82 protein-coding genes and 4 pseudogenes are annotated in these 94,566 nt (G+C 60.2%); 54 read left to right on the top strand and 32 right to left on the bottom strand.

What is annotated here, in order from left to right; all coding sequences use genetic code 11:
• A pseudogene (locus ACZIRK_RS31480) lies at nt 1–302 on the bottom strand (hypothetical protein); the annotation flags it as partial.
• A gap of 1,069 nt (nt 303–1,371) precedes the next feature.
• Between ACZIRK_RS31480 and ACZIRK_RS31485 the strand changes: the two are divergent.
• On the top strand, nt 1,372–1,575 hold the full coding sequence (locus ACZIRK_RS31485) for a cold-shock protein (RefSeq protein ID WP_028165752.1): 204 nt from the start codon (nt 1,372–1,374) through the stop codon (nt 1,573–1,575).
• A 188-nt stretch (nt 1,576–1,763) separates the two neighbouring features.
• On the opposite strand, the gene ACZIRK_RS31490 is transcribed toward ACZIRK_RS31485, so the two are convergent.
• The 5 genes from ACZIRK_RS31490 to ACZIRK_RS31510 form a co-directional block, all read right to left on the bottom strand.
• The gene (locus ACZIRK_RS31490; RefSeq protein WP_130224533.1) at nt 1,764–2,171 is read right to left on the bottom strand and encodes a thioredoxin family protein; all 408 of its coding nucleotides are present in this window, start codon (nt 2,169–2,171) and stop codon (nt 1,764–1,766) included.
• 199 nt (nt 2,172–2,370) lie between these two features.
• Nucleotides 2,371–3,201, bottom strand: coding sequence for a branched-chain amino acid ABC transporter permease (locus ACZIRK_RS31495; RefSeq protein WP_456645924.1), 831 nt, complete (start codon nt 3,199–3,201; stop codon nt 2,371–2,373).
• A 30-nt stretch (nt 3,202–3,231) separates the two neighbouring features.
• Nucleotides 3,232–4,401, bottom strand: coding sequence for a substrate-binding protein (locus ACZIRK_RS31500; protein WP_207230965.1), 1,170 nt, complete (start codon nt 4,399–4,401; stop codon nt 3,232–3,234).
• Nucleotides 4,402–4,463: 62 nt separating this feature from the next.
• Nucleotides 4,464–5,102 (bottom strand): ABC transporter ATP-binding protein, encoded by a 639-nt coding sequence (locus ACZIRK_RS31505; protein WP_245474584.1) that lies wholly within the window; start codon nt 5,100–5,102, stop codon nt 4,464–4,466.
• 77 nt (nt 5,103–5,179) lie between these two features.
• Complete coding sequence (locus ACZIRK_RS31510; RefSeq protein ID WP_130224539.1) at nt 5,180–7,081, bottom strand: branched-chain amino acid ABC transporter ATP-binding protein/permease; 1,902 nt, start codon at nt 7,079–7,081, stop codon at nt 5,180–5,182.
• A 691-nt stretch (nt 7,082–7,772) separates the two neighbouring features.
• Here ACZIRK_RS31510 and ACZIRK_RS31515 point away from each other — a divergent pair.
• The 8 genes from ACZIRK_RS31515 to ACZIRK_RS31550 all read left to right on the top strand — a co-directional run bounded on the left by ACZIRK_RS31515 (nt 7,773) and on the right by ACZIRK_RS31550 (nt 16,049).
• Nucleotides 7,773–8,813 (top strand): sugar-binding transcriptional regulator, encoded by a 1,041-nt coding sequence (locus ACZIRK_RS31515; RefSeq protein WP_130224541.1) that lies wholly within the window; start codon nt 7,773–7,775, stop codon nt 8,811–8,813.
• A 30-nt stretch (nt 8,814–8,843) separates the two neighbouring features.
• Complete coding sequence (locus ACZIRK_RS31520) at nt 8,844–10,352, top strand: ABC transporter substrate-binding protein (RefSeq protein ID WP_130224543.1); 1,509 nt, start codon at nt 8,844–8,846, stop codon at nt 10,350–10,352.
• An 88-nt stretch (nt 10,353–10,440) separates the two neighbouring features.
• Nucleotides 10,441–11,340, top strand: a complete 900-nt coding sequence (locus ACZIRK_RS31525; protein ID WP_130224545.1) for an ABC transporter permease subunit — start codon at nt 10,441–10,443, stop codon at nt 11,338–11,340.
• Entirely contained in the window at nt 11,337–12,416 is a 1,080-nt protein-coding gene (locus ACZIRK_RS31530) for an ABC transporter permease subunit (RefSeq protein WP_130224547.1), read from the top strand. The genes ACZIRK_RS31525 and ACZIRK_RS31530 overlap by 4 nt, the downstream gene beginning before the upstream one ends.
• Nucleotides 12,413–13,144 carry an ABC transporter ATP-binding protein gene (locus tag ACZIRK_RS31535; protein WP_130224549.1) on the top strand — a complete coding sequence of 244 codons (732 nt, stop codon included), beginning with the start codon at nt 12,413–12,415 and terminating at the stop codon, nt 13,142–13,144. The genes ACZIRK_RS31530 and ACZIRK_RS31535 overlap by 4 nt, the downstream gene beginning before the upstream one ends.
• Before the next feature lie 2 nt (nt 13,145–13,146).
• On the top strand, nt 13,147–13,860 hold the full coding sequence (locus tag ACZIRK_RS31540) for an ABC transporter ATP-binding protein (protein ID WP_130224551.1): 714 nt from the start codon (nt 13,147–13,149) through the stop codon (nt 13,858–13,860).
• 29 nt (nt 13,861–13,889) lie between these two features.
• A complete protein-coding gene (locus tag ACZIRK_RS31545; RefSeq protein WP_130224553.1) occupies nt 13,890–14,474 on the top strand; it encodes a transglutaminase domain-containing protein in 585 nt (194 codons plus the stop codon).
• A 12-nt stretch (nt 14,475–14,486) separates the two neighbouring features.
• Entirely contained in the window at nt 14,487–16,049 is a 1,563-nt protein-coding gene (locus tag ACZIRK_RS31550; RefSeq protein ID WP_130224555.1) for a xylulokinase, read from the top strand.
• Nucleotides 16,050–16,225: 176 nt separating this feature from the next.
• Here ACZIRK_RS31550 and ACZIRK_RS31555 read toward each other — a convergent pair whose 3' ends face one another.
• From ACZIRK_RS31555 to ACZIRK_RS31565, 3 genes are all read right to left on the bottom strand, one after another.
• Complete coding sequence (locus ACZIRK_RS31555; protein ID WP_207230966.1) at nt 16,226–16,441, bottom strand: hypothetical protein; 216 nt, start codon at nt 16,439–16,441, stop codon at nt 16,226–16,228.
• 257 nt (nt 16,442–16,698) lie between these two features.
• Complete coding sequence (locus ACZIRK_RS31560) at nt 16,699–17,622, bottom strand: acetamidase/formamidase family protein (protein WP_349645058.1); 924 nt, start codon at nt 17,620–17,622, stop codon at nt 16,699–16,701.
• A complete protein-coding gene (locus ACZIRK_RS31565) occupies nt 17,553–18,014 on the bottom strand; it encodes a hypothetical protein (RefSeq protein ID WP_130224559.1) in 462 nt (153 codons plus the stop codon). The genes ACZIRK_RS31560 and ACZIRK_RS31565 overlap by 70 nt, the downstream gene beginning before the upstream one ends.
• 105 nt (nt 18,015–18,119) lie before the next feature.
• On the opposite strand from ACZIRK_RS31565, the gene ACZIRK_RS31570 reads away from it, so the two are divergent.
• Nucleotides 18,120–18,371 carry an adenosine-specific kinase gene (locus ACZIRK_RS31570; protein ID WP_474418797.1) on the top strand — a complete coding sequence of 84 codons (252 nt, stop codon included), beginning with the start codon at nt 18,120–18,122 and terminating at the stop codon, nt 18,369–18,371.
• 711 nt (nt 18,372–19,082) lie between these two features.
• Nucleotides 19,083–19,379, top strand: a complete 297-nt coding sequence (locus ACZIRK_RS31575) for an HU family DNA-binding protein (protein WP_130224561.1) — start codon at nt 19,083–19,085, stop codon at nt 19,377–19,379.
• A 296-nt stretch (nt 19,380–19,675) separates the two neighbouring features.
• Here the strand turns inward: ACZIRK_RS31575 and ACZIRK_RS31580 are convergent, their stop codons facing one another.
• Nucleotides 19,676–19,969 (bottom strand): hypothetical protein, encoded by a 294-nt coding sequence (locus tag ACZIRK_RS31580; protein ID WP_165435096.1) that lies wholly within the window; start codon nt 19,967–19,969, stop codon nt 19,676–19,678.
• A gap of 470 nt (nt 19,970–20,439) precedes the next feature.
• Here ACZIRK_RS31580 and ACZIRK_RS31585 point away from each other — a divergent pair, with 470 nt between their 5' ends.
• Nucleotides 20,440–23,544, top strand: coding sequence for a DEAD/DEAH box helicase (locus ACZIRK_RS31585; RefSeq protein ID WP_474418798.1), 3,105 nt, complete (start codon nt 20,440–20,442; stop codon nt 23,542–23,544).
• A gap of 768 nt (nt 23,545–24,312) precedes the next feature.
• Here the strand turns inward: ACZIRK_RS31585 and ACZIRK_RS31590 are convergent.
• Nucleotides 24,313–24,996, bottom strand: a complete 684-nt coding sequence (locus ACZIRK_RS31590) for a GntR family transcriptional regulator (protein ID WP_474418799.1) — start codon at nt 24,994–24,996, stop codon at nt 24,313–24,315.
• Nucleotides 24,997–25,207: 211 nt separating this feature from the next.
• Here ACZIRK_RS31590 and ACZIRK_RS31595 point away from each other — a divergent pair, with 211 nt between their 5' ends.
• The 8 genes from ACZIRK_RS31595 to ACZIRK_RS31630 are packed head-to-tail and all read left to right on the top strand — an operon-like array spanning nt 25,208 to nt 34,615.
• Nucleotides 25,208–26,866 (top strand): M28 family peptidase, encoded by a 1,659-nt coding sequence (locus ACZIRK_RS31595; protein ID WP_165435099.1) that lies wholly within the window; start codon nt 25,208–25,210, stop codon nt 26,864–26,866.
• Nucleotides 26,867–26,876: 10 nt separating this feature from the next.
• Nucleotides 26,877–27,614 carry an aspartate/glutamate racemase family protein gene (locus ACZIRK_RS31600; protein ID WP_130224569.1) on the top strand — a complete coding sequence of 246 codons (738 nt, stop codon included), beginning with the start codon at nt 26,877–26,879 and terminating at the stop codon, nt 27,612–27,614.
• Between the two features lie 31 nt (nt 27,615–27,645).
• Complete coding sequence (locus ACZIRK_RS31605) at nt 27,646–29,238, top strand: ABC transporter substrate-binding protein (protein ID WP_130224571.1); 1,593 nt, start codon at nt 27,646–27,648, stop codon at nt 29,236–29,238.
• Entirely contained in the window at nt 29,238–30,248 is a 1,011-nt protein-coding gene (locus ACZIRK_RS31610; protein WP_207230967.1) for an ABC transporter permease, read from the top strand. The genes ACZIRK_RS31605 and ACZIRK_RS31610 overlap by 1 nt, the downstream gene beginning before the upstream one ends.
• Before the next feature lie 11 nt (nt 30,249–30,259).
• A complete protein-coding gene (locus ACZIRK_RS31615; RefSeq protein ID WP_130224573.1) occupies nt 30,260–31,099 on the top strand; it encodes an ABC transporter permease in 840 nt (279 codons plus the stop codon).
• Complete coding sequence (locus tag ACZIRK_RS31620) at nt 31,096–32,085, top strand: ABC transporter ATP-binding protein (RefSeq protein ID WP_130224575.1); 990 nt, start codon at nt 31,096–31,098, stop codon at nt 32,083–32,085. Before ACZIRK_RS31615 ends, ACZIRK_RS31620 begins: the two co-directional genes overlap by 4 nt.
• A complete protein-coding gene (locus tag ACZIRK_RS31625) occupies nt 32,082–33,080 on the top strand; it encodes an ABC transporter ATP-binding protein (protein ID WP_474418800.1) in 999 nt (332 codons plus the stop codon). The genes ACZIRK_RS31620 and ACZIRK_RS31625 overlap by 4 nt, the downstream gene beginning before the upstream one ends.
• A gap of 17 nt (nt 33,081–33,097) precedes the next feature.
• Nucleotides 33,098–34,615, top strand: a complete 1,518-nt coding sequence (locus ACZIRK_RS31630) for a M81 family metallopeptidase (RefSeq protein WP_474418801.1) — start codon at nt 33,098–33,100, stop codon at nt 34,613–34,615.
• 317 nt (nt 34,616–34,932) lie between these two features.
• Here ACZIRK_RS31630 and ACZIRK_RS31635 read toward each other — a convergent pair whose 3' ends face one another.
• A complete protein-coding gene (locus ACZIRK_RS31635) occupies nt 34,933–35,280 on the bottom strand; it encodes a hypothetical protein (protein ID WP_245474587.1) in 348 nt (115 codons plus the stop codon).
• On the opposite strand from ACZIRK_RS31635, the gene ACZIRK_RS31640 reads away from it, so the two are divergent.
• From ACZIRK_RS31640 to ACZIRK_RS31650, 3 genes are read left to right on the top strand one after another with little or no spacing between them, the layout of a single operon-like run.
• Nucleotides 35,180–36,283 (top strand): FAD-dependent oxidoreductase, encoded by a 1,104-nt coding sequence (locus ACZIRK_RS31640; protein WP_245474596.1) that lies wholly within the window; start codon nt 35,180–35,182, stop codon nt 36,281–36,283. The genes ACZIRK_RS31635 and ACZIRK_RS31640 overlap by 101 nt on opposite strands.
• On the top strand, nt 36,258–36,665 hold the full coding sequence (locus ACZIRK_RS31645) for an FAD-binding protein (protein ID WP_245474588.1): 408 nt from the start codon (nt 36,258–36,260) through the stop codon (nt 36,663–36,665). Before ACZIRK_RS31640 ends, ACZIRK_RS31645 begins: the two co-directional genes overlap by 26 nt.
• Entirely contained in the window at nt 36,662–36,988 is a 327-nt protein-coding gene (locus tag ACZIRK_RS31650) for a 4Fe-4S dicluster domain-containing protein (RefSeq protein WP_130224658.1), read from the top strand. Before ACZIRK_RS31645 ends, ACZIRK_RS31650 begins: the two co-directional genes overlap by 4 nt.
• A gap of 84 nt (nt 36,989–37,072) precedes the next feature.
• Here ACZIRK_RS31650 and ACZIRK_RS31655 read toward each other — a convergent pair whose 3' ends face one another.
• On the bottom strand, nt 37,073–37,612 hold the full coding sequence (locus ACZIRK_RS31655; RefSeq protein WP_245474589.1) for a substrate-binding domain-containing protein: 540 nt from the start codon (nt 37,610–37,612) through the stop codon (nt 37,073–37,075).
• Here ACZIRK_RS31655 and ACZIRK_RS31660 point away from each other — a divergent pair.
• The gene (locus ACZIRK_RS31660) at nt 37,517–38,131 is read left to right on the top strand and encodes an LLM class flavin-dependent oxidoreductase (RefSeq protein ID WP_130224582.1); all 615 of its coding nucleotides are present in this window, start codon (nt 37,517–37,519) and stop codon (nt 38,129–38,131) included. The two genes, ACZIRK_RS31655 and ACZIRK_RS31660, sit on opposite strands and share 96 nt — an antisense overlap.
• A gap of 901 nt (nt 38,132–39,032) precedes the next feature.
• Here the strand turns inward: ACZIRK_RS31660 and ACZIRK_RS31665 are convergent.
• On the bottom strand, nt 39,033–39,662 hold the full coding sequence (locus ACZIRK_RS31665; RefSeq protein WP_165435103.1) for a TetR/AcrR family transcriptional regulator: 630 nt from the start codon (nt 39,660–39,662) through the stop codon (nt 39,033–39,035).
• Nucleotides 39,663–39,869: 207 nt separating this feature from the next.
• Here ACZIRK_RS31665 and ACZIRK_RS31670 point away from each other — a divergent pair, with 207 nt between their 5' ends.
• The 12 genes and pseudogenes from ACZIRK_RS31670 (at nt 39,870) to ACZIRK_RS31725 (ending at nt 53,071) form a co-directional block, all read left to right on the top strand.
• A complete protein-coding gene (locus ACZIRK_RS31670; RefSeq protein WP_207230969.1) occupies nt 39,870–41,036 on the top strand; it encodes an ABC transporter substrate-binding protein in 1,167 nt (388 codons plus the stop codon).
• 67 nt (nt 41,037–41,103) lie between these two features.
• Entirely contained in the window at nt 41,104–41,961 is an 858-nt protein-coding gene (locus ACZIRK_RS31675) for a branched-chain amino acid ABC transporter permease (RefSeq protein WP_130224588.1), read from the top strand.
• A gap of 47 nt (nt 41,962–42,008) precedes the next feature.
• Nucleotides 42,009–43,378 (top strand): annotated as a pseudogene (locus tag ACZIRK_RS31680) (ABC transporter permease subunit); the annotation flags it as partial.
• Nucleotides 43,379–43,411: 33 nt separating this feature from the next.
• The gene (locus ACZIRK_RS31685; RefSeq protein WP_474418811.1) at nt 43,412–43,657 is read left to right on the top strand and encodes an ABC transporter ATP-binding protein C-terminal domain-containing protein; all 246 of its coding nucleotides are present in this window, start codon (nt 43,412–43,414) and stop codon (nt 43,655–43,657) included.
• Nucleotides 43,654–44,355 carry an ABC transporter ATP-binding protein gene (locus ACZIRK_RS31690; RefSeq protein ID WP_130224594.1) on the top strand — a complete coding sequence of 234 codons (702 nt, stop codon included), beginning with the start codon at nt 43,654–43,656 and terminating at the stop codon, nt 44,353–44,355. Before ACZIRK_RS31685 ends, ACZIRK_RS31690 begins: the two co-directional genes overlap by 4 nt.
• A gap of 9 nt (nt 44,356–44,364) precedes the next feature.
• Nucleotides 44,365–45,600: a thiolase family protein gene (locus ACZIRK_RS31695; RefSeq protein WP_130224596.1), complete on the top strand. Its 1,236-nt coding sequence runs from the start codon at nt 44,365–44,367 to the stop codon at nt 45,598–45,600.
• Between the two features lie 10 nt (nt 45,601–45,610).
• The gene (locus ACZIRK_RS31700) at nt 45,611–47,161 is read left to right on the top strand and encodes an acyl-CoA synthetase (protein ID WP_130224598.1); all 1,551 of its coding nucleotides are present in this window, start codon (nt 45,611–45,613) and stop codon (nt 47,159–47,161) included.
• 14 nt (nt 47,162–47,175) lie between these two features.
• On the top strand, nt 47,176–48,684 hold the full coding sequence (locus tag ACZIRK_RS31705) for an AMP-binding protein (RefSeq protein WP_130224600.1): 1,509 nt from the start codon (nt 47,176–47,178) through the stop codon (nt 48,682–48,684).
• A 28-nt stretch (nt 48,685–48,712) separates the two neighbouring features.
• Nucleotides 48,713–49,891, top strand: coding sequence for a lipid-transfer protein (locus ACZIRK_RS31710; protein ID WP_474418802.1), 1,179 nt, complete (start codon nt 48,713–48,715; stop codon nt 49,889–49,891).
• 23 nt (nt 49,892–49,914) lie between these two features.
• Nucleotides 49,915–50,709 (top strand): SDR family NAD(P)-dependent oxidoreductase, encoded by a 795-nt coding sequence (locus tag ACZIRK_RS31715; RefSeq protein ID WP_130224604.1) that lies wholly within the window; start codon nt 49,915–49,917, stop codon nt 50,707–50,709.
• Between the two features lie 491 nt (nt 50,710–51,200).
• Nucleotides 51,201–51,602 carry a beta-propeller fold lactonase family protein gene (locus ACZIRK_RS31720; RefSeq protein WP_245474591.1) on the top strand — a complete coding sequence of 134 codons (402 nt, stop codon included), beginning with the start codon at nt 51,201–51,203 and terminating at the stop codon, nt 51,600–51,602.
• Between the two features lie 434 nt (nt 51,603–52,036).
• Complete coding sequence (locus ACZIRK_RS31725) at nt 52,037–53,071, top strand: Rv1681 family radical SAM protein (protein WP_130224608.1); 1,035 nt, start codon at nt 52,037–52,039, stop codon at nt 53,069–53,071.
• A gap of 50 nt (nt 53,072–53,121) precedes the next feature.
• Here ACZIRK_RS31725 and ACZIRK_RS31730 read toward each other — a convergent pair whose 3' ends face one another.
• A complete protein-coding gene (locus ACZIRK_RS31730) occupies nt 53,122–53,967 on the bottom strand; it encodes a phosphate/phosphite/phosphonate ABC transporter substrate-binding protein (protein WP_130224610.1) in 846 nt (281 codons plus the stop codon).
• Nucleotides 53,968–54,051: 84 nt separating this feature from the next.
• Entirely contained in the window at nt 54,052–55,197 is a 1,146-nt protein-coding gene (locus tag ACZIRK_RS31735) for an acyl-CoA dehydrogenase family protein (RefSeq protein ID WP_474418803.1), read from the bottom strand.
• Between ACZIRK_RS31735 and ACZIRK_RS31740 the strand changes: the two genes are divergently transcribed.
• Genes ACZIRK_RS31740 through ACZIRK_RS31760 form a run of 5 tightly spaced genes read left to right on the top strand, consistent with a single transcriptional unit; the run spans nt 55,140 to nt 60,190 of the window.
• Nucleotides 55,140–56,300, top strand: coding sequence for a nucleoside phosphorylase (locus ACZIRK_RS31740; RefSeq protein ID WP_349645056.1), 1,161 nt, complete (start codon nt 55,140–55,142; stop codon nt 56,298–56,300). The two genes, ACZIRK_RS31735 and ACZIRK_RS31740, sit on opposite strands and share 58 nt — an antisense overlap.
• Nucleotides 56,297–57,001: a TIGR04282 family arsenosugar biosynthesis glycosyltransferase gene (locus ACZIRK_RS31745; RefSeq protein WP_165435104.1), complete on the top strand. Its 705-nt coding sequence runs from the start codon at nt 56,297–56,299 to the stop codon at nt 56,999–57,001. Before ACZIRK_RS31740 ends, ACZIRK_RS31745 begins: the two co-directional genes overlap by 4 nt.
• A gap of 5 nt (nt 57,002–57,006) precedes the next feature.
• A complete protein-coding gene (locus ACZIRK_RS31750; RefSeq protein ID WP_130224616.1) occupies nt 57,007–58,371 on the top strand; it encodes an MptA/MptB family glycosyltransferase in 1,365 nt (454 codons plus the stop codon).
• Nucleotides 58,368–59,453 carry a radical SAM/SPASM domain-containing protein gene (locus tag ACZIRK_RS31755; RefSeq protein WP_130224618.1) on the top strand — a complete coding sequence of 362 codons (1,086 nt, stop codon included), beginning with the start codon at nt 58,368–58,370 and terminating at the stop codon, nt 59,451–59,453. Before ACZIRK_RS31750 ends, ACZIRK_RS31755 begins: the two co-directional genes overlap by 4 nt.
• Before the next feature lie 5 nt (nt 59,454–59,458).
• Nucleotides 59,459–60,190, top strand: coding sequence for a glycosyltransferase family 2 protein (locus tag ACZIRK_RS31760; RefSeq protein WP_474418804.1), 732 nt, complete (start codon nt 59,459–59,461; stop codon nt 60,188–60,190).
• 19 nt (nt 60,191–60,209) lie between these two features.
• Here the strand turns inward: ACZIRK_RS31760 and ACZIRK_RS31765 are convergent, their stop codons facing one another.
• The 4 genes from ACZIRK_RS31765 to ACZIRK_RS31780 form a co-directional block, all read right to left on the bottom strand.
• Complete coding sequence (locus ACZIRK_RS31765; protein ID WP_464348217.1) at nt 60,210–60,953, bottom strand: methyltransferase domain-containing protein; 744 nt, start codon at nt 60,951–60,953, stop codon at nt 60,210–60,212.
• Between the two features lie 130 nt (nt 60,954–61,083).
• A complete protein-coding gene (locus ACZIRK_RS31770; RefSeq protein WP_130224622.1) occupies nt 61,084–61,740 on the bottom strand; it encodes a DoxX family protein in 657 nt (218 codons plus the stop codon).
• A gap of 155 nt (nt 61,741–61,895) precedes the next feature.
• Nucleotides 61,896–62,174, bottom strand: coding sequence for a hypothetical protein (locus ACZIRK_RS31775; RefSeq protein ID WP_474418805.1), 279 nt, complete (start codon nt 62,172–62,174; stop codon nt 61,896–61,898).
• On the bottom strand, nt 62,168–62,647 hold the full coding sequence (locus ACZIRK_RS31780; protein ID WP_474418806.1) for a hypothetical protein: 480 nt from the start codon (nt 62,645–62,647) through the stop codon (nt 62,168–62,170). Before ACZIRK_RS31780 ends, ACZIRK_RS31775 begins: the two co-directional genes overlap by 7 nt.
• 179 nt (nt 62,648–62,826) lie before the next feature.
• Between ACZIRK_RS31780 and ACZIRK_RS31785 the strand changes: the two are divergent.
• A pseudogene (locus tag ACZIRK_RS31785) lies at nt 62,827–63,081 on the top strand (GAF domain-containing protein); the annotation flags it as partial.
• A 717-nt stretch (nt 63,082–63,798) separates the two neighbouring features.
• Here the strand turns inward: ACZIRK_RS31785 and ACZIRK_RS31790 are convergent.
• Complete coding sequence (locus ACZIRK_RS31790) at nt 63,799–64,470, bottom strand: GntR family transcriptional regulator (RefSeq protein WP_349645057.1); 672 nt, start codon at nt 64,468–64,470, stop codon at nt 63,799–63,801.
• A gap of 191 nt (nt 64,471–64,661) precedes the next feature.
• Here ACZIRK_RS31790 and ACZIRK_RS31795 point away from each other — a divergent pair, with 191 nt between their 5' ends.
• The 4 genes from ACZIRK_RS31795 (at nt 64,662) to ACZIRK_RS31810 (ending at nt 68,396) form a co-directional block, all read left to right on the top strand.
• Nucleotides 64,662–65,543, top strand: a complete 882-nt coding sequence (locus ACZIRK_RS31795) for an NAD(P)-dependent oxidoreductase (RefSeq protein ID WP_130224626.1) — start codon at nt 64,662–64,664, stop codon at nt 65,541–65,543.
• 11 nt (nt 65,544–65,554) lie between these two features.
• Nucleotides 65,555–66,190 carry a 4-carboxy-4-hydroxy-2-oxoadipate aldolase/oxaloacetate decarboxylase gene (locus ACZIRK_RS31800; RefSeq protein WP_130224628.1) on the top strand — a complete coding sequence of 212 codons (636 nt, stop codon included), beginning with the start codon at nt 65,555–65,557 and terminating at the stop codon, nt 66,188–66,190.
• A gap of 35 nt (nt 66,191–66,225) precedes the next feature.
• Nucleotides 66,226–67,596, top strand: a complete 1,371-nt coding sequence (locus ACZIRK_RS31805) for an MFS transporter (protein ID WP_245474592.1) — start codon at nt 66,226–66,228, stop codon at nt 67,594–67,596.
• Nucleotides 67,597–67,679: 83 nt separating this feature from the next.
• Nucleotides 67,680–68,396: a TRAP transporter substrate-binding protein gene (locus ACZIRK_RS31810; protein WP_245474593.1), complete on the top strand. Its 717-nt coding sequence runs from the start codon at nt 67,680–67,682 to the stop codon at nt 68,394–68,396.
• On the opposite strand, the gene ACZIRK_RS31815 is transcribed toward ACZIRK_RS31810, so the two are convergent.
• The 4 genes from ACZIRK_RS31815 to ACZIRK_RS31830 all read right to left on the bottom strand — a co-directional run bounded on the left by ACZIRK_RS31815 (nt 68,347) and on the right by ACZIRK_RS31830 (nt 73,056).
• Nucleotides 68,347–69,693 (bottom strand): MFS transporter, encoded by a 1,347-nt coding sequence (locus ACZIRK_RS31815; protein WP_130224632.1) that lies wholly within the window; start codon nt 69,691–69,693, stop codon nt 68,347–68,349. The two genes, ACZIRK_RS31810 and ACZIRK_RS31815, sit on opposite strands and share 50 nt — an antisense overlap.
• Before the next feature lie 42 nt (nt 69,694–69,735).
• The gene (locus ACZIRK_RS31820) at nt 69,736–70,680 is read right to left on the bottom strand and encodes a hydroxymethylglutaryl-CoA lyase (protein ID WP_130224634.1); all 945 of its coding nucleotides are present in this window, start codon (nt 70,678–70,680) and stop codon (nt 69,736–69,738) included.
• Nucleotides 70,677–71,870, bottom strand: coding sequence for a CaiB/BaiF CoA transferase family protein (locus ACZIRK_RS31825; RefSeq protein ID WP_130224636.1), 1,194 nt, complete (start codon nt 71,868–71,870; stop codon nt 70,677–70,679). The genes ACZIRK_RS31820 and ACZIRK_RS31825 overlap by 4 nt, the downstream gene beginning before the upstream one ends.
• A 223-nt stretch (nt 71,871–72,093) precedes the next feature.
• Nucleotides 72,094–73,056 (bottom strand): LysR family transcriptional regulator, encoded by a 963-nt coding sequence (locus ACZIRK_RS31830; RefSeq protein WP_130224638.1) that lies wholly within the window; start codon nt 73,054–73,056, stop codon nt 72,094–72,096.
• Between the two features lie 1,464 nt (nt 73,057–74,520).
• Here ACZIRK_RS31830 and ACZIRK_RS31835 point away from each other — a divergent pair.
• On the top strand, nt 74,521–76,104 hold the full coding sequence (locus tag ACZIRK_RS31835) for a porin (RefSeq protein WP_130224640.1): 1,584 nt from the start codon (nt 74,521–74,523) through the stop codon (nt 76,102–76,104).
• On the opposite strand, the gene ACZIRK_RS31840 is transcribed toward ACZIRK_RS31835, so the two are convergent.
• Nucleotides 76,052–76,567 (bottom strand): IS66 family transposase, encoded by a 516-nt coding sequence (locus tag ACZIRK_RS31840; protein WP_130224642.1) that lies wholly within the window; start codon nt 76,565–76,567, stop codon nt 76,052–76,054. The two genes, ACZIRK_RS31835 and ACZIRK_RS31840, sit on opposite strands and share 53 nt — an antisense overlap.
• Before the next feature lie 659 nt (nt 76,568–77,226).
• Between ACZIRK_RS31840 and ACZIRK_RS31845 the strand changes: the two genes are divergently transcribed.
• From ACZIRK_RS31845 to ACZIRK_RS31870, 6 genes are all read left to right on the top strand, one after another.
• Nucleotides 77,227–77,403, top strand: a complete 177-nt coding sequence (locus ACZIRK_RS31845) for a hypothetical protein (RefSeq protein ID WP_165435107.1) — start codon at nt 77,227–77,229, stop codon at nt 77,401–77,403.
• Nucleotides 77,404–77,604: 201 nt separating this feature from the next.
• Complete coding sequence (locus tag ACZIRK_RS31850; RefSeq protein WP_130224644.1) at nt 77,605–77,868, top strand: hypothetical protein; 264 nt, start codon at nt 77,605–77,607, stop codon at nt 77,866–77,868.
• A gap of 630 nt (nt 77,869–78,498) precedes the next feature.
• Nucleotides 78,499–79,842 (top strand): pyridoxal-phosphate dependent enzyme, encoded by a 1,344-nt coding sequence (locus tag ACZIRK_RS31855; RefSeq protein WP_165435108.1) that lies wholly within the window; start codon nt 78,499–78,501, stop codon nt 79,840–79,842.
• Nucleotides 79,843–79,846: 4 nt separating this feature from the next.
• Nucleotides 79,847–80,545, top strand: coding sequence for a TVP38/TMEM64 family protein (locus ACZIRK_RS31860; RefSeq protein WP_130224648.1), 699 nt, complete (start codon nt 79,847–79,849; stop codon nt 80,543–80,545).
• Nucleotides 80,546–80,670: 125 nt separating this feature from the next.
• On the top strand, nt 80,671–81,564 hold the full coding sequence (locus ACZIRK_RS31865; protein WP_130224650.1) for a transporter substrate-binding domain-containing protein: 894 nt from the start codon (nt 80,671–80,673) through the stop codon (nt 81,562–81,564).
• Nucleotides 81,564–84,383, top strand: coding sequence for a putative bifunctional diguanylate cyclase/phosphodiesterase (locus ACZIRK_RS31870; protein WP_474418807.1), 2,820 nt, complete (start codon nt 81,564–81,566; stop codon nt 84,381–84,383). Before ACZIRK_RS31865 ends, ACZIRK_RS31870 begins: the two co-directional genes overlap by 1 nt.
• 464 nt (nt 84,384–84,847) lie before the next feature.
• Here the strand turns inward: ACZIRK_RS31870 and ACZIRK_RS31875 are convergent, their stop codons facing one another.
• The 5 genes and pseudogenes from ACZIRK_RS31875 to ACZIRK_RS31895 form a co-directional block, all read right to left on the bottom strand.
• Nucleotides 84,848–85,336, bottom strand: a complete 489-nt coding sequence (locus ACZIRK_RS31875) for an integrase core domain-containing protein (RefSeq protein ID WP_474418808.1) — start codon at nt 85,334–85,336, stop codon at nt 84,848–84,850.
• 45 nt (nt 85,337–85,381) lie between these two features.
• Nucleotides 85,382–85,612: a hypothetical protein gene (locus ACZIRK_RS31880; protein ID WP_474418809.1), complete on the bottom strand. Its 231-nt coding sequence runs from the start codon at nt 85,610–85,612 to the stop codon at nt 85,382–85,384.
• A 233-nt stretch (nt 85,613–85,845) separates the two neighbouring features.
• Nucleotides 85,846–86,076 (bottom strand): annotated as a pseudogene (locus tag ACZIRK_RS31885) (IS21 family transposase); the annotation flags it as partial.
• Nucleotides 86,077–86,371: 295 nt separating this feature from the next.
• The gene (locus tag ACZIRK_RS31890; protein WP_474418810.1) at nt 86,372–87,778 is read right to left on the bottom strand and encodes an MEDS domain-containing protein; all 1,407 of its coding nucleotides are present in this window, start codon (nt 87,776–87,778) and stop codon (nt 86,372–86,374) included.
• Between the two features lie 991 nt (nt 87,779–88,769).
• On the bottom strand, nt 88,770–89,624 hold the full coding sequence (locus ACZIRK_RS31895; RefSeq protein WP_130224801.1) for a YiiX/YebB-like N1pC/P60 family cysteine hydrolase: 855 nt from the start codon (nt 89,622–89,624) through the stop codon (nt 88,770–88,772).
• A gap of 589 nt (nt 89,625–90,213) precedes the next feature.
• On the opposite strand from ACZIRK_RS31895, the gene ACZIRK_RS31900 reads away from it, so the two are divergent.
• The gene (locus tag ACZIRK_RS31900) at nt 90,214–91,341 is read left to right on the top strand and encodes an adenylate/guanylate cyclase domain-containing protein (RefSeq protein WP_245474604.1); all 1,128 of its coding nucleotides are present in this window, start codon (nt 90,214–90,216) and stop codon (nt 91,339–91,341) included.
• Between the two features lie 483 nt (nt 91,342–91,824).
• On the opposite strand, the gene ACZIRK_RS31905 is transcribed toward ACZIRK_RS31900, so the two are convergent.
• Entirely contained in the window at nt 91,825–93,558 is a 1,734-nt protein-coding gene (locus ACZIRK_RS31905) for a PHA/PHB synthase family protein (RefSeq protein ID WP_245474605.1), read from the bottom strand.
• Between the last annotated feature and the right edge of the window lie 1,008 nt (nt 93,559–94,566).

A 94,566-nucleotide genomic window follows, 5' to 3' on the forward strand; every position in this document is an offset into this window, starting at 1 on the left:
GCTTGCAGCGCATGTAGCGCTCGAGCTCGTGAATGGGTGTCGACTTGCGCCGGCGGATGATGTCGAGGGCGACCGTCTGACGGGTACTGCAGCCCAGGCACTTCACCTCGAGATAGCTGTAGCCGGCATTGAGCGCGTCGCCGAGCGCAGGCGAGGGCTGCGCCGGTCCGTGAAAGGCCAGCATGCGCATGTTCCAGGCTTGGCATGCGAGCCGATCTGCGTCCTTGCGCGCCTTGGCCGCTTGTTTCGGCTGCCGCTCGCACTGATGCGCCAAAAATGCTCTCTCTGGACTTCGTAGCCATCTCCTAAGCATCGCGTCCGGGCGCCGCCAGAGCAAGCCGCTAGGCCTTGGGGATTGACGTGGGGTCTACGGGCTCGGAGCCCAAAAGAAGCAGCCCGGTCAGGTGCGGACCGAGCTGCTAGGGGACAGTGCACAGCACGGTTGGTGATCGTGTGTGCGCGCTTCCAACCTTGCGACGAAGAATCGGTTCCAAACTAGCCTGCTTGCCGGCGGTGTGCTGACCTTCTCGCAGCCGCACGGCTCGCCCGTGGCGACGAACAGCAACTTCAACCGGCTGATTGAATATCACTCGCTCGGGTACGCGCGAGAGGTGGGGCGGAGCGGACAACCCGGTTGTACCCCAACCCTGTTGCATGAGCGCGGGCGCAGGGCGGCGGTGACGTCGCTATGCGACGATCCCGAGTGGGAGAGGGCGTTGACAAGCGCCGCTTCGAAGAGATCCTTCGTAGGAAGAGGGAAACCGAACAGGAACCCGAGCGATTCCTTCTCTGCGCCTGACGGTTATCAGCCCCGCTACGGCGGGGTTTTTCATGTCCCCACCTTTAACCGCTCCAAAGTCCCCGGCTGATGGTCGAGCCGCGTCACGCCTTCCTGGAAGGCCGGCATGTCCAGAGAGGGGGCCGAACTTGTTGTGCTGCATGCGGTAGCTGGCGCGCACGAACTGATTGATGCTCTGGGCTATCTCATTGATTTGACGCGGCCGGCTACCAAAAAATGCCAGCACCAAGGATGCTAGCAAGACGCTGCCGGACGTCTTGTGAAATGGCCCACATAGTAGCAGCCCGGCCCAGGGGACAAATCCGGACCGAGCTGCCTTTGGGCGCTACACACATGGATCCTGTGTGCGACCATTCAACGTTTCCACAAATGGACTGTTCCGCGTCGCCTCGCTAGCCGTGCCGATGGGCAAGAGGCGGACGAAGAGACTACGGGGCCCAGAGCCGGAGAAAACCAGCTCGCCCCGGGCATGGACCGAGCTGTCAGGGGGCAGGGTGCAGGCGGCTTTTTCTTGCCCTGAACCGTCGGGCCGCACTAAATTACCGCCATTGGTTCAAAAATGGAGTGCCGGCGTGGCAACGGGTATTGTGAAGTGGTTCAATGCAACCAAAGGTTATGGATTTATTCAACCTGACAAGGGCGGCAAGGATGTCTTCGTCCACATCTCGGCCGTTGAAAAAGCGGGGCTGAGCGGTCTCAATGAGGGGACCAAGGTCAGCTACGAAGAGATGACCAACAGGGGCAAGACGTCCGCTGAAAATCTAAGAGTCGGATGAATTCGAAACCGCCGGCCTCGCGCTGGCGAAATTATGTCGAACATATAACCCGGCCTCAGTGCCGGGTTTTTCTTTGGGCGGGCGGGAGCAGGTCGATCGCCTGCGCCAGTTCATCCTCGGCGACCGCGCGTCTCGTCGACGCTGAGATCGGCGGCATCACGGCCGCCTTGACCGGGCCGGACTGATCGCTACCCCCGATTGGCCGGGCGCGTCTTAGCTAAAAGCACGGCGATAGCGGAACGCTCAGTGTCGGCTACCAAGCGGCCGGTTTCAGTCTTGCCTATGAACGCGATCAGCGTGGAAGGCCTACCAGCGCCAAAAAACTTCACCGCGTCCTGCTGATTGTCGAAGTCGACAGTGAAGTAGATGAGGTCTTTGAACTCGGGCTGTGCCGTCAATTCGCTCAGGATCGGTTTCTGCTTCTGGCAGTCCGGACACCAGGACGCATGGATCGCAACCAAAATCGGCCTGTCTGCCTCCTGCACCGCCGCGAAGGAGTCAGCATCGAACGGTCGGGTCTCGACGGCGAAAGCCGGCGCCGCGAAGGCTGTGCTTGCGGCAACCACTGCAAAAACGAGGGAACGACGCGAGAGCATGGCTCGGCTCCTTTGATTGTGGGTATAACGAGTTTGCGCACTATGAACTCGGCGCGCCGGGCCAAGGTGTCCGCAACCCTCTAGTTGCAATTGGCCGGCCAAATATGGCGATTGTACAGAGGCAGCAGAATGAGCATTAGTCCTGTCCGGAAGTACATCACACAGCGTTCTAATCCGGTTACCGGCGCGGGCTTTCCGCTCACGTCGCAATTGTACGGAATCGAAGGATGATCACGGCCAGGATGATGATGGTGAGGCTTCCAAGCACGGGGTTACCGTACGAGCTGACCAGCACCTGAGCGCCACCAAGGATCAAGGCAGCGAGTGCTAGATTGCCAAGTGACACCCCGGCGACGAGCACTAGCATGAATGCGTTGATCAGCCAGGGCACACCAAGGTTCGGGTGCACGCTCACAAGTGGCGTGATTAAGGCGCCGGCCAGACTCGCCAGGCCAGCACCGAGGCAGAAGGTAACAAAGCGGACGAACCGGGTGTTGATGCCGAGCGCCTGTGCCAGCTCCTCGTTCATGATGACCGCTTGGGCTACGAGGCCAATCTGGGTTCGGCGCATGACCAGCCACACGACGACGCCCAGCACGATTGCAACGAGGAGCAGGACGAGACGATACAGCGAATACGTGACTCCGCCGACGCTCACGGCTTGTGTGATGGCACTCTCAGTGAACTGAATCTCGCGTCCGAAATAGAGCGTAATGCTCTGGACAATGATGATGTTCAGACCCCAAGTCGCGAGGATCGTGTCGAGCGGCCGGACATAGAGGCCCCGAAGCACTCGCCACTCCGTTACCGCTCCGACCACGACACCGCCCGCAAGAGCGATCAACAACGCGCTCCACGGATTCCAGCCAAGCCAAGTAGCAACGACTGCTGCATAACTGCCAAGCGCAAGAAAAGCGCCGTGTGCAAGGTTGATGATCTTCAGGACACCGTAGACGATCAGGAGGCCGAGCGCCACGATGTACAGGACCCCCGCCGTCGTGACGACGTCGAAGAGTTCGATCGTGTACATAGCGATCAGCCTCCTGCTTTTCCTGCACTATCAGCGAGTCGGGCACTGGTCACCCGGATCGATCAGCCCAAAGTCCCTCAGCACCTTCGTCTTGCCATCGGCTTGGACTTGCGCCAAGTAGATCGGAAGCGGCGCGTGGTTCTGTTTGTTCATCTGAACGGACCCGCGCGGCCCCTCAAACACGACCGTGGGCAGGACCTTGATGATGGCATCCGCATTCGTGGTGCCAGCCTTTTCAGCGGCCATCGCATACGCGTGCAGCCCGTCGTACTCTTGCTCGGAAAGTGCGTTTGGCGTCTTCAGCTCCGCTCCGAACTTCTTCTTCATCGCCTCGAGGAAGCGTTTGTTCTCGGGATTGTCGATGCCCGTGAAATAGTCTCCCGTGTAGTACACGCCCTCGGCCGCGTTGCCGCCTGCCTCCGCAGTCAGCTCATCGATGGAGAGGCTTCCGATCGGCATCGTGAGCCCGGCTGCTTTCAGCTGCTTGAGAAAGTCGATGTTGGGGCCGCCGCCAGACGTGGAGTAGATGATACCATCGGGATTCGCTGCTCGGATTTTGCTAATGATAGCCGTCCAGTCCGATTGCTGGAGTGGTTGGTATTCTTCGCCGAGAATTATCCCGCCCATATCTTTGATCGTTTTCTTTGCAGCCTCGATCATCCCGCGCCCGAACGCATAGTCACTCCCAACTGCGGACCACCGTTTGACCTTCTTCTCGTCGGTCATGAACTTGATGAGTGGGGGCACGACCTGCTCCGGGACCCAGGCATTGACGAACAGGTATTCTCCGCATGCCCGGCCCTCGTAAAATGAGGTGTAGATGAACGGAACCTTCGCCCGCTCGGCGATCGGCGCGCCGGCATTGCGCGCCGCACTCGTTTCCATGGTGATGATGACGTCGGCCTTGTCCTGGCGGATGCCCGTGTTGAATGCCTTGACTGCGCCGGCCGGCCCGCTCTCGTCATCAAGAGGAACAACCTTTACCGGCTGGCCGAGAATGCCGCCCTTCGCGTTCAGCTCGTCGGCCGCGAGTTCGGCCGACTGCACGACTGCCGGCGCGACAACGCTGTTCACCCCGCTGAGGCCAACAGGTATGGCAATCACGACCGGCTTTTTCTCCTGCGACCGCACTGGTGCGACCGCCAGAAGCAATGAGGCTGACATCAGGAGCAGTAGTTGGATCCCATAAACCTTTCGCATTGGATTTTCTCCCTTCTCCCAGTTCAAAAGGATGCAGCGTTCCGGACGCAGGCCTCGTTCGGCTAAATCGCAAGGTGACGCTCTATAGTTTTCTGCGCCCCGGGGTCGCTCGAATTGCCGGTCTCTACAATCGTTCCAACCTTCAGGACCGCGTATCGGTCGGCCAACGCCAAAGCAAACCTGACATTTTGCTCTACAAGTACGATGGTGGTCCCATGGGCGCGTCGCTCCTGTGCCAGGATGTCCTGAAGACGTGTGATCACTGCGGGTTGCAGGCCTTCGGTGATCTCGTCGATCAGGACCAGACGCGGGCGCGTCAGTAGTGCTCGTGCCATCAGGAGCATCTTCTGCTCGCCACCGGACAGCGTGCCTGCTCGCTGCTGGCGTCTGGCGGTTAAGAACGGAAACCATCCCGCCACCGCGATCAATCGCTCGTCGAAGCTCGAAGGCCCTCGCAACGCCAATCTGAGGTTCTCCTCCACCGAGAGATCCTGGAAAATCGACTTTTCCTGGGGGACGTAACTGACTCCGAGCCTCGTGATCTGGTATGGGGGCCAGCCGGTTACATTTTCACCAAGCAGTTCGACTTGGCCGCGCCGAGGTGGTAGCAATCCCATAACGGTCTTCAGCAAAGTCGTTTTGCCCATGCCGTTTTTACCGAGGACCCCGAAGATCTCCCCAGGTCCGATGTGGAAGGTCACTCCGTGGAGCACTCGAGAGCTGCCGTACCCACCCTCCAAGCTACCGACGGCGAGGCCGCGTGGGGCCACTGACGCGATCATGCGGTTCCTCCGACATAAATCGAACGGATGAGGTCCGAGTCGGCAATCTCCGATAGCGGCCCGTCGAGCAGAACTTTTCCCATGTGAAGGGCGACCAGTCGCGTGCTGATTTTGCGGACGAAGTCGAGATCGTGCTCGATGAGCAAAATGCACAGCCGGTGGCTCTGGGCCAACTCTGTCAGCACGCTCCCGATCGCCGCTCGCTCGTCGCGTGTGAGACCCGCGGTCGGCTCATCAAGTAGCAGCACGGTCGGCTCTTGGGCGAGTACCATAGCGAGCTCTAGCGCCTGCTTGGCGCCATGAGACAGATGACCCGCCCGCTCGTTGAGCATGGTCGTCAGTCCAGAGACTTCCACCGCGTCAAGCGCGGGCTCAGGTAACTCGACTGTCCGCGACCGTCGCCAAAGGGATGTAGGCTTTCGATATGACCGCGCCACGCGAAGGCAGTCCAGGACCGTCAGCGCATCGAAAACGTTGGGAGTTTGGAACTTCCGACTAACGCCAAAGGCCACGCAGCGTTGCGGCGGGAGCCGGTCGATGCGATGACCATTTATCAGCACTTCGCCTGTCGAACGCTCGCGGCCATCAGCGATGCAGCGGAGCAGAGTCGTCTTTCCGGCCCCGTTCGGCCCGATAATCCCAACAACCTCGCCGCGGTATGCTTTGAGCGAGACCCCATGGAGCGCCACGAGGCTTCCATACTGCATGCCAACATCACGTAGCTCCAGCACTGGAGCTTCGTCCGGCGAGCCTATCACGTTGCGCCGCTGACCCAGAATGTCCCCCGGGCTTGAAAGGGCGACGGCGGTGCCTGCCCATGCTCCTGGCTGCGCGTCAGCGGACGCTGCATTCCGTCCTCGATTGAGAAGTTGCCTGATGGGGCTGACCAACACTGACAGGCCCTGGCCGATTGCCGGGACGAGTCCCTGAGGGAGATACACGACGACGAGTACGAAGGCGAGCCCCACAAAGAGCAACCAGATGAATGGCAGGTTGCCTCCGAGCAGCGCCGAGACGTAGTTGACCCCGACCGTGCCGAGGATCGGACCAATAAGTGTCCCGCGCCCACCCAAGGCTGTCCAAACGACAAGTTCGGTTCCGAAGACGAAATCCCCATAGGAGTGAGCCGCGACGCTGCTAAACAGTACGTAGAAGGCGCCGGCCATGGCCGCGATGGCGCTGCATGCGGCCATGAGACGAATCTTCAGGTACGAAGTGTTTAAACCAAGGTAGCGGCAGCGCTCCTCGTTCTCGCGAATGGCGAGCAGAACTCGGCCAGCGTCACTCGAAACGAAAACGTACGCGCCCATGGCAACAACGAGAAGGAGCCCGCCCGCGATATAGTACCACTCCGTGATGGAAAGGAACGGCACTGGGATGGGCAGCCCGCTGCTTGATCCAGTGTAGGCTCCCCCACTCAGGATGATCTGCGTGAATACGACAGGAAGTGCGAGCGTGACGATGGCAACGTAGATGGGCGACGCGCGGTCCCAAAAAGAGAGCCAACCCACGGCAGCTCCGACCAAGGCCGCGCCGACCATGGCAGCGAAAATCACTCCTGCGGTGGCGAGCGCCCCGTCGACGTAGTACGCCAAGGCGATGGCAACCATGTAGACCCCGATGCCGAAGAAGGCCGACTGACCAAATGTCAGGACACCGGTGTATCCCCACAGGAGATCGACCGTGACGGCTGCGATCGCGAAGAAAAATGCCTGCGAGAGAATCTGTTGCGCGTATTCCCCGAGCACGATCGGGCTACTGAGCAGGAAGGCAGCGAGCACGATGGAAACTCCGAAGATCGTCAGCCATCTACGGGCCGAGCTCAACGGAGAAGTGATCTCCTCTGCGAGCGTCCTGCTCGCTGGGATCAGCACGTCCGTCTTCTGACGATGGGTCATACTGCTACTCTGATCCGCCGCCCCCTTACGTAACGCTTTCCCCTATTGTTCGGACGCCACGGTGAGCAAGTCGCGATGCCGAATGAGATCGAGAATTCGCAAAAGCACTTGCTTCCCCTTGAGCGTACGGCGAGTGCGAAGCTTCGTCCCGGTCGCGAAAAACGTGACCGGAGTCCGCGAGCTCAAGGAGGACGATGGGCGGACGCTGTTGAGTGCCGCTTGTCCGCTCCATTCCAAGCTTTTGGCGACGTTGGCCTGCTTGGCGCCCACGATCGGCTCCATTTGAATACAGGCAATCGTGAGCTCGCTTTGCGCGCCCGAAATGTCGCTCATTGGCCATTCCCACAAGCGAACGGGAGGCTGCAGGCTGCCTATCTACCGCAGCGATCACCAACGATGGTGACTCAATTCAATTGAGTTCGCAGAGCGGAGTCAAGCTCGCACGGCAAACGGCATCGGCGGAACTTTCCTCCATCCGGTTTGGCAATCCGCGACAGCGAACCTGCCTTCGCATGTGCAAAAGGTTCATGCCCAAAAGCCTCATGCAGATGGTGTGCTGACGCGAAATGGAAGCTGCAAACATGCGGTCGCGTGGTGGCTTCGTACGCCCGGAACACTTCCTGGTGCGTGTATTGACCTGCACTTCCACCTCGCCGTACAATTGAGCGCGATCTGCTCAAATGGTATACCCATGGCGACGCCTTACGACCTGATGATGCGGGTGTCGCATCACTACTATCGCAGCCATCTCACCATGGCTGAGATCGGAAATCGTCTCGGTATTTCGAGGCACCGCGTTGGTCGACTTCTTAAGGCGGCCATCGCCACAGGCGTGGTCAATATCGAGATCCGCGTCCCAACTAGCGAAAACGTTGAGCTCCGGAAGGCGCTGGAAACAGCGTTCAAGCTCAAGGCAGCCCTGATCGTTGATGTGCCGCCCGACATTTCACCGGATCAGATGAAGCAGGTGACGTGCCGATCGGCGGTCTCGTTTCTTAGAGACAGGCTAAGCGCGCATCGGACGATCGGAGTGGGATGGGGAAGTACGACATTCGAACTTATCAATGCGCTTGAGCCTCTAGATCTTTCGAACACGAAGGTCGTGCAAATCACCGGCGGCAACAAAAGGCTATCGATGCAGTTCGATTGCCACGAAGTCGCGCGTCGCCTTGCGCAGAAGCTTCATGTGCAGCCTATCCTGCTGCATGCGCCAGGAATCGTCGATAACAGGCGGACGCGCGAACTGCTGATGCGGGACAGCAATATCCGCGATACTTTTAAATATTTCGGTGAGCTCGATTTGGCGATTGTCGGTATCGGCGCGGTTAGGCCGGCAATTCAGTCCATGCTAATTACGAGCGGGTACATTTCCGCGACGGAATTGAGGTCCTTGAAAAGGGCAGGAGCCGTCGGCGATGTCTTTTCCTATTTCATTGACGAAGATGGGGAGGTCGTACGAACCGAGCTCTACAATCGGCTGATCACGATTGGTCTTGCCGATGTTCGCCGCATTCCAACCACCTTGGGTGTAGCCACTGGCGCGGCGAAGGCGCGAGCCCTTGCTGCGGCCATGCGTGGCGGATTTATCAATACGCTGATCGCGGACAGTTCGCTGGCCCGCGCGGTGCTGGCGTTGCAGCCGAAGGCTGGCAAGGTCCGCGCAGCGCCCAAGGCGCGCATTGCGCCCGCGAGTAAAGGATCGAAAGTTAATCTGCGGAGGACATGCGACTAAACGATCGTCCCAAATCCTAGGGAGGAAGACATGAGTGCTAATGTCTCTGTCACTACCGAACAGGGTGCTGGTATGTCTCCTGTTCGCACCCCCAAAGACGCGCTCTCGCGGCGAGAATTCGTGAAGGCCACGGCAGTAGCCGGCGCTGCGACCGCCATCAGTTCCTTTCCGTACATTCAGGCCAAGGCGGCTGAGACTCCCTCGATCAAATTCGGTCTTCTCGAAGATAGATCAGGCAACTTCGCCATCTTCGGCCTCAACAAGTGGCACGGGACTCAGCTGGCTATCAAGGAAATCAACGATGGCTGGACGCTCGACGGCGGTGTTCAGGGGCCTGGTGGTCCTGGCGCGTTTGCCAAGACCGCGGCAAAGCCGCCGACCGCCAACATCAAGGAGGTGGTGGACCGAGGTGGTGACGAGACGGTCGATGCGACGGTTTGGAAGGAAGGTGACGAGTATTTGGTCCAATCCGGCGAGAAGGGGGTGCTCGGTCGCTCGATTGAACTCATTTCGCCCGACCCGCAATCCGATAATACCCAGTTCCAGGCCTTGTCACGGCGCCTCATTCTCGAAGACAAGGTGGACGTCATCATGGCGGGATTCGCCAGCGCGGAGCGCGAGGCGATCCGTCCGATCATGTATCAAAACAAGATGCTCTACTTCTACAACAACCAGTACGAAGGGGGCGTAGCCGACAAATACACATTCTGCACTGGTGCAATCCCTGAACAGCAGATCGTGCCGGTCATGCAATACATGATCAAGAACTTTGGTCCAAAGATCTACACCCTGGCGGCGGACTACAATTTCGGCCAGTTGAGCGCCGCGTGGACGCGGGCGATGGCTCCACTGCTCAACGCAACGGTGATTGGCGAGGAGTTCATCCCTCTCAGCGTTTCGCAATTTGCGTCAAGTATCGCGCGCATTCAGCAGGCAAAGCCCGATTGGCTCATGATGTACATCACGGGCCAGAACCACTCGAATTACTATCCGCAGGCAAATGCCGCGGGCCTCAAAATCCCGATGGGGTCGAGCATCAATATTGCGCAAGGTTACGAGCATAGGCGCTTCCAACCGCCGTCTCTCGATCGCTTCCATGTGACAGCAAGTTACATGGAGGAGATACCAACCCCGCGTAATCGCAAGTTCGTGCAACGTTGGCGCGCGATGTTCTCCGACGAGCCCTACATGGCTATGGAAGGCCATAGCGCCTACGTCGCGACCCATCTCTATGCCAAGGCCGTCCGCCTCGCCGGCACGACGCAGAAAGAGGCCGTAATCGAGGCGCTGGAATCCGGCATTGGCGTTGAGGCGCCGGCTGGCTGGGTTTTTATGGATCCCGCCACCCATCATCTCAGCCAATACATCCGCCTCGCGCGTTGTGACGAGAAGCATAACATCCAGTTCGTGACTGAATGGCCCTACATCGAGCCCTGGTGGACGCGCCGGCTCGGCGTGAACCTAGTGCGGAAGTCGGAGTCAAAACAGTACATCCCGGACGAGGACCCGTTCTTCAAGAAGTTCGCGAAGAAGACTTAGACCGATTTGGGACGTGGAGGAGCGGGGGGAACGAGCGCGGCGTGCGCCGAGCTAGTGGATTGCATGTTCCTCGGAGGAAGGTAGACAGATGAGCTATGCCGACCTCGTGAGCCTCGCGTATCAGTACGTGGACAACATGGCGTTTCTGCTGTTGGCCGCGCTCGGGTTGATCATCATCCTTGGGGTGGTGAACGTCATCAATCTTGCTCATGGCGAGTTGATAATGCTCGGCGCGTATATCACGACGCTTGCTTACAACCGCGCCCATCTTCCACTGCCGATTTGCATGATGCTTAGCGTCGTCGGCGTTGGCCTGTTCGGGATGGCGCTGGAGCGGTTCATTGTCCGGCGCTTCTACGGTGACAGACTCGGCGCGCTTGTCGCCACCTGGAGCGTCGGTCTGATCCTGAGCCAGGGCACTCTGCTGACGCTCGGTCCGTCGATGCAGTCCGTGCCGCTGCCGGCGTGGACCTTCTCGTATGGGGGCTACTCGTTCGGGGGCTATCGGCTTCTTCTTTTCGCCATCGCGCTTGCCGCAATATTTGCGACCTGGTGGGCATTCTATCGCACCAAGATCGGGGTGCGTACACGGGCGACAATGCAAAATGCTGATATGGCGCGCGCCCTCGGCGTAGACACCCGCCACATCTACCTGCTCACATTCGGTGCCGGGTCCGCCTTGGCCGGCCTCACTGGTGCGCTGTACGCCCCCACCACGACGATCGTTCCGCTGATGGGTACGCAATTCGTCGATGTCGCGTTCATCACCGTTGTGATCGGGGGCGGCGCTAACCCCATCATTGGAGCGCTATCGAGCGCCGCGTTGCTGGCCATGATCTCGACGCCTCTGTCCAGTGCTCTCGGCACCTTCATCGGACGCATCGGCCTCCTCGTTGCGGCACTCGTGGTAATCAGGTTTCTTCCGCGCGGATTATCCGGCTATTGGCAGGAGCTGCGTTATCAGCGCATGGGGAGGGCGTCGGTGTGAAAGAACCCATTCCGAACACCGGGACGAGGATGTGGCGGATCCTCAATGGCCCCCAAGAGCTCGGACGCGGACCCGCGTTCTGGACGTGTTTTGCGGCGGCGACGGTGATTGCCCTGGCCTATCCGAGTTTTGGCTCAGCGTTCGGTCTGTCCAATATTGCGAACTTTTGTCTTTACGTTCCGATGGCACTCGGGCTTTCGCTCTTGTGGGGCTATAGCGGCGTGCTCAGCTTCGGGCAGAGCGCGTTCTTCGTGATCGCAGGTTACGTCTATGGATTGGTAGCGGGCAATCTGATCGACATTCCAGGCGGCACGCTCGTCGGCGTCGGGGCAGGAATTTCGGCGTCCGCTCTGGTGGCCGTCATCTTCGGATACTTCGTCTTTTACGGACAGGTCAGCGGATGGATCATCCCGCTGCTGCTTCTGGTACTGTCGTTGATCCTGGAAACCTTCCTTGGGCAAACGGCGGGTTACCAGTGGCGTGTCGGCAGCGTGCTGTTGGGCGGTTACAATGGGATGACCGGAATTCCGTCGATTCAAATCGGCTCGATCACTTTCGTCAGCGCGAGCATAGCTCTCTATTACCTCGTCATGGTGCTGACGCTGATGATTTATCTCGGCCTTCGGATCCTGGTGAATTCCCGGTACGGACACGTTGTAATCGCGATCAGGGACGATTCTGAGCGTACGCGCTCGCTTGGGTACAACGTTGCCATCATTCAAATCCAGGTGTTTGTCCTGGCCGCGGCATTGGCTGGGCTCAGTGGTGTCCTCTACGTCTCCTGGGGAAACTACATCAACCCCGCAAGCGCGGGAATGCTCATGGCAACCTTGCCGGTGATCTGGGCGGCAGTTGGCGGACGCAAGAGTTTGGTCGCTGTTTTGGTGTCAACACTAATCCTGCGTTGGTTGGCAGACACATTGGCGGTCAGAGGCGGCGAATATGCCTTTCTGATCATGGGAGTTCTATTGCTCCTGACCATGGTGTTCTTCCCGGAAGGGATCATCGTGTCGTTGGCGCGCGGTTACCGCCGTTGGCGACCGAAGGCACATGACGTGATACGGGCGCCGCAATGAGCGAACTCACCGATCGAGATGCGCGACCGCTGTTGCGGACCGAAGATCTCGTGAAATCCTTCGGCGGCGTTATGGCCGTCGATCATCTCAACTTGCTGGTGTCTGCCGGCGAGTTACGTTGCGTCATCGGTCCAAATGGAGCAGGAAAGTCGACGCTGTTCGGCTTGTTGTCAGGGCTTCACCGACCAGACCGAGGTCACATCTGGTTCAAGGGCGAGGAAATCACCCGGCTACCGCCTCATCGCCGGGTCCGCAAAGGCTTGTGCCAGAAATTTCAGACCACCCGCATCTATCGCGACCTGACGGTCGCACAGAATCTGCTCATCGCGAGCGGCGTTCAGTTCGAACGAGAAAACGAACGATTGAGGTGGGCGCTGCGCAGCCTCGATCTGGCGTCACGACCAGCGGTCAAGGCCGGCGAGCTGCCCCACAGTCACCAGCAGTGGCTCGAAATCTGCCTTACGCTATCCACCGAGCCCGACCTTCTTCTGCTCGATGAGCCGACCGCGGGAATGACTCTCGACGAGACCGCGCGGACGGCACGTTTCCTGATCGACCTCAACAGGCAGGGCCTCACGGTGCTGGTGGTGGAGCACGATATGGAGTTTGTGCGCCACATCGCGCGCCGTGTGACGGTGCTGCACAATGGACAAATCTTCAGTGAAGGTGTTTTGGAGGAGATTGAGGCTAATCAGGAGGTCCGGCGAATCTATCTAGGAGAGCGGTGAGAATGACACTCGGATCTCTCATCGAGGTGCAGGACTTGGTGGCTGGATATGGTAGCGGCGATATCCTGCAGGGCGTCACCCTGAGGATCGAGGCGGGCGAAATCGTCGCAACGATCGGGCGCAATGGAGTTGGCAAGTCGACATTGATGAAGACTCTCATCGGATTGCTCCCCACCCGTTCCGGATCGATACGGTTCAAGGGGCGAGCAATTACGAATTTGCCGCCGCATAAACGCGCGGCGCTGGGCATGGGTTACGTGCCCCAAGGGCGGGATATCTTTCCCGAACTCACAGTCGAGGAAAACTTGCTGATGGGGGAGGGTATCAATCAGGCGAAGGTCAGGCCACGCTACGATCTGGTGTATGCATATTTCCCGATACTGCACGCGAGAAGGCGTCAGCTCGCCGGGACCTTTAGCGGCGGCCAGCAGCAGATGCTGGCGATCGGTCGTGCGCTCGTCGGTCGACCGGAACTGTTGCTGCTGGACGAGCCGTCGCTCGGCATTCAACCGAGCATCGTCCAGGAGATCGGCGAGAGCCTCACCAGACTTAACCGCGAAGAAGGCCTTTCGATTCTTCTGGTCGAGCAGAACGTTGGACTGATTTCACACATGGCGCAACGTGCATATGCCATGGACAAGGGGAGCGTGGTCGCGACCTTGACCTGGGAAACTCTCCAGCATCGAGAAGTGCTGGCGGAGCACTTGGCAATTTGATCTCCACCTGCTGAAGGATGTTCGAGACAATGTCAGCATCCAAATACGCGACGTTCCTGCGTAGGTATGTCAAGGACCAGAAGACCGAGTTAGCGGACCTCTATCACGCTGTCCGCAACATCCCCTACGGCTCGGTCGGGGATCGGGATCCCGTGAAGGTCATCACGAACAATGTGGGGTCTTGTTCGGGTAAGCACATTCTCCTGCGCGATCTGCTCCGTCAAATTGGCCATGATGCAGAGATCATCACCATCTTTGCCCATTTCAATCGCGGCGTCCCGTCGCATCCTTCCATGCCGGCGGACCTGCGCGTGATGATTGAGGGTGATCCCGTCTGCGATTTTCATCACTATCTCCGAGTGCTTGAGGATCAGCACTGGCTCAAACTTGACGCGACCTGGCATGATGCCTTGATGCCATTCGGATTTCCGGTGAACCGCAACTGGCGGGGAGCAGGCGACACGGTGCTCGCTGCGACGCCAATCAGGGAGTATCCGGCGGTCGAGGATTTGGCTGCGCGGAAGGCCGAGTTGCTTGCGCAATTGAGTCCGGCGGAGCGCGAGAAGCGGACGCGTTTCTTCGAGAAGCTGACCGAATGGATAGCGACACTCTGACCGAATGTGCCAATGATGACGGCAACTGATGTCTTTGTGGGAGTGGACGCGGGCACAACCGGCGCTAAAGTTGCGCTCTTTGACGGAGCTGGCAACGAGCTCGGGAGCGGCTACTCCGACTACCCTTGCATTTATCCGCACCCGGGGTGGATCGAGCAAGACGTGGAGGATGTCTGGCGTGGCATCTGCAAGGCCAGTCGGACGGCGCGAGCACAGGCGAACGTGCGGGATGAACTCATCCGATCGGTCGGCCTGTCGAGCCAGCGCGGAACTTTTATTCTGCTCGACGAGCAATATCGCCCACTCGCGCCCTGCGTGCTGTGGAACGACAGTCGAGCAAAGGACATGGAGCCTTTGCTGGCGGAGCGGCTCGGTATGGATCGCTTCCGAAGCATCACCGGCATGCCCATATCCGGAAGCTGGTCGATCGCAAAACTCGCCTGGCTCGTGCGCCATCGCCCGGATCTCATGCGACGCGTACGTCATGTCTGCAATGGTCAGGAGTTTTTCCTGTACCGGCTCGGGGCCGACCGTCTCGAGAGCGATCCTTCGTCGCTGACGTTGAACGGAATGCTGGATATCCGCAGCCTCGATTGGAGCAAGGACGTCATCGAGGCTGCCGAGCTTAATCCGAGCCTGTTCCCAACGGTCGGCAAGCCGGCCAGCCCGGTGGGCAAGCTTTCGCGTCAATCCGCCCAGCAGCTTGGGCTGCCAGCGGGCACGCCGGTGTGCCGGGGCGGCGGCGATCAGCAGTGCGCGGCGGTTGGTGCCGGCGTGACGAAGCAGGGATTGGCCGAGGTGACCATCGGGACCGCGGCAATGATGGTCGCACATCTTGACAGTCCCGACCTCGTCACCGGTTCGGCTCCCTATGTCGGCGGCCACGCCGTGCCGAGTAAATGGGATGCCGAGGGCGGTGCGTTTTCGATCGGCAGCTGCCTCAAATGGTGGCGCGACCACTTCGGTCAGCTGGAGCGCGCGCAGGCGGCCGAGCAAGGAGCGAACGTCTATGATCTGATCGTCGAGTCCGCGCAAGCGTCGCCGCCAGGCAGTCGAGGCGTGGTGTTCCATCCATTTTTCGCCGGCCAGGTAACGCCTTATTACGATGCCATGGCGCGTGGCGCCTTTCTTGGGCTGGGGCTCGATCACGACCGCAGCTGTCTGGTTCGCGCAATGCTGGAAGGGTGTGCCTGTGAAGTCCGGTTTATGGTCGACGGGATGGCGCGCGACCTTAAGGGCGGCATATCGGAGCTTCGCATGACCGGTGGCGGCGCGCGCTCGCGACCGCTCATGGAAATTCACGCTAGCGTTCTGGGCCGGCCGATCGTTTTGTTGCGCAATCGGGAATGCACGGTCCTGGGCGCGGCACTACTCGGCGCGGTGGCTTCCGGCCACTTCGCGGATGTCGACGAGGCTGTGCAAGCCATGGTCGTCATCGACCATGCGATCGATCCGGATCCCAAAGCCACGAACGTGTATCAGGATCTGTTCCAAGTTTTCCGACAAGCCTATGAGGCTCACGCGCAGTCGGGCGTCTATCAAGCAATCTATCAATTCCAGCAACGCTACTTTTGACGCCACGGCTGGCCGGGTCAGTTTCCAGAAAGTGTCGAGCCGCTCCGACTGCGGCCAAGTGACCGATGCCTTCTACACGGCATCACCCTCGCGTTTCTTTCAACAAGTCACGTGAAAGAGCCCGGTTCTCTTTGCGCGCGACCGGTTGAACACTCCGATCGCCTCGGGTGTCGGCTTCAAAAGAACCGCGCAACCCTTTCTTTCGAAAATGCTTCAGCTTCCGGTGACAGCTGCACGTTGCCCACCTGACCCGAGCCGATAACGACCTGGTCGCACTCCTTCTCGAAGACAAGTTTTGCTTCGTCTTCCGAAAGTACGTGAGAGGTACCGTAGAGCTTCTTTGATAACTTCTTTTTCCGCTTCACAACTTCGCCGGAAAGGCGAACGACCACGTCGTGCTCATACGTCTTTCCGTCAATTGTAATCGCGCCAAATGTGGCGCTCTCAATCTCATCGCGACCTCCTTCTAATCAGAGCCTGTTCAAACAGGCAGCGAGGCGCCTCGACGCCAGCATCATCCTCGCTGAAGAGCGTTCCAGTTGCTGGATTGGGGCGGAAGGGCAGAAGGTGGTGTTGGAGTGCACGTCGTCCCTGGATTGCCGCGCGGCATGCTCTGGCACCGCAATTCCTTTACGCAGGCGCATGCTGCTTATACCACCGTCATCTCGTGCCTCAGATCGGGAGCGAAGATGGCCTTCGGGATCAGGGCGTGAACGCCCCGGACGATATCTACCACCTGCGTCACGCGGAAGCTCACGGCGATGCTGCATAGGGCGTAGGCGTCCAGCTCGCTGATCTTCGCCCGCGTCGCCAGAAACTTGATCGCATTGCGCGCAGCAAGCGTCATCGCCGCGTTCAGGTCCTTGTCAAGCCCGATGACGATCCAATGTGTGTCCGTCTCCGCCACCGGCCAGGCCAGGTTTTCCTGCTTGTGGAGGATGATTTGGATGCGCAACTCTTTCATCCGTGTCTCCAGCGCGGTAAGCGAAATCTCGCCGTCCCCCTGCACCGCGTGGCTATCGCCCGTATAGATGAGGGCGCCCGGCTTCCATACCGGGATGTAGAGCGTCGAGCCTTCGGACAACTCGCTGAGATCGAGATTGCCGGCGTGCGGGCCTGGAGGCACCGAGCTGATCACGCCGGGGCTCAAGGGCGGGAAATAGCCGTCGGGCGGCGCAACGCCCAAGGTGCCCTGGAACGGCTTCAACGGAATGCTGATGTTTGGCATAAACTTGCCTGTCATGGCGCCAAGGTCGAGATCGACATACTTGATCTGGCCCTGCGCATAGTCCTGCGGCAGCAGGCCCGTGCCGAGCGATCCCGGGTTGTTGAACACCGCGCCCCATTCGTAGGGACGGATCGACTGGTACCGGATTTCCAGCACGTCGCCGGGCTCGGCCTTGTTTACGGCGATCGGCCCGATGATCGAATGCGGCCCTTTGCCCGGATTGTCAACGCGCAGCTTCGCCAGCGTGTCGATCGTTACGTCCGGCTGCATTTCATTCAGGAAGTGCGACCAAGTATCGGGGAAGCTGATGATGTCGCCCGACTCGACGGTGAGAATGGGTGGCAGGGTGGCGTCGAATACCCCGAGCCGAACCGTTTCCCTGGAATCACGTGCACGCGACCGTCAGGCTGGGAACGGCGCACAGGCCTGGCGCCGGACTCCTGCGACTGCGCAAGGCCGGTGAACCACGGCTCGACAGCAGCCAGCACCCCCAGAAAGCTGCTCGCCTGCAGGAACTTCCGGCGCCAGCGGCCACGGGCCGACAAGTAGCCACCAAAAGTTTCCTGATCGACGTGGTCCATATGGAGGAGGCGATCCGAGGCGCGATTGTCAAAGGCGGCGTCCTTGATATCCTCGCGGATGATACCCATTCCCTTCTCGTCGCCGCAGCCAAAGAGGTTAGCGCAGGCGTAATGGTGATCGTGAGCGTGTTGGCGCGCGTGTTCGAGCTCTGACATGATGACCCTCGCAAGTGGAGCTGATGCTGCGAGTTCGCGCTGTGAGCAAACTCCCGTTGAGTCGTCCCGTCAATGGGATGCCCGCTCCTCTAAGGCGACCGACCCGTGGGTCGAGGAGACGGCGGCTGGGTCGATCTCGACCTCCACAACCTAACAAAGCGCCAGCGCCCACCGGCGTCCGCAAGGGCCCCGGCATCGCATTTTATCAAGACGGTGGAAGGCCTCCACGAGGCGCTTGTGGGCGCGGTTCCGAGCATCAGCTTCGGGCTGGCTGTGCCATCGCGCCGCGGGCCCAACTATGCGGGCACTCCGACACAAACGTCAGAACTTGATGTAGGGATCGGCCGCGGCGATTAGAGGCGTCGATAGGATGGAGCAAGACCGCGCGAACACGACGCTTCGGCATACTGCTTGGTTCACCGTTGTGTTTTCGACCGACCGAGAGCCCGTTTCGTGACGCGCTGGTGTCGTTGGTTCCTGCGCCGAAATCGGACGCAGATCCATACCCCGGGTCGATCCTATCGCAGGCGAGGGCAGCGGCATCCCCCCACACCTTTGTCTGGTCTCGACTGATGGATGCTGCTCTATCCGCAGCCGACGGCCGCGCCATGGATCTCCATGGACGTGATCGAGGATAGACAGTGTCGTCATAGGAGCTCCCGAACGAAACCTTCTGTGTGAATGACGCCGCCAGAGATACTTGGCCGCGTCCAAGCTTGTCCGAAACGGCAGGCTACATTCGCTTCTTGTGTCTCATATGGACATTGTCTCCGTGTGGGTCAATCTGCTGAATCCGGTACGCGATTGACCAACGGTGCCGACTGCAATCAGCGCCGGGTGCGTCTCCACGCCAACGACGGCTTCTGGTACAGGGTGCTGGGTAAAGAACACACGCCGGACTGCTCCTTGCGTTTTGGGCCCTGATAGGTTTTAAGCCCGGTGACTTCACGATCACAGGTGCGAACGAGAAGCGAACCGCGTGATTTGTCACCTTTTAATCGGAGTGACGTACCTTTGGTAGCTCATGCGCTTCAAAACCGTTCTGAGCCTCCACATAAGGAATCCATCATGGCCAAGATGACCAAGAATCAGTTGATTGATGCAATTGCAGAAGGAACGCAGGTTTCCAAAGGAGATGTAAAGGCCGTCATCGAGCAGATGGCGACTGTAGGCTATAAGGAATTGAATGAATGCGGCGAGTTCGTCATTCCCGGCTTCGTCAAGATGTCAGTCGTAAACAAGCCTGCTACTGAAGCCCGCAGCGGTGTAAATCCTTTTACGAAAGAGCCGATGGAGTTCGCGGCCAAGCCAGCCAGCAGGTCGGTCAAGGCGTCACCTCTGAAGGCGGCTAAAGACGCTGTTTGAAGCGGATGGGTTGGTTGAGGCCTGTTCGTTCGCCTGAACTGTGGGTAATTCCATCACACCGGAGGCCGCGCCTGCTTGCTGCTTCGAAGCATCTGCATTAGCGCAGGAGCGGACCACTGACCCGAGAAAGTGGCGTGGCCCATGGCCGAGCAGCTCGCAATTTTGCGCTTTCATCTAACCAGTTCGCCGCGATATATCGTCCGTCGGAGAGCATGGTGATGTTTCGAGGGCGGAAGAACAGATCTCGCGCACGTGATGCACGGCGGGGCGGGCAAGGGCACGAGCGCAATAAGAGTTCAGGCAGAGACATCCAGGCCGGGATTGCTGAGTTGAGAAGCATGCCGCGGGAAAAGCTCGCGGATCCGGTGTTCCTGCTTTCGATGGCGGCAAAGCAGCAAAGTGAGCGGATACGACGATCGATCAAGGAGCGCGCGGAGGCCGAGTTCGGGTTTGATCCGCCACATAACGGAGATATCGCTGACTATCTCGCGGAGGAAGCCGTCTCGATTTTGCGCCATCATGAGGCTGATGTGCCGACGCTCATCGATATCTTGTCTCAGAGATCGCCTGACGTCGACTTCACCGTTCATCAAGGGACGCCGTTTCTATGCTTGCCGCGATGATTCGGGAACAGCGGCTCGAAGGCATTCTGGAAGGTCTCAGGCTTGCTGGCCTCCTGAACGAGTCCTCAAAGAATCGTCATGCCGGTTTTGGTTCGTAGCGGCGAAGCGCTTGGAGGGGAACTTCGGCCTCGGCAGAGGGCGCGTGCGCGTTCGGAGCCTGTCATCGGAGCTCTCAGAACCTGCCGCTGAAGCCACGATCAAGCGGCCGATGATATCGTAAATGTGCGCCCGCGGCGAACGTCGAGTATGCAAGCGCCCTAGGCAACCTGCCGACATTCGGGCCGGCCTTATTGAAACTCCTCGCCATCGGCCTAAGCGGATTGCGAACCAGCAACAGGATCAAAGTGGGGCGTTCAAGCAAAGCGCGCGCGGAGAGTCGCGCAAAGAAACGAAGGACCCCTACGCGGACTGCGATCTCTTCTGCGTCCCCGCTCGGCATGATCGCTCTCCATCTGCTTGCGCAGTGGAGAAAGTCTGGCCGACATGGCATTGTCTTTCTTGCCGAGAACGAGAACAGGGCCGAGCGGCTGGGTGCCGTCATTCATGATCTCGATCCCTCGTGCGAGGTGCTTGTTTTCCCGCGGCTGAACACGCTGCCGTTCGATCAGTTGGAGCCGTCACACGAAATCGCCGGCAGACGGAGTTCGGTCTTGCGGCGCCTTGCCAGGCCCGAGAAGCCAATCATGCTCGTGTCCACGGCGGAGGCAGTGATGGAGCGCCTGCCGCCGACGGCGACCTGGTCTCGTTCAAGTCTCCATCTGAAGGTAGGCGCCACATTCTCCGAACGGGACCTCCGGTCGCGGCTTGAGGTTCTCGGATACGACCTCGATGATGAGGCGGAGTATCCTGGCAACGCGCTGTTCCACGGGAAGACTTTCGAGATATTTCCCGCTGGCGCGCTCGGTCCGTTCCGCGTGGAACATGCGGGCCAGGTGATTCGGCGGATTTCGTCCTTCAACCCGACAGAGCACGAGGTTGTTTTCGAAGCGAAGGAGCTCATCATCGATCCGATGTCGGAGCGCCTTGCGCTCGGGAGCAAACGCGGAAAGCGCGCGACCCTGATTGACTATTGTGGCCGGGCCACGTGGATTGCCGATGCGATGATTCCGGCGCACGCCGAGAGCTGGTTGAGCACGATCGAGGAGGCGGCCAGTCGCGCCGAGAGAGAGCGCGAATATCTTGGGAGGCGCGAATGGAATCAGGCGACCAAGCGCATGAAGGTGCTGTCCGGCAAGGCAGCTTTCATCCCCACACCGGACTTTTCGAAGGTCGCTTCACCCAGAAAGGCTCTTCGAGCATTCGTCGACGAGACGCGACGCGCCGGTTCGCGCTTGATGTTCGTGGCGGCGCAGGAAGAAGATCTGCGCGCCATGGAGCGGATGAGTGGGGTCAAGGCTGAGCGCTTTTCGAACTGGAATGAGGCGACGGCCGGACGCAATCGCGAGGCGGCAATTCTGGCCGATTTCGATGCGGGATTTGTCGAGGCTGGCCGGAAGCCCTTGGTCGTTGTGACGGCGTCCGATGTGCTCGGGAGCAGGGCCCATCATCCGCAGCCCATGGCCAGGGCCTGGAATGCCGCCTTCGACCGTGCGGATGTGCCGGAGCCGGGCACCGTGGTCGTTCATCTGCAGCGAGGACTGGCCTTGCTCGATGGATTGCAGACGGTAGCGATGGGAGGCATGTCGTCGCGCGAAATGATCCGGCTCGTGTTTGCAGGAGATAATGCCATTCTCGTTCCGCCCGCCGACCTGACCATGATCTGGCCCTACGCGTCGGAGCTCGGCGAGCTGACGCTGGACAAAGCCGACGGAAGTACATGGTGGGCTCGGCGCACCGAGGCGGAGCAGGAAATTCAAACCGCCGGAAAGCAGCTCGCCAGACATATCAGTCAGCGGCGCCGGCGGAGGGCGGCAAAATTCGTACCACCAGGCCCGTCTTACGAGAGGTTCGTCGCTCGTTTTCCCTATTTCACGACGGTCGACCAGGCGAAAGCCATTCGGGACGTCCTCGACGATCTGGCATCGGGGCACCCGATGGACCGGGTCATCTGCGGCGACGTCGGATTCGGCAAGACCGAGGTGGCGTTGCGAGCGGCGGCCGCAGTCGTACTGTCGGGGAGACAGGTGGCCATCGCGGTGCCGACAACTGTTTTGGCGAGACAGCATGTCGCGACGTTTCGCAAACGGTTTGCTCCGTTCGGTATTGAGGTGGGAAGCCTGTCGCGGGCCACATCAGGGCCGGAGACACGGCAGACGAAGGAGGGGCTAAAGAGCGGAAGGCTGAAGGTTGTGGTCGGAACGCAGGCTCTCGCCTCGAAGGATGTGAAGTTTGCCGACCTTGGTCTGGTTGTGATCGACGAGGAGCAGCATTTTGGTGCAGCAGAGAAGGCGAAGCTTTCAGAACTGGCCAAGGGGGTCCATACGCTTTGGATGAGCGCCACGCCGATCCCGAGGACGCTCGCGGCGGGTCTCGCGGGTTTCAGGGATCTCAGTGTCATTGCGTCGCCGCCCGCTCATCGCCTTCCGGTCCAGACAAAGATCGCTCCGCTTTCGGACGCTGCCATCGCCGCGGCCTTGTCGCGTGAACAAAGACGTCACGGGCAAAGCTTCTTGGTTTGTCCGCGCATCCAGGATCTCGATCCGATGCTGGCGCGAATTCAATCGCTGGCCCCGGATCTCCGCGTCGTTTGCCTTCATGGCAAGCTGCCCGTTGATGAAATAGACGACCGGATGATGAGTTTCGTTGAAGGCCGCGCAGACGTTCTGCTGGCGACCAACATCGTGGAAAGCGGTCTCGATATCCCGCGTGCGAACACGATCGTGGTCTGCTGGCCCGAGCGGTTCGGCCTCGCGCAACTCCATCAACTTAGGGGTAGGGTGGGACGCGGTGGCATACGCGCGTTTGCGTATCTGTTGACGGATTCAGACTCGGAGGGATCCAAGAAGCGGTTGGCCGTTCTGGAGGAGTTCAATAAGCCAGGCTCGGGCTTTGCGATCAGTGCGCGAGATTTAGATCTCAGAGGAGCAGGGGACCTGCTGTCCGAGCGGCAGTCGGGCCATGTGCAGGTCTTCGGTCCCGTGCTCTATAGCCATCTTCTGAAACTGGCCTCAGAGAAAGCCGACGCCACTGCCGCCGACCTGTGGGTGCCCGACCTGAATCTTCCGGTCGCGGATATGTTGCCGCCAGGCTTCGTGCAATCGGAGCCGGTCCGGCTGGAAATCTACGCCCGTGCGGCCAGGTGTCGAGGTCAGGACGAACTGGATGACTTGGAGGAAGAGACTCAGCGACGGTTCGGCAAATTGCCGCGGGCAGTCCGCGATTTCTTTGCTGCCGCAAGGCTCAGGATCGACTGCAGGCGACGCGGCATCGTTAGATTGGATGTCGGTCCGGAGGCAGTCGCCGCGACATTCCTGCCGGGACGGCTACGGAAGTCGAGAGCGCGATCGTTCCAACGCGACGGCGATAGGGTCGTCCACACCACCGAGCGCTGCGTCGGGCCGCTCGGCAAGGCGGAAGAGTTCCTGGACCTTCTGGACGAGTGAAGCCTGAAAAGCCGCAAAATGCGGCAGGCGATGAGCGCGAGCAACGCAACGACATCGTTGCCCATACTAAGCCGCCTCCGGGCGGCTTTTTCTTATTTGCTACCAAAGTTCCTTGCATTGCGCGCGAGCCGGCTTGGTAGCAACTCACTGCTCAAAACCGGTTACATGAAACCAATGTTCTTACCAAGTCGTGTTTTCCGCTGGGGGCCGCAACAAATTGAAAACAAATGGGGATTTGGCTGTGCCCCAAATGATGGATTGGGACAAGAGCTCCATTTTCTCAAGAGGTTAGGTGGCTGCCTGTGCACGACGTGTGTGCCGGGAGGTCAAGAAAAATGTTGTGGCTCTAGTGTGGACAGGCTTCGTGAAGGCGGCGGGATGGGTGTGCGGGGGGGGGGGGGGACGCGCACGACAAGAATTTCTCAAGTCAAGGAGCGATGCGCCAACGAGGGATACGTTGATCTCAGATGTCGGAGGTAGAGAGCATCGGCGGCTGCGGCGGGAAGGCAGCCGTTGGGCCCAACTTCTCGGCGGCATGCCAACTCCAGCGCGGGTCATAAGTTATGCCACCGCCGATTGCGATGAGATCCGCTGCGCCGCTGCCGAGAATTTCCTCTGCGTGCTGCCCGTCTTCGATCTCCCACCGCCATTCGTAGCAATATCGGCGTCTTTCGAATGGCAGGAGAAACGCACCTGATACCCGCGTCCTACGGCGATAGGATCAAGTTCGCAAACTATGTGGGCGATCAGGCTTGCAATTTGGAGACATTATTGATCGGCGGCGGTGGTGGCATCGAGATGTTTCAATGCTGCTTCTCCGGCGTTGCGTACGTAGACCATAAGGCTTTGTGCGGCGCCTTCGGCATCGCGCTGCTCAATTGCCTTCATGACTTCCGCGAGTTCGCGCGCACTTTGCTGCAGCCGACCGGGGAGGGAGATGGCGAAGACGCGTGAAACGCTGATTCGGGCGATGAGCTTTTGATGGATGTCGCTTATCAGCTCGTGATTGACGATCTTCATCATGTGCTCGCTGAACTGCCGGGTCGTGCTGACGATTGCCGCGACATCTTCCTGTTCGCGCACAACCTTCAGCTTCTCATAGATGCGACGTAGTGCGGCGATGTCTTCGGCGCCGGCTTCGAGTGCGAAACGGCGCACGACCGCCGCTTCCAAGAGCGCGCGCACCTCGTAGATTTCCTGCACCTGCTTGCGGCTCAACCGCGCCACGATCGGCCCGCGCCGAGGCTCCACTTCGATCAGTTGTTCGGCTTCGAGACGCCGCAGTACCTCTCGAATGGATGTGCGACTGACGCCCATGGCCTCGCACAGCTCTCGTTCGATCAAGCGCGCGCCAGGCGGGAAATGTCCCGTGATGATCGCATCCCGCAATCGCTCAAACGCCTGATCGCGCCGCAGCGGCGGGTGCTCGTCCAATCGCAGAACACTCGTCATGGTAACCGTTGCTCCTGTCATTTGACATGTTGTCATACAGCAGTTTATCGTACTAGAAGATAGAAAGTTGCGGAAATCCGACGAAACTGGAGGAATAATGTCCGATCCGGCTATTTCGAACGAGGTGTCTGCGGACCGGATCCGCCAGCACATTGAAAAGATTGTCCGTGAGATACCGCATCGGGCCGCCGGCAGCCCAAATGGCAAGCGAATGGCTGAGTACAGCCGCGATGTCATGAAGCAGAACGGACTTGCCGACACCGTCATCCATGAGCTCCCGGCAATCGTCTCTTTTCCCGAGCATTCGGAGTTTCGGGTCGAGGCTCCGACGGAGATTTCGATCCAGGCCAATACGCTCGGCCACAGCCTGAAGACGACCGAGGATGGTATCCGCGGCGAGATCATCGATGTCGGTGGTGGCGCATTTTCGGATTACGCCGGCAAGGATGCCCGCGGAAAAATCATTCTGACCGAGCTCTCATACTCGCCGGCGCGCCACGAAAAGCAAAGGATCGCAGGCATCAAGGGCGCGATCGGCGCTGTCATGATGAATTGGGGCAAGCCCGACAATGAGGCGGTCCCGTTCGGTTCGGTGAAGCCGGTATGGGGTAACCCGACACCGGAAAACGCCAAGACCGAAATGCCGACGATTCCCTGCATCGGCATTGCGCGCACCGCGGGACTGAAGCTGCGCGAAATGGCCAAGAAGGGCCCGGTAAGCGTCTGGTTCCGGACCCATGTCGAGAACGGCTGGCATCCTGTGCAGATTACGATCGCAAGAATGCCGGCTGCGTCGAACTCGCCGGAGAAGGACGACTTCGTGCTCGTCGGCGGCCATCAGGATAGTTGGCCTGGCGAAGCCGCGACCGACAATGCAGCCGGCAACGCCTGCAAGATGGAATTGGCGCGCGTGTTCATGCAGCATCGCGACAAGCTTCGTCGCGGCCTGACCTTCGGGTTCTGGACCGCGCACGAGACCGGCACCATGGCCGGGTCGGCGTGGTATGCCGACCGCAACTGGGACGATCTGCGGCGCCACTGCGTCGCTTACCTGCAGATCGACCAGCCCGCCTTCATCGGCACGACGGAATGGGCGACGCATTCGAACGCCGAGCTCAAGACGTTTCACTCCGAAATCGAAAAGCGGCTGCTCGACAAGAAGATCAAATGGAAGCGCTCGGTGAAGTCCGGGGACTCGAGCTTCTTCGGATTGGGCATTCCGATGTTCGCCGGCCAGGGCGCCTTTACCGACGCCGAACTGAAGGAGACCGCCAATGCCACGCTTGGCTGGTGGCACCATTCGATCGACAACCGGCTCGACAAGATGGACTGGACGCTGATGCAGGAACATATTCGTATGTACGCTGCATACCTCTGGGAGCTGACGACAGCGCCGGTGCTCCCTTTCCGCTTTACGCCGGTAGCCGAGCAGGTGATCGCGCGTCTGGAGGAATTCAAGGAGCCGGGCCGCGCGGTTGGTCTCGAAGGCGCGCAGGCCAGCGCGCGCAAGTTCGCCGAAGCCGCGGCCAGGATCGACGCGGCCGCAGCTGCAGAATCCGAGCGTTTCAGGAGCGGCAGCGGTTCGGAAGAGGCCGCGCTCTTGCTGAACGGCGCCATCAAGCGCCTGTCTCGCATTCTTGTGCCGCTACAATCGACGGCAATCGGCACCTATGGCCACGATCCCTATGGCTACACGCCGCAAACCACGATGATCCCGTGCCTGTATGATCTCGGCCAGCTATCCGGACTCTCCGATGGCGAACAGAGATGGATGCTCGAGACCAGACTCGTGCGTGCCCGCAATCGCGTCGCCGATGCGCTCGAAGATTCAACGGCCATCGTCAAAGACGCGCTCGCGCAATTGAGGTAGGGCCAGGCCAATGGCAAGCCGCCGTCGCATCGTTTATCAACTCGTCGCACCAATGGAAAAGGTGCTCGGTGAGGCCGAGATCGACAGGCGGCAGAACTATCTGCAGCGCCATGCCGGCGACGGCATCGAGATCAAGGTGCAGAGCGTTCCGTCAGGTTATCCCTCGATCGAAAGTGAGCGGGACGTGGTGACGGTGGCTCCGCATCTGCTGCGTGGAATGCAGAGGGCTGAGGCCGATGGCGCCAGCGCCGGCATCATAGGCTGCTTCTCGGATCCGGCGCTCGATGCTATTCGCGAGACCGTCAGGATGCCGGTCGTAGGGCCGGGCCAGTCAGCCATAGCGCTCGCCATACAACTCGGCGACCGCTACTCGATCCTGTCGCCGCTCGATCAGGGCGCCAAGCGCGCGATGCCGCGGCTCAGGGGGCAGGGGCTCACAGAACGGCTTGCCAGCATCCGTGGCGTTGGCGTTTCGGTTGTGGATCTGGCGCAGGGCGACAATGCGGCCTGGGATCGTATCATCGAAACGGGCCGCCGATGTATTGACGATGGCGCCGACGTTCTCGTGATGGGGTGCATGAGCATGGCCTTCATGGGCGTGGAGCGTCAATTGTCGGACCGGCTTTCGGTGCCGGTCGTCAGCCCGGTGCTCGCCGCCCTGAAGACGACGGAAACCCTGCTCGATCTCGATCTTTCGCATTCCCGCAGTGCCTGGCCTTCTCCGCCTGACAAGCCTTATCTCGCGTGACCACCGTAGCGACCGCAGATGGAGTATTCTCATGAAGCGCAGAACGTTCTTGATGGGCACCGGTGCCATCGTGACCGCAGCCATGACGGGCGCCGCCCGCGTTGCGCTGGCTGAACGCAGCCCCGACGAACTCATCTGGGCCGACAATCTTCCCGGCAGTCTCGATCCTCATGCGTTGTCGGATGTGCCCATGCAGGGCTACATGATCAACGTCTATGATACGCTCTATGTGAACAAGGGAAATCCGCCGAAGCTGGAGCCGTGGCTGGCAACTGGTCACACGGTCAGCGATGACGGACTGACCGTCACCTTCAAGCTGCATGAGGGTGTCAAATTCCACGACGGCAGCCCACTTACGTCAGAGGACGTGGTGTGGTCATTCCGCCGTCTGCTCACCATCAAGAAAGGACCGGCCTCGGCATTCCTGGCCGTGCTGCGCGTGGACGGCATCTCCGCACCCGATCCGACAACGGTGGTGTTCAAGCTCAAGGAACCTTATGCGCCGTTCCTGTCTGCGACCCCGCTGGTTGCGATTCTCAACCGAAAATTGGTTGAGGCCAAGGTCAAGGATAATGATTGGGGGCAAGCCTGGCTCGCGTCGAACTCGGCCGGCTCCGGCTGCTACATTCTCGATTCCAGCACCTATCAACCGGTGCAGCAAATCGATTTGCAGCGCAATCGCGACCAGTTCGTGGGCTGGAGTCATAACAAGGCGCCGATCGAGATCGTGCGCCGCCGCAACATTCTGGAAACGACGACCCGCGTCAACGCATTGATCAAGGGCGATGTGGACTGCACCGACAGCTACCTGCCGCCCGATCAGGTCAATCGCGTGCAGACCTCGACAACCGCGACAGTTTCGAAGGACCAGAGCATGCGGGTGATGGTGCTCCGCATGAACAACAAGAAAGCGCCGTTCGACAATCTGAATTTCCGTCTCGCGGTGAGTCATGCCTTCAACTACACGGGCTTCATCGATGGCGTGCTCAAGGGATATGCGGTTCGCAACGCCGGCCCGATTCCGGTCAATCTGTGGGGCGCTCCGAAGGATTTGACGCCTTACGAATTCAATCTCGACAAGGCCAAGGATTTCCTCGCCAAAGCCAAGGCCGAGGGCGCTCCGGTGGATCGGGAAATCGAGATCCAGATCCAGCAGCACCTGGCGCAAACCACGCAAGCCGCCCAGATTCTCCAGCAGGGACTGCGCAAAATAGGCGTCAATCTCAAGATCGTTGCCAATCTTTGGCCGCAGCTTGTTTCTTCGACGGCAAAGGCGGAAACCACACCTGACATGTGGGCGCATTGGGTTTCGTCCTATTTCATCGATCCGGAGAACTGGATCGGCCAGATGTATGACAGCCAGTTCCACGGCACTTGGAAGGCCTCCTGCTGGTACAAGAACGACAAGGTCGACGGTCTTCTGCGCGAGGCGCGCCGGCTCCAGGATCAGAGCAAGCGGCAGGCGCTTTATGAGGAAGCCTCCCGCATCGTTGTGGCGGATGCCGCCGACATCTGGATTTACAACGCAGTCGAGTTGCGCGGCTTGAGCAAGCGCGTGCAAGGCTTCCAGTTCAGTCCGATTGGATCGGGTGCCGATTTCCGCAACATGTCGCTGACGAGCTGATGATCCGTTTCGTCCTGCACCGTCTGCTGTTGACGATACCGGCGCTCCTTGGGCTGCTCGTGCTCACTTTCATCATGTTGCGCGTGCTGCCGAACGATCCTTCGGCGGCACTCGCAGGTGAAAATGCAACGCCAGCCCAGATCGCCGCCGTACGTAAGGCCTATGGTTTCGATGAGCCGATCTGGAAGCAGTTCGTCATTTATGCCGGGCAGGTCGGAAGGGGCGATTTCGGCAACTCCATCATCTCCAACCGGCCTGTGCTGCGGGACATCGCCGAGCGTCTGCCAGCTACGCTAGAGCTGACGTTCGTTTCCCTGCTGTTCGCGGCATGCGTCGGCATTCCCCTCGGGACCATGGCGGCGGTCTGGTACAACTCGTTCTTCGACCACGCCGTGCGCGTGGCGACCGTAGCGGGGCTTGCGATCGCATCGTTCTGGTTCGCGATCATCCTGCAGATGATATTCGCCATGGAGCTGGACTGGCTGCCGCTGCGCGGACGCTTCCCGGTCGGACTAGCTCCGCCCGCCCATATCACCGGACTTTACCTGGTCGACAGCCTGCTGACGCTGAGATTCGACCTGTTCCACCAGGCCTTCGTCCACATCCTGATGCCGGCGTTTACGATGTCGCTGGCCGGCTTGGCCTCGATAGCGCGGTTCACACGCGCAGGCGTGCTCGAAACGATGCAAAAGGAGTTCGTGCATTATGCCGAAGCCGCCGGCTATGCGAGGTCGCGCATCATCTGGGTGTATGTATTGCGTAACTCCGTCGTGGGGGCGACGACGCAGATCGGTCTGCTGTTCGGCGGGCTGATCGCCAGCGCGGTGGCCGTGGAATCGATTTTTGACTGGCCCGGTGTCGGTTCATATGCCGTGAGTGCGATCCTGACATCCGACTACAAGGCCGTTCTCGCCGTCACCCTCGTCGTCGGCTTGATCTATTCCCTGGTCAATATCCTGGTGGATGTCGTGCACGCCTGGCTCGATCCTCGCGTCGCTGAAAAGCTCTGAGGGCGGCTACAGTGCTGATCCTGAAGAAATTCCTGCGAGATGTTCCGGCTGTCCTTGGGCTATGCATCATTCTCATGGTGTGCGCGATCGCGATCATTTCACCGCTCGTTGTGCCCGATCTCGATAGTGTCTATGACGGCGATCTCATTTCGCGGCTACAGCCGCCTTCGGCCGAGTTCTGGTTCGGCACCGATGCGCTGGGGCGCGACGTATTCGCCCGGGTGATCATGGGATCGCGCGGCGCGCTCGAAGTGGCATTGACCGTTGTTGCGCTCGCGATCGGCATCGGTGTGCCAGCCGGCCTTTACGCTGGCTACACGGACGGCTGGGGCGGCCAGTTCGTCATGCGATTGACGGATGTGTTTCTGGCCGTACCCCAACTCATCCTGGCGCTGGCTGTCGCACAACTGATGGGGCGCGGGCTCGGCAGCGCCATGGCGGCACTGGCGTTGACCTACTGGCCGTTCTTCTGCCGTACCGTCTACGGTGAGGTCAGGCGCCTGCGAAATGCACTGTTCATCGAAGCGCAACAGGGCCTCGGCGCTTCGACGTCGCGTATCCTGTTTGTGCATGTGCTGCCCAACGTGGTCTCGGCAGTCATTGTGCGCGCAACCATCGGGATGGGCTTCACCATCATGACCACGGCGGTTCTGGGTTTCCTCGGAATTGGCGCGACGCCGCCCAATCCCGATTGGGGCCTGGCCATTGCAGAAGGACGGGAATATCTGCCGCAGTCGTGGTGGGGCGTGACATTTCCGGGACTCGCCATTTTGATCACGGTGCTTGGGTTCAATCTGTTCGGGGACGGGTTGCGCGACCTCGTGGATCCACGGCTGAGGCGCTCGCGATGAGGCAGAATGCACCCGGGCCACTGCTCGAAATCCGCAACCTTTCGCTGTCGGTCGACACCGATGAGGGACAGGCACGGATCCTCGATAGCGCAAATCTGGCGCTGATGCCTGGCTCCATCCACGGTGTCGTCGGAGAGTCCGGTTGCGGAAAATCGACGCTGATGCGCGCGGTTCTCGGAATCCTGCCCAAGCGCGGGCGTGTTACGGAAGGAAAGATCGTGCTGGGCGGGCGCGATCTGCTGTCGCTGTCGCCGGCTATCCTTCAGCGCGAGGTCCGGGGCGGACAAATCGGATTCATTCCTCAGGATCCTTATCAGGCGTTCAATCCTGTCTTCCGCGTCGGCACGCAACTGCTCGAAACGTTCCGGGCGAGACCGCGCGCCGATCGGCGTGACGGTGGCAGGGCAAACATCATCTCGTTGCTGAAAGCCGTGCAGCTTCCGGATCCCGAAGGGGCGCTCGATCGCTATCCGCATCAGTTCTCGGGAGGTCAGCGCCAGAGACTCTTGATCGCTGCTGCGCTTGCTTCATCGCCCGCCATTATCCTTGCCGACGAGCCGACCACTGCGCTCGACGTGACGACGCAACTGCAGATCCTGAAACTGCTGCGCGGGCTTGCCGAAGAACGCGGACTTTCCATGTTGTTCGTCACGCACGATTTCGGCGTAGTGGCCCAGCTTTGCGACACGGTGACGGTCATGTATGCGGGGCAGACGGTCGAGTCCGGACCGGTCTCGCAGATACTCGCCACGCCGCTGCACCCGTACACGCGCATGCTGCTTGCATGTCACCCCGATCGCGGCGCCGCGCTCGCGGGCATTCCCGGATCGGTTTCCTCGCCATTGCGCCCGCCGTCCGGGTGCCGGTTCCATCCGCGCTGCCCGAGCGCAAAGGGTGAGTGTAGCAAGGTCATTCCAAGGCGCACAGAACAAGCAGAAAACCAGGACGTTCAATGCGTCCTGTATGGCGCGGAGGCGGCGGCATGACCGACGCTCGTGCGCTACTGGAAGTGGAAGAGGTCGTCACCCGCTACGGCGGTGGCAAGAAATTTCTCGGAAAACCTCGGCCACTGGTCCAGGCGGTCGATGGCGTAAGTCTTTCGCTCAAGGCCGGTCAAGCGCTCGGATTAGTCGGTGAATCAGGCTGCGGAAAGACGACGCTCGCCAAGACCATACTCGGACTCGTCCGCGAGTCGTCGGGAACGGTTCGGCTCGACGGCAAAATCGTGTCAGGCCTGTCCGCTCAGGAAGCGCGGGCCGCGCGCGCAACGATCCAGTACGTGCACCAGGATCCCGGCGCCGCGCTTGACCCGTGGTGGAGCATCGGACATGCGCTCGACGAGGCGCTGCGCATCCATGGCGTAACCGATCGAGGCGAACGCAGGCAGCGCGTCGACGAAATGCTCGAGGCGGTCGGGCTCGACTCGACCTTCCGGACTCGTTATCCGCACGAGCTTTCCGGCGGACAGCAGCGTCGGGTGGGGCTCGCCCGCATCCTGGTGCTTAAACCGAATATCGTCATCCTGGACGAGCCAACATCGGGACTGGATCTTTCGGTTCAGGCGACGGTGCTCGGCGTGCTCGATGGGCTGCGCAAGCGGCTTGGGCTCACTTATCTGTTCGTCAGCCACGATCTCTCGGTCGTGAAGCGCATGTGCGAGCAGGTCGCGATCATGTATCTCGGCCGCATTGTCGAGATGGGGGCGACCGACGAAATATTCGCCCGACCGCGGCATCCTTATACGCAGGCGCTGCTGGCGGCGGTCCCAAGGCTCGAACCGGGATCGCTGCATGATACGCCGGCCCTCCCAGGAGAGCCGCCTTCGGCTTCAACGGCGCGGAGCGGTTGCGCCTTCCGGATGCGGTGTTCGTTCGCGGCCCCGAACTGTTCGCAGGCGCGGCCGCCACTGATTTCCATGGGCAACCAACACATGGCGGCATGTGTGCGGCTGAACGAGATCGAAGCTGCTGCAGGGAACTAAGAGAGCGGGGAAGAGGTATGGCGCGCATCGCAGTCGGCGGCTTTCACCACGAAACCAATACCTTCGTTAAGCCGCCGACCGATTTTGCCTACTTCTGCACTCATCGTGATCGGCCGCCATTGGTGCGGCGTGCTGACGTCCTCAAATGGCTGAGTGGAATCTCGTTCGCGCTATCGGGTTTCCTGCAGGTCATGTCCAAGGACCACGAGATCGTGCCGCTGCTTTGGACAAGCGGCGGAGCCGGCGGCATGGTCACGCGAGACGCTTTCGAGCGCATCGCCGCCGAGTTGATCGCGGAACTCTCGCAGCAGATGCCGGTGGACGCGATCTATCTCGATCTGCACGGCGCCATGGTGACCGAGGACTTCGAGGATGGTGAAGGTGAATTACTCCGACGCATCCGCGCCTGTGTCGGTCAAGATCTGCCGATTGCGATCAGCCTCGATTATCACGCCAACGTCACGCCGGCGATGGCCGATTATGCCGATGCAGTATCGGGCTATCTCACCTATCCGCACGTGGATCGGCCGGAAACCGGGATTCGCGCCGCTCACGCCATGCAGCACCTGCTCAAGCATGGGCGAACGCCGGGACGTGCCTTGAGGAAGATGCCATTTCTCATCCCGCTGCACAGCCAATGCACCATGGTCGAGCCGTCCCGCGGCATCATCGATCTGACCCAATCGCTTGAGCGCGATGGTATCTTGACCGTTTCATATCTCGCCGGCTTTCCGCCGTCGGACATATTCTATTGCGGTCCCGCGGTGGTGGTTCATGCCACGACACAAGAGGCGGCCGACCGGGCCGCTGACGAAGTCGCGCGTTTCATTTCGCTGAAGGAAAGCGAGTTCGCCGTCCCGGTGCTTTCGCCTGCAGAAGCGGTGGCGCGCGCCAGGCAAATTGCTGATAACGCTGACCGACCGGTGATTATCGCCGACACCCAGGATAATCCGGGCGCGGGCGGCACCGCCGATACGACAGGCCTGCTGTTCGCTCTGGTCGAAGCAGGGGCGGAAGGAGCGGTTCTCGGTTATCTCTGCGATGGCGAGGCAGCTAGGGCGGCGCATGCCGCCGGCAAAGGCGCCAGGATCACGGTAGATCTTGGCGGGCGCAGCGGCCCCGAAGGCGTGGTGCCGTTTCGTGGAACGTTTGAAGTCAAGGAACTCGGCGACGGGAAAATCCGGACCACCGGTCCGGTCTCGGGCAATCGCGACATCGATCTCGGCCCGATGGCGCTGCTTGAAATCGGTGGTGTCAAAGTCGCAGTGACAACGAAGCGCATGCAAGCGCTTGACCAGGCCCCTTTCCGCCATCTTGGCGTTGAGCCGAAGCAGCAAAAGATCCTCGCCTTGAAAAGTACGGTGCATTTTCGCGGCGATTTCCAGGCACTCGCGGAAGAAATCCTGATCACGATTGCGCCGGGCGGGCATCTCGCGGACTCTTCGAAATTTGCCTACAAGAATCTTCGGGCGGGTTTGCGCCTGATGCCACTGGGTCGGGAGTCCGGCATCGGAACCCTACGAGGCAGCAAATGAACTGCGATCTTATGCGGAGATGGAGCCGACCGGCAAGGAGGAGTGCGACAACGCCAACGGCCGCAACCGTCCGCGGTGCTGTCGTGAGCTTTCGTCGCGCCCAACGCGCGCCATGCTAGCAGCGCAGGCGACGGAGGAAGCTGCTCTAGCTTCTCCTGACCTGCGTCTTACGAGAGGATTTAGCAGTGCCCGGGCCTTGGCGAAAGCAGCCGCACTCCCGCCGCGGCTCGGTGCGGACAGTTCGAGAGAAATCACGCATGACAGCACGATCGTTCGGCTTGCACGAATTTTTCCCTCGCTGCCAGAAACAGCGAAGCTTAGTCCAAGTCTTCGAGAATATCTGAAATTGCCAGCAGCATTCGTTCGCGTAACCTTCGTTGATGAAATGCAGCGCGCGCTGCGGGCAATTGCGGACAGAGAAATGATCCATGGCCTATCGACAGTCTCGCGCCGAACTTGCGTCCGCACCGACCGGATCCGTTGAGTTCGATACGGATGTGCTGGTGATCGGCCGCGGGCACCTGGGCGGCCGTCAGCGCGGCAGAGCATGGCGCACGTGTCGTTCTGGCTGACAAGGGTTTTTGCGGTACATCGGGCGCGACCGCTGCGGCCGGCACGGGCGTCTGGTATATCGATCCGGATTCCGCGCTGCGCGAGGCGGCCATGGCCAATCGCGAGAAGATGGGCGGCTATCTGCAGGATCGGCGCTGGATGGCACGCGTGCTCGATCGCACCTACGAGCAGAGCAACCGCCTGGCCGATTGGGGCTATCCCTATCCGGTCGACGACAGCGGCAGGCCGCAGCGCAATTCGCTGCAGGGTCCGGAATATATGCGGCTGATGCGCAAGCGCACCAAGCAGGCGGGGGTCACGATCCTCGACCACAGCCCGGCGCTCGAACTGCTTGTCGACGACGATGGGGCGGTGGCGGGTGCCCGCGGTTTGCGCCGCCAGAAGCACGATCGCTGGACCGTGCGCGCCAAGGCAGTCGTGATCGCCACCGGCGGCTGCGCCTTCCTCAGCAAGACGCTCGGCTCGAACGTGCTGACCGGCGACGGCTATTTGATGGCCGCGGAAGCCGGTGCCGAACTCACCAGCATGGAGTTTTCCAATCCTTACGCGATCTCGCCCGCCTTCGGTTCGGTCACCAAGACGCTATTCTATGGCTGGGCAACCTTCACCTATGAAGACGGCAGCATCGCTCCCGGTGCCGCCTCGAAGGGAGGACGCTCGGCCATTGCCCCTGCATTGCTGCAGGGGCCGGTGTTTGCCCGCCTCGACAAGGCTGACGATAAGGTGCGGCGGAACATGCGCGCCTCGCAGCCGAACTTCTTCCTGCCGCTCGATCGCACCGGCATCGATCCTTTCACCGATCGGTTTCCTGTGACTCTGCGGCTCGAAGGCACAGTGCGCGGCACCGGCGGGCTTCGGATCGTGGATGACAGTTGCGCGACCAGCGTGCCGGGCCTCTATGCCGCGGGCGACGCCGCAACCCGCGAGCTGATCTGCGGAGGCTTCACCGGCGGCGGCAGTCACAACGCAGCCTGGGCGATCTCATCAGGCTCATGGGCCGGGCAGGGTGCCGCTGATTATGCGAAGCAAGCCGGTGCGGCTGTGAGGCGCGAACTGTCATCGGTGGGGAATGGTCGCGCTTCGGACGCGGAATGAAAAAGCCTACAAGCCCGCGGAGCTCGCAAGAGCGGTTCAAGACGAGGTCTTTCCCTATGAGCTGAACTATTTCCGTGAGGCCGGGCGTCTCAGTGCCTCGCTGGAGCGGCTCGATGCGCTCTGGATCGATGTATCGCAAGCGGGCGACGCCGCGCAGGAAGACGTGCTCCGTGCGCGGGAAAGCGCGGCGATGCTGGCGACGGCGCGCTGGATGTATCGCAGCGCGCTGGCGCGCCAGGAAAGCCGCGGCATGCACCGGCGCGATGATTTTCCGGATCAGGACGAGCATCAGCGCCATTACATCACGGCCGGCGGTCTCGACGAGGTCTGGACCTCGGTGCGTCCGCATGCCGATCCTGCCTATGCGGAGGCCGCGGAATGATCGAGGTTATCGACGCCGAGCGCTGCACGGCTTGCGACATTTGCGTCAACGTCTGCCCGACCAATGTCTTCGATAAGACTGACGGAATTCCGGTGATTGCCCGGCAGGGCGATTGCCAGACCTGTTTCCTGTGTGAGCTCTATTGTCCCGAAGATGCGCTGTTCGTCTCGCCATTCGCGGACGTCCCGCACCAGGTTGATCTCGCAGCCTTGAGACAGAACACTCTGCTCGGCAGCTATCGTCGGGCGGTCGGTTGGACCGACGAGACGAGGGATCGTCGCGGCATCGATCGCAGTTATCTGCTGTTTGGTGCAGCGCCTTGAACGTCTTCGGATTCTCGTTACGGAATTTGGAGGTCGCGTAGAGCAGGGTCGGCGTGATCCGGCCGCCCATGATGTCGTAGGAGCTCAGGACCTTATGGACTTCGGATTCTGCAGCGCCTGTTCCTGGAAGGGCGGATTGGAGAAATGCGCAGTGATTGACGACGAACCCGACAGCAGCGCCGCGGTCGCGTCGGGATGCGGCAGCATCACGGTCAGCTCGTCGAGCGAGTTATACTTACCTTCGCCGAATTCCTTCTCCGCGGCGATCTGCAGCAGGCGTGATTGCTGCGAGACGATCACGGCCGGCAGCGCGATCTTGTCGGCCTTGGTGAAATCCTTCAGCGTCTTGACGTTGGGGTTGCTGGTGATCAGGTAATTCGGCTGCTCGCCGAGCGCGGCGATCACCTTGACGTCGGCCGAGCCCTTGGTGCGGTCCCACAGCACGATCACCGGTCCGGCGCCGGCCGCCGATATCGACCGCGCCGACAGCAGCGCATCGTTGATGGCGTCGCCGCCGCTGAGTTCGGCATGCAACGCCTCGATCATGACCTGCGGTATGACATGGCTGGCGAATTCGTCGCCATCATGAAATCGCTCTGGCGGTCCGAGCAGAATCTCACGCACAGCGGACGGTTTTGGCAGCTCGAGGATGCCTTCGTCCGCCCAAAGCGGAGATACGGCCGCCCCATTCTCGTCAACGCGAGCGGCTCGTCTGCCGGATTTTCGTTCGCAGCGCGCCATTCCGACCTTGTATTCATCACAAGCCCCGGAGGCGCCCACATCAATCGTGCTCTGGACGTGCTACCGGAGCTTACAACCAGCCTGAAGGCGAAGGCGCGCAGCTACGGTCGTCAGATACGAACCATCATCAACCCGATGATCGTCTGCCGGCCAACCGAGGCCGAGGCGCGGGCCTACTATGATCGGATCCTCGATCTTGCCGACATGGAAGCCCGCTACGGGCTACGCCAATCATTTCAAGAGCGGCGACGCTGCGGCATGGAAAAACCACGTCCCGCGCGATCGCATCCGCGGCGGCAACGTCCACCTGATCGGGAGCCCGCGGCAGGTGGCCGATTGGCTGACCGCCTTGAACCGAGCTGGATGCGAGGGGATGCAGATCTCGTTCTACGACTTTCGTGAAGATCTGGAGTTCTTCGGCAGACACGTTCTTCCTCTTCTGTACGAAGCCGGAGTCCGGCTCAAGCCGACTTTGGCCTGACCGTCTTCGAGGTGCCAGAACTCGCCGAACGCTTCGCTTGGTAGCCGATCCCAGGCGCCGGCCGCTATAGACTCCTGTATCAGACCTACCGCGGCTAGGGTGATGGCATGAAAAGCACCCATAGGTCGGAAATGCACCTATAACTTTAGCCATGTTCATAACCCGTTGGAATCGCAGTAAATGCGACCGCCCTCCGAGCGCACCATAAGATCGCAACTCGCGGCCTTGGAATCACTCGATTTGTTGTCGGACCGTGGCGTGCGCAGGCTCGTTTATCGCAGACCCTGGCCAGACCGTTTCCTGTGATTCCGAATTCCTCGGCCTGCCGGATCATTGGCCTATCCAATCCATCCGGTACGCTCTTCGCGTGCGACGCGCCGCGCATGCAAACGTATCGGTATTTCCACCGTTGTTCGCTCCTAGCCAGGTGTTAGTCGGGAAAACGCTGGCCCAGCTTGCTCTTGACGAGAGAGGGGCTGCAAGCCCTTGGAGCCGTGTGAGCCAAACCCATCAGACACTCGACGACGATCGCTGGCTACAAAGGCCCACTTGGCCGTGCGCACAGTTGCCGGCTTCCTAGGCGTCAAGTCGGGGAGCAGGACACGAATTTCGAACGTCGTCGTTCGGGGGGACGACAGCTGACTGATCCGGTCAGCCAATGATGGTGATGCGAGGATTGCAGATGGCCCGAAGCAAACGCTGCGTCTGCGCCCTGCGGTCCAGTTTGAAACGCTTGTAGGTACTGGCCACGAAAATCGAGCCGATCAACCACCTCTCGTGAAGCACGCGATGACCGGCGGGGCAGCGCGCTGTGCTGACGACCTATCTCATCGCCTTGCGGAAGACGGCGAAGATGGCAGCCGTAATCTCGTCTGGCGTGGATGGGCCGGTGTTTGAGAACCATTGCGGCGCCCAGTTGAAGGCGCCGAATATCGCGACGGTAAACATTTTTGGATCGTCCACGCGGATGGTACCGTCTGCGCGGCCTTCATCGAGGATCTTTTGAACTTCAACCTCGAATTGCTTCTTCAGCGAGCGAAGCCGGCGTCGCGATTGCGGATTCAGCGAACGATCACTGACGAGCGCCAGGCACACGCCGAACTCCGATAGAATGAGTCTGCCGTACATCGTGAAAAATCGTGCGAGGCGATCGATAGCCGAAAGTTGCTCGTCCTGATCGCGAGACAGAGCCGCTTTGAGGTCGGCGAGAGCCGTGTGCGCCACCTCATAGAGCAGGTCTTCCTTGCTATCGATGTAGTAGTAGATCGTCGGCTTGCTCACCTGCAGAGCTTCAGCAATCTGATCGATCGTCGTTTCGTGAAAGCCACGATCGGCGAAGAGGACCGCAGCCTGCTTCAGAATGAGACGGCGCTTCGCGTCATGCTGTTCTTGGCGCAGGTCGGCGCTTTCCCAAATGTTGGGACGCTTTCTCCCAATGAGCTTTTTCGACATTCGAGCACTTCCCAAGTTGCGACGACGCAGGGGCGGCATACCGTCGCGCTGCGGTTTCAATGCACATTTCTTAGGTTTCGATCAAGCCGCAGTTGACGGACCCGCTCTCGCTTGACATTTACTGTGAGGTAAGAGATAGCCTACCCGCCAGTACAACGAAAATAAGCGTTAGTTTTGGGAGGTTTTATGCATCGTCGAATGTTTCTGATGAGCTCCGCCGGCGTGGCACTTTCGGCTCTCGCTCCTGCATCAGGTGTGCAGGCTGCGGACGAACCAGCCGATTTCCACATCGCCGGCATTCTGGCTTTCTCCGGAGCCTACGGCATTATCGGCAAGGACATGCGGCAGGGCGTCGAGCTCGCCATCGCCGACCGCGGGGGCAAGGTGCTCGGCAAGCCGATCCGGGTCTCTTGGGAAGACGACGAGACCAAGCCGCAGCCCGCCGTTCAGAAGGCGACGCGCCTGCTCGCGGGCGGCGCCCAGATGATGTTTGGCGCGGTCGGATCGGCTTCGACGCTGGCGCTGCAGGGCTTGGCCGATCAGCGCAAGATTCCGCTGCTCGTGACCATCTCGGCGGACGACAAGATCACCCGAGCCAATGGTTCGCGCTATACATTCCGCACCTCGAACACGCTCGGCATGGAAATCCGCATGTGCGTCGAGTTCGCGAAAGTGAAGCGGCTGAAGAAGATCTACGGCGTGACCGCGGACTACCAGGCAACCCGCGACGGCTGGGACCTGTTCGTCGCCGAGGCGAAGAAGGCCGGCATCGAGATCGTCGGCAACGACTATGCGCCGCTCGGCAACCGCGACTACTCGGTCATCGTCGACAAGATGGCCAAGTCGGACGCCGACGGCATTGCCGTCATCGTCACCGGCAACGACGCAGTCACCTTCCTCAAGCAGTCGGGCCAGGTCGGTCTCAACAAGACCAAGACCCAGTTCGGTCCGGTGCTGCAGGACGAAACCCTGGCTGCGGCCGTCGGTCCCGCGGCTGTCGGCGTTTATTCGGGCGTCCGCTATCACTTCACGGTCGACAATCCCGCCAACAAGAAGTTCGTCGAGGCCTACCGCGCCAAATACAACGAATGGCCGTCGAGCTTTGCCGGCGAGGCGTACGACGGCATCAGCTGGTGGCTCGATGTGGTTGAGTCCACCGGAAGCTGGGATCGCGAGAAGTGGGTCGATGCCTTCGCCAAGAGCACCCGCGAGAACTCGCTTGAGGGCAAGAAGGTGATGCGCGGCTGCGATCACCAGGCGGCGCAGGTCGGCCTGTGGGGTATCGTGACCGAAGGGCAGGCGCCCCTGCCGCCGCTGACCATGAAGATCACCGACGTCTTCGACGCCTCGAAGCTGTTCGACGTCTGCTCGTGAAACGGAAGCGTGTCCCGGCGTCGGGACACGCCTCACTCCTTGTCTATGAACCGCGGATCAATCTGGCGTGTCGACGATCGTTATCGGCCTGAGCTTGAGCTTCCTGCTGTTCCTGCTGGCGGCGGGCCTGACGCTCATCTTCGGCATGCTCGGCGTGATCAATTTCGCCCACGGCGCCCTCTATATGCTGGGCGCCTATGTCTGCTACCAGATCGTCCACTGGACCGGTTCGTTCTGGATCGGGCTGGCGTTCGCGCCGCTGGTCGTCGCTGCGCTCGGCGCGGCGATGGAGGTGATCACGCTGCGGCCGGTCTACAATCGCGATCATATTTATCAGCTGCTGCTGACATTCGGCTTCATCCTGGTGATCGAGGAATCGGTCCGCCTGATCTGGGGGCTCGACTACAAGCAGGTGCCGACACCGGCGGTGTTCTCGCAGCCGATTGCGCTGTTCGGCAGCCAGATTCCGTCCTATCGCCTGTTCATCATCGGCTTCGGCGCCCTTGTCTCCGTCCTGTTGTTCCTGCTGCTCGACCGCAGCAAGCTCGGCATGGTGATCCGCGCGGCGAGTTCTGACTCCGAAATGGCCCAGACACTCGGCGTCGATGTGGCGCGGGTGCGCACCGCGGTGTTTGCGCTCGGCTCGGGGCTTGCCGCGCTCGGCGGCGTCGTCGCGGCACCGCTGGTGCCGATCGAACTCGGCATGGGTTTTAGCGTGATCATCGATTGTTTCGTGGTGGTGATCATCGGCGGCCTCGGCAATATCAAGGGCGCAATCTTTGCCGCGTTGCTGCTCGGCATGGCGCGCGCGGCCGGATTTACCTATGCCCCGGAGTGGGTGGAGCTGATCACCTTCGTGCTGCTCATCGTCACCCTGATGACCCGCCCATCGGGCCTGTTCAGCCACAAGGGACGTGCGGCATGAGCATGTTCCGTCTCGATCAGATCCTGATGGCCGCCGTCGTCGCTGCCATGATCCTCTTTGCGACCGTCTCGACCAGCGAAGAAAGCCTGAACCTGATCAGCCTGATCCTGATCTGGGGCCTGTTCGCGATCGGCTTCGACCTGATCTTCGGCATGGCCGGCATGCTGTCCTTTGGCCACGCCGCGATGTTCGGCGCGGGCGGATATGCGCTGGCGCTGCTGGCGCCGCAGTTCGGCTTCGTGCCGTCGCTCCTGGTCGCCGCCGTGGCCGGTGCGGCGCTGGCTTTCCTGCTCAGCATCTTCGCGCTACGCGTCTCGGGCCTATTCTTCTCGCTGCTGACATTGGCGCTGGCGCAACTCGTCCACATCCTGGCCAGCACCAAGCTGCGGGCGTTCACCGGCGGACTCGACGGCATTCCCGGCGTTCCGCGGCCGGCCCTGTTCGGCATCGACTTCTACAGCAACCGCAACTATTTCTTCTTCCTCGTCGTGGTGTTCGTGATCGGCGTAGCGATCATGGCGCTGTTGCGGATCTCGCCGTTCGGCAGTGCGCTGAAGGCGGTCCAGGCCAACGACGTTCGGGCCGAGCAGATCGGCTACAACGTGCAGCGGCTGCGCCAGTGCGCCTTCATGATCTCTGGCGCCTATGCCGGAATTAGCGGCGCGCTGCTGGCCTCGCTGATGTTCTATGTCAGCCCGCAGATGCTGCACTGGAGCACCTCCGGCGACGTGCTGATCATGACGCTGCTGGGCGGCAAGGGCACCTTGCTCGGGCCGGTGCTGGGTGTCGCGGTGTTCGAAGTGCTGAAGGAAGAGTTGAGCCAGTTCACCGAGCACTGGTACGGAATCCTCGGCATCGTGTTCATCCTCTGCACGATCCTGCTGCCGAACGGCATCGCAGGTCTGTTTCGCCGCACTCGGGCGCGCCAGGAAAGGTGCGCCGAAATGAGCACGGCCAACGGAATCTCCCTGCGGTGCGAGAATATCCAGGTCGCGTTCGGCGGCCTCAAGGCGGTCGCGGGCGTCAGCCGCAGCTTCCAGTCCGGACGGATCTACGGGCTGATCGGTCCCAACGGCGCCGGCAAGACCACGCTGATGAATGCGCTGTCCGGCCACGCGACATTGGCCGCCGGGCAGGTGATCCTCAACGGGCGGGACATCACGAAACTTTCCGTTCACGCGCGGACGCGCGCCGGCCTCGGCCGCAGCTTTCAGATCACAAAAATCTTTGCCGGCATGACGGTGCTGGAGAACCTGAAGCTCGCGGCGTTCGCGCACCTGTGCAGCCGTTCTGGTTGCCGGCCGGCCGTTTCGCCGATGTTCGGCAGAGCGCCGAAAAGGTCCTCGAGCAGATCGGGCTCGAACGTCTCGCTCACGCGCCGGCGGAGAACCTTTCGCACGGCGACCAGCGGGCCCTCGAGGTCGGTCTCGCATTGCTCAGCGATCCGAGCGTGCTGCTGCTCGACGAGCCGCTCGCCGGTGTCGGCCATGAGCGCCTCGAGCAGGCAATCGAACTGATCCAGCGGATCGTGGCCGGGCGAACCGTGCTGCTGATCGAGCACAACATGGACGTCGTGATGCAGATATCCGACGAGATCGTCGTGATGGTGCAGGGGCAATTGCTGGCGTCCGGCTCGCCGGCGGAGATCAAGGCCAATCCGGCGGTGCGCGCCGCCTATCTCGGGAACGACGAATGAGCGCGCTGGCCCTGCAGGATTGCGACGTCTTCTACGGCAAGGCCCAGGCGCTGCATCACGTCTCGCTCGACGTCGCCGCCGGCGAGGTCGTCTCGCTGATCGGCCGCAACGGCGCCGGGAAGAGCACGCTGCTCAAGGCCGCGATCGGTCTCAACGCCGTGCGCAGCGGGCGGCGGATGATCGGCGATCGCGACGTCACCGCGCGGAAACCCTATGAACTCGGGCGGCTGGGGCTCGCCTTCGTTCCGGAAAACCGGCGCATCTTTCCGAACCTGACGGTCGAGGAAAACCTGAAGATCGCGACCGTGATGGGTCGCAAGGGGCCGTGGTCGCTGCAGCGGATCTACCAGCTTTTCCCGCGGCTTCAGGAGCGCGCATCTCAGGGCGGCGATACGCTCTCCGGCGGCGAGCAGCAGATGCTGGCGATCGGCCGCGGCCTGCTGACCAATCCGGAAGTGCTGCTGCTCGACGAGCCGACCGAGGGGCTTGCGCCGCTCATTGTCGACCAGCTGATCGAGGCCATGCGCATCATCAATGCCGAGGGCATTGCCATGCTGCTGGTCGAACAGAACCTGAAGGTTCCGCTCAAGCTCGCACGCCGCCAGTTCGTCATCGACAATGGCCGCGTGGTCTGGTCGGGTACGACCGCTGAGCTGCAGGCGGACCGCGCCCGTATCGAGTCCCTGATCAGCGTCTAGGAGGAAACCATGACCGACGTCTACATCATCGGGGTTGGCATGACGCGGTTCGGCCGCTACCTCGACGACCGGCTGGAGACGATCGCGCGCGGGGCGGTGGACGAGGCGCTGTCCGATGCCGGTGTTGGCCGCGAGGATGTCCAGGCCGCGTTCTTCGCCAACACGGCGCAGGGCGTCGTGGAGGGGCAGCACCTCGTGCGCGGGCAGCTCGTTCTCCGGGCGCTCGGTTTCGAAAGCATTCCCGTGATGAACGTCGAAAATGCCTGTGCCAGCGCCTCAACGGCGCTCAATGCCGCCTTCTCCTACATTGCGTCGGGGCAGGGCGACATCGCGCTGGCGGTCGGCGCGGAGAAGATGAATTCCAAGGACCGGGAAAAGTCCTTTGCCATTTTCGACGGCGCCTGGGATGTGCACGATGTCGACGGCAGCGTCCGCCGCCTGACGACGCTCAGCAAGGACCTCGCGTTGCCGCCGGGTGCCGGCCAGAACAGCGGCAAGCGCAGCGTGTTCATGGACGTCTACGCCTCGCTGGCGCGCTATCACATGCATCGTTTCGGGACCACGCAGCGCGACATCGCCGAGGTTTCCGCGAAGAACCACCGGCATTCGTCGCTGAATCCCAAGGCGCAGTATCAGGACGCAATGACTGCCGACGACGTGCTGGCGGCCCGCGAAGTATCGTGGCCCCTGACGCTGCCGATGTGCGCGCCGATCAGCGACGGCGCCGCCGCGGCGATCGTTTGCTCCGCGGAGAAGGCGCGCGCGCTCGGCGCGACGCGGGCAATCCGCATCGCCGCCTCGGTGCTGGCTTCAGGCTCCGACCGCGAAGCCGACGATCTGGAGCGGCATCTCTGCCGGCTCGCATCCAACCGTGCCTACAGGATCGCCGGCGTCGGCCCGGCCGACATGTCGGTGGCCGAGGTCCATGATGCCAGCGCGTTTGCGGAACTGCACCAGGCCGAACTGCTCGGCTTCGCCCCGATCGGCGATGGCGGCCGCCTGGTGCGCGACGGCGACACCACGCTCGGTGGCCGGATACCGATCAACGTTTCCGGCGGCCTCGAGTCGCGGGGGCATCCGATCGGCGCCACCGGCCTTGCGCAGATATACGAGCTCGTCACCCAGCTTCGCGGCGAAGCAGGCGCGCGCCAGGTCGAGGGAGCGCATCACGCTATTGCCGAAAACGGCGGCGGCTTCCATCATTACGAGGAAGCGACGGCCTGCATCACGATCCTCGAACGTTGAGAACCGACTCATGCGTCTGATCGATTTTTTCGACCGCGGCGTCAGCATCAATCCATCGCGTACCTGCCTGAAGGATGCGACGGTCTCGCGTACCTTCCGCGAGGTACAGCTGCGCAGCTACCGGATCGCAAACGCACTTGCATCAGCCGGCCTGAAGCCCGGCCAGATGGCCGCGGTCTACAGCCCCAATGGAGCAACGGCTTTCGAGTGCATTCTGGGCATCATCCGCGCCGCCAGTATCTGGGTGCCGATCAACGCTCGCAACTCCGCGGAGGACAACGCCTACATTCTCGACAATTGCGACGTCGAGGTGCTGTTCTATCACAGCGAATTCGAAGCCAACGTACAGGTCTTCCGCAAGGAGTGTCCGAAGGTCCGCCACTATATCTGCATCGACAAGGCCGGTGCCGACGCGCCGTTTCTGATGGACTGGATCGCGGATGCGCCCGAGACGGATCCAGACGTACCGGCGGATCGCGACGCGCCGATCTCGGTGTTCTCTTCGGGCGGCACCACCGGCCGGCCCAAGGGCGTGCTCTGGACCCACCTGGTCTGGGAAACCATGATCTCGAACTTCTTCACCTCGATGTCGGTGAAGAAGCCGCCGGTCCATCTGGTCGTGGCACCGATGACCCATGCAGCAGGCGGCGTCGGCATCATGCTGATGGCCGTTGGCGGGACCCAAATCATCCTGCCGGGCTTCGACGCCGCCAAGGTGGTCAACGCCATCGAGACCGAAGGCGTGACCCATATGTTCCTGCCGCCGACGGCGATCTACATGCTGCTCGCGCATCCCGGCATCAAGCACCATGATTTCTCCTCGCTCGAACACTTCATCTATGCCGCCGCGCCGATGTCGATCGACAAGCTGAAGGAGTGCCTCGACGTCTTCGGACCGGTGATGTCGCAGACCTTTGGCCAGGCCGAGGCGCCGATGCTGTGCACCTTCCTGTCGCCGCAGGAGCATCTGGTGATCGGCGATCCCGACAAGGAGAAGCGGCTGGCGAGCTGCGGCCGTCCGACGCTGCTGACGCCTGTCGAGATCATGGACGATGACGGCAACCTGATGCCGACCGGCGAGCGCGGCGAGATCGTGGTGCGCGGCAATCTGGTGATGCCCGGCTACTACAAGAACCCCGAAGCGACCGCGGAGGTATCCACTTTCGGCTGGCATCACACCGGCGACATCGGCTTCAAGGACGAGGACGGCTACGTCTATATCGTCGACCGCAAGAAGGACATGATCATCTCGGGAGGCTTCAACGTCTATCCGAGCGAGATCGAACAGGTGATCTGGGGGCACCCCGCGGTGCAGGATTGCGCCGTGATCGGCGTGCCCGACGAGAAATGGGGCGAGGCGGTCAAGGCCGTCATCGAACTGAAAGACGGCGCGAGCGCCGAATCCGACGAGATCATCGCGCTCTGCAAGAAGAAGCTTGGCAGCGTGAAGGCGCCAAAGTCGGTGGAATTCTGGGAGAGCCTGCCGCGCAGCCCGGTCGGCAAGGTCCGCAAGAAAGATATCCGCGAGATCTTCTGGAAGGGACGCACGCGCGCGATCTGAACAGGGAAAAGCCCATGAACATCGCCATGGTACTCGCCAATGCGGCGAAGGCGTTCGCAGACCGCCCGGCGGTCTGCCTCGGCTGCGAGACCGTTCACAACTACGCGCAGCTTCTGCAGCGCAGCGCCGCGCTCGGTGCCGCGCTGCGTAACAAGGGCTTAGCGCCGGGCTCGCGGGTCGGCGTCTTCCTGTCGAACCGTCCCGAGTATTTCGAGATCCTGTTCGGCGCCTGGTTCTCGGGGCTGGCGGTGGCGCCGATCAATGCCAAGCTGCACCCGAAGGAGCTCGCCTATATCATCGACAATTGCGCGGCCTCGGTGCTGTTCACCGACATCGAGGGCGGACTTTCGCAGCCAGGCAATGTCGTCGATGTCGACGGCGAGGCGTATCGCGCGATGCTCGCGACCACGCCTCCGGACTTGCGGCCAGCGTCGGCCAAGCCCGACGACATCGCGTGGCTGTTCTACACCAGCGGCACGACCGGCTATCCGAAGGGCGCGATGCTGACCCATCGCAACCTCTACAACATGACCATGAGCTTTCTTGCCGACATCGGGCCGGTCGACGAGACCGACGCTTCGCTATACCCGGCGCCGCTGTCGCATGGCGCGGGTCTGCTCGCGCTGGCGCATCTTGTGCGCGGCGCGGCCAATGTCGTGCCGGAGAGCGGCGGATTCGAGCCGGGCGAGATCGTCGATCTGATCAATCGCTATCCGGGGAGTTCGTTCTTCGCTGCGCCGACCATGGTGAACCGGCTTGTGACGTCGCCGTCGTTGGCGGATCTGAAGGTGGAGAATCTCGATCACATCTTCTACGGCGGCGCGCCGATGTATGTCGAGGATCTCAAGCGAGCGCTGTCGGTGCTCGGCCCGCGGCTGTGGCAGGCTTATGGCCAGGGCGAGTCGCCGTGCACGATCACTTATCTGCCGCCGCACATGCACCTCGACAGCGGCGACGGCCGTCTCGATGACCGGCTATCGTCGGTGGGCATTCCGCGCACCGGCGTCGCCGTCCGCGTCGTCGACGCCGAAGGCAACGACAGGCCGCCGGGCGAGAACGGCGAGGTCATCGTCGCCGGGGACGTCGTGATGGCCGGTTACTGGAACAACCCGTCCGCGACGGCGCAGGCGCTGCGCGACGGTTGGCTGTGGACCGGCGACATCGGCACCTTCGATGCGCATGGCTTTCTCTATCTGAAGGACCGCTCCAAGGACGTCATCATCTCCGGCGGCTCCAACATCTATCCGCGCGAGGTCGAGGAGGTGCTGCTGCGCCATCCCGCCGTGACGGAGGTCAGCGTCATCGGCCGCCGCCATCCGGACTGGGGCGAGGAGGTCATCGCCTTCGTGGCGTCGTCGGCACCGGTGACGGCCGAAGAACTCGACGCCTTCTGCATCGAGCACATCGCCCGCTTCAAGCGGCCGAAGTCCTACCGCTTCCTGCCGAGCCTGCCGAAGAGCAACTACGGCAAGATCCTCAAGACCGAAATCAGGAAGCTCATCGAAAGCGAAACGGCCGCATAATCGGCGAAGGAAACAAGGAGAGCGCATAATGACCACGATCGTTGCAGGCGTCGGCATGATCCCGTTTGCGAAGCCGGGCGCTTCGGCACCCTACGACGCGATGGGCGAGGAAGCCGTGAAGCTGGCACTGGCGGATGCCGGGCTCGGCTACGACGCCATCGAACAGGCCTATGCCGGTTTCGTTTACGGCGACTCCACCGCCGGCCAGAAGGTGCTCTATCGCGTCGGCATGACCGGCATTCCGATCGTCAACGTCAACAACAACTGCTCTACCGGCTCGACCGCGCTGTACCTGGCGCGGCAGGCGGTCCAGAGTGGTGCGGCCGATTGCGTGCTGGCCGTCGGCTTCGAGCAGATGCGCCCCGGTGCGCTGGGCTCGATCTTCGAAGACCGTCCGTCGCCATTCGCGGATTTCGACCGCGTCACCGACGATCTGGTTGGTCATGGCGAGATCCCGTTGGCACTGCGTTATTTCGGCGGCGCGGGCAAGGAGCACATGGAGAAGTATGGCACGCAACTCTCAACCTTTGCCAAGATCCGCGCCAAGGCGAGCCGCCATGCCGCGAAAAACCCGCTGGCGCTGTTCCGCAAGGAGATGACCGAGGGCGACGTGATGCAGGCGCCGGTGATCTGGGAAGGCGTGATGACGCGCTCGATGGCGTGCCCGCCGACCTGCGGCGCCGCCGCCGCCGTGCTGGTCTCTGAGGCCTTCGCCAAGCGCCATAACCTCAACGACAAGGTCCGGATTCGCGCGCAGGCGATGACGACCGACCGTCCCAGCACCTTCGAGACCCGCGACATGATGCGGGTGGTCGGCTTCGACCTGTCGAAGTCGGCGGCGGAAAAAGTCTACGAGAAGGCCGGCGTCGCGCCCGACGATGTCGATGTCGTCGAACTGCACGACTGCTTCGCTCAGAACGAACTCATCACCTACGAGGCGCTCGGCCTCTGCGGCGAGGGCGAGGCCGAGAAATTCGTCGTCGACGGCGACAACACCTATGGCGGGCGTTTCGTCACCAATCCGTCCGGCGGCCTGCTCTCCAAGGGCCATCCGCTCGGCGCAACCGGCCTCGCCCAGTGCTACGAACTCGTCCATCAGCTGCGTGGCACCGCCGAGGCGCGGCAGGTCGACGGCGCGCGGCTCGCGCTGCAGCACAATCTCGGCCTCGGCGGCGCGGCCGTCGTGACGCTGTACGAAAAGAACTGAAACCGGTAACAGGGACAGTAAGGATGTCGCAGCGGCTCAAGGACAAGATCGCGTTCGTGATGGGAGCCGGCTGCGTCGGTGAGGGCTGGGGCAACGGCAAAGCCACCGCCGTTCTCTTCGCCCGCCAAGGCGCGACGGTGATCTGCGTCGACCGCGATATCGCATCGGCCGAGCGTACCGTCGCGATCATCGAGGGCGAGGGCGGCAAGGCCAGCGCGCTGCGCGCCGACATCACGTCGGCGGCGGACATCGATGCGGCTGTCGGCACCGCCGTTACTCGTCACGGCCGCATCGACATCCTGCAGAACAATGTCGGCATCGCCGAACCCGGCGGTCCCGAGAATATCGACGAGGCGAGCTGGGATCGCGTGATGTCCGTGAACCTGAAGGGGTTCTTCCTGACCTGCAAGCGCGTGCTGCCCGAGATGGTACGGCAGGGCGGTGGCGCGATCGTCAACGTGTCGTCGGTCGCATCGATCACGACGATCAGCGTGCCGATGATCTCCTATTACTCGTCAAAGGCCGGCGTGAATCACTTTACCCGTGCGGTCGCGGTCGAATACGCGCCGAAGGGGATTCGCTGCAACGCGGTTCTGCCGGGCCTGATGAACACGCCGATGATCGTCGAGCCCTACAAGCATGTCTATGATTCCGTGGACGACATGATCGCCAGGCGCGACGCCATGGTGCCGATGGGCAAGATGGGCACCGCCTGGGATGTGGCGCATGCCTCGCTGTTTCTGGCATCGGACGACGCGAAATATATCTCCGGCGTGCTGCTCCCGGTCGACGGCGCGCTCACCTGCCGAACGGGCTGATCGGCAGTTCTGCTATGCCGGTCATCCGGTTGCGGCGGACGGTCGAATAATCTGCGGACCGGACCAAGCGCCCGCCGCGCGAGTTCCGGATCTCGGCATCTTTTCACCCGAGTTGGTCGAGCGGATAAGCGGCGGCTGGAGGATCACGTCCAAGGGACGGGCAGTGCTCGAGTTCATCGAAGCGCTCCCCGCGCGGTCAGGGTAGATAAGTCTACATCCAACGGCCCCTTTTGCCTTTAACCCGGCTTCACTGCGGAATCTGACGTGAAGATACCACTTTGCTGCGCGCTGCCGGGCCGTAACCAATGCAAATCCGTCTTCAGGAAAAAATCGCGTGTTCGCCACGCATCGGTAGCGCCGGACGACACCGTTTTGCGATGATAGTGAAAACTCAAAGTCGTCATCCGCAATGAAGTCGTCGGGCGTGCCATTGGTCGATTCCTGCAAGGGGACGTTGACCCTCGTTGAGAGCATTAGCTCGGTGCCGGCGGATGCCGGCCTTGCTTGGGGTACGCCGCAGGCGCCCGTTGGCGCTGCACCGACGCCCGGCGCAGCGCTGCCGAAGGACGAGAAGCCGAAAGTCTGGGCGGCTGACATCCAAATCACGCCCCAACGGCAAGTTTCTGTATTCGACCGAACGTACCACCAGCAAGATCGCTTTGTTCACCCTGGCACCCGGAACCGGCAGGCTCGCCTACGTCGCCAGTTTCGCGACCGAGGCGCAGCCGCGCGGCATTGGGATCGACCCGAGTGGCCAGTACCTCGTCGCGTCGGGTGAAAAGTCGGATCACCTTTCCTACAAGGTCGACCAGAGCACGGGCAAGCTTGGCGAGGCTCATCGCTATCCAGTGCGAAATGGAGCGAACTGGGTGGAGATCATCGACGTGCAGTGAGCGTGCGCGCTTTGCGGACGCAGGCGGATCGAGCGTTCGGTTCCTCCGGCCAATTTGCCGATGGTTGGCTACTATCGAAACAGAGATGAGCGCTTGACACTCGCCTGCCAGCGAAGGCGGCTCTGGCCGGGATCAAACTTGCGTTTTTGAGACCATTACGCGAACGAAGCGGCAATCGTTTCTGTGGCGGTAACTGTGGCGGTACCGAATCCTCAGGCAACCGCCGCGTCGCAAGCGCCTGTAATCATTGGTGGGCCCGGCAGGACTCGAACCTGCAACCAGACCGTTATGAGCGGCAGGATATCGGACGCGATCGTTGATTTTCATGCATTTTCGTCGGAGATTGATCCCGTTCATTGCGTTCTGGTGAGATCGTTTCCGGTACGAAACTGGTGCGGCAGACGTTGAACGTCTGGAGGACCATGGATTTGCGCATGAGGACGAATGCGAACGTTGAGCTCGACGCCGGCAGCAAGACATTTGCCTCAGGCCTCCTGCCGGATTTGATCGGCGCGTTACGCCGGAGCCGTAGGGGCGATCTTGTCGCGGTGATCAGCAGCGATCCGAACATCGGCCCCGATCTCGAGGCATGGTGTCGCTTCACCCGCAACAGTTTGGTCGACACCGTAGTCGAAGACGGTCGCACACGATGGGTGCTTCGGTACGGAGAGGCCCCTGAGAATGTGGGAGAAGATCGGCCTGTCGGCTCTCGACTATGGCTTTACACCAACTTCGATTGCAACCTCAGCTGCGACTATTGCTGCGTGCGCTCGTCACCCAAAGCTCCGCGGCGGGCGCTAGGCGTCGAGCGGGTGCGAAGGATCGCAATCGAGGCCAGGGAACTCGGCGTGAGCGAGATTTTTGTCACCGGCGGTGAGCCGTTCATGCTGCCGGATATTGGCGAGATTCTCGCCGCATGTGCAGCGACGGCGCCGACCACCGTCCTCACCAACGGCATGCTGTTTGCCGGAAGTCGGCTCGAAACGCTGCGCGCGTTGCCGCGAGAGCGTGTAACCTTGCAGATCAGCCTCGACAGCCCCACGCCGGAGCGCCACGATAGCCATCGTGGAGAGGGGACATGGGCGCGCGCCTGGAATGGAATCGAGCGCGCCCGGGCCGAAGGATTCCGCGTGCGAGTGGCGGCCACAGTGTCAAGCGACGCGGAGGCCGTTGAGTTTCGGAGCTTCCTTGATGGCCATCACGTGAGTGAGGAGGACCGCGTGATCAGGCGAATTGCGCTGCGAGGCTCCGCCACGCGGGGCATCGCGTTGGCAAGGGCGGATCTGGTCCCCGAGGTGACGATCACCGCCGAAGGCGTCTTTTGGCATCCGGTCGGAGCCGAGGATAACGACCTGCTGGTCCGCCGTGAAATCTTTCCGCTCGCTGAATCCTTCGCAGCTGTACGCCGCGCCTTCGACCACGAATCTGAGCATGCGCGCCGGTTGGCAATGATTTTCAATTGCGCCTGATAAAGGCGCAGACTGCGCTCAGAGCAGCATCGGGCTTTTTGGCTCGGCCGCTAGGCCAAAGGCCGCGTTAAGAAGCCCTGTTGCGCGGAGGCTTCCCGCAACTCACTATATGCTTCAAGCTGCGGCGCTATCCATTGGCGCAGCCCTTCCGCCTCGAGCACAGGACGATGCGTCGGGTTGTCGTAGCTCATCCCGAATAGCGCTTTGGCGAACCGCTGCTCCAAGGACGGATCCAGATCGGGCCGAGCAGTGAACATGCAATGATTATAGGACGGCGAGGTCCAGATCTCGGTCAGCGCGCCTTCGGGTACCAGACGCTCGTTACGCACCGCGTTCCAGAAGGGGCTGCCGATTGCGCCGGCATCGGCGCGACCGTCGAGGACCGCACGAACGACTTCGGACTCGCTTGCACCCGTGTCACCGTGCTTGCCGAGGTCGGTGTTGAAGCGCAGCGTTTGGTAGTCTTTCCCCTCAACCAATTCGTCGCGCTGCAGGAAATGAACCGGGAGGATTGCCGCATGGCCGCTGTCGCGGCTACCGAGCGCCAGGGTGCGGGTCTTAAGATCAGCGAGGCTAGCGACGGGCCCGCCGGTGACGGCGACAATCTTGGTCATCCAGCCGACGTCCGTGTCGCGCATCGCGATTGGTCGGCAGCGATGGTCGCTCCAGGCGTCGGCCTGGATATAGGCAAGGTTCGTATTCCATCCGATGTCGATGCGCGGCAGCCGATCGCCAGGCGAGGCCAGGAGGGCAGCGACCTGTGCCTCGTAGCTCTGAAACAGCACCACCTCGACGGGGAGACCCGCTTCCTCGACAAAGTACCGCCGCATGCCCTCCCAGATACCAACCACCTTTGGATCATAAGCGACGGCGCCTACCCAGATCGTCTGGTTCATGATTGCATCTCGCTTCTCGAGCTCGATATTCAAATGTCATTGATCGCGATCCGAGCGCTGCCAGGCGGCGCAGCGCTCGCGCGCTCAGAACAGCGGTATTCCCAAGATGGCCTTGCCGATGAACTCGCGTAGAACATCGCCCGTTGGCGCCATGACAGCGCCCGCATGAGCGTCGCGGAACAATCGCTCGATCGCCAGATGCCTGGAAAACGCAGCGCCTCCGCACACCCGCATTGCCGCCGAGGTAACAGCGATGGCGACATCACCTGCCGCCGCCTTGCTCTCGAGCACGCGCAGCATGGTGGTATCTCGCGGGTGCTCAAGATGGTCGACGAGATCGTCGACGCGCGCCGCAAGCCCATCGGTGTCGATCTGCATCGTCGCAAGCTGTACGCGAAGGGTCGGCAGGCTCTCGCCGAGGGTCTGGCGCAAATGCTCGAAGCGAGCGCTATTGAGGTGCGCCGCGGTCCCAGCCACCGCTGCCCGGCAAAGTCCAAGCGCCACCGCCGATGCGCCGAGGTTGAATAGCGGAAGCACGACCTCCAGCATCGCCTTGAACCCGGCGCCGTCGTCGGTCAGCTGGAAGCCAGGCGCGACCTCGCAATCATCGAGGGTCATTGGTGCGGAGGCGTTGGCGCGTAACCCAAGACCATCCCATGGGCCGGCGATCGACAGTCCGGGTGTGCCACTGTCGACAAGATAAAGGGTTGAATCCGTGGGGCTCTTGCCTTCAGGGGCGAGCGCCGAAACAACGTAGCTTTGCGCATGGCCGGCGCTTGTCACCCATGATTTCTTGGCTGTGAGACGCGCGTTGTCAGCGTTTCGCTTCGTCCGCGAGACGGGCGCCCAGAAGTGGCTGCGCGATCCAGCTTCGCTGAATGCCAGGGTGCTCAGGTGCTTTCCGGCCGAAATGTCCTTTAGCGTCTGAGCGACCGTGGCATCCGGACGGGCCGCCGCAATCATTGCGGTAGCGCTCATGTGCATCAGGTAAACCATGGCGGCGGACGCGTCCGCCTCTGCGAGCGTTGCGATGACGGCAGCCAAGGTCCGGGGTCCCAGGGCCGAACCGCCGACCTCAGTGGGCAGCATGGCTCCCAGCAATCCCGCCGGACCAAGCGCCGCGATTGCCTCGGACGAAAATCGAGCTTCCTTGTCGTTCTGCCTGGCCGCCGGTGCGAGAACGCGATCGGCGATTTCTTTGGCATTCGAAACTGCGGTCTCGTGATTCATGGCGATCCTCGACACCTAGTGGTTATCAATTTCGAAAATATCGATCCGCTCCCTTTGCGACCGATGCTACGCGACCCGCGCCATCGGATCAACACGACTGGCTTCGGGTATGGCAGGTTCTTGCCGCACCAACAGCCAGTGCAGACCGTCGCCATTACGTTCTTCAAAGCCGTCTTGTTACATCACCCGAAACCTATTTTTTTGTGACGTCGGCGAGACCCCGGCGGCGCTTGCCCGCTGCCAGGGAGAACGCTACCAATAATCGGCAACAACGTGACAAGGTTTGTCTGGCGATGGCGATCAATGATGGCGGGATCCCGCCCATCCTCGCGCAAAAACATTACGCGCAGCCGTCCGCATTTACGCCGGAAAATCTGCTGCGCGAAGCGCGCAGGCAAAAGCGGATTACGGACGCTAGCATTCCCGATGTCTGCGTGCTCGATCCTGACGGCGACATCGTGCGTAGCCTGCTCGCTCGTGGTGAAGCCCGGCTCGAACCGGCATGGGCCTGCTACCACACCCAGCTCTACACTTTCAGCCGCGGCGGGATTGATTTTGGGATTGTCGGCTGCGCTGTCGGCGCCTCGTTCGCGGTGCTGATTGCCGAGGAGATGTTCGCTTCAGGCTGTAAGCTCCTGATTAGCGTCACCTCCTCCGGACAGATCGTGCCGGTACGCCCGCCGCCTTATTTCATCATCATCGAACGCGCGCTGCGCGACGAAGGTACCAGCTATCACTACATGGCGGCGTCCGACTATTCGCATGCTGATGCCGGATTGATCTCGGCGCTCAATGGCGCATTCGACGAATTCTCCGTGCCGGTGATCACAGGGGCGACCTGGACGACTGACGCGCCGTTCCGGGAAACCCAGCGGGCGATCGACGCGATGCGCGAACGGAACCTGATGGCAGTCGAAATGGAAGCCGCTGCGCTCTATGCGTTCGCGCAAGTCCGACAAAAGCCCGTCGTGTGTTTTGCCCATGTGACAAATCAAATGGGACGTGTCGACGGCGATTTCGAAAAGGGCGAGGGAGACGGCAGCCATGACGCGCTTCAAATGATCGCGATCGCCGCGGATCGCCTCCGGTCATGGCTGCGATGAGCGTCGCGGCGATCGGGATCATTTGCAAGGCGCCGCAGCCCGGCCGCTCAAAGACGCGGCTTGCAACGGCCATTGGCGAAGTTGCAGCATCAGAGTTATCCGCCTGCTTTGTGCGCGATGTCGCGGCAACAATCGAAGCGGTACCCGAAGCGCTCGGCAGGCGCGGCTACGGCGTTTATGCTCCGGCGGGCGCCGAAGACATCGTGCAGCGGCTGCTTCCGGCAGGGTTCGGACTGTTGCTGCAGGCCGGCGACGATTTGGGGCACGTGTTGCTTGGCGCTACGCGTACTCTCCTGCTCGCCGGACATGATTGCGTCCTGCTCGTCAATGGCGATAGCCCAACCCTGCCGCCGCGTTTGCTGATTCAGGCTGTTGAAACGCTTCGCCAACCCGGAGACCGCATGGTGCTTGGGCCAGCAAGCGACGGTGGCTACTATCTCATCGGCTTGAAGCATCCGCACAAGCATCTGTTTACGCAGATCGCATGGGGAACAGAAACCGTAGCTCGCAGTACATGCGACCGGGCTGCCGAAATCGGGCTTGCCGCGACGTTGCTTCCGGAATGGTACGACGTCGACGACATTGAGACGTTGCGTTGGCTACAGGATGAACTGGCCGGCCATTCGAGCCGCTTTCGTGGCGGCGGCTTTGCCGCGGCGAGCCGGGCCTTTATCAAGGCGGCGCCGCAGCTAAGCCCGTGACGCCAATGCCCGGAGCTAACGCGATTCAACTCGGTCGGCTGATGCGCTCCGCCAATAACTTGCCGCCGCTTCACCTGCTGACCGGGATCGGCACCCTCCTGGTCGTTCTGACCGTGGTGACACCCTTTGCCTTCGAGGCCTATGGTGACAACGCCTTCATCGCTCTGACTATCGCCGCGGGGCTGCTGACGATCGTAGCGACAGGCCTGGTCGAGCGCGCTCCACCTGATCGCGCGCTATGGCTTATCTTTGGGCTTGGGATCGCGCTGAGAGTCTATGCGCTGCTGTTCGATCCGCTTCTGTCCAGCGACATTTATCGCTATGTCTGGGATGGCAAGGTGCAGGCCGCCGGCATCAATCCCTATCGCTACATGCCAGCCGATGAGGCGCTGGCGTTTCTGCGCGACGGGATGATCTTTCCTCACATCAACCGGGCTGATACCGCCGTCACCATCTATCCTCCGGTGGCGCAATTCTTCTTCCTCATCGTCACGCGGTTCGGTGAAAACGTGACTGTGATGCGGCTCGCTCTGCTGGGGTGCGAGGCCGTCACCGTTACAATGATCATCCTCCTGCTGCGGCGCATGAACCGCCCTGTGACGCGCGTGGTCGCCTATCTCTGGCACCCGCTGCCCTTGTGGGAGATTGCCAACAGCGGCCACGTCGACGCGCTGATGATGGCGCTGATGATGCTGGGTCTGTGGATTGCGCTGACCGGCTATGCTCTGCGCGGAGCCGTCTTGATCGCGTTTTCGGTCTTGGTGAAACCATATGTCGCGCCGGTGCTGGCCGGGATCTGGCGACCGTGGGATTTCAAAATGCCGCTCGTCGTGATCGCTACCGTCGCGCTTTGTTATCTTCCCTATTTGTCGGTCGGTTGGGGAGTGCTCGGATTCCTGACCAAAGGCTATCTGACGGAAGAGGGCATCCGTGCCGGCAACGATCTCTGGCTCCTGTCGCTTTGGCGCCTTGTGTTTGGCGAGCATCGAGGTGATGTTGTCGCTTACGTTGTCCTGGCCGCGCTGCTTCTCGTGTTCAAGGGGCTCTCCGTGGCCCGCAGCTCTGATCGCACCACAGCTCCCCGTCTCGCCGACATCAACATGCTGTTACTCATCACCCTCCTGTTGTTGTCGCCTAACTATCCCTGGTATTTTCTCGTCATCACGCCGTTCGCCGCCCTGTGCGGCTCCGCGCCAACATGGGTCGTGTCGATTGGCGCGCTGCTATTGTCCGAGCAACTCGACTGGGATTTCTACATTCCAAGAATGGTGACCAAGTCGGTTCTGTTCGGAGGTCTCCTGCTGGCTTTGGCTGTTACCGCGTTAAGGACCCGCATGCAGCGGATTGCAGAGGAAGGGGTATCGCGATGAGCCTCTCCGGCGAAGGAACGGGGACAGCTACGCAAGCGCCATTCGATCCGCGCCGCTATCACGAGTCGGTCACGGCCGAACGTAGCGAGATCGCCCAGCGTCTGCCCGTCTGCCTTTATCTGGAAGTGACCAACCGCTGCAATCTGCTGTGCACCACCTGTCCTCGCACCTATGAGGAGCTCGAACCGCCGGCCGACATGAGCTGGGATCTGTTCACGTCGATCGTCGACCAGGTACCCACGCTCGCGCGCGCTGTTCTGCACGGCGTCGGCGAGCCGATGCTGGTCGCGAACCTGCCTCGAATGGTCAAATACCTGAAGGACCGCGGCGTTTACGTCCTGTTCAACACCAATGGAACGGTGCTCGGTGAGCGCAATGGCCGTGCACTGATCGACGCCGGGCTTGATGAGCTACGTGTGTCGCTCGACGCGTCAAACCGCGAGAGCTTCAAGGCGATCCGCGGCAGGGATTATTTCGGCCGCATCCTGCGCAATGTGCGCGCATTTCGCGAGCTGCAGGAAAGAGAGGGACACACCAGACCGCAGGTTTCCGTGTGGCTCACAGGCCTGAAGGAGACTGTCGAGGAACTCCCCGCATTTGTGAAAGTCGCAGCCGAGATCGGTGTCAAGGAAGTCTATCTGCAACGGCTCGTGTTCTTCACTGAATCGGCCATCGGCAAGGCCCGTCCGGATCAGACCCTGTTCGAGCGCCTGACGCAGCAGGACGCAGTCTATCTGAAACGGGCCGAGGAGCTGGCGCATTCGCTCGGCGTAACCTTCAGCGCCTCAGGCGCAGCGAGCGAGCCGGGGTTAAGTTTGAAGGGCAGCGGCGACGGTTCGCCGTGGTCGCCGTGCCGGCGGCCGTGGTCGTTGATGTATTTCACGGCGAATGGCCGGGCCTTGCCCTGCTGCATCGCGCCGTTTTCGCAGCATGGCTACGACAACTATACGCTCGGCCATGCCGGGCAGCAGTCCTTGGAGGACATCTGGAACGGGTCCGCGTATCGCGACTTTCGCACGGCGCTCCTTTCAGACAAGCCGCCGAAAAGCTGTGCGAGTTGTGGCCTGCGCTGGAGCCTGTGAACGAGGTGATCAACGAGATCGGCGCGCGCCGTCACCCGGTCGTCTCAGTGGTCATTCCGTGCCTCGACGAGGAAACGGCGATTGGCCAGGTCGTGGCCACGGTGCTGGCGCAGAATGTGAGCGAGGTTGTCGTTGTCGACGGCGGCTCACGGGACCGTACGACCGAACGGGCGGAGGCCGCGGGAGCTCGCGTGATTGCCGAGGCGCGGCCCGGCTACGGCCGCGCGATCCAGGCGGGCATCGCAAAGGTCCGCGATGATGCCGACATCGTCGTCTTCCTCGATGGCGACGGCAGCGATCCTGCCGAATTCATCCCCGATCTGGTATCGCCGATCGTCGCCGGACAAGCCGTCTTCGTTCTCGGCTCGCGCGTTCGCGGTTCGCGTGAGCCAGGGAGCCTGGCGCCACAGCAGCTTGTCGCGGCCCATGTCGGCAGGCTGCTCCTGCGCCTCGTCTACGGCGCGAGCTTTACCGACCTGTCGCCGTTTCGCGCCATCCGTCGCGACGAGCTCATACATCTCGGCATGAAGGAAGAGACATACGGCTGGAACCTGGAAATGCTGATGCGAGTCGCGGCCGCCCGCCTGCCGGCAGTGGAAATTGCCGTCGGGCAGCGGTGCCGGATCGGCGGCGTATCGAAGGTTTCCGGCAATCTCATCGCCGGCGTCAAGGCGGCCTGGTCCATTTCGACCACGTTTGCTCGTCTCGCGCTCGAGCTGCGAGCGCCTCGTGAATGATAATTTCCGAGAGCGGTTGTCAGTGCGTGCCAGCGCGATCCTCGCAGGCAACGATATCCCGGGGAGATTTTCGACCCGCCGGCTCCGGTGGCGAAAACACCGCCAGGTATCCGCCATCGCCTGCGAGCTGGTATCTTGCGATCTCGCGATAGCCGACGGCGGAAAGTTCGCAACGCAACAGCTCGATCGGCGTGCCGTGTTCCGACGTCGGAAGCTCGAGGTCGACGATGCCGACCCGCGCACCTGGCTTCAAGGCGGGTGCGAGATTGTAGAGGAAGGCATAGGGCTGGCTTATCTCGTGATACATGTGCACGAGGATGGCGGCATCCAGTGCGGAAGCGGGCAGGCGAGGGTCGTGTGGTTCGCCCAGCGCGAATATGACGTTTGTCAGCTTCAAGCGTTGCGTTCGTCTGGCAAGCGCGATGAGGTAATCCTGCCTGACGTCCTGGGCGATCACCGAGCCGGTGGGGCCGACGCGGCGCGACAGCCGGACCGTGTGGTAGCCGCTGCCCGCACCGATGTCGCCGACGGTCATGCCTGGCTTTAGTTCAAGCAGACGGGCGATCTCTCCGGCCTCATCCTTGGCATCGCGGCGCTCTTCGGAGGCGCGGCTCGGGCCGACGATCGGCGCAACCGGGCGCTGCGGCGAGGGGAATTCCTTTGCCGGGATTCCCGGCGGCGCCAGATAGCTGATGTCAGCAGCGTGTGCGCAAGTTGCGCCCAGCGCGACAACCAGCGTCGCTGCGTGGATCAGTGCCATCATCTGCTCGTCTCTCACACAAGAGCATGATCCGGAAAAGTGGAAACCGGTTTTCCGAAAAGAGCATGCTCAAACAAAGAAATGAGATCATGATCCGATTCCGTCTAATCGGATCATGATCTAACCGTGACGGCTAGCTCGCGATGTTGAAGAACCAGCCGAGAAGTCCCTTCCCGTCGCGCACGGCGGGCACGTTGCGGCGCAGCCACGCATCGAAGCCGAGACTCCGGCCCGCGCCCTCGATCACAAACAGGAACATCAACAGGGCCAGGAACATGTACGTCCACGGCCACTCGGCCGAATTGCCATAGAGGCCGAGCCAGAGTTGGAGCGTGTAGGCGATGGCCAGCACGCCCACGAACCGCACCGCAAGCCCGAGCATCATCGATCCGGCGAATACCAGCTCGGCTAAAAAGACGATCGGCCCGAAGATCGTCATATGAGGCAACACGACGTCCTTCATGAACGTACGGTGAAACTCGAAAGCCGCGCTGGTCGATTCCTGTTCGGTCCAGTATTGCAGACCGTCGGACACGGGCAGCGGCAGTTTCCACAACATCCCCTGGAACCACATGCAGCCGATCAGGACTCGGACCAGCCAAATTCCCAAGTGTCGGCCGGTGCGTTGCTCCGGGTCCTCTCGCCAATTCTGGAAGGCACCTGCAATGCCGGCAAGTAGCAGGGCCCAGAACAGCACCAGGATGACATATCGCCAGTTTCCCTGATGGAGATAATCATTCGTCGTCGCGGTCAGGAAATGCCAGGCATCGGTGAGGGGATTGGTGGGCATGCGGGCGTGCTCCGAAGAATTGAACAGTTACTCTACGCATAGGTTGATTGAATCGTTACCCAGCGCATCGGTCAGGTGACGAGGCGCACCCGCCGCCCCGGCATCGAGGCGCCTCGGCCCTTGCGATCAGTTGCGCAAATCAACCCTGCCGAGATTCATTGCGCGTCGATCCAGTTGTCTGATCCCGCCAATTTGACCGACACATCTGAAAGGAAAAGCCGAAAGGGTTTTCCGTCCAGCGTCCCGCGGTGATCCGTTGAGAAAAGGATTGGGCCGGCCTTCTTGTAGTCGGCATAGGTCGCGATCACGAGTTTGGGCGGCGGGTTGGGGGCGCCGCGGTGGTAGACGATCTCGGCTATTCGCTTGTCGGCGCCAACGTACAGTTCCCAGGTGTCGCCGGGCTGGTAGCCACCCTCCGAGGGGTATTTCACCACGACCTGCTCAGCAGAAGTGTCACCCAGCGGCAGTTTGTGCGCGCCTCATCGGTCACGGTCGCGCCGTCCCAAACGACGTGGAAGGGGAGCAGCAACCAATACTGATCGTTGGCGAATGCCGGATCGATCTCGTTCTTTATCGCATCGCTTTGGCTGCTGAGCTGCGAGCGTTGATAGCTGGCCTTTACCGGTTTGCCTTCCTTATCTTTCCCGTCGTAAGAGACCGTGTCGCTCTTCGGGCTCCATTCCCACTTGCGAGAAAGTTTGACACTGGGAAGTTCCGCATTCCAGGTATAGCGGATTGCCTCTATTTGCCCAAACGAATCAAGGCCGTAGGTCTTTGCCATCTGTTCGGCAACCGGTGGGAGCTGTTGCGCCCCGGAAGTTGCAGGCAGGATCAACAGCATGCTGAAGGCGAAAAGGCGGATCACATCGAGTCGGCTCATTTCTCTGCAGGCCTGAGTATTGCTCATGTCGAGCTCCTTAGGTTTGGGTGCAGTTGCATTGACCGAGCTGAGGCTGCCCAGAATACTGGAAACTGTGCGGTGATGGCTGACCGCTGCGAGGCGACTCACGGTTGAAGTAGGTCATAATGGTTGCCTTAGTCGCCATGGCGGCCGTCGGGGCGCAAAAAGCCGATCCGATCACGGTCGACGTCCCGCAATTGAACAAGGATCTGGCAAGGCTGCGCGGTTTTCGCAGCGTCCTGTTCACGCCGCTGATGAACAGCGAAACACCCGTCGGCATGATCAGCGTCACGCGTGCCGAGCCGGGCGCGTTTGCCGCTGATCACGTGCAGTTGCTGCAGACGTTCGCCGATCAGGCCGTGATCGCGATCGAGAACGCGCGCCTGTTCAACGAGACACGGGAAGCGCTGGAGCGGCAAACCGCCACCGCCGATATCCTGATCCGCGTCTCGGGCAACGTCAATCTGGCGGCGCTGCAGATCCTTAACGCAGCAAATATCCAGGTGCAGGGCATGTCGTCGGGCATCCCGACGGTGCAGGCACCGAATATCAGCGCCGCACTCTCGACACAGAACGTGACCGCGGCGACCCAGCAGACGGCGGCGCCGAGCCAGGGCAGCGGCAACGCCCAGCCATCGGTGATCATCGTCGAGTTTCTCGGTTTTGGCGGCGGTGGGGATGCGCCCAATGATGGACTGGAGCGAAGGTTCAGGTTTTTCAACTGGTTAGAGGGCGGCGTGTGCACGACGTGTGCACCGGGAGATCAAGAAAAATCTCACCACTGCCAACGTGAGCAGGCTCGTGGCGCAATGTGCATGATCTGAATTTGCGAGGGCAGGAGGCGGGCGAGTGCTTACGTGCAGTCTCGGCTGTTCGACGCGGGATAGTCGAAAAATCGTGGGTTTGACTCCCACTCTCTCCGCCAGTTCTGGTTGTGTGGCCGACTCGTCGTAGAATGGGATACTAAGGCGAGCAAGACGGACAATCTGTTCTGCTCGTTGCCGCAGGGTATCGCTTGCTGCAGAACCAGGACCGGATTATTCGGGTCCGGATTCGATTCACGTCCGCGGTACCATTTTTATTTCATTTGAAGTTTTGCGGCACGGACGCCGAATGCGTCGTCCGGCGGCGGTTCCACCGGACAGGACGGTCTTTGCCTACGGTCGGTCCTTTTGCCAAGCGCTTCGATGACGGATGAAGCGACTGTGGGACATTCTCAGATGCAGTTGCATGATATCCCGCGCCAGTTCGCCGTTCTTCGACGAGATCGCTTGGGTGAGATCTTCGTGCTGGTGAAGGCTCTGCTTTAGTTCGTCCCGCGTGTAGAGCTGGAAAGACCGCGTGATCACGGGCATCTCGATGAGCGTGTCTAGAATGCTGCGCAGGCGCGGCGCGCCGGCGTGATCAAGCAGAAGGTGATGAAACGTACGGTTCGCTTCCTGGATTTTGACGATTGATTGCGGTCCGGGCTTCGCGACGGCGCTGGCCATCGTGCGGTTGCATGACGCGAGCTCTTTCAGGAGGGCGTCGTTGCCGCGTTCGGCGGCGAACTGCGCGGCAAGCGGTTCGAGCAGGATCCGGATCTGGAATATCTCCTCGATGTCGCGCTCGCTCCATTCGGCCGCCCGGACTCCCTGGCCATTGTCGGCCGTGGCCAGGCCGTCGACGACCAGCCGCTTGAGTGCGGCTCTGATCGGCGTCCGGCTCAAGCCGAATTCATTGGCGAGCGGCTCCTCGCGAAGCTGCATGCCGGGTGGGTACAAGCCGCCGACCAGTCGCTGCTTCAACGTTTCGTAGGCCCGATCCTGTCCCCGCGCCATTGGCCGCATCTCTCCCGATCGCGCTTTCTGTAAGGCAATCCGATGAGGAAAACCAGATCGAAGCTCCTCATTTCGTTCGATGATTGTATATTTTGTGTACTTTCGAGATCGTATTTGTCGGCCTGTAATTGCGTTAGCGCTTGTGTATTGTATTTTTTTTGTATATTCGTTCGCTCAACAAGATATTCGGGGAGGGGCAGATGCGCATCGCCATCATCGGCTTGGGAGAAGTCGGACGTTGCTACGCCGCGCCGCTCCACGCCGCCGGTCATCACCTCGTCCTCTACGAAAAACATCCTTCCGCGGCGGCGGCCAAACTCGCCGCCCAATGCGGGCAGATCATCAGAAGCGATCCGGACGCCGACCTGGGCTCTGTCGAGTGGGCGCTCTCCTGCGTCACCGGTGCGACCGCGCTGGTCGTCGCAGAGGCCTTCGCCCCGGAACTCAAGTCAGGAACCTCGATCGCCGATTTCACCACGGCGACACCGGAGGTGAAGCGCAAAGCAGCCGAAGCGGCGCGGCGGCACGGCGTCCGCTACGTAGACGCCGCCATCATGGGGGCCATCGCACTCAGCAAGGTTCGGACTCCGCTCCTGGTCGCGGGGGAGGGCGCCGGCGATCTCAAGGAGCTGCTGGATCCCCTCGGCGGGCGCGTCAAATTGATAGCCAGTGGGGCGGCCGGCGATGCGATTTCACTCAAGATCCTTCGGAGCATGTTCACGAAGGGGATCGAGGCGCTGGCGGTCGAGTTGCTGACCAGCGCGGAGAAGCAGCATCTCCGCATGCAACTCTACGAACAGTTGACCGACATCGATGAGGCCCCGCTTCGGTCCTTCCTCGACATGCTTGTGCGCACTCACGTCGTGCACGCCAAGCGAAGGCTTCACGAAGTTCAGGATGCCGAAAAGGAAATGGCGTCGCACGGGACGCCTTCAGTCGTTCTTGGTGGCGTAGCGACCCGCTTCGAACGGACCGCCCGCGGGCTCGATCGGCGGCCGCTTCAAAAGGAGGAGCCCAGCGTGGAGGATGCGCTTGCATGGCTACTCACAAGCGACACGCCCGAGATCAATCTTAAAACTTGAGGACGACTTACATGAAGAACGGCACCATCGAGAAGCTGATCGCGCTGGGCGCGGCGACGATCCACGAAGCGCAGGGGGCCAAGGGCGCTTTGGACAGCGGGATCAAGCCCATCGATCCAAGCTCGCGGCTGGCTGGTCCGGCGGTAACCGTGGACATTCGGCCCGCGGATAATCTGATGCTGCATTACGCGCTCACGAAGGTGTGTCCTGGTGACGTTCTCGTCGTCGATGCGAAAGGCTTCATCGAGGCCGGCCCCTGGGGAGATGTCATGACGCACGCCGCGATGAAGCTGGGCGTGGCCGGCCTGGTGATCAACGGCGCGGTCCGCGATGCAAGCCAGATCGTCGAGATGGGCTTCCCGGTCTTCTGTCGCGGCCTGTCAATCAAGGGAACCGCGAAGAACCAGCCCGGCAAGGTCAATGTGCCGATCTGTATCGGGGACGTTCTGATCAATCACGGCGATTACGTCGTCGGCGATCGCGACGGCGTCGTGATCGTCCCGACGAACGAGGTGGAGGCCACGCTGAACAGTGCGGCGGCGCGCGAAGAGAAGGAGGCCGCCTTCCGAAGGGAGCTCGATCAGGGCCGTACGACCGTCGAGTTGCTGGGGCTCGCCGAGACGCTGAAGCGGCTCGGGCTCGATTGATCGGCGTACTTCGGCTGCCACATAGGAGACTCCGAATGCCTTCGACAACGGCAATCAATCCCGCCATGGTCCCGCAGCGACCCGGCACGGGTTACCGCGACGCCACGATGCGAAAGGTGAAATGGCGTCTCCTGCCCTTTCTGGCTCTCCTCTACATCGTGGCGTTCATCGACAGATCCAACATTGGATTCGCGGCTCTCAAGATGAACGCCGATCTGGGCATTTCGTCCTCCCAGTTTGGAATCGCCGCCGGACTGTTCACGGTGGGTTATTTCCTCTTCGAAGTGCCGAGCAACATGCTGATGCGGCGGTTCGGCGCGCGGGTGTGGATTGCGCGGATCCTGTTCGGCTGGGGGATCGTCGCGACCGTTACGGGATTGGTTCAGAGTTTCACGCAGCTTGCCATCGCGCGGGCGGTCCTGGGATTGGCCGAGGCTGGCTTCTTTCCTTGCGTGCTGCTCTACCTGACTTACTGGTTTCCGGAGCGCGACCGAGCGAAGGTCGTCGCTTTGTTTATGGTTGCTCTGCCGATCGCCACGCTGATAGCCGGACCGATCTCGGGACTCATCCTCGATCATGTTCACTGGCTCGGATTGGCAAGTTGGCGATGGGTATTCATTCTGGAAGGTATCCCGGCCGTCCTGTTAGGCTTCGTGACCCTCTGGCTGCTAGTTGACGGGCCTGATCAGGCGAAATGGCTGACGACGGATGAAAAGAGCTGGCTTCTCTCGACGATCGAAGCGGAGGAAAAGGCGAAAGTCGTCCAGTACGGACAGGTCTCCTTCTGGCGCAGCCTTAGCGGATCACGCATCTGGCTGCTCGCCTTCATCTACTACGCAAAATCCGTCGCCGTGTACGTGTTGGCATTCTACTCGCCGCAGATCTTGAAGGGGCTGGCCCAGAACCTCAGCGATACCTCGATCGGTTTGATCAACGCGCTTCCGTACGCCGTCGCGACCGTGGTGATGATCTGGTGGGCCTGGCACTCCGACCGGACCGGAGAGCGCAGGTGGCACGTCTCGTTGCCGCTCCTCGTTGCAAGCGCCGCGCTCGTGGCGATGTCGTTCGCCAGCGGCAATCTCTGGATATTGCTTGCCCTCATGGTCGTAGTCACTGCGGCGATCTACGCGCCATACGGCCCGTTCTGGTCGTTGCCGTCGCTTTTCCTCACCGGATCGTCGGCCGCCGTCGGTCTCGCATCGGTCAATTCCATCGCAAACCTGGGCGGTTTCGTCGGACCCTCCGTGTTTGGGGCTTTGAAGGATGGGACGGGCGGCATCTACGCGGGCCTTGCGTTCGTGAGCATCACGCTGCTCGTCGCCGGAGTGCTGGTCGTTCGCCTCAGGTTCGTAAAGGAGGCGGAAGCGGGCGCGAAAGCCAGAACGCCGCTTGCCGAGGCGGCCTGAACCGCCGCCTCGCGCTAACAACGAAAAAACATAGGGAGGAAAAAGAATGACGATCTCACGTAGAAAACGCACTGAAGGCCGCCTTGGGCGGTACCGTCGCGGCGCCGTTCGTCGCCAGGCCCGGGCTCGCCGACACGCCGGCGCAGACGCTGAAGCTGGTCTTCGCCGATACGACGACCCATCCATTCATGCCGGTCGCCAAGCGCTTCGCAGAGGCCGTGAAGAACAAGACGTCGGGCGCCATCGAAGTCCAGGTATTCACCGTCGGTCAGCTTGGAACGCAGGTCAACATGCTGACCGGTCTGCAGACCGGCATCATCGATTTGTGCGCGCACACGTCTGGCTTCGTGCAGATGCTATATTCCAAGTTCATGGCGGTCGATTTGCCCTTCCTCTTCTCGGACCTGGAGAAGGCAAACAAGGTGATGGATGGCCCTGTCGGCGAGCAGCTTATGAGCGAGTTCCCGAGCAAGGGCGTCTACGGCCTGGGATATGGCTGGTGGGGCTGGCGCGTGGTCGAGACTGTGGAGCAGCCGCTCAAGGCGCCGGAAGCTATGCGCGGGCTAAAGATCCGCGTACAGCCTGGTGCTCTCTATGCCGCAATGTTCAAGACGCTCGGCGCATCGCCCGTCCAGATCGACCTTTCGGAGATCTACCTAGCGCTCTCGCAGCGGACGATCGACGCCGCCCATACTTTCGATGTCCCGCGATACCTGACGGTGCTGCTAGTGGGCCTCATTCAATCGCTTCTCACCGCCGAAGTGACTGAGACGGCGCTGGGTGAAAGTCCTTGGACTTGAGCTCACGAGGAAGTGCCGTCAACAAAAGCACTGCGCAGAACACGCAAAGACTGCCGATGACAAAGAGCGCCGGCGTCGTGCTGCCCGTCAGATCCTTGACTGAGCCAACCATGATCGGACTCACAATGCCGCCCACCTGGCCCAGCGTGTTGATAAGCGCGATCCCGCTCGCGGCGCCGGCGCCCGTCAGTATCTTCGGAGGCAATGTCCAAAATGTCGGGATTGACGCCACCACGCCGCCGCCAAGAACGGCAAGCGCACCAATCAGCAAGAGAACGTTGTTGTTGAAAATGCCAGTGGCGAAAAAGCCGAATGCTGCAGCCAAGATAAGTCCGGCAACAAACCTCGGACGTTCGCCGGATGCATCAGAGAGCCGTCCGACGATCAGCATGCAGATCGCGCCGCAAACATAGGGAATGGCGGTCAAGAAGCCGATCGCGCTCGCGCTTCCCCCGCCGGCCGCCTTTATGAGATCCGGCGTCCAGAAATTGAGTCCATACGACGCGATCTGGATCAGGAAGTAGATGAACCCAAGCAGCAGAACGCCGGGCATCAGCAACGATCGCCAGGCTGAGCGCTCGCCAATTTGATTCTTCTGCCGCTCCAATTGCACCGAGATGAGACGGCGCTCATCAGTGCTGAGCCATTTCGCATGATCAATGCTGTCGTCAAATCGAAGCAGGACGACCACTCCGAGGGCAACGCATGGCAGACCGCCGGCGAGGAACAGCCATTTCCAGCCGTCCAAACCGTGCAGCCCGTTCATATAGTTAAGAATGAGGCCGGACATCGGCGCTCCAATGATGCCCGAAAATGCGGTCGCGAGAAAAAACACCGAAGTCATGCGCCCGCGATGGGATTTTGGGAACCAAAGGGTCAGATAATAGAGAATACCGGGAGCGAATCCGGCTTCCATGGCGCCAATCACGAAGCGCAGCGTGTAGAACTGCCATTCGCTCTGGACAAACACCATGGCCGCCGTCCCGAGCCCCCATGAGATCATGATGCGGGCGATCCAGCGCCGGGCGCCGAAGCGATACAACAGCATGTTACTCGGCACCTCAAATAGGACGTAGCCGACGACAAACAGGCTCGCGCCGAAGCCATAGGCTGTGTTGCTGAGACCGAGATCCGCCTGGAGCGATGCTTTGGCAAAGCTGATGTTCACGCGATCGAAGAATGCAAAGAAATAGCAGACGATGATCAACGGCATCAGGCGCCAGGCGATCTTGCTGATGACTTGCTGCTCGCTGATCGTCGCATCGAGACCGACAGCAGGCGCTGTAGTAATCGTCATGATTTCCTCCGATATGTTTTTTGAAATGTGCTTGCAGGTTGTTCAGGCGGGGGATTGCCGCGATCGTTCTGGAACGGGGTGCAGGTCCATCGGACGCCCGGTCTTTGCGACTTGGCCCGGCACGTCGTGTCCGACCAATGCGGGCAATCGCTTCGAAAGGTCGATCAAGCGATCGAGGTCGAGGCCGGTCCTCAGGCCGATCTCATGGCAGAGATTGACCAGGTCTTCGGTGCAAACGTTGCCGGTCGCGCCCGGCGCAAATGGGCAACCACCCAATCCGCCCAGCGCTGCATCGAAGCGGCGCGCGCCGCTGTTATGGGCCGCGAGCACATTGACCAGCCCGAGGCCTCGCGTGTTGTGGAAATGAAGCGTTAGCCTGTGCGAGGGTAGAAGCGTCAAGGCCTCTGCCACCAATCGCGAGACCTGATTGGGGTTGGCCATGCCCGTGGTATCTGCGAGCGTTACGCTATCGGCACCGAGGTCGAGGTACCGTTTGACGATGTCCAGGACCTTTCCGGACGGCTGTGCTCCCTCGAATGGGCAGCCGAACGCCGTCGCGATCGTGGCATTGACCAATGCGTCAGCCGCGTGGGCCAGTTCGATGATTTCACCAAGGGACGTGAGCGAGCCATCATGCGTCATGTTCATGTTCGCGCGATTGTGTGTCTCACTCGCCGACATCACGAAGTTTAGCTCATCGGCCCGTGCCGCCAAAGCGAGCTCGGCGCCCTTCCGATTTGGAATCAGCGCTGTGTAGACCGTTCCAGGTCGCCGTCTGATGCTGGCAAATACGTCTCTTGCATCCCGCAGCGCAGGAACGGCCTTTGGCGAAACAAATGACGAAACTTCGATGCGTCGGAAGCCAATAGCAGACAGGCAATCGATCAGCAGTATCTTTTCGGTCGTTTCGATCCAATGCGGCTCGATCTGCAACCCGTCGCGTGGTGCGACTTCCTGGATCAAAATGTCCGGCAGATCGGCGGTCATTGCACCGCTCCACTGCGGCGCAGTTGCAGAATGTCCTCCTCGTTGAGGCCGAGCGATGTCAAGACCTCGTCGGTGTGTTGCCCGAGTGTCGGACCAGGCCACCTTACGCCACCCGGCGTTTCCGATAGCTTTGGCGCGATACCAGGCATCTTCACGGCGATGCCGCCGGGGAGTTCGGTCGGCAGGATCATGTCTCTGGCAGCGTAGTGGGGGTCTTCCACGATATCGGCGACCGAATAGATTCGACCCGCAGGAACGTCAGCCGCATCAAGACGGGAGAGGATCTCCTCCATGGTTCGTTGCGAGGTCCAGTCGCTGACGGCGGCGTCGAGCACCGCATTCCTCCGTACGCGTCCGTCGTTGTTGGCGAGCGTCGGATCTTCACCGAGATCAGGGCGTCCGATCACACGCATCAGACGCTTGAATATCGCGTCGCTGTTGCCGGCGATGACAACGTAGCGCCCATCGGAGCTTGGATAGGTATTGGAGGGACTTATGCCCGGTAGTGCTGCGCCGGTCCGGGTCCTGACATAGCCCAAGAGATCATACTCGGGAACCAGACTTTCCATGAGATTGAACACGCTCTCGTAAAGCGAGACGTCGACGATCTGCCCCTTGCCCTGGCCTGTCTTGACCCGAAGCAGCGACATCAGCGCTCCAATCACGCCGTGCAGCGAAGCCAGGCTATCGCCGATGCTGATACCGACGCGTGCCGGCGGGCTCTCAGGATCGCCAGTGGTGAATCGCAATCCACCCATGGCTTCACCGATCGCGCCGAATCCCGATCGATCGCGATAAGGACCGGTCTGTCCGTAGCCGGAGATACGCACCAGGGTCAGGTTCGGATTGAGCGCGGAGAGCACGTCCCAGCCGAGGCCGAGCTTCTCAAGGTTGCCCGGCTTGAAATTCTCGATCACAACGTCGGCCTGGATAGCCAGGCGACGAACAACCGCACGCCCTTCCGCCGACTTCAGATCAACTGCGATCGACTTCTTGTTGCGGGATTGCAGATACCACCACAGCGATGTCCCTTTATGGAGCTTTCGCCACTTGCGCAGCGGATCTCCAACGCCGGGCTGCTCGATCTTGATGACGTCTGCGCCGAATTCGGCAAACAGCCGCGCCGCAAATGGCGCAGCGATGAGTGTTCCTAGTTCGACAACGCGAATACCGGATAACGGCCCGACCATCTCTGGCGCTCCTCGACACGCTGTTTTGTCGAGGTGTTGCCGAGCAACGCGGGTTGAGTCCAATATCCGTTGATGAACGAGCGTTCGCAGATGACGAACGCACGCGAAGAGAGCGATACTAGAGCATGGCCAGGTTTTCCCTCACGACAAACGCGGAGCAATAGCGTGAAACGATCATGCTCAAACAAAGAGCTAAGAAGCGGGACGACGATTCGAAGAAAAGTCATAATGCTTTATAGTGCGTGCTGCGGGAATGTCTGAGGTGATCTAGCATCAAGCGACTCGTCGCCGACAGCCCTACGGGATCTCTGGCAACCAGCACCAGCTCACGATCCGCCCATTCATCGCTCAGCTCGACAGCGGACAAGTTCATGCCGTGGCTCAAGACGGCAAATGCCCGGTTCGGGATCAAGCCGATGCCCATTCCGGCCTGCACCATCCGGCAGACGGCGTCGAAACCAGGGACGTGGACCCTTAGTTTGATCGACTTGCCGAGCTGTTGCGCTGTGTATTGCGAGCGAAGATAGATCGAGCTTGTAGCGAACAGGCCCACATGATCGTAGTCCAGTGTATCGGCAAATGAGACTTTCGTCGTGCCCGACAGCGGGTGATCGGACCTTACCACGATAACGAGGCGATCCCTTCCATACGAATAACGCTCCAGCCCGCGCGTGGCGACGTCTGCGGAGCAAATGCCGATATCCGCGACACCTTCCTCGAGGCCGCGAACGACCTCGGCGCTGGAGCGCTCCTGAAGATCGAGCCGCACCAACTCGTGAGAGCGAAAGAATCCGGGCAGATCGTCCGGCAGAAATTCGACGATTGACGACAGGTTTGCCAACATTCGCACATGTCCACGCACACCCCGCGCGTGCTCCGCCATGTCGACCGCGATCTTCGCGATGTTGAGCAGCGTGACGCGCGCATGATGCAACAGAGATTCGCCTGCCGGCGTCAGTGTCATTCCATTCGAGTGTCTTTCAAACAGAGCGACCTGAAGCGTCTCCTCGAGATCGTGCATGCGCTTACTGACTGCGGAAGGCGCTATTGCCTCTCTCTGCGACGCACGCGTCAAATTACCTTCGTCGCAAATTGCGATGAATAACTGTAAGGTTGTGAGGTCAATACGCCGAACGAGATCAATCTTGTAGGGCGGCTTTGACTGAATCGACCGTGTCTTTTCCATGACCAACGTCCCAGACAGAAGTTATCGCAACAAATATCCACTGATTTCTCAAATGTCGCAGAAGAATCGGAGAAAATCAGAATCTCATACCAACTGGCGCCGAATCGAGCCGAGAATCTTCCAACTCCGGGCTATGAGCCAATTATTCGGGTTAGGGGAGACGGTGCGCGTCCACCGTGTGATCACTCGGCCGATCCTGTCATAAAAACGAGTTCGTCGGATGGGCCGCGTCGGATCACGAAATCGATAGCCGCTTCGCGTCATGTTCGACCGGGTCTGCGGCTACCGCCTGCGATCTGACTTTTCGCTTTGCCGCAAAAGTCCACGAGAGCTTCGGTTCTGACTCAATCAGACCCGAACATGCTCTAGTGTCCCGAATCTGACGTACGACGGATTCCAAATCGACTCGAGAGGACTGCCCCATTCTTTGAGGAGGAGGATTCATGCGTTTGAACTCGTTGCTGCTAACAACTACGTTCCTGGCCGTTGCCGGCACTCGCTCAGCAAATCTCGGCTTCGCCGCCAGTCGGCTTTCCCAACAGCACGACGCCAAGTGTCGGACGGGTTATCTCGCAATTAACCCAGGACCGCACGCAGCGCAAACTCTCAAGGCGATCCACGACGACCGGACCCCAGCCTTATAGCGTAATGAACGGCCTCGGCCCTCTTACGTCGTACTTTCTCTCGTGAGCTTCCGTCGGGCATTGCGCCGCAAAGCCTGATGCCGACGGTCTACGCCGCTCGACGCTGGCGGACTACGCCAACAACGTCAATTTTCTCGCCAACACGAGCGCTGGCAGCACGACATTCGGTAACGGCACCGCGACACCGCTCGCAAGCGCTGTCGGCTTCATCAACAACGCGGTGCGAGCCAAATCCTCGACCGGCTCAATGCGATCCACGCGAAGATAATGAAGAGCAAGGACCGGAACAAGGTTCTGCGTGCCATAGCCCAGTGGAGTCGTGACGTTCTTGGTAAATGAGCCCTCGAACGACGGCGAATCGAAAGTGCCGGACCGGCCATTCCGATCAGTGCTCGGCAATGTGAAAAGGGGGGCGCGGTATGTACATGCCCGCGGCAATGGTCGCCGTAGCGGTGGGAGGAGCCCGCGAGCGCCGCGACGGCCGTGACATTGACCTAGCTCGCGGCGGTGGGCGTGAGCTGGAGCGACAGGTTTGAACTCCCATGGAAAGCACGGGAAATGCACGGATACTTACGCGTGCAGAATATGCCTTCTACGCCGCAAGATGCGCAAGCGACCGATCGCCACTTTCTGCTGACAGATCTGATCTGCAAAGACCGAATAGGGTTGTTCGATGAACTTCGAACTGTCGCGTGGCGAAAACGTCACAGCTCACGGTCGGCGGCATCGACTTCACCGCGTTGTTATTCTTCACGGAAGTTTTTGCATTAGTTACCGCGTCAGCATGCGTGTGCATGTCGGGGATTAGGAGACTTTAAACATGATACGGGCGCGAACACTTATTCTCGGCACAACCGCCGGCCTGATGGCCGTCGGGGGCGCGCAAGCAGCCGATCTTCCAATCAAGGCGAAGGCCGTCGAGTATGTGAAGGTCTGCTCCCTGTACGGCGCCGGCTTCTGGTACATCCCGGGCACCGACACCTGCATGAAGATCGGCGGCTATCTGCGGGTCGACGCCACCTTCAACGGCGGCGTGCAGGGCTCGCCCGCCTGGAATGGCGATATCGGCCAGGGTAACCGCTATCGTGACTACTTCGCAGCGCGCTCCCGTATGGCTTTGTCAATCGATACCCGCACGCAGACCGAATATGGCACGGTCCGCACCTTCGGGATGGGCCGGTTTCAGTTCTCTACGCTCGGCAACAACACCTTCAACCCGAACTCGATCAACGGCTCGCTTCCGGTGGCCGGCGCGCAGCTGCTCGACACTCCCGGCGGCGGTTACACCACCGTCCAGTACCTTTTCATTCAGTTCGCAGGCTTCACCTTTGGTCAGTCGGCATCGGCCTACGCGTCGCCTTGGCAGGGCTTCCCCGGCAACATCTCGGATTTCCTGCTCGGCGGCCAGAACACCGACACTGGCGTTAACAACATCCAGTACACCGCGCAGTTCGGCAATGGCGTGTCGGCCAGCATCGGCCTGGATGATCCGACGGTCTGGGATCGCACCGCGGTCTACAATCTGGCGCTGCCGCTGAACGCCACGTTTAACTCGGGCAACGCCTATGCCGGCGTCCATGCGCCCGACGTCGTCGGCAATATCCGCATCGACCAGGCTTGGGGCCTGTTCCAGATTTCGGCCGCGGCGCATGAAGTCAGCGGCTCCTACAACACCCTCAACGCGCTCGGTGCGCCGGCGGGCGCCGTCGGACTGCCGGGCGCGGGGCCGACCGCGGCATCCGAGCTTTCCGGACATCCCGACACCTCGTGGGGCGGCGCCGTACAGGCGGCGTTGCAGATCAAGAACATCCCGAGCGGCGCTGGTGACGACCTCAAACTGGACGCGAGCTATGCCAAGGGCGCGACGAAGTACGTCGTCTCGTCGTCTTCAACCTCGCCAAGCTTTGCCATGTTCGGCAGCACCAGCGCGCCCGGCGCCTATCAGAGCATCGGGTTCGGTGCGACGACCGATGCCGTCTATCTGCCGGTCGCGGCCGGCGGCGACGGCTCGCTGCATCTGACGGAGACCTTTGGCGTTCGCGGGGCGTTCAATCATAACTGGGACCCGTATTGGTCGTCGAGCCTGTTCGGCTCGTATGTGGCGGTCCGCTATGACGGTGCCGCGAAGGCCTTCATGTGCGCGAACTACACCACGCCGGCCAAGGCGGTCAGCGCGGACTACGTCTGTAACCCCGACTTCAACATCTCGCAGCTCGGCGTGAACACCCGCTGGACCGCGGTCAAGAACCTGACCTTCACGGCCGAATTCCAGTGGTTCCACCTCGACCAGAATTTCAAGGGATCCGCCGTGCTTGGCGCGTCCTCGCCGAAGCCGTTGGCACGCTACGAGTTCAAGGACCAGGATACGTTCCTGCTCGAGTTCCGCGCGCAGCGAAACTTCTGATCGCCTTCTTTGCGAGGAACGGCGAGGAAGCAATCCGGCGTGTTGCTAAGTTGCTTCGTGAATCGATATCGCTGAGCTCGGCGCTGACAATAAGGGGAGTAGATCGCAGCCCACGCTCACCGCGCTCATGAGTCCGGCGACAGTCGAAGTTTCTCCTTCCTACGACGACGGCCCATAGTTTGCGTTCGGCGGCGTTGTTCGACATGCGGACGCGCCCGTCGTCGAGAAAGCAGGTAAATGCATCCCTGCGGTTGAGGCAGTAATTGGCCTTACCTCTTCCTGTGGCGGTAAGCCTATCCAAGGCGAGCCGCCCTATCGGGGCTGAGCGTGTCTCGGTAGAGGCACGCGGGATGATGCGGTTATGCGCGCATTCTACCCGCACGAGGAGATTGAGCGGTGAAAGCGCGAAGCGCCAAGAGCTTTTGCAGCCGATGCCAATTGGACACGGCCTGCAGGGGGCCATTCGCCTCCGGCTGCTGCCGTCCTGTGGAGCTGACCGGAGCCGAACATCACGGTCTTATAGCTCCGGGTCGCCCAAAGGCGCGTAGTGAGGACAGTAACGGTCAGCCGCCCTCCGCAGTTTCGTCCGAATTCCTTCCGCAGAACCTCTCTGTCCCACTTGGTGCCGTCGCTCTTGACAAGCTTTCTTGCACGCGCAAAGGCATGGGTTTCGGCGGCATCATTACCAACGCGGATCGTCAGGTCCAACTGGAAAGGGCATACGGCTATGGCATGGGTCGTTTCCAACGCGTAGTGCACGGCTGATCCTGAATCGTCTGCGTAGCTGCTTGTAGGCATGCGAGCCTCCTGCTCGGACGAAGCGAGGCCCGGTGTGGCTAGGAGACCGGGCCTCATAATCTCAACAGCCTTTGGAGATAGGCAGGGTTGTTCGGCCACAGCGCCTTTCTAGCGCGATGGGCAAATATGTTCTTGATGTAGCGCAAGGGAATTCTACGAGATTGCTACGAGCGATGCGTCTCGGGCCCTCCGCACAAAAGCACCGCCGCCAGTCACCCATCCCGACCAATAGGTGGCGGTTGGGGGCAAAGCGGGCAGCCCTGACTAGTACGGAAAAAATTTGACCTTGCCTGCCGTACCCTCGGCCGCCAGGAGGGCGAGCAGATGACAATGCTGACCGGTTCAAGTCCGGTCCCATTGCAGGCCAGTCATTTCTCTTCGGGTAATTCCGACTTCATCCGCTTCATCGCTCGGGCCACAACAGAACAGCGCCGCAGCTTTCGCTGGTTTAGTGTTCTTGGACAAGCAAAGTCGCGAATTAACGTTGGGCGGCTCGGTTAACGTCGAGAGAGCTTGCGCGACTCCGTAGTTTCACGGGAGGGAATCCGCTGTGGGAAGCACCGCATGTTCATGGCGAACTGCTCAAGCTTGGGTTCGAGGTCGCGCAATCAAGCGTTGCCAAGTACATGGTCAAGCGCAAGGACCACCCAGCCAGGGTTGCCAGACCTTTGCATAATCACGCCCCAGACAAACGATGCGGCGATGAGCGCCAAGCTCATCCGGACAGTATTTCGGCCTCTGGAGGACAACCGGACAAAACCTTTGCAGCCACCAATTCCGAGTCTGGCCTGGCCCTGGCTATGTGAAAACGCTGTGCGGCTGTTATGCTTCTCCCGTGATTTGGGTGGGGAATTGATGAGGCCCTTCGAAGAGGCGGATCGTGGGCAATGGATGTTATTGCCCGCATGCCTCGATGATTTCATTGACGAGAGCAACGCTGCTCGCGTGATCGACGTGTTTGCCTAAGCACATTTTGCTTCGTCACTGGTCGACTTCTGCCATAACATTTATTTTCGGAGTTGAGATTTCTACCTGCTGCTTCTGTGGCTGGAGGGAAAGCATCTCTAGATTGACTCACCGCACTGCTTCTAAGCCCGACGCGGACATTCTGCTTTCCGGCGTACCAAATGCCGGAGCTGTCCGACAGCATCATGTTTATTTTCAGTGGCCAGTCGGGACGCTTCGGCCTGGTCTGCATCTGCTTGACCGGTTTCGCCTTTCGCCCGCCATGCCGTTGCTCGATTCGTATAGGCTGGAGCGTAGCAGCCGCGCCTTGTTTGGAGCGAAATGTGCGGCTCGTCTCGGCCAGATGGTCGGCCCGCGCTAAACCTCAACCTTGGCTATCCGACGCCGCTCCGATCGCAATTCTCTCGAAGCTTATTGGCAAAGGCAAGGTCAGGCCCGATCGGAATCCTGGCGTGCTTTTAGACGAGTCTTGGTTAAGCAAAACTTAAATTATTCCTCGCCGAAGCCAGCACCCGACTGGAATATCGTTAAAAAAAGGTTAATCTACAACTCCTGGGTGCCATGTGACAGTTCGCGATGTGCCTCTCTCGCCGAAACTTTGTGCAAGGAATCATTTTGGGCGGAGCGGCGTTGGGCGCGGTCGGCGCGGCTCAAAGCGGGCGTCCGTTGTTGCCGCTTCCCCATATGGCCGATGTTTCAGGTTTGGCGCCGTCGCCTGCGGTATTGAACTCGCAATTTTTGGCTTTGGCCAAGCTGTTTCCCTCCTTGGTAGATCCCGACGCCGAAGAGGGGCCTCTCATCATCAACACGCGCGTCCGCAAAGACTCTTTCGCCGGATACAAGCGCCTAGGCGATCCCGGCAATTCCATTTTCCTGAAGGATGCCGAGGCCCGCGCTATCATTCCCTGGACCCCCATATTTGCGCGAGAAAACCACCTCTTACAGTTGCCACCGTCGGTGACGCGACAAATCGATTGCGCTGAACTCTTGGTGGTGAATGAGAGCAGTGCGCACTATCCCGTTTTTGGTAACAAGGCCCGCAAGTACGAATTTCTGTTGCCAAACTTGAAGTGGTCCGGCTCTCAGCACCTTGGGACCATCGGTGCGGTTTCCAGCAATCACGCGTTGCAATTTGCTCTCGCCAACCGCATGGCTGATTTGACCGGCGACGGAGAGCCGCTGAACTGCGCCCTTGATCTGGTGCTTTTTGAGGTACCGGGAGCCGCCACGGACATGGCGAGGCTGGCCATTTTGCAGAGTCTTGTTCAGCGCGTTGCCATAACCAAGAACGACGTCGAATTGGTAGGCGAGGCGGCTTACGAATTTGCAAGGCACTGGCTGCATCCGGACACGGATTCGGTTGTTCCGCCAGGCGGTTCGAACGAATTAAGCGTGTTGGGACATATGAATGCGGTCGCCGAGCTGGCGCAGTGGCTCGACGCCGCTCAGGCATGGGAAACGCCGCCCGATGTGATCTTTGTTCCCATGGGCAGCGGTTCGACTGTGCTCGGCCTGCTCTTCGGCGTCCACCTGATGGGATGGCAAACCAAGGTGGTAGGGGTGGCCGATCAGGACAAACCTTATTTGACGCGATGGTTGGTCAATCGGCAGCCCTCTCTGCCCTTTGTGGAGGGAAACGTCACCCAGCTCGCCCGGAGCACGGCGGCTTGGCTGCAAAAGATCCGCTTTCCAGGCATTTCGCCCAACACTCTTCGTCGTGTGCGGGAGGAAATTTTTGTCCCGGATTCTAACAGCTGGGGTCCTGGCTACGGTTTGGTCGAAAGCGTCGATACCGCGTGGGCGGAGGAATTGAAGGAGGCAGGGCTCAATCTCGATCCGGTATTTACGTTGAAGGCTTGGCGGTCGCTGCTCGCCTTGTCTCGAACTGGGACACTGAATAACAAGAAGGTCTTGTTTTGGAACACCTACAACAGCTTTGAATATACGCCGCCTCTCTTATCCGGTTTAGGCTAGTGTGATGCGTAGTCACAAAGCGGTAATCTTCTATTTGTCGGCTGTTCTCCTTCTGTCGTTGGCGTACTTTGCGTCGCCCATGTCGAGCGAAGGAGCCTCGCAGCTGTTCCCGGGCTTGTGGAGAATGGCGGAAGCGAATCCGCTCGTAACAGCTTTGACGTTTCTGCTTACATCAGCCGCGCTTGCCTTTCTGGCGTTTCCTTCCATGCCCATGGTTTACCTGGCGGCAGGCTTTTACATGGATGGATTCGCCGGAGGTGCAACGGTGTTGCTCGGCAGTACCTTTGGCGGTTTGAGCGCGTTTTTGTTTTACCGGAAGCAGATTCAGCAACGTCTCAGCGCTCGCTTAGATCACTACTCCGCTGTCAAGATTTGGCTGACTTTGCTCGGACTACGCCTCTCGCCACTCGTGCCAGCGCCATTGGCGAACTTCTTTGCTGCAGTCTTTCGTGTCTCACCCCTCCAATACCTGACAACGAGTGTGTTAGGCAGTGCGCCGCTCGTGCTGCTTTATGCGCAGATAGGACAGCAAGGGCACCAATACTTGTCTCGCGTAACTCCTCATTGGCACGAATTTTCAGGATACGTCGTCTTATTAACCTTAAGTACGTTGTTGAGCGCGATCGGTCCTTGGAGGTCGGTGCTGAACGAACTCAAGAACCTGAGGGATTCGCTTCCACTACAGCCAGCGACAAGACCGTAATCCATCGCCGCCAAGCCAGCTTTTGGTGGCCAAATTGGATTGCACTTAACTGTTTTTCGCTATCTTTTCTTAATGCCGGACTTTTAAGGTGCATTTTTATCGCTGTAAAAGCAAAGTGCACCTTCATGTTCTCGAAGCGTTTCGTGCTTGGGTCGCTCAGCGGCGCAATGGCTTGTTTGTTTGTGGCCTCTAGCTGGGCAGCTGATCTCGCGGAGATCAAGAAGCGCGGCGAAATTCGCCATATCGGTATCCGCTACGCTAATTTTGTTACCGGCGCTGGTGACGGTTTCGACGTGGAATTGATGCAGGGCTTCGCTAAACGGATCGGCGTATCTTACAAGCTTGTCTACTCAGATTTTTATTCGGTGATCCGCGATCTGCTCGGCAAAGATGCCGTGCGCAAAAATGGCGAGGTGGCGCTGACAGGCGACTATCCCATCAAGGGGGACGTGATTTCGAGCGGTTTCACCATACTGCCGTGGCGAGAGGCCGTTCTCCTATATTCCGATCCGACCCTTCCCTCCCAGGTTTTGTTAGTGGCGCCAGCCGAGTCTGATCTAAAGCCAATCGAGGGTAGCGCCGATCTCGAGGCAGATATCGCCGAGACGCGGAAAGCCATCGGCTCCAGGAGCGTGCTCGTCATGGAGCGCACCTGCTTAGACCCAGCCAATTACGACCTGGTCAATGTCGGTATCGACCTGAAGGCCTACAATAAGAGTTCGAACCTCAACGAGATGGTGCCGGCTATGCTCAACAGGGAAGCTGAGCTGACGCTGCTTGACGTGCCAGACGCCATTCTCGATTTGCGAAAATGGGCTGGCAGGATCAAGATTCTAGGGCCGATCTCCGGCCCGCAGATGTTGGCAACTGCCTTTCCAAAAGATGCGACGGCTTTGCGCGACGAATTCAATGCCTATTTGAGGGACCTCAAAGCTTCCGGCGCCTATGATCGGCTCGTGAACAAATACTATCCCGGCATCCGCCGCTTCTTTCCGGAATTTTATGCAAAGACGAATTGATGCAGCCTTGGCTGGCCAATTTCAGTCGATTCCTGGCTCTGCGTTGGCCATTCATAGCAGCCGCGGCCTTTCTGTCGTCAATATTGTTTCTGATTGTCAATCTCTACACATCGCAAGTGGAATTACGTCAGAACGCCGATGCGCGTTTTCTATCAATCGGTGAAGCGCGGACCAGCCAGATTGGGGAATTTTTGATCGAGCGCCGGCAGGCCGTCGCGCGGCTCGCCGCCAGTGAGGACATCTCCAATTATTTCAGCAACCTCGATCTCGGGATGTCCGTCAAGTATGGACTCTTTGCTAATCTGGCTGCAATCGAGGGTCGTTTCCAGACTACCTTGGATGAAGATAAATATCGCGGCCAACCCTGCTACTTGCGCCTGACTTTCTTCGACAACAACGGCGTGACGCAAGCTGATGTCGGCGCGTCCGGCGTGGCAACGCTCTCTCCCGTTTTGAATCTCGTCGAGCCGAATGTTCAGATCGACGAGAAGCGCCGTCTGCTTGTAGCCAGTGCGCCGGTGTTGCAGAAGGGCGGGGTACGGGGAACGGTGCAGAGTATAAGCGACCTCAATCTGCTTGCATCATTAGTACCTAGCAACGATCTGGGACAGCCCCATGAATTCCTGTTGGCCGATGACGGCGAGGTGTTATTCCCGGTCGAGCTGGGACACTCGCCTGTTGCTACCAGCGGCCCCGCGCTCGCCGCTCTGCCGGCTGGCCGCATTCAGGCTCTATCAGTTGTCCTGGCTCCCGGGCTGAAGGGATACTTTGCGCTGCGCCTGCCGCTTCGAGGCACACGGCTTTCCGTCCTGCGTCTGGCGAGCGAAGAGGAACTTTACGGCAGTACACTTTCGCCGACCTCTGTATTCTGTCTGGGTCTCCTCGCTATCGCGCTGTTCGTGTTGGCTATCGGCTTCGAACGAATGCGTCAGAATTCGGCGCGGCTGCAAATTAAGTTCGTTGAATCCAATCGTCACAGAGCGGAGTTGGCCGAACATAACCTTGCGCTCTCGCAAGAGATTAAGCGTCGCGAAGCGATTGAGATCGACCTGCAACAGCAGAGCGATGCGCTTGACAAGACAAATGCTGAATTGCGCATCGCCGCTGCCGCCTTCAATGCTCAAGAGGGAATGATTGTCACCGATACCAAGGGCGTGATCTTGAGTGCCAACCGCGCTTTCGTCACCTTGACTGGTTATGCGATGGAAGAGTTGGTTGGACAAACGGCACGTCTATTCCAGTCGCATCGTCGCAACGCTGAGTTTTACCAGAGCTTGTGGAACTCCCTTCAGAGCACCGGTAGCTGGCAGGGCGATATGAGTATCAGGACGAAGAGCGGAGAACATTGCGCGCGCTGGCTGACGATATCCGCCGTGAAAAACGAGGCAGGAGAAGTTACCAATTACATCGGCTCTTATTATGACATTTCCAAACTCAAGCACGCTGAGGAAAAGATCCGGGAATTAGCGTTTTTTGATCAACTTACAGGCTTGCCGAACCGTGTCTTACTGATCGACCGCGTTCGTCAGGCGCTCAATGCCAATACTCGCCACAAATCCTACGGCGCTGTGCTCTTCATTGATCTCGATAATTTTAAGACTCTGAACGACTCGCTTGGCCACGACATGGGCGATCTCCTGCTGAAAGCGGCGGCTCAGCGCATCGCTCGATGTGTAAGTGCAGAAGATACAGTTGCCCGCTTCGGCGGCGATGAATTTGTGGTTCTTCTTGCCAATCTCGGTACCCAAAAGGCAAAAACCGCTGCTTTGCAAGCAGAGGCAGTTGGAGAAAAGATTGTTGCCGCCTTCACTGATACCTTTCGCCTTCACGCATATGAATATCCATGCACGCCCAGCATCGGTGTGACCCTATTTTCTCCTAAGGATAACAACGTCGACGAACTGCTAAAAAGGGCAGATCTAGCGATGTATGACGCAAAAACCGCTGGCCGGAATGGCCTCCGGTTCTTTGATCCCGTTATGCAGACTATGATTTCGGCGCGAGCTGCCCTTGAGACAGATCTGCGGGAAGATCTAAAAAGGGAAGCGTTTCTGCTGCATTATCAGCCACAGGTCGATCACGGAGGAAGGCTATTGGGCGCGGAGGCGCTGGCCCGCTGGCCACATGCGCAGAAAGGCATGGTTTCTCCAAGCGAATTCATTCCGGCGGCGGAGAGCGCAGGTCTTATCCTGCCGCTCGGCGCTTTGATGCTCAAAATCGCTTGCCGGCAGCTAGCTAGCTGGTCATCAGATCCTGCAACCGAGCACTTAAGTGTTGCGATAAATGTCAGCGCACTGCAGATGCGCCAGAAGAACTTCGTCGATCAAATTCGTACGATCATCGAGCAAACCGGTGCTAATCCTCGTCGCCTAAAAATTGAACTTACCGAAAGCACACTAGTTAGCAATGTCGACGACGTAATAGCCAAGATGGATAAGTTGAAAGCAATCGGTATCAGCTTTAGCCTCGATGATTTCGGAACCGGCTATTCGTCCCTCTCATACCTAAAGCGTCTTCCTATCGATCAGCTCAAGATTGATCGCAGCTTTGTCAAGGATGTCTTAGTCGATCCTAATAGTGCCGCGATAGCCAAGATGATCATCGCACTTAGCAGAAGTCTTGGTCTTTCCGTCATCGCCGAAGGCGTGGAAACGGAAGAGCAATATACCTTCTTAGCGCGGTATGGGCGGCTCAATTACCAAGGCTATTTGTTTGGCCGCCCTCTTCCGCCGGAGGATTTCGAAAGGCTCGCGCGAGCTTTCTCGCCGCGTCAAGCTCAGAATCAGAAACCCGCTTCTGTCGATCGAACGTACGCATAGCCTATCACCTGCGCAAGCGTTCGATCTTCGTGATAGCTTACCTGATGTCTTCGCATCAGCTACCGCAATCGGCACCAAGGAATTGGTAACCCTCAATATCCCTAGCAGCGCCGATGCGAACCTGGGTGGTTCCGACAACTTGTGCCTTACTAGATCCCGGAATATACGATCGGCCATTTGCCTTCGGGACTACCCCAGGCGATACCGTCGACAGACGTGGCGATGAATTTCAGATTTTCGATGCAGACGCGGGCAAGATAGCGCCAACGGCAACGGCAAAGATAACTATCCTCGCGGAGGATGAGGGTCCATCAACGCTCTAATCGATCATAGCGGTTTCAGAGCGGCAACCGCAACCGACGCGTCCACGCATGGCGAGCATGGCACGATACAGGCGAGCGCGGGGAACGATTCCAATCGTGGGCAATCGCAACGTGATTTGCACGCCTGTGTGTACCGAAAACTTAAGCTCGGGCGTAGTGGTGATGAAGTCCGCCCAGGATGGCGCGTGAGCTGATCGCACCGGTTCGCTGAACCGGGCGAGAAATCGGCGCGTCCTTGTTCAAGGATCGATGCGTTCTGACGTTATTGTAATAGTCGGCGTAGAATTGCAGGACCCGACGCAGATGCGCCTCGCCCAAAACAATGACGTGGTCCAAACACTCACGCCGGATCGATCCGATCAGCCGTTCGGCAAACCCATTCTGCCAAGGCGAGGCTGGTGCGGTAGGCTTGTCCCGGATGCCCATGGCGCGCAATCGGCCGGTCGCGATCGCGGATGAGGTAGTGCGGAGCCTCATCCCAAGGAAATGCCTCCTGATTTGACGTGCAACCCATTCCGCCGTCGGATTTGCTGTGACGTTGATCCAGACGAGGTCGCTGCGGTCGAGCCGGACGATCACAAAAGCATAGAGCAGATCGAAACCGACGGTGGGAACAACGAACAAGTCCATGGCGGCAATGTCCGGCGCGTGATTACGCAAGAAGGTGCGCCATCCCTAGCTGGGTGGCCCGCGTCGCTTCACCATGTACTTGGCGACGCTGGACTGCGCGACCTCGAACCCGAGCTTGAGCAGTTCGCCGTGGATGCGTGGCGCGCCCCACAGCGGATTGTCGACGCTGATCCGCCGGATCAACGCGCGCAGCCTCGCGTCGATCGGCGGCCGCGCTCCGATCGGGCGCGACTTCCAACGCCAATAGCCGCGAAAGCCGGCCCGGTGCCAACGCACGACCGTCTCGGGCCGGATGATCGTGAGGACCTGCAAAATCGATGGAAACCAGCGATACAGCTGAATGAAGAACCAGCGATCATCGTTGCTGAGCCGGACACGACCCCGCAGCTTACGCCTCAAAGACAATCAACTGATGTCTGAGCGCCGCATTCTCTGCTTCAAGTCGGCTCTTCGACTTGAGGGCGAAGCCAAGACGGCCAGTACGAAACAGAGCAGCCCGATCATTCCGCCAGCTTAGGCGATTCCATTACGTCATCAACCCGGATAAGGTTTTCGGTACACATAGGTCGTCGCCGGCTGCGGGGAGCCTTCTTTTGCGATGGAAGTCGGGGATCTCTCTCGATCCGATAAGCGGTCGACGCGCTGAATGACGCCTTGGCCGCCGCCACTGGCGGACTATCGGTCTGACGGTACTTCATGTATAGCCTCATCTGGTGATCTGTGATGTGTCGGCCGGGCAAGCGAGTGATTCCTCTTGGCGGAAGAACCACTTGCATAACCTGCCAGCCGCGATCACCAGTCGGCGCGGTCCCTCGCGGATCGCGCCGACGCCGGGCTCGTAACTCCGGTCGGGCTACGCCCTCCCTACGTCACGAGCCCGGCGAAACTCTCTCACCTTGATTGACGCGCTCTTCCATCCAGATCGCCGCGCGACACCATTCCGGACTTCAGGCCCCAAGAACTCCTTCCGGAACGGCAGGCTACCGTTCACGACGTCGGGGTTGCGAGGACGAGTCCAATTTTGCCTTTACACTCTCACCCTACAGGCAGGATACATTGAACGACTGTACCCGGGGCGGCAGTAGCAGAGGCCCATATTCGTCCCCCATGAGCTTCCACGATCGATCGGCAGATCGATAGTCCCATGCCCATGCCACCGGGCTTGGTGGTGTAGAATGCGTCGAACAGGCGGTCAAAACTCTCCGGGTTCAGTCCCGGGCCCGAATCCCGCACGGCGACGAGCACCCCGCCCGATGCATCTTTTCCGGTGCTGATTAGCAACTCTCGCGCCCCTTCACCGACCTCGCTCATCGCTTCGACGGCGTTGATGATCAAGTTGAGGATCACTTGTTGCAGTTGGACTCGATCTCCTTGAATGAGCGGTAAGCCCTCCGCGAGCTGTGTCTGCACCGAGACGCCGTTCTTCACAAGTTCGCCACGGGTCAGGGCAATGACCTCAAGGATTGCTCCGTTGATCTCCAAGGCATCCTTCCGTGGGGGCGCCTTCTTGATTAGGGCACGGATCCGGCCTATGACGTCGGTGGCTCGGTTGCCTGCCTTAACGGTGTTGCCGAGCGCCTGCCGGGCCCGCTCCAGATTTGGCGGCTGGGCGTTTAGCCAGCGCAAGCCAGCTTGGGCATTGGTAACTGTCGCCGCGATTGGCTGCATGACTTCATGGGCAATCGAGGCCGACAGCTCTCCCATCGTCGTGACGCGATTGACGTGCGCCAGCTGCGTCTGCGCCTCGCGCAACGCTTCCGACGCCAGCATCAGCTGGTTGGTCCGTTCTACTACACGTTGTTCGAGTTCCTCATTGAGCCCCGTGATTTCGGCCTTGGCTCGCTTGAGCGCGGCGGTTTCGACAATGTCCCAATTCCCGTGTCGCCTTGCGAGGACAAACTGGTGTGTACGCACCACGTCCAGGATTTCATGAGCTCCGCACGTCGCAAGCGGGTACGTGCACAGCAGGGCAAGGCTCTGATTGCCGATAACCTCGTTGAGACCATCTTCATAGTCGCAAAAGTGTCTCCAGAAGTCCTTCTTTGCGACCCAGGTGGTATCCGCGGTCGCTCTCATGCCAGCGTACCCTCTGGCCGATACGCGAGCGAATTTCTCATACAAAGCGTCTGTCACTCTCTTGCCATCAAACGTGCCGCCCTGGAGAAACCAATCGCGGGCCGACCCAATTTCCATCCTGGAGTCCGCCAGGTGTCGATCAAGGTCAGGCACCGCGGCTTTCAACGCAGCTGTCGCTTCTTCGATCGTCAAAGGCGCGGCAACAACCCACAGGCAGTACTCCTCCCTTCCCAAACCCGACTTGAAGTATTCGATCAACGTGTCGAGGAGATCCTCTCTCGTGTCATAGAAGAGGCAAAAGTGGGCACCCCAGGCCACCATGTCGCCAACGACGTCGATACCGGTCTTCCGCATCTCTGTTGTCATTGGGGGTCACCTCCAATTTCCAACGTTCCGGTTGCGCAACCAAAGTTCTACTGCGGCCGCAGCAGCGGTAGCGATTGGCGTTTTGATCATAATAGTGCTCTAGGTCAGTATCGAATTCCGACCGGAGCGATCAGGAAGGTTAAGCCGACTTCTTGTGGTCGGTCATGAATTTCCTCGACGAACCTTTTTGTTGCTGAGGCACGTCAGTGATGCTGACAGTAGATCCATCGTCTGAAACGAATCGGGGCTTTACCACAGGGCGCATCCTCGTCGGCTACGGTCGTGGGTTGCTCATCCCCGCATCCACCAATGATCGATTAGGCGACGACATCCGCTTGTGGCCCATGGCCGAAATCCGGATTGAAGATCGCCACGTCAACTCACCGGGGTAGACGAGACGCCGCTCAGCGCGAAGTCAAATGCCGCTTTTGACCCTGGCTGTGCAAAAACGCGAAATATCGAAACGCGACGAGAATTGCATTCTTCAGCTCGTTCTTTAAGTTCAGTGCCGTTGCGAGTTGGAGCGCTAAGAGGCTCTTGGACGAATAACTTGTTCTATGGCGCATCAAGTGCTGAGCGTTTTCACCAGCCAAGACCCGGAACGGACATTGACCCTGCCGTCCCGGAAACCGGTTCACTAGCGGTCTAGAGCAGCACGGTCGATGCGAATGATACAGGAGGCGGAGTTTCGGTGACCCACCCGGCCGCCATAGATGGCTCGGGTGCACCATGTCAATCTGGCAGGTCGTTTTCAGGATGAGTCCAGGCATCAAGAACTGTCATGCTCACCTGCAAGAAGGCAATGGAAATTAAGAAACCAAGATTGACCGGGTTAAGCGCAGCTTCCCACGAGCTTTCGCTCGGCGCTGGTCTCGCTCGCGCCGCCCGATCAATAACCAGAGGTCGGAAGCTGCGGCCGTGCCGCCGGTACTTTGCTCCCGGCCGGATACCGCTTGAGCAATGGATCAGTCGTAGACGTGGGTTCGACATGTCAATCATCCGTGAGCATTGCGCAACTTAGTGCCTTAGCGGAAATTTTGGCTAGGCCGCCCGTCGCGATCGCGCCTTCTATCTCTGGAGCGAGCGTGGCTTGTGTGGTGTGAACCTGGAGAAGATCGGCCCACTGCATGTCTCTATAGTTGAAGCCGAACGCGAGCGTGGGCTTCACCACCATGAAGTAGGGCGAAATATCGAAGTCGCGCGGCGCGTAGAGTGACGAGTGACGGGTCTCGGCGATTTCGCGCCGCGCCGTCTGGCTTTCGATCCGCGTGATCTTGGGCAGGATCGGATAACGCACGGCGTCGAATGCTTGCGCAATCAGCGACGAACAGATGATGCGGCTCGCATCGCCGGAGCCGAGTGCGATCGGTCGGCGACGCCAACGCGGCGCCACCGGCCATGGGAATAGATAGCGCATCAGGTCGATGACGTTCCTGAAATCGTAGCCGAGGCCAATGCGTTCAGAGCCGTAGCGGCAAACCTTTTCGCGGTCGGCTTCGCTCAGGCCAACCGGCCGGCAGATGCGGGTTTGACAATGCAGATATTTCGACAGGGGCGCCGACACGACACCTTCGTCGAGATTGGCTTCGACCAGGACGTGGGGCTCGCCCTCGGTTGCGGCGCCCGCTATCGGCCCGACGTACAACGCCGAATGCGACCAGGTCGATTGAGTGAGATATTTGATGCCGCCGGAAATACGACCTTTGCCTTCGACCAGCAAAACGTCACCGGGGCGAAGAGTGTCGCGTAAGGCCGCCGAATCCTTCGAGGTGAGCGGCTCACAGTGGTTGGCCGGCTTCTGCAGCCAAGCAATCAAACGTCCCACGTTCTCGAACATCCAGCCCATCACTCGTCGCTCGAATTTTTGGTGATTTCCCGCATGGCAGTTGCAAGTCAGCTTTGTCGTTCGGTTACCCAAGTCAGAGCGTAATCATAGAGAGATGGACTGGACAATTGGACGAGAGGGTTGATCCGTGCGTACATTTGTCTGAGACGGGTATACCGAGGTTTAGGATCGACCACCTTTGCGAGTGATGGGAACGTCGCACCTCGCTCGGCAGCTACCGAGCGACATCGGTCCATCAGACGGGTGACGCTGTTGTTCACCCAGTACGTTCGCGAGGTCGGCGCCGCCAAGCGACAAATCGAATCGTCCGCGCGCCCCAGAAGAAGCACGGCGCGTCTACCGGCTCGCCGTTGGTGCTGATTTCGGATTTTGGCCCGCAACCGACCTTCCGACCGTCGTGTGGAGTGCCGGTTATCGGGGTAAGGCGGAGGTCGTCGGGTGATGCCGTGAAGTCGCAGTTTGACCCAAGGCGGAAATGTGCGGGACTACGGCTGAGGTCTTTAGACGTAAAACCGGAGTGGCAGAAGCTACGGGGTTGATCTCGGCTATTCGGGCGGCAACAATGGAGTAGGCCCCGAGGTTTCGCTCGATGACTGACTTCAAACTGCCCGAGACGAGATATGCCCAGAGCGGCGACGTTAGCATCGCCTATCAGGTGATGGGCGACGGGCCAATCGACCTGGTTTTGGTTCCCGGCTTCATCTCACATATCGAATTCCAGCACGAACTCCCAGGATACACCGCTTTTCTGCGGCGGCTCGCGGGCTTCGCCAGGGTCGTGACCTTCGACAAACGCGGACAAGGGATGTCGGACCGGATGTCCGGTGCGCCGTCGCTCGAGGTGCGCATGGACGATGTCCGTGCCGTCATGGATACCATCGGCTCCAAGCACGCGGCGCTGGTCGGTTTCTCCGAAGGTGGTTGCATGAGTGTGCTATTCGCCGCGACATACCCTGAGCGCGTGTCGCACCTCATTCTGGCCGGCTGTTTCAGCCGATCCGCGGACCGTCTCTCGGATGAGGCATGGGAGGCACGTTTCGAGCAGATCCTGAGGCTGTGGGGTACCGGCGAACTGACCAAAACTATCGCGCCGAGCGAGGCGGTCGATCCAGCCGTGATCGCGCAATATGCTAAGTGGGTGCGGTTGGCGAGTAGTCCCGGTGCACTGCGAACACTCTTACGACTCAACCGCCAGATCGACGTGACCGCGATCCTGCCGACGTTGCAGGTGCCGGCCCTCGTCTTGCACAGCAAAGCCGATCTCCAAGTGCCGGTCGATCTCGGCCGAAAGCTCGCAGCCGCGATCTCGGGCGTCAAATACATTGAATATCCAATTGGCGACCACGCGGTCTGGACCGCCAACAACGAGACCGTGCCCGGAGATATCGAGGAGTTCGTCACCGGTCGCCGCGATCATGGCGCGGTGGAGTTTGAGCGCGTGCTGTCGACCGTGCTATTCACCGATATCGTTGACTCCACGCGCAGCGCCACTGCGATGGGCGACGCGCGCTGGCTTCGGCTGCTCAACAATCACGATCAGATTGCAAGAGACATGGTCGGTAAGCACCGCGGCAATCTGGTGAAGAGCACTGGCGATGGCATTCTAGCAACCTTCGACGGTCCTGGACGAGCGGTGCGCTGCGCGCTCGCCTTTGGCTCGGCGGCGAAACAGATCGGACTCTCCGTTCGCGCCGGCCTGCACACCGGGGGAGATTGAGACTAGAGGCAATGACATTGCTGGCATCGCCGTACACGCGGCCGCGCGCGTGATGTCGCAATGCGTCTCCGATGACGTTTTGGTTTCGCGCGTCGTCACCGACCTCGTCGCCGGAGCCGGGTTGAAATTCGCCGAACGCGGTTCTTACGAACTCAAAGGACTGCCCGGGAAGTGGGATCTGTTTGCGGCGAGCGGATAGTCATCGAAACCGAAAACCATTGCGCTCCTTATTAGGCAGAAAGAGCTGAGTGCCGGAGACGTCAGCTTCTGGCCCCAACCGAGACATCGCAGGCAGCTCGGCGGTTGTCCGGTTATCAGGGTAGACGGAAGTCGCGGGCGGCAGGTCAGAGTGGCGCGATTGGCCCGAAACGAAGCCGGACCGCTCAGAAAAGGATGGCCGCTGCTGAGGGTTAGAGCGGACATCACCGTTCCGTAACATTTGATTTGCGTGCAGTCGCGGTCGTACCATCGCTTCCCCGCAACTTACGAGGCCATTGATCTCACGCGTACGTACAAGCCCGGCGCGTTTTCGATAGCCGGTAACTTGCCGCCGCCCGGTTCGCGGGCAGGAACGCGGCCTGCATCAAATTGCGTTACCCATTCGTCCCAAAGCGGCCACCAGGACCCTTGATGAGGCGTAGCGCCGGCGAGCCACTCGTCCGGACTGGGCGGCAAGTTGTCGTTCGCCCAGTGGCCATATTTGCTGCTTGGCGGGCTGATCACGCCAGCCATATGGCCCGCAGCGGATAGAACGACTTTGACCGGCCCGGAATACAAGCATGTCGCCGCATAGGTCGACTTCCACGGCGCAATGTGGACTTCGCGCGTGGCCAAAATGAAGGCCGGGGTTCTGACTTTCGACAGATCGATCGGCGTATCCGCCAACGTGATGCCGCCGGGTTTTGTCAGCAGATTTCGCTGATACATCTTGCGCAAATAGAACGAATGCATGCGCGTCGAATCGGAATTCCAAAACAAAAGATCAAAGGGCATTTGCTCTTTGCCGAGCAGGTAATTGTTGACAACGAAAGACCAGATCAGGTCATTCGCGCGCAGCATATTGAACGCCGTCGCCATATCTTGCGCTTCCAGATAGCCGCGCTCGCGCATCCGTCTTTCAAGAGACGCCAGTTGTTCCTCGTCGATGAAGACGGCCATATCACCGACTTCGGTAAAATCGACGAGCGTCACGAAATAGGTGGCGCTTGCAATCCGGTCGTCGCCCTTCGCGGCCAGAAAAGCCGCCGTCGAGGCAAGCAGGGTTCCGCCGAGGCAATAGCCTATCGCGTTGACGCTACGCTCTCCGGTCGCGGACTCGATCGTGTGCAGTGCCGCCAACGGTCCCTCGAGCATGTAATTTTCAAAGCTCATTTCAGCGAGCCTCTCATCGGGATTCACCCAGGAGATGACGAACACCGTGTGTCCTTGATCGACAGCCCATTTGACGAAAGAGTTCTTCGGCTGAAGATCGAAAACATAGAACTTATTGATCCACGGCGGCACGATGAGCAGTGGCCGCCTCCGACATTCGTTTGTCGACGGAGCATATTGGATCAATTGCATAAGCTCGTTCTGGTAGATGATTTTTCCTGGCGCCGTTGCGATGTTTTCGCCGAGGCGGAAAGCCTTTATGTCGGTCATTGTAATCGCAAGCCGACCATCGCCGCGCTCCAGATCGACGAGAAGGTTCTCCAAACCACGTAGCAGGTTTTGTCCGCCAGACTCCAGGGTCGCGGTGAGGACCTCCGGATTGGTCGCGACGAAATTGGAAGGCGACAAAGCATCAATGAATTGGCGCGTGTAGAAATCGACCTTACGAGCGCTGGCCTCATCCATGCCTTTAGTTTCGCTGATTGCAGAAAGAAGCGACTTCGCCGCAACGAGATAGCTGTCCTTCACAAAGTCGAAGATAACGTTCTCGCTCCAGTCCGGATGCTTGAAGCGTTTGTCTTTCGGGGGACCGGCCTCGCGTGCACGTAGCATGAGCATGCGTTCCGCAGTTTTCTGCCAGATACCTAGCGTGTCGTAGAATAGGTCGATCTGGGCGCGAGCGACTACCACCGGGTCGGCCATCATCTTTGTCATGAGCTCGAAAAAGTCGAACCCGAGCGTCGACGTGTCGCCCATGCCGAACTTAACCGCGTCCGGCTGATGTGACACAAAGCGCTGCATCAGCAGCTGGCTTTGTTTCGCGATATTCTGCAGTTTGCGCCGCAAGGGCAATCGGATCCCAAGTGAGCTGCACCTGTTTCTCGACCATAGCTCTCTCCTGCCGTTGTCAGGCTTTACCAGAGCCGTTTGGATAGGTTCCAAAAGATTAGCACCTCACCGGATACGGTTGGAGAACGATGAATCACGGATTCGCCGTCAGGCCGACCTCGGGTGATTGACCAGCGCAAACATCACGGGTGTCGGGAGACGATCGGGCGGGAGCCGCGGAGCCGTTGTTGCAATGCAGCTAAACGTTGTGCGTTGCGAGACCTCCTCCTTCTCTCATCGCTATTTTGCCCAATGCAGGAAGAGGGCCCGCGAAGCTTCTGTCTCCGCAATCCAAGGATGGAGCACGCAATTTGTCGCGAGTCGAGCTTGTTCTTCGCCGCTGCAATTCTCCAAACATCAGAATCACGCATTTGAGAATGTGAGACTATGACAGGAAAAACTGACTAAGCTCGCGCCGGAAGGCACTTCGAAGCCTGACCCAATGTATGGTCCGGCTGTGCGGTGCAAGAAGATTTCGACGATCCGGTAGATGCGGTCTTGCGTCAATGTATCCGGCCTCTGCTTGGAGCACAGTGCTCCGGGCCATCATGGATATCAGCGCGCATGTGATCTGGTTAGCGGACAGGCCTCGACCGGGCCATTTGGGTCACCAGGGTTCGCATGCGCCGGGAAGACACCGCCAAACTCATCCTGATCAGTCTTGCGCTCGGCGTCCCCCCGGAGCTGCATGCGGCGGCGCTCGACACCGCCGACACGGCGGATGAGAGTAAGCGCTAAGCCGATACCCAGGGTTCGGGGTTAGATTAGATGTGCGAAGAAGCGTCCGGATTGAACGGAGGTTTGGGATGGGATTGGACGGCAAAAAGGACGTCCATTTGGACAGCTCGTCAGTTGGGGCGGTCAGCCGGCTTGAGGTGCTTGAAGGCCCCTCCGGGCGTGGTGTGCGTTCGGAGGCCGAGCGGGCTCGGATCGTCGCGGAAAGTCTGCTGCCCGGTGCTCAGGTGT

The organism is Bradyrhizobium sp. Leo114 (assembly GCF_055229415.2).

Coding starts and splice junctions, on each gene's coding strand:
- ACZIRK_RS31490 (WP_130224533.1), bottom strand. CDS start 2,171: ATGCTCTCGCGTCGTTCCCTCGTTTTTGCAGTGGTTGCCGCAAGCACA.
- ACZIRK_RS31495 (WP_456645924.1), bottom strand. CDS start 3,201: ATGTACACGATCGAACTCTTCGACGTCGTCACGACGGCGGGGGTCCTG.
- ACZIRK_RS31500 (WP_207230965.1), bottom strand. CDS start 4,401: ATGCGAAAGGTTTATGGGATCCAACTACTGCTCCTGATGTCAGCCTCA.
- ACZIRK_RS31510 (WP_130224539.1), bottom strand. CDS start 7,081: ATGACCCATCGTCAGAAGACGGACGTGCTGATCCCAGCGAGCAGGACG.
- ACZIRK_RS31515 (WP_130224541.1), top strand. CDS start 7,773: ATGGCGACGCCTTACGACCTGATGATGCGGGTGTCGCATCACTACTAT.
- ACZIRK_RS31520 (WP_130224543.1), top strand. CDS start 8,844: ATGAGTGCTAATGTCTCTGTCACTACCGAACAGGGTGCTGGTATGTCT.
- ACZIRK_RS31525 (WP_130224545.1), top strand. CDS start 10,441: ATGAGCTATGCCGACCTCGTGAGCCTCGCGTATCAGTACGTGGACAAC.
- ACZIRK_RS31535 (WP_130224549.1), top strand. CDS start 12,413: ATGAGCGAACTCACCGATCGAGATGCGCGACCGCTGTTGCGGACCGAA.
- ACZIRK_RS31540 (WP_130224551.1), top strand. CDS start 13,147: ATGACACTCGGATCTCTCATCGAGGTGCAGGACTTGGTGGCTGGATAT.
- ACZIRK_RS31545 (WP_130224553.1), top strand. CDS start 13,890: ATGTCAGCATCCAAATACGCGACGTTCCTGCGTAGGTATGTCAAGGAC.
- ACZIRK_RS31550 (WP_130224555.1), top strand. CDS start 14,487: ATGATGACGGCAACTGATGTCTTTGTGGGAGTGGACGCGGGCACAACC.
- ACZIRK_RS31565 (WP_130224559.1), bottom strand. CDS start 18,014: ATGTCAGAGCTCGAACACGCGCGCCAACACGCTCACGATCACCATTAC.
- ACZIRK_RS31575 (WP_130224561.1), top strand. CDS start 19,083: ATGGCCAAGATGACCAAGAATCAGTTGATTGATGCAATTGCAGAAGGA.
- ACZIRK_RS31580 (WP_165435096.1), bottom strand. CDS start 19,969: ATGAACGGTGAAGTCGACGTCAGGCGATCTCTGAGACAAGATATCGAT.
- ACZIRK_RS31585 (WP_474418798.1), top strand. CDS start 20,440: ATGATCGCTCTCCATCTGCTTGCGCAGTGGAGAAAGTCTGGCCGACAT.
- ACZIRK_RS31590 (WP_474418799.1), bottom strand. CDS start 24,996: ATGACGAGTGTTCTGCGATTGGACGAGCACCCGCCGCTGCGGCGCGAT.
- ACZIRK_RS31595 (WP_165435099.1), top strand. CDS start 25,208: ATGGCTGAGTACAGCCGCGATGTCATGAAGCAGAACGGACTTGCCGAC.
- ACZIRK_RS31600 (WP_130224569.1), top strand. CDS start 26,877: ATGGCAAGCCGCCGTCGCATCGTTTATCAACTCGTCGCACCAATGGAA.
- ACZIRK_RS31605 (WP_130224571.1), top strand. CDS start 27,646: ATGAAGCGCAGAACGTTCTTGATGGGCACCGGTGCCATCGTGACCGCA.
- ACZIRK_RS31610 (WP_207230967.1), top strand. CDS start 29,238: ATGATCCGTTTCGTCCTGCACCGTCTGCTGTTGACGATACCGGCGCTC.
- ACZIRK_RS31620 (WP_130224575.1), top strand. CDS start 31,096: ATGAGGCAGAATGCACCCGGGCCACTGCTCGAAATCCGCAACCTTTCG.
- ACZIRK_RS31625 (WP_474418800.1), top strand. CDS start 32,082: ATGACCGACGCTCGTGCGCTACTGGAAGTGGAAGAGGTCGTCACCCGC.
- ACZIRK_RS31630 (WP_474418801.1), top strand. CDS start 33,098: ATGGCGCGCATCGCAGTCGGCGGCTTTCACCACGAAACCAATACCTTC.
- ACZIRK_RS31635 (WP_245474587.1), bottom strand. CDS start 35,280: ATGGCCGCCTCGCGCAGCGCGGAATCCGGATCGATATACCAGACGCCC.
- ACZIRK_RS31645 (WP_245474588.1), top strand. CDS start 36,258: ATGGTCGCGCTTCGGACGCGGAATGAAAAAGCCTACAAGCCCGCGGAG.
- ACZIRK_RS31650 (WP_130224658.1), top strand. CDS start 36,662: ATGATCGAGGTTATCGACGCCGAGCGCTGCACGGCTTGCGACATTTGC.
- ACZIRK_RS31660 (WP_130224582.1), top strand. CDS start 37,517: ATGCAACGCCTCGATCATGACCTGCGGTATGACATGGCTGGCGAATTC.
- ACZIRK_RS31665 (WP_165435103.1), bottom strand. CDS start 39,662: ATGTCGAAAAAGCTCATTGGGAGAAAGCGTCCCAACATTTGGGAAAGC.
- ACZIRK_RS31670 (WP_207230969.1), top strand. CDS start 39,870: ATGAGCTCCGCCGGCGTGGCACTTTCGGCTCTCGCTCCTGCATCAGGT.
- ACZIRK_RS31690 (WP_130224594.1), top strand. CDS start 43,654: ATGAGCGCGCTGGCCCTGCAGGATTGCGACGTCTTCTACGGCAAGGCC.
- ACZIRK_RS31695 (WP_130224596.1), top strand. CDS start 44,365: ATGACCGACGTCTACATCATCGGGGTTGGCATGACGCGGTTCGGCCGC.
- ACZIRK_RS31700 (WP_130224598.1), top strand. CDS start 45,611: ATGCGTCTGATCGATTTTTTCGACCGCGGCGTCAGCATCAATCCATCG.
- ACZIRK_RS31705 (WP_130224600.1), top strand. CDS start 47,176: ATGAACATCGCCATGGTACTCGCCAATGCGGCGAAGGCGTTCGCAGAC.
- ACZIRK_RS31710 (WP_474418802.1), top strand. CDS start 48,713: ATGACCACGATCGTTGCAGGCGTCGGCATGATCCCGTTTGCGAAGCCG.
- ACZIRK_RS31715 (WP_130224604.1), top strand. CDS start 49,915: ATGTCGCAGCGGCTCAAGGACAAGATCGCGTTCGTGATGGGAGCCGGC.
- ACZIRK_RS31720 (WP_245474591.1), top strand. CDS start 51,201: ATGCCGGCCTTGCTTGGGGTACGCCGCAGGCGCCCGTTGGCGCTGCAC.
- ACZIRK_RS31725 (WP_130224608.1), top strand. CDS start 52,037: ATGAGGACGAATGCGAACGTTGAGCTCGACGCCGGCAGCAAGACATTT.
- ACZIRK_RS31730 (WP_130224610.1), bottom strand. CDS start 53,967: ATGAACCAGACGATCTGGGTAGGCGCCGTCGCTTATGATCCAAAGGTG.
- ACZIRK_RS31735 (WP_474418803.1), bottom strand. CDS start 55,197: ATGAATCACGAGACCGCAGTTTCGAATGCCAAAGAAATCGCCGATCGC.
- ACZIRK_RS31745 (WP_165435104.1), top strand. CDS start 56,297: ATGAGCGTCGCGGCGATCGGGATCATTTGCAAGGCGCCGCAGCCCGGC.
- ACZIRK_RS31750 (WP_130224616.1), top strand. CDS start 57,007: ATGCCCGGAGCTAACGCGATTCAACTCGGTCGGCTGATGCGCTCCGCC.
- ACZIRK_RS31755 (WP_130224618.1), top strand. CDS start 58,368: ATGAGCCTCTCCGGCGAAGGAACGGGGACAGCTACGCAAGCGCCATTC.
- ACZIRK_RS31765 (WP_464348217.1), bottom strand. CDS start 60,953: ATGATGGCACTGATCCACGCAGCGACGCTGGTTGTCGCGCTGGGCGCA.
- ACZIRK_RS31770 (WP_130224622.1), bottom strand. CDS start 61,740: ATGCCCACCAATCCCCTCACCGATGCCTGGCATTTCCTGACCGCGACG.
- ACZIRK_RS31780 (WP_474418806.1), bottom strand. CDS start 62,647: ATGAGCAATACTCAGGCCTGCAGAGAAATGAGCCGACTCGATGTGATC.
- ACZIRK_RS31790 (WP_349645057.1), bottom strand. CDS start 64,470: ATGCGGCCAATGGCGCGGGGACAGGATCGGGCCTACGAAACGTTGAAG.
- ACZIRK_RS31795 (WP_130224626.1), top strand. CDS start 64,662: ATGCGCATCGCCATCATCGGCTTGGGAGAAGTCGGACGTTGCTACGCC.
- ACZIRK_RS31800 (WP_130224628.1), top strand. CDS start 65,555: ATGAAGAACGGCACCATCGAGAAGCTGATCGCGCTGGGCGCGGCGACG.
- ACZIRK_RS31805 (WP_245474592.1), top strand. CDS start 66,226: ATGCCTTCGACAACGGCAATCAATCCCGCCATGGTCCCGCAGCGACCC.
- ACZIRK_RS31815 (WP_130224632.1), bottom strand. CDS start 69,693: ATGACGATTACTACAGCGCCTGCTGTCGGTCTCGATGCGACGATCAGC.
- ACZIRK_RS31820 (WP_130224634.1), bottom strand. CDS start 70,680: ATGACCGCCGATCTGCCGGACATTTTGATCCAGGAAGTCGCACCACGC.
- ACZIRK_RS31825 (WP_130224636.1), bottom strand. CDS start 71,870: ATGGTCGGGCCGTTATCCGGTATTCGCGTTGTCGAACTAGGAACACTC.
- ACZIRK_RS31830 (WP_130224638.1), bottom strand. CDS start 73,056: ATGGAAAAGACACGGTCGATTCAGTCAAAGCCGCCCTACAAGATTGAT.
- ACZIRK_RS31835 (WP_130224640.1), top strand. CDS start 74,521: ATGATACGGGCGCGAACACTTATTCTCGGCACAACCGCCGGCCTGATG.
- ACZIRK_RS31840 (WP_130224642.1), bottom strand. CDS start 76,567: ATGGCCCCCTGCAGGCCGTGTCCAATTGGCATCGGCTGCAAAAGCTCT.
- ACZIRK_RS31845 (WP_165435107.1), top strand. CDS start 77,227: ATGACAATGCTGACCGGTTCAAGTCCGGTCCCATTGCAGGCCAGTCAT.
- ACZIRK_RS31850 (WP_130224644.1), top strand. CDS start 77,605: ATGAGCGCCAAGCTCATCCGGACAGTATTTCGGCCTCTGGAGGACAAC.
- ACZIRK_RS31860 (WP_130224648.1), top strand. CDS start 79,847: ATGCGTAGTCACAAAGCGGTAATCTTCTATTTGTCGGCTGTTCTCCTT.
- ACZIRK_RS31865 (WP_130224650.1), top strand. CDS start 80,671: ATGTTCTCGAAGCGTTTCGTGCTTGGGTCGCTCAGCGGCGCAATGGCT.
- ACZIRK_RS31870 (WP_474418807.1), top strand. CDS start 81,564: ATGCAGCCTTGGCTGGCCAATTTCAGTCGATTCCTGGCTCTGCGTTGG.
- ACZIRK_RS31875 (WP_474418808.1), bottom strand. CDS start 85,336: ATGGACTTGTTCGTTGTTCCCACCGTCGGTTTCGATCTGCTCTATGCT.
- ACZIRK_RS31890 (WP_474418810.1), bottom strand. CDS start 87,778: ATGACAACAGAGATGCGGAAGACCGGTATCGACGTCGTTGGCGACATG.
- ACZIRK_RS31895 (WP_130224801.1), bottom strand. CDS start 89,624: ATGGGCTGGATGTTCGAGAACGTGGGACGTTTGATTGCTTGGCTGCAG.
- ACZIRK_RS31900 (WP_245474604.1), top strand. CDS start 90,214: ATGACTGACTTCAAACTGCCCGAGACGAGATATGCCCAGAGCGGCGAC.